This is a genomic window from Pantoea sp. 18069 (genome assembly GCF_902706035.1).
Classification (GTDB): domain Bacteria; phylum Pseudomonadota; class Gammaproteobacteria; order Burkholderiales; family Burkholderiaceae_C; genus Comamonas.
Map to the genome: position 1 here is coordinate 224,453 of NZ_CACSJA010000001.1, position 111,954 is coordinate 336,406.

111 protein-coding genes and 1 pseudogene (2 of these 112 only partly in view) are annotated in these 111,954 nt (G+C 65.2%); 44 read left to right on the plus strand and 68 right to left on the minus strand.

From position 1 onward, the window contains the following. Window positions 1–99 carry the end of a large conductance mechanosensitive channel protein MscL gene (mscL, locus tag GVL12_RS01075; protein ID WP_159910783.1) on the plus strand. It extends 339 nt beyond the left edge of the window, so 99 of the gene's 438 nt are visible here — the last part of the coding sequence; its start codon lies off the left edge, out of view; its stop codon occupies window positions 97–99. A 172-nt stretch (window positions 100–271) separates the two neighbouring features. Here the strand turns inward: mscL and pdxA are convergent, their stop codons facing one another. The 3 genes from pdxA to GVL12_RS01090 are packed head-to-tail and all read right to left on the minus strand — an operon-like array spanning window position 272 to window position 3,506. After that, window positions 272–1,339 (minus strand): 4-hydroxythreonine-4-phosphate dehydrogenase PdxA, encoded by a 1,068-nt coding sequence (gene pdxA / locus GVL12_RS01080; RefSeq protein ID WP_235033781.1) that lies wholly within the window; start codon window positions 1,337–1,339, stop codon window positions 272–274. A gap of 32 nt (window positions 1,340–1,371) precedes the next feature. Continuing rightward, window positions 1,372–2,127 (minus strand): Nif3-like dinuclear metal center hexameric protein, encoded by a 756-nt coding sequence (locus GVL12_RS01085; protein ID WP_159910784.1) that lies wholly within the window; start codon window positions 2,125–2,127, stop codon window positions 1,372–1,374. A 44-nt stretch (window positions 2,128–2,171) separates the two neighbouring features. After that, window positions 2,172–3,506, minus strand: coding sequence for an MFS transporter (locus tag GVL12_RS01090; protein WP_159910785.1), 1,335 nt, complete (start codon window positions 3,504–3,506; stop codon window positions 2,172–2,174). A 285-nt stretch (window positions 3,507–3,791) separates the two neighbouring features. Between GVL12_RS01090 and GVL12_RS01095 the strand changes: the two genes are divergently transcribed. After that, window positions 3,792–4,946 carry a Do family serine endopeptidase gene (locus GVL12_RS01095; RefSeq protein ID WP_159910786.1) on the plus strand — a complete coding sequence of 385 codons (1,155 nt, stop codon included), beginning with the start codon at window positions 3,792–3,794 and terminating at the stop codon, window positions 4,944–4,946. 95 nt (window positions 4,947–5,041) lie between these two features. Here the strand turns inward: GVL12_RS01095 and tatC are convergent, their stop codons facing one another. The 31 genes and pseudogenes from tatC to GVL12_RS01250 all read right to left on the minus strand — a co-directional run bounded on the left by tatC (window position 5,042) and on the right by GVL12_RS01250 (window position 27,381). Further along, on the minus strand, window positions 5,042–5,845 hold the full coding sequence (tatC, locus tag GVL12_RS01100; RefSeq protein WP_159910787.1) for a twin-arginine translocase subunit TatC: 804 nt from the start codon (window positions 5,843–5,845) through the stop codon (window positions 5,042–5,044). Between the two features lie 114 nt (window positions 5,846–5,959). Beyond that, window positions 5,960–6,448 (minus strand): Sec-independent protein translocase protein TatB, encoded by a 489-nt coding sequence (gene tatB, locus GVL12_RS01105; protein ID WP_159910788.1) that lies wholly within the window; start codon window positions 6,446–6,448, stop codon window positions 5,960–5,962. Between the two features lie 20 nt (window positions 6,449–6,468). Continuing rightward, window positions 6,469–6,717, minus strand: a complete 249-nt coding sequence (tatA, locus tag GVL12_RS01110) for a Sec-independent protein translocase subunit TatA (protein WP_159910789.1) — start codon at window positions 6,715–6,717, stop codon at window positions 6,469–6,471. Between the two features lie 221 nt (window positions 6,718–6,938). Further along, window positions 6,939–7,295, minus strand: a complete 357-nt coding sequence (locus GVL12_RS01115; RefSeq protein WP_159910790.1) for a histidine triad nucleotide-binding protein — start codon at window positions 7,293–7,295, stop codon at window positions 6,939–6,941. Between the two features lie 57 nt (window positions 7,296–7,352). After that, the gene (locus GVL12_RS01120; RefSeq protein ID WP_159910791.1) at window positions 7,353–7,745 is read right to left on the minus strand and encodes a hypothetical protein; all 393 of its coding nucleotides are present in this window, start codon (window positions 7,743–7,745) and stop codon (window positions 7,353–7,355) included. A 32-nt stretch (window positions 7,746–7,777) separates the two neighbouring features. Further along, window positions 7,778–8,143 (minus strand): annotated as a pseudogene (locus tag GVL12_RS01125) (phosphoribosyl-ATP diphosphatase); the annotation flags it as partial. Between the two features lie 6 nt (window positions 8,144–8,149). Continuing rightward, the gene (gene hisI / locus GVL12_RS01130) at window positions 8,150–8,539 is read right to left on the minus strand and encodes a phosphoribosyl-AMP cyclohydrolase (protein ID WP_159910793.1); all 390 of its coding nucleotides are present in this window, start codon (window positions 8,537–8,539) and stop codon (window positions 8,150–8,152) included. A 25-nt stretch (window positions 8,540–8,564) separates the two neighbouring features. Further along, window positions 8,565–9,365, minus strand: coding sequence for an imidazole glycerol phosphate synthase subunit HisF (gene hisF / locus GVL12_RS01135; RefSeq protein ID WP_159910794.1), 801 nt, complete (start codon window positions 9,363–9,365; stop codon window positions 8,565–8,567). 31 nt (window positions 9,366–9,396) lie between these two features. Continuing rightward, window positions 9,397–10,413, minus strand: a complete 1,017-nt coding sequence (gene galE / locus GVL12_RS01140; protein ID WP_159910795.1) for a UDP-glucose 4-epimerase GalE — start codon at window positions 10,411–10,413, stop codon at window positions 9,397–9,399. Between the two features lie 17 nt (window positions 10,414–10,430). Then, a complete protein-coding gene (locus GVL12_RS01145; protein ID WP_200843404.1) occupies window positions 10,431–11,306 on the minus strand; it encodes a D-hexose-6-phosphate mutarotase in 876 nt (291 codons plus the stop codon). A gap of 131 nt (window positions 11,307–11,437) precedes the next feature. Next, a complete protein-coding gene (gene hisA / locus GVL12_RS01150; protein WP_159910797.1) occupies window positions 11,438–12,175 on the minus strand; it encodes a 1-(5-phosphoribosyl)-5-[(5-phosphoribosylamino)methylideneamino]imidazole-4-carboxamide isomerase in 738 nt (245 codons plus the stop codon). A gap of 48 nt (window positions 12,176–12,223) precedes the next feature. Then, complete coding sequence (hisH, locus tag GVL12_RS01155) at window positions 12,224–12,886, minus strand: imidazole glycerol phosphate synthase subunit HisH (RefSeq protein WP_200843432.1); 663 nt, start codon at window positions 12,884–12,886, stop codon at window positions 12,224–12,226. Window positions 12,887–12,940: 54 nt separating this feature from the next. After that, window positions 12,941–13,567 (minus strand): imidazoleglycerol-phosphate dehydratase HisB, encoded by a 627-nt coding sequence (gene hisB, locus GVL12_RS01160; RefSeq protein ID WP_159910799.1) that lies wholly within the window; start codon window positions 13,565–13,567, stop codon window positions 12,941–12,943. Next, the gene (locus GVL12_RS01165; RefSeq protein ID WP_159910800.1) at window positions 13,564–14,676 is read right to left on the minus strand and encodes a histidinol-phosphate transaminase; all 1,113 of its coding nucleotides are present in this window, start codon (window positions 14,674–14,676) and stop codon (window positions 13,564–13,566) included. The genes hisB and GVL12_RS01165 overlap by 4 nt, the downstream gene beginning before the upstream one ends. Before the next feature lie 4 nt (window positions 14,677–14,680). After that, a complete protein-coding gene (locus GVL12_RS01170) occupies window positions 14,681–15,154 on the minus strand; it encodes a PIN domain-containing protein (RefSeq protein ID WP_159910801.1) in 474 nt (157 codons plus the stop codon). Beyond that, window positions 15,151–15,393, minus strand: a complete 243-nt coding sequence (locus tag GVL12_RS01175; protein WP_159910802.1) for a DUF6364 family protein — start codon at window positions 15,391–15,393, stop codon at window positions 15,151–15,153. The genes GVL12_RS01170 and GVL12_RS01175 overlap by 4 nt, the downstream gene beginning before the upstream one ends. A 137-nt stretch (window positions 15,394–15,530) precedes the next feature. Continuing rightward, window positions 15,531–16,844: a histidinol dehydrogenase gene (hisD, locus tag GVL12_RS01180; RefSeq protein WP_159910803.1), complete on the minus strand. Its 1,314-nt coding sequence runs from the start codon at window positions 16,842–16,844 to the stop codon at window positions 15,531–15,533. 28 nt (window positions 16,845–16,872) lie between these two features. After that, window positions 16,873–17,517, minus strand: a complete 645-nt coding sequence (hisG, locus tag GVL12_RS01185; RefSeq protein ID WP_159910804.1) for an ATP phosphoribosyltransferase — start codon at window positions 17,515–17,517, stop codon at window positions 16,873–16,875. Continuing rightward, a complete protein-coding gene (gene murA / locus GVL12_RS01190) occupies window positions 17,517–18,779 on the minus strand; it encodes a UDP-N-acetylglucosamine 1-carboxyvinyltransferase (protein WP_159910805.1) in 1,263 nt (420 codons plus the stop codon). Before murA ends, hisG begins: the two co-directional genes overlap by 1 nt. A gap of 67 nt (window positions 18,780–18,846) precedes the next feature. Next, the gene (locus GVL12_RS01195; RefSeq protein ID WP_159910806.1) at window positions 18,847–19,086 is read right to left on the minus strand and encodes a BolA family protein; all 240 of its coding nucleotides are present in this window, start codon (window positions 19,084–19,086) and stop codon (window positions 18,847–18,849) included. A gap of 96 nt (window positions 19,087–19,182) precedes the next feature. Next, the gene (locus tag GVL12_RS01200; protein WP_159910807.1) at window positions 19,183–19,938 is read right to left on the minus strand and encodes an ABC transporter permease; all 756 of its coding nucleotides are present in this window, start codon (window positions 19,936–19,938) and stop codon (window positions 19,183–19,185) included. Continuing rightward, a complete protein-coding gene (locus tag GVL12_RS01205) occupies window positions 19,935–20,861 on the minus strand; it encodes an ABC transporter ATP-binding protein (protein WP_159910808.1) in 927 nt (308 codons plus the stop codon). The genes GVL12_RS01200 and GVL12_RS01205 overlap by 4 nt, the downstream gene beginning before the upstream one ends. Window positions 20,862–20,945: 84 nt before the next feature. Next, window positions 20,946–21,245 carry an STAS domain-containing protein gene (locus GVL12_RS01210; RefSeq protein ID WP_159910809.1) on the minus strand — a complete coding sequence of 100 codons (300 nt, stop codon included), beginning with the start codon at window positions 21,243–21,245 and terminating at the stop codon, window positions 20,946–20,948. An 11-nt stretch (window positions 21,246–21,256) separates the two neighbouring features. Then, complete coding sequence (locus GVL12_RS01215; RefSeq protein WP_159910810.1) at window positions 21,257–21,871, minus strand: phospholipid-binding protein MlaC; 615 nt, start codon at window positions 21,869–21,871, stop codon at window positions 21,257–21,259. Between the two features lie 117 nt (window positions 21,872–21,988). Beyond that, window positions 21,989–22,795, minus strand: coding sequence for a VacJ family lipoprotein (locus GVL12_RS01220; protein WP_159910811.1), 807 nt, complete (start codon window positions 22,793–22,795; stop codon window positions 21,989–21,991). Beyond that, on the minus strand, window positions 22,792–23,280 hold the full coding sequence (gene mlaD / locus GVL12_RS01225; RefSeq protein ID WP_159910812.1) for an outer membrane lipid asymmetry maintenance protein MlaD: 489 nt from the start codon (window positions 23,278–23,280) through the stop codon (window positions 22,792–22,794). Before mlaD ends, GVL12_RS01220 begins: the two co-directional genes overlap by 4 nt. Window positions 23,281–23,311: 31 nt before the next feature. Further along, a complete protein-coding gene (gene mlaE / locus GVL12_RS01230) occupies window positions 23,312–24,094 on the minus strand; it encodes a lipid asymmetry maintenance ABC transporter permease subunit MlaE (RefSeq protein ID WP_159910813.1) in 783 nt (260 codons plus the stop codon). Then, window positions 24,091–24,903 (minus strand): ABC transporter ATP-binding protein, encoded by an 813-nt coding sequence (locus GVL12_RS01235; protein WP_159910814.1) that lies wholly within the window; start codon window positions 24,901–24,903, stop codon window positions 24,091–24,093. The genes mlaE and GVL12_RS01235 overlap by 4 nt, the downstream gene beginning before the upstream one ends. Before the next feature lie 137 nt (window positions 24,904–25,040). Then, window positions 25,041–25,793 carry an amino acid ABC transporter ATP-binding protein gene (locus GVL12_RS01240; protein WP_159910989.1) on the minus strand — a complete coding sequence of 251 codons (753 nt, stop codon included), beginning with the start codon at window positions 25,791–25,793 and terminating at the stop codon, window positions 25,041–25,043. A 52-nt stretch (window positions 25,794–25,845) separates the two neighbouring features. Next, a complete protein-coding gene (locus tag GVL12_RS01245) occupies window positions 25,846–26,499 on the minus strand; it encodes an amino acid ABC transporter permease (protein WP_159910815.1) in 654 nt (217 codons plus the stop codon). An 81-nt stretch (window positions 26,500–26,580) separates the two neighbouring features. Continuing rightward, window positions 26,581–27,381, minus strand: a complete 801-nt coding sequence (locus GVL12_RS01250; RefSeq protein WP_159910816.1) for an amino acid ABC transporter substrate-binding protein — start codon at window positions 27,379–27,381, stop codon at window positions 26,581–26,583. A gap of 157 nt (window positions 27,382–27,538) precedes the next feature. Here GVL12_RS01250 and GVL12_RS01255 point away from each other — a divergent pair, with 157 nt between their 5' ends. Beyond that, window positions 27,539–27,973 carry a DUF3293 domain-containing protein gene (locus GVL12_RS01255; RefSeq protein ID WP_159910817.1) on the plus strand — a complete coding sequence of 145 codons (435 nt, stop codon included), beginning with the start codon at window positions 27,539–27,541 and terminating at the stop codon, window positions 27,971–27,973. A gap of 399 nt (window positions 27,974–28,372) precedes the next feature. Here GVL12_RS01255 and GVL12_RS01260 read toward each other — a convergent pair whose 3' ends face one another. The 14 genes from GVL12_RS01260 to GVL12_RS01325 form a co-directional block, all read right to left on the minus strand. Further along, entirely contained in the window at window positions 28,373–29,848 is a 1,476-nt protein-coding gene (locus tag GVL12_RS01260; protein ID WP_159910818.1) for a glutamate synthase subunit beta, read from the minus strand. Between the two features lie 48 nt (window positions 29,849–29,896). After that, window positions 29,897–34,627 (minus strand): glutamate synthase-related protein, encoded by a 4,731-nt coding sequence (locus GVL12_RS01265; protein WP_159910819.1) that lies wholly within the window; start codon window positions 34,625–34,627, stop codon window positions 29,897–29,899. A 188-nt stretch (window positions 34,628–34,815) separates the two neighbouring features. Beyond that, on the minus strand, window positions 34,816–35,520 hold the full coding sequence (locus GVL12_RS01270; protein WP_159910820.1) for a transposase: 705 nt from the start codon (window positions 35,518–35,520) through the stop codon (window positions 34,816–34,818). A 367-nt stretch (window positions 35,521–35,887) separates the two neighbouring features. Next, window positions 35,888–36,772, minus strand: coding sequence for an SAM-dependent methyltransferase (locus GVL12_RS01275; RefSeq protein WP_159910821.1), 885 nt, complete (start codon window positions 36,770–36,772; stop codon window positions 35,888–35,890). After that, the gene (locus GVL12_RS01280; RefSeq protein WP_159910822.1) at window positions 36,773–37,396 is read right to left on the minus strand and encodes a DUF1415 domain-containing protein; all 624 of its coding nucleotides are present in this window, start codon (window positions 37,394–37,396) and stop codon (window positions 36,773–36,775) included. A 144-nt stretch (window positions 37,397–37,540) separates the two neighbouring features. Next, window positions 37,541–38,737: a deoxyguanosinetriphosphate triphosphohydrolase gene (locus GVL12_RS01285; RefSeq protein WP_159910823.1), complete on the minus strand. Its 1,197-nt coding sequence runs from the start codon at window positions 38,735–38,737 to the stop codon at window positions 37,541–37,543. A 14-nt stretch (window positions 38,738–38,751) separates the two neighbouring features. Beyond that, complete coding sequence (gene aroB / locus GVL12_RS01290) at window positions 38,752–39,870, minus strand: 3-dehydroquinate synthase (RefSeq protein WP_159910824.1); 1,119 nt, start codon at window positions 39,868–39,870, stop codon at window positions 38,752–38,754. Window positions 39,871–39,987: 117 nt separating this feature from the next. Continuing rightward, on the minus strand, window positions 39,988–40,542 hold the full coding sequence (locus GVL12_RS01295; RefSeq protein ID WP_159910825.1) for a shikimate kinase: 555 nt from the start codon (window positions 40,540–40,542) through the stop codon (window positions 39,988–39,990). 107 nt (window positions 40,543–40,649) lie between these two features. After that, complete coding sequence (locus tag GVL12_RS01300; RefSeq protein ID WP_159910826.1) at window positions 40,650–42,290, minus strand: hypothetical protein; 1,641 nt, start codon at window positions 42,288–42,290, stop codon at window positions 40,650–40,652. Between the two features lie 21 nt (window positions 42,291–42,311). Then, on the minus strand, window positions 42,312–44,465 hold the full coding sequence (pilQ, locus tag GVL12_RS01305) for a type IV pilus secretin PilQ (protein ID WP_200843405.1): 2,154 nt from the start codon (window positions 44,463–44,465) through the stop codon (window positions 42,312–42,314). Then, the gene (locus GVL12_RS01310; protein WP_159910827.1) at window positions 44,462–45,007 is read right to left on the minus strand and encodes a pilus assembly protein PilP; all 546 of its coding nucleotides are present in this window, start codon (window positions 45,005–45,007) and stop codon (window positions 44,462–44,464) included. Before GVL12_RS01310 ends, pilQ begins: the two co-directional genes overlap by 4 nt. Further along, a complete protein-coding gene (locus GVL12_RS01315) occupies window positions 45,007–45,684 on the minus strand; it encodes a type 4a pilus biogenesis protein PilO (RefSeq protein WP_159910828.1) in 678 nt (225 codons plus the stop codon). Before GVL12_RS01315 ends, GVL12_RS01310 begins: the two co-directional genes overlap by 1 nt. 3 nt (window positions 45,685–45,687) lie before the next feature. Next, window positions 45,688–46,299, minus strand: a complete 612-nt coding sequence (locus GVL12_RS01320; RefSeq protein ID WP_159910829.1) for a PilN domain-containing protein — start codon at window positions 46,297–46,299, stop codon at window positions 45,688–45,690. Further along, entirely contained in the window at window positions 46,296–47,375 is a 1,080-nt protein-coding gene (locus GVL12_RS01325; protein ID WP_159910830.1) for a pilus assembly protein PilM, read from the minus strand. Before GVL12_RS01325 ends, GVL12_RS01320 begins: the two co-directional genes overlap by 4 nt. A gap of 275 nt (window positions 47,376–47,650) precedes the next feature. Here GVL12_RS01325 and GVL12_RS01330 point away from each other — a divergent pair, with 275 nt between their 5' ends. Further along, the gene (locus GVL12_RS01330; protein ID WP_159910831.1) at window positions 47,651–50,035 is read left to right on the plus strand and encodes a penicillin-binding protein 1A; all 2,385 of its coding nucleotides are present in this window, start codon (window positions 47,651–47,653) and stop codon (window positions 50,033–50,035) included. A gap of 66 nt (window positions 50,036–50,101) precedes the next feature. Here GVL12_RS01330 and cyaY read toward each other — a convergent pair whose 3' ends face one another. Next, window positions 50,102–50,437: an iron donor protein CyaY gene (cyaY, locus tag GVL12_RS01335; protein ID WP_159910832.1), complete on the minus strand. Its 336-nt coding sequence runs from the start codon at window positions 50,435–50,437 to the stop codon at window positions 50,102–50,104. Between the two features lie 12 nt (window positions 50,438–50,449). Between cyaY and GVL12_RS26990 the strand changes: the two genes are divergently transcribed. Beyond that, a complete protein-coding gene (locus tag GVL12_RS26990) occupies window positions 50,450–50,653 on the plus strand; it encodes a lipoprotein (RefSeq protein ID WP_159910833.1) in 204 nt (67 codons plus the stop codon). A gap of 5 nt (window positions 50,654–50,658) precedes the next feature. Here the strand turns inward: GVL12_RS26990 and GVL12_RS01345 are convergent, their stop codons facing one another. The 5 genes from GVL12_RS01345 to GVL12_RS01365 all read right to left on the minus strand — a co-directional run bounded on the left by GVL12_RS01345 (window position 50,659) and on the right by GVL12_RS01365 (window position 56,800). Continuing rightward, complete coding sequence (locus tag GVL12_RS01345) at window positions 50,659–51,255, minus strand: sulfite oxidase heme-binding subunit YedZ (protein WP_200843406.1); 597 nt, start codon at window positions 51,253–51,255, stop codon at window positions 50,659–50,661. A 47-nt stretch (window positions 51,256–51,302) separates the two neighbouring features. Then, on the minus strand, window positions 51,303–52,298 hold the full coding sequence (gene msrP / locus GVL12_RS01350) for a protein-methionine-sulfoxide reductase catalytic subunit MsrP (RefSeq protein WP_159910834.1): 996 nt from the start codon (window positions 52,296–52,298) through the stop codon (window positions 51,303–51,305). A gap of 210 nt (window positions 52,299–52,508) precedes the next feature. Further along, on the minus strand, window positions 52,509–53,855 hold the full coding sequence (gene ccsB / locus GVL12_RS01355) for a c-type cytochrome biogenesis protein CcsB (RefSeq protein ID WP_159910835.1): 1,347 nt from the start codon (window positions 53,853–53,855) through the stop codon (window positions 52,509–52,511). Next, window positions 53,852–56,011 (minus strand): cytochrome c biogenesis protein ResB, encoded by a 2,160-nt coding sequence (locus GVL12_RS01360; protein WP_200843407.1) that lies wholly within the window; start codon window positions 56,009–56,011, stop codon window positions 53,852–53,854. The genes ccsB and GVL12_RS01360 overlap by 4 nt, the downstream gene beginning before the upstream one ends. Window positions 56,012–56,158: 147 nt before the next feature. Continuing rightward, complete coding sequence (locus GVL12_RS01365; RefSeq protein WP_159910836.1) at window positions 56,159–56,800, minus strand: cytochrome c; 642 nt, start codon at window positions 56,798–56,800, stop codon at window positions 56,159–56,161. 72 nt (window positions 56,801–56,872) lie between these two features. Between GVL12_RS01365 and yihA the strand changes: the two genes are divergently transcribed. Both yihA and GVL12_RS01375 read left to right on the plus strand, forming a co-directional pair. Continuing rightward, a complete protein-coding gene (gene yihA / locus GVL12_RS01370; RefSeq protein WP_159910837.1) occupies window positions 56,873–57,631 on the plus strand; it encodes a ribosome biogenesis GTP-binding protein YihA/YsxC in 759 nt (252 codons plus the stop codon). 49 nt (window positions 57,632–57,680) lie between these two features. Further along, window positions 57,681–58,613: an alpha/beta hydrolase gene (locus GVL12_RS01375; protein ID WP_159910838.1), complete on the plus strand. Its 933-nt coding sequence runs from the start codon at window positions 57,681–57,683 to the stop codon at window positions 58,611–58,613. A 69-nt stretch (window positions 58,614–58,682) separates the two neighbouring features. On the opposite strand, the gene GVL12_RS01380 is transcribed toward GVL12_RS01375, so the two are convergent. Together GVL12_RS01380 and GVL12_RS01385 are read right to left on the minus strand one after the other, a co-directional pair. Beyond that, a complete protein-coding gene (locus GVL12_RS01380) occupies window positions 58,683–59,552 on the minus strand; it encodes a lysophospholipid acyltransferase family protein (protein ID WP_159910839.1) in 870 nt (289 codons plus the stop codon). Then, window positions 59,549–60,406, minus strand: a complete 858-nt coding sequence (locus GVL12_RS01385) for a lysophospholipid acyltransferase family protein (RefSeq protein WP_159910840.1) — start codon at window positions 60,404–60,406, stop codon at window positions 59,549–59,551. Before GVL12_RS01385 ends, GVL12_RS01380 begins: the two co-directional genes overlap by 4 nt. A 128-nt stretch (window positions 60,407–60,534) precedes the next feature. On the opposite strand from GVL12_RS01385, the gene metK reads away from it, so the two are divergent. From metK to GVL12_RS01420, 7 genes are all read left to right on the plus strand, one after another. Next, complete coding sequence (gene metK / locus GVL12_RS01390; RefSeq protein WP_159910841.1) at window positions 60,535–61,719, plus strand: methionine adenosyltransferase; 1,185 nt, start codon at window positions 60,535–60,537, stop codon at window positions 61,717–61,719. Between the two features lie 196 nt (window positions 61,720–61,915). After that, on the plus strand, window positions 61,916–62,101 hold the full coding sequence (locus tag GVL12_RS01395) for a DUF1328 domain-containing protein (protein ID WP_159910842.1): 186 nt from the start codon (window positions 61,916–61,918) through the stop codon (window positions 62,099–62,101). Window positions 62,102–62,259: 158 nt separating this feature from the next. After that, window positions 62,260–63,465, plus strand: coding sequence for a nicotinate phosphoribosyltransferase (pncB, locus tag GVL12_RS01400; protein ID WP_159910843.1), 1,206 nt, complete (start codon window positions 62,260–62,262; stop codon window positions 63,463–63,465). Between the two features lie 17 nt (window positions 63,466–63,482). After that, window positions 63,483–65,183, plus strand: a complete 1,701-nt coding sequence (locus GVL12_RS01405; RefSeq protein WP_159910844.1) for an NAD+ synthase — start codon at window positions 63,483–63,485, stop codon at window positions 65,181–65,183. A gap of 141 nt (window positions 65,184–65,324) precedes the next feature. After that, a complete protein-coding gene (locus GVL12_RS01410) occupies window positions 65,325–66,410 on the plus strand; it encodes a bifunctional nicotinamide-nucleotide adenylyltransferase/Nudix hydroxylase (RefSeq protein WP_159910845.1) in 1,086 nt (361 codons plus the stop codon). Window positions 66,411–66,420: 10 nt separating this feature from the next. Next, window positions 66,421–66,909, plus strand: a complete 489-nt coding sequence (locus tag GVL12_RS01415; protein ID WP_159910846.1) for a GNAT family N-acetyltransferase — start codon at window positions 66,421–66,423, stop codon at window positions 66,907–66,909. Window positions 66,910–67,101: 192 nt separating this feature from the next. Further along, on the plus strand, window positions 67,102–67,287 hold the full coding sequence (locus GVL12_RS01420; RefSeq protein ID WP_159910847.1) for a hypothetical protein: 186 nt from the start codon (window positions 67,102–67,104) through the stop codon (window positions 67,285–67,287). Window positions 67,288–67,376: 89 nt separating this feature from the next. Here the strand turns inward: GVL12_RS01420 and GVL12_RS01425 are convergent, their stop codons facing one another. From GVL12_RS01425 to GVL12_RS01435, 3 genes are read right to left on the minus strand one after another with little or no spacing between them, the layout of a single operon-like run. Next, entirely contained in the window at window positions 67,377–68,756 is a 1,380-nt protein-coding gene (locus GVL12_RS01425; protein ID WP_159910848.1) for a VOC family protein, read from the minus strand. Between the two features lie 32 nt (window positions 68,757–68,788). After that, entirely contained in the window at window positions 68,789–70,201 is a 1,413-nt protein-coding gene (locus GVL12_RS01430; RefSeq protein WP_159910849.1) for an FAD-binding oxidoreductase, read from the minus strand. Continuing rightward, window positions 70,198–71,130 (minus strand): tripartite tricarboxylate transporter substrate binding protein, encoded by a 933-nt coding sequence (locus tag GVL12_RS01435; protein ID WP_200843409.1) that lies wholly within the window; start codon window positions 71,128–71,130, stop codon window positions 70,198–70,200. The genes GVL12_RS01430 and GVL12_RS01435 overlap by 4 nt, the downstream gene beginning before the upstream one ends. A 253-nt stretch (window positions 71,131–71,383) precedes the next feature. On the opposite strand from GVL12_RS01435, the gene GVL12_RS01440 reads away from it, so the two are divergent. Continuing rightward, window positions 71,384–72,301, plus strand: coding sequence for a LysR substrate-binding domain-containing protein (locus GVL12_RS01440; RefSeq protein ID WP_200843410.1), 918 nt, complete (start codon window positions 71,384–71,386; stop codon window positions 72,299–72,301). A 33-nt stretch (window positions 72,302–72,334) separates the two neighbouring features. On the opposite strand, the gene GVL12_RS01445 is transcribed toward GVL12_RS01440, so the two are convergent. Both GVL12_RS01445 and GVL12_RS01450 read right to left on the minus strand, forming a co-directional pair. Next, on the minus strand, window positions 72,335–73,708 hold the full coding sequence (locus GVL12_RS01445; protein ID WP_159910851.1) for a PepSY domain-containing protein: 1,374 nt from the start codon (window positions 73,706–73,708) through the stop codon (window positions 72,335–72,337). Between the two features lie 11 nt (window positions 73,709–73,719). Continuing rightward, complete coding sequence (locus GVL12_RS01450; RefSeq protein WP_159910852.1) at window positions 73,720–75,900, minus strand: TonB-dependent siderophore receptor; 2,181 nt, start codon at window positions 75,898–75,900, stop codon at window positions 73,720–73,722. A 604-nt stretch (window positions 75,901–76,504) separates the two neighbouring features. On the opposite strand from GVL12_RS01450, the gene GVL12_RS26835 reads away from it, so the two are divergent. From GVL12_RS26835 to groL, 6 genes are all read left to right on the plus strand, one after another. Continuing rightward, a complete protein-coding gene (locus tag GVL12_RS26835; RefSeq protein ID WP_306770568.1) occupies window positions 76,505–76,639 on the plus strand; it encodes a hypothetical protein in 135 nt (44 codons plus the stop codon). Between the two features lie 51 nt (window positions 76,640–76,690). Further along, window positions 76,691–77,569 (plus strand): type II secretion system protein N, encoded by an 879-nt coding sequence (gene gspN, locus GVL12_RS01460; RefSeq protein ID WP_200843411.1) that lies wholly within the window; start codon window positions 76,691–76,693, stop codon window positions 77,567–77,569. A gap of 3 nt (window positions 77,570–77,572) precedes the next feature. Continuing rightward, window positions 77,573–78,013 carry a YbaN family protein gene (locus tag GVL12_RS01465; protein ID WP_200843412.1) on the plus strand — a complete coding sequence of 147 codons (441 nt, stop codon included), beginning with the start codon at window positions 77,573–77,575 and terminating at the stop codon, window positions 78,011–78,013. Beyond that, window positions 78,010–78,597: a rhombosortase gene (gene rrtA, locus GVL12_RS01470; RefSeq protein WP_159910854.1), complete on the plus strand. Its 588-nt coding sequence runs from the start codon at window positions 78,010–78,012 to the stop codon at window positions 78,595–78,597. Before GVL12_RS01465 ends, rrtA begins: the two co-directional genes overlap by 4 nt. A gap of 202 nt (window positions 78,598–78,799) precedes the next feature. Further along, window positions 78,800–79,090 carry a co-chaperone GroES gene (locus GVL12_RS01475; RefSeq protein ID WP_119558898.1) on the plus strand — a complete coding sequence of 97 codons (291 nt, stop codon included), beginning with the start codon at window positions 78,800–78,802 and terminating at the stop codon, window positions 79,088–79,090. Between the two features lie 46 nt (window positions 79,091–79,136). Beyond that, a complete protein-coding gene (gene groL / locus GVL12_RS01480) occupies window positions 79,137–80,792 on the plus strand; it encodes a chaperonin GroEL (protein WP_159910855.1) in 1,656 nt (551 codons plus the stop codon). A 118-nt stretch (window positions 80,793–80,910) separates the two neighbouring features. On the opposite strand, the gene pgi is transcribed toward groL, so the two are convergent. Both pgi and tal read right to left on the minus strand, forming a co-directional pair. Beyond that, window positions 80,911–82,503, minus strand: coding sequence for a glucose-6-phosphate isomerase (gene pgi, locus GVL12_RS01485; protein WP_159910856.1), 1,593 nt, complete (start codon window positions 82,501–82,503; stop codon window positions 80,911–80,913). Between the two features lies 1 nt (window position 82,504). Next, the gene (gene tal, locus GVL12_RS01490; RefSeq protein WP_159910857.1) at window positions 82,505–83,458 is read right to left on the minus strand and encodes a transaldolase; all 954 of its coding nucleotides are present in this window, start codon (window positions 83,456–83,458) and stop codon (window positions 82,505–82,507) included. Between the two features lie 205 nt (window positions 83,459–83,663). On the opposite strand from tal, the gene GVL12_RS01495 reads away from it, so the two are divergent. Next, window positions 83,664–84,509, plus strand: coding sequence for a MurR/RpiR family transcriptional regulator (locus GVL12_RS01495; protein WP_159910858.1), 846 nt, complete (start codon window positions 83,664–83,666; stop codon window positions 84,507–84,509). A gap of 151 nt (window positions 84,510–84,660) precedes the next feature. On the opposite strand, the gene GVL12_RS01500 is transcribed toward GVL12_RS01495, so the two are convergent. After that, on the minus strand, window positions 84,661–85,812 hold the full coding sequence (locus GVL12_RS01500; RefSeq protein ID WP_200843413.1) for a porin: 1,152 nt from the start codon (window positions 85,810–85,812) through the stop codon (window positions 84,661–84,663). Window positions 85,813–86,076: 264 nt separating this feature from the next. Next, entirely contained in the window at window positions 86,077–87,126 is a 1,050-nt protein-coding gene (locus GVL12_RS01505; protein ID WP_159910859.1) for a porin, read from the minus strand. 311 nt (window positions 87,127–87,437) lie between these two features. Here GVL12_RS01505 and coq7 point away from each other — a divergent pair, with 311 nt between their 5' ends. Beyond that, window positions 87,438–88,055: a 2-polyprenyl-3-methyl-6-methoxy-1,4-benzoquinone monooxygenase gene (gene coq7, locus GVL12_RS01510; protein ID WP_159910860.1), complete on the plus strand. Its 618-nt coding sequence runs from the start codon at window positions 87,438–87,440 to the stop codon at window positions 88,053–88,055. A gap of 30 nt (window positions 88,056–88,085) precedes the next feature. Here coq7 and GVL12_RS01515 read toward each other — a convergent pair whose 3' ends face one another. After that, on the minus strand, window positions 88,086–88,535 hold the full coding sequence (locus tag GVL12_RS01515; protein WP_159910861.1) for an OsmC family protein: 450 nt from the start codon (window positions 88,533–88,535) through the stop codon (window positions 88,086–88,088). Between the two features lie 341 nt (window positions 88,536–88,876). Here GVL12_RS01515 and ilvA point away from each other — a divergent pair, with 341 nt between their 5' ends. Genes ilvA through GVL12_RS01530 form a run of 3 tightly spaced genes read left to right on the plus strand, consistent with a single transcriptional unit; the run spans window position 88,877 to window position 91,811 of the window. Continuing rightward, window positions 88,877–90,430 carry a threonine ammonia-lyase, biosynthetic gene (gene ilvA / locus GVL12_RS01520; protein ID WP_159910862.1) on the plus strand — a complete coding sequence of 518 codons (1,554 nt, stop codon included), beginning with the start codon at window positions 88,877–88,879 and terminating at the stop codon, window positions 90,428–90,430. A 23-nt stretch (window positions 90,431–90,453) separates the two neighbouring features. Next, a complete protein-coding gene (cobS, locus tag GVL12_RS01525; RefSeq protein WP_159910863.1) occupies window positions 90,454–91,266 on the plus strand; it encodes an adenosylcobinamide-GDP ribazoletransferase in 813 nt (270 codons plus the stop codon). Further along, complete coding sequence (locus tag GVL12_RS01530) at window positions 91,263–91,811, plus strand: histidine phosphatase family protein (RefSeq protein ID WP_159910864.1); 549 nt, start codon at window positions 91,263–91,265, stop codon at window positions 91,809–91,811. The genes cobS and GVL12_RS01530 overlap by 4 nt, the downstream gene beginning before the upstream one ends. Here GVL12_RS01530 and GVL12_RS01535 read toward each other — a convergent pair. Then, window positions 91,801–92,244 carry a type II secretion system protein N gene (locus GVL12_RS01535; protein WP_159910865.1) on the minus strand — a complete coding sequence of 148 codons (444 nt, stop codon included), beginning with the start codon at window positions 92,242–92,244 and terminating at the stop codon, window positions 91,801–91,803. The genes GVL12_RS01530 and GVL12_RS01535 overlap by 11 nt on opposite strands. A 45-nt stretch (window positions 92,245–92,289) precedes the next feature. Here GVL12_RS01535 and gspG point away from each other — a divergent pair, with 45 nt between their 5' ends. The 16 genes from gspG to GVL12_RS01615 all read left to right on the plus strand — a co-directional run bounded on the left by gspG (window position 92,290) and on the right by GVL12_RS01615 (window position 108,315). Further along, window positions 92,290–92,742, plus strand: coding sequence for a type II secretion system major pseudopilin GspG (gspG, locus tag GVL12_RS01540; RefSeq protein WP_200843414.1), 453 nt, complete (start codon window positions 92,290–92,292; stop codon window positions 92,740–92,742). Between the two features lie 73 nt (window positions 92,743–92,815). After that, window positions 92,816–93,241, plus strand: a complete 426-nt coding sequence (locus GVL12_RS01545) for a prepilin-type N-terminal cleavage/methylation domain-containing protein (RefSeq protein WP_159910867.1) — start codon at window positions 92,816–92,818, stop codon at window positions 93,239–93,241. Window positions 93,242–93,249: 8 nt separating this feature from the next. After that, window positions 93,250–93,621 carry a type II secretion system minor pseudopilin GspI gene (gene gspI, locus GVL12_RS01550; protein WP_200843415.1) on the plus strand — a complete coding sequence of 124 codons (372 nt, stop codon included), beginning with the start codon at window positions 93,250–93,252 and terminating at the stop codon, window positions 93,619–93,621. Between the two features lie 110 nt (window positions 93,622–93,731). Further along, window positions 93,732–94,547, plus strand: coding sequence for a type II secretion system protein J (locus GVL12_RS01555; RefSeq protein ID WP_159910869.1), 816 nt, complete (start codon window positions 93,732–93,734; stop codon window positions 94,545–94,547). Beyond that, window positions 94,544–95,554: a type II secretion system minor pseudopilin GspK gene (gene gspK, locus GVL12_RS01560; RefSeq protein WP_159910870.1), complete on the plus strand. Its 1,011-nt coding sequence runs from the start codon at window positions 94,544–94,546 to the stop codon at window positions 95,552–95,554. Before GVL12_RS01555 ends, gspK begins: the two co-directional genes overlap by 4 nt. Further along, the gene (gspL, locus tag GVL12_RS01565) at window positions 95,551–96,783 is read left to right on the plus strand and encodes a type II secretion system protein GspL (protein ID WP_159910871.1); all 1,233 of its coding nucleotides are present in this window, start codon (window positions 95,551–95,553) and stop codon (window positions 96,781–96,783) included. Before gspK ends, gspL begins: the two co-directional genes overlap by 4 nt. Then, window positions 96,780–97,346: a type II secretion system protein GspM gene (gene gspM, locus GVL12_RS01570; protein WP_159910872.1), complete on the plus strand. Its 567-nt coding sequence runs from the start codon at window positions 96,780–96,782 to the stop codon at window positions 97,344–97,346. Before gspL ends, gspM begins: the two co-directional genes overlap by 4 nt. Then, window positions 97,343–98,158, plus strand: coding sequence for a type II secretion system protein N (gene gspN, locus GVL12_RS01575; RefSeq protein ID WP_159910873.1), 816 nt, complete (start codon window positions 97,343–97,345; stop codon window positions 98,156–98,158). The genes gspM and gspN (GVL12_RS01575) overlap by 4 nt, the downstream gene beginning before the upstream one ends. A 5-nt stretch (window positions 98,159–98,163) precedes the next feature. Continuing rightward, entirely contained in the window at window positions 98,164–100,440 is a 2,277-nt protein-coding gene (gene gspD, locus GVL12_RS01580; RefSeq protein ID WP_159910874.1) for a type II secretion system secretin GspD, read from the plus strand. Between the two features lie 4 nt (window positions 100,441–100,444). After that, window positions 100,445–101,806, plus strand: a complete 1,362-nt coding sequence (locus tag GVL12_RS01585; RefSeq protein WP_159910875.1) for a GspE/PulE family protein — start codon at window positions 100,445–100,447, stop codon at window positions 101,804–101,806. A gap of 220 nt (window positions 101,807–102,026) precedes the next feature. After that, entirely contained in the window at window positions 102,027–103,409 is a 1,383-nt protein-coding gene (locus GVL12_RS01590; protein ID WP_159910876.1) for a hypothetical protein, read from the plus strand. A 57-nt stretch (window positions 103,410–103,466) separates the two neighbouring features. Further along, window positions 103,467–103,757 (plus strand): hypothetical protein, encoded by a 291-nt coding sequence (locus GVL12_RS01595; protein WP_200843417.1) that lies wholly within the window; start codon window positions 103,467–103,469, stop codon window positions 103,755–103,757. Between the two features lie 171 nt (window positions 103,758–103,928). Then, window positions 103,929–104,930: an LLM class flavin-dependent oxidoreductase gene (locus GVL12_RS01600; protein WP_368855035.1), complete on the plus strand. Its 1,002-nt coding sequence runs from the start codon at window positions 103,929–103,931 to the stop codon at window positions 104,928–104,930. Between the two features lie 107 nt (window positions 104,931–105,037). Then, entirely contained in the window at window positions 105,038–106,264 is a 1,227-nt protein-coding gene (gene gspF / locus GVL12_RS01605; RefSeq protein ID WP_159910879.1) for a type II secretion system inner membrane protein GspF, read from the plus strand. 21 nt (window positions 106,265–106,285) lie between these two features. Further along, window positions 106,286–107,197: a 5'-nucleotidase gene (locus tag GVL12_RS01610; protein ID WP_159910880.1), complete on the plus strand. Its 912-nt coding sequence runs from the start codon at window positions 106,286–106,288 to the stop codon at window positions 107,195–107,197. 536 nt (window positions 107,198–107,733) lie between these two features. Beyond that, window positions 107,734–108,315 carry a malonic semialdehyde reductase gene (locus GVL12_RS01615; protein ID WP_200843434.1) on the plus strand — a complete coding sequence of 194 codons (582 nt, stop codon included), beginning with the start codon at window positions 107,734–107,736 and terminating at the stop codon, window positions 108,313–108,315. Between the two features lie 155 nt (window positions 108,316–108,470). On the opposite strand, the gene GVL12_RS01620 is transcribed toward GVL12_RS01615, so the two are convergent. Next, complete coding sequence (locus GVL12_RS01620) at window positions 108,471–109,511, minus strand: porin (RefSeq protein WP_159910882.1); 1,041 nt, start codon at window positions 109,509–109,511, stop codon at window positions 108,471–108,473. 549 nt (window positions 109,512–110,060) lie between these two features. Between GVL12_RS01620 and GVL12_RS01625 the strand changes: the two genes are divergently transcribed. Beyond that, window positions 110,061–111,017 (plus strand): tripartite tricarboxylate transporter substrate binding protein, encoded by a 957-nt coding sequence (locus tag GVL12_RS01625; protein WP_159910996.1) that lies wholly within the window; start codon window positions 110,061–110,063, stop codon window positions 111,015–111,017. A gap of 191 nt (window positions 111,018–111,208) precedes the next feature. Continuing rightward, window positions 111,209–111,954, plus strand: partial view of a fumarylacetoacetate hydrolase family protein gene (locus GVL12_RS01630; protein ID WP_159910883.1) — the 5' portion only. Its footprint extends 193 nt past the window's final position; 746 of the gene's 939 nt are visible here — the first part of the coding sequence; its start codon is at window positions 111,209–111,211; its stop codon lies beyond the right edge, outside the window.

Below are 111,954 nucleotides of genomic sequence, written 5' to 3' on the forward strand. Positions count from 1 at the left end.
CGCAGCGCCCCGCCCGCACCGGTGGTCGCTCCGGCCACACCCGAGGACATCGTGCTGCTGCGCGAAATTCGCGATAGTTTGACTCGTAACACCCCCTGAGCCGCTGACGCGTCTTCCCCCTCTCAACCTTCGGTGGAGGGGGGCGCCCGGCTAAGGGACGGCAGCCTCGGTGCGGGGCGGCCCTTCCTCGCTGCCCCTTTGCTGGAGCACGCCAGTTTTTCAGGCTGTGCGCGGTACAAGGACTGAAAAGCCCCCTGCAGCGGACCCCGCGTCAGCCCGCAAGTTGACGCGCCATCTGCACCGCGGCAATCAGGCTGGATGCGTCGGCAATGCCCCGGCCGGCGATATCGAACGCCGTGCCATGGTCGGGGCTGGTGCGCACCAGCGGCAGGCCCAGCGTCACGTTGACGCCTTTCTCGACCCCCAGGTACTTGACCGGAATCAGGCCCTGGTCGTGGTACATGGCGAGCACCACGTCGAACTCGCCGGGGTGGCCGGGCGCGTTGCGTGCGCGCATGAACACCGTGTCGGGCGCAAACGGGCCGTGCACGTCCATGCCGAGCGCGCGCGCTGCCTCGATGGCCGGCACGATGGTGTCGATTTCCTCGCGGCCGAAACGCCCGCCCTCGCCCGCATGCGGGTTGAGCCCGGCCACGGCGATGCGCGGCGCACGCCCGAGCGTGCGGCCCAGCGCTGCATGGGTGATGCGCAGCGTCTCGAGGATCTGCGGCCGGGTCACGGCGGCCAGCGCTTCGCGCAGCGACACATGGATGCTCACCAGCACCGTGCGCAGCTCGTCATTGGCCAGCATCATGCGCACCGGCATGTCGGCCAGCGCCACGCCCGCGTGCTGCGCGGCCGCAGCCTGCAGCAGCTCGGTATGGCCGGGAAAGTCCACGCCCGCGAGCGCCAGCGCTTCCTTGTGCAGCGGCGCCGTCACCAGCGCGGCGATCCGGCCTTCCAGCGCCGCCTGGGCCGCCCATTGCACGCAGCGCGCGGCCGCTTCTCCGGCCGCGCGCGAAATTTGCCCCCAGGGGGCCGGTCCGGGCAAGCCGGCCAGCGGCAACACGGGCAGGCAGCGCGGCGGCACGGACCAGGCTTCGTCCGGGTTTTCGATAGCAGCGACAGGCATGGAAGTGTCGCCCGCCAGCAACACAACGTCGGCCGCGCGCCGCAGCGTTGCGATTTCTCCCACGATGAAGCAGCCGCGCAGGACATCGGGCGCATCGCGAAACGCCTTGGCAATGGTTTCGGGGCCTATGCCCGCGCAGTCGCCCTGGGTGATGGCGATGCTGCGACCGGTCGGTGCGGCCGCAATGTGATCAGGCAAGGAAAGCACGAACGACTCCAAAAATACCGCCCCGCGAAAAATCAGGCGGGGTTGTCGATTTCTACGAATACGTGGTCTAGCCCGTGGGCTGCCGCGATATGGGCGGCGACCGCGGGTGCGCCATAGCGCTCGGTCGCATGGTGGCCCGCGGCGATGAAGGCCACGCCGGTTTCGCGCGACAGATGGGCCTGGGGCTCGGAGATCTCGCCCGTGAGGAACAGGTCTGCGCCCGCGGCAATCGCGGACTCGAAAAAGCCCTGCGCGCCACCCGTGCACCAGGCGAGCTGGCGAATCGGCCGGCCGTCGCCCGGCAGGCAGGTCGCCGTGCGGCCCAGCACGTTCTCCACATGGGCAGCGAGATCTTCCGCGCGGGCCTCGGCGTGGGGTGCGCTCCCGAGCCAGCCAAGCTCCTGCTCGCCAAAACGCCCCTGCCCTTCCCAGCCCAGGCGCAGGCCCAGCTGGGCGTTGTTGCCGAGTTCGGGGTGTGCGTCGAGCGGCAGGTGGTAGGCGAGCAGGTTGATGTCGTGGGCCAGCAGCAGGCGCAGACGCTCCTTCATCCAGCCCGTGACCCTTCCGTCGTGTCCGCGCCAGAACAGGCCGTGGTGCACAAAGATGGCGTCGGCGCGCAAGTCGATGGCGGCCTCGATCAGCGCGCGGCTGGCAGTGACGCCACTGACCAGCCGGGAGATGCGGGGCTTGCCTTCAACCTGCAGACCGTTGGGCCCGTAGTCCTTGAAGCGTTGGGGCTGCAGCAGGTCGTCGAGACTGCCCAGCAGGTCTTGTCGCGAGAGGGTCATGGCGCGATTGTCGCATTCACGCCCGCCAACCCGCATGACGGAGTTCAGGATTTTGCGCCGTCGCGGACCTGCCAGCCCTTGGATGCCAGAGGCCAGAACGCGAGTGCCACGCCCAGAATGCCCATCGCGCCCACATAGTGGGCCGGGAACAGGCGGTCATACTGCTGTCCGAGGCTGATCAGCACCGGCGTGAGTCCGCCGAACACCGCATAGGCCATGTTGTAGGAGAACGACAGACCCGAGAAGCGCACGGCGGGCGGGAAAGCCCGCACGCTCACGATGGGCAGCAGCGAGATCGAGCCGACGAAAAAGCCCACCAGCGCATAGGTCACGACGATGGACGTCGGCGAGCCCGGCAGGCCCAGGTAGAACAGGTAGGACGTCAGCGTCATCCCGCCCCAGCCGAAGATCATCACCGCCTTGGTGCCGACGCGGTCCGTGGCCCAGCCTGCAACCAGGCAGCCTATGCTCAGCATCAGCGTCGCGGCAACGTTGGCCTGCAGCGACAGCGCCGCGGGCACATCGAACACCTTCTGCATATAGGCCGGCGTGAACAGGATCACGACCACGATGGCCGTGGACAGCACCCAGGTCATCAGCGCCACCAGCACGATGGCCGGACGGTGCTCGCGCAGGATGGTCTTGAGCGGCAGCTCGCGCGCAACGCTCTTGCGCGCCGCGAGCTCCTTGAAGATCGGCGTTTCCTCGAGAAAGCGCCGCAGGTAGACCGACACCAGGCCGAACACGCCGCCCAGAATGAACGGAATGCGCCAGGCATAGGCATTGATTTCGCTGGTGCTGAACCAGCTGTTGATGCCCACGGCAATCAGCGAGCCCAGCAAGATGCCGCCGGTGATGCCGGCCGTCAACGTGCCCACGGCCAGGCCATAGTGCCTTTGCGGCACATGCTCGGCCACGAACACCCAGGCGCCGGGCATTTCACCGCCGATCGCCGCGCCCTGCAGCACGCGCATCGCCAGCAACAGCAGCGGCGCGGCGATGCCTATAGCCTCATAAGTGGGCAGCAGGCCGATCACCAGCGTAGGCACCGACATCAGGAAGATCGACAGCGTGAACATCTTCTTGCGGCCCAGGATGTCGCCGTAGTGGGCAATGATGATGCCGCCCAGGGGCCGCGCGAGGTAGCCGGCGGCAAAGATGCCCAGCGTCTGCAACTGGCGCAGCCATTCGGGCATTTGCGCGGGAAAGAACAGGTGACCGAGCACATTGGCGAAGAAGATGTACACGACGAAGTCGTAGAACTCGAGCGTGCCACCCAGGGCCGAGAGCCCCAGGGTCCGGTAATCCTTCTTCGTCAGGGGACGGGCCGGCGCATCGGCGGGTATCGCCTTGCCGGTGGAGTAATCAAGCGTGGTCATGGTGTTCGCAGAAAGAAGTCAACAACAAGACAGCGCAGCTGCCGACGCCACCGGATAGGTGGTCGGCAACCGGTTCTTCCAATGCCTGGGTGAGGAAAAGTGTCTAGCAGCCCGTACAGATGGAACGGGGCGGTAGCGAACGCAGCCTGGCGCAGTCGAGGGAATTCTAGGGTTTCCACCTATCCTGTATCGGCAACCCCACTACTGCTGCGCCAACGATGGCACTTGCGCGCGCCAGGCCATGCCGCACAATGGCGTCTTGTTTGACCCTTGTTGATGGATTTCATGAAGCGCTCTTGGCTTTTGTTTTCCCAGGCCGTGACCGTGCTGGTCGCCGCCTACTTCGTCGTCGCCACCCTGCAGCCTGACTGGCTGCGCGGCGGAATGACCCGTTCCAGCGCTGGCGTGGCCTTGCTCGAGGCCCCCGCCACTCCGGCGGGCACGCCCGCACCCGGCAGCTTCAGCGCGGCCGCGCGCAAGGCCGCGCCCGCCGTCGTGAGCATCAACACCAGCAAGGCCGTGCGCCACCCGCGCAGCAACGACCCCTGGTTCCAATTCTTCTTCGGCGACCAGGGCACCCAGGAGCAGACCGGCCTGGGCAGCGGCGTGATCATCAGCCCCGATGGCTACATCCTCACCAACAACCATGTGGTCGAAGGCGCGGACGACATCGAAGTCACGCTGACCGACAGCCGCCAGGCCAAGGCCAGCGTGATCGGCACCGATCCGGAAACCGACCTGGCCATCCTCAAGATCGCGCTCGACAAGCTGCCGGTGATCGTGCTGGGCAACTCCGACCAGCTTGCCGTCGGCGACCAGGTGCTGGCCATCGGCAACCCGTTCGGCGTGGGCCAGACCGTGACCAGCGGCATCGTCAGCGCGCTGGGCCGCAGCCAGCTGGGCATCAACACCTTCGAGAACTTCATCCAGACCGACGCGGCAATCAACCCCGGCAACTCGGGCGGCGCGCTGGTCGATGTCTACGGCAACCTGCTGGGCATCAACACCGCGATCTACTCGCGCTCGGGCGGCAGCATGGGCATAGGCTTTGCGATTCCGGTGTCCACGGCCAAGATGGTGCTCGACAGCATCGTCAAGGACGGGCATGTGACACGCGGCTGGATCGGCGTCGAACCGAATGAACTCTCGCCCGAACTGGCCGAGACTTTCGGCGTCAAGGCCGGCGCGGGCGTGATCGTTACCGGCGTACTGCAGGCGGGCCCCGCGGCCCAGGCCGGCATGCGCCCCGGCGATGTGATCCTGCAGGTCCAGGACAAGCCGGTGCGCACCGTGTCCGAGCTGCTGACCACGGTGGCCGGCCTGACGCCGGGCACCGCCGCCGACTTCCAGCTGCGCCGCGGCGATGGCGAGGTCACGATCAAGGTCACTCCGACCGCGCGCCCCAACCAGGCGCAACGCGACAACCAACAACGCCGATAGCTTGTACAACCGTTCGTGGTGAGCTTGTCGAACCATGACGGCACCAACGAAAAAAGCGGCCAATGGCCGCTTTTTTCATGTCCTCAATCGCCGGATTACTTGTCCGTCGAAGTGGAAGCTTCCTCTTCCTCGCTATCGGGCGAGCGCGAGACGCGGCTGAACCAGCCCGCTCCCAGAATGCCGACCTCGTACAGGATGCACATGGGAATCGCAAGCGCCAGTTGTGAAATCACATCCGGCGGCGTGACAATCGCCGCGATGACGAATGCCACCACCACGAAGTAACCGCGGAAGGCCTTGAGCTTCTCGATCTCGACGAGCTTGAAGCGCACCAGCAGCATCACCACGATGGGCACCTGGAACGCCAGGCCGAAGGCCAGATAAAGCGACAGGATGGCTTCGACGTAGGACGCGATATCCGGGGTCGCGGCAACGCTGTCGGGCGTGAAACCCTGGATGAAGCCGAACATCTTGTCGAGCACGAAGAACTGCACGAAGGCAATGCCGACATAGGCCAGCAGGCTGCCGAACAGGATCAGCGGCAGCGCAAAGCGCTTTTCATGGCTGTACAGACCAGGCGAGACAAAGGCCCACATCTGGTACATGATCCACGGCAGCACGGCGAGCACGCCCACCATGCCGAGCACCTTGATAGGCACGAAAAATGGCGTGAACACGCCGACCGCGATCAGCTTCGCGTCGGGCGGCATATGCGCCCTGATCGGCTGGGCGATGAAATCGATCAGCCCGTTGGGGCCGGGCCACAGCGCCAGCAGCGCCACCGCCAAGGCAATCCCGTAAATGCAATAAAGCAGGCGGTTGCGCAGCTCCAGCAGGTGCTGCACAAATGGCTGCTCGGTGCCGGCCAGCTCGTCGTCTTTGGATGGAATGTCTGACATGGTGGGGATTGCGGGCCGTCAGGCCCTGACACTTTTCGGGAAGACCAGTAAAAAAGCACGCAGCGCGGTGCCTGCGCTGCGCCATCGCCCCAGACCTGCTGCCCGGCAGCGGGCTCAGCGGAATTTCTGCGGACGAAAGCGCGCCACGCGGGCAGCGCCTGATTGTGCCTTGCTGCGCACACCTGCGCGCGCCTTGTACCACTGGGGCACGGCCGTGCGCTTGAGCCGCCAGTTCTTGCGCGGCTGGGCGTAGGCAGGCACGACGCCACGAGCGGAGTCTTCATAGGAAGACGTGTAGCTGCCCGACGCGTTATCGAGCCCGTCGCCGGTGCTGGCGTTCCAGTCCTTCTCGAAGTCGCTGGCACTGGTGTGAATGGTCTGCTCGACATCGCGCGCCGCCCCTTCCACCGTTTCCTTCATCTTCTTGAGCTCGTCGAGCTCCATCGAGCGGTTGACCTCGGCTTTTACATCGGCGACATAGCGCTGGGCCTTGCCCAGCAAGGTCCCCACGGTACGCGCCACGCGCGGCAGCTTTTCCGGCCCGATGACAATCAATGCCACCGCGCCGATCAGCGCCATCTTGGACAGGCCAATATCAATCATGAAAGCAGCGCCTCAGCGCTTCAGCTTTTCTGCTTGGCTTCGACGTCGATCGTGGTCTTGTCAGCCGCGGTCTGGTTGGCAACCTGACCGGGAGTGGGCGCAGCGCCGGGCGCTGCCGCTGCATCCGTGCCGCCGTCCTTGACCCCGTCCTTGAAACCCTTCACGGCGCCACCGAGATCGGAGCCGAGGTTCTTGAGCTTCTTGGTGCCGAACACCATGACGACGATGAGCAGCACGATCAGCCAGTGCCAGATGGAAAAGGAACCCATGAGTATCTCCTAACGAATTCAGAACATTTTAGACGGGCGCGCGTGAAGCGTTGATGAATCGCCCTTTTTGTCACGTGACCGGTACAGTTATCCAGGGCGCTTGCGCGACTCCCGCCCCCCGGAACTGGCATGACCCATGCGTGGGGGCACCAAGCAAGGGCCGCCCCGCAACGAGGGTGCCGTCCCCCTTCAGGGGGAAGCGGCGCGAGCCGCTCAGGGGGTCACCCTTTTAACCATGGGCGGGGGCCGCCCATGATGTGCATGTGAAGGTGGTGGATTTCCTGGCCGCCCTCGGTGCCGGTGTTGACCACCACGCGAAAGCCGCCTTCCGGGTACGGATTGCAGCCCTGCTCCTGCGCCAGGCGCGGCGCGAGCGCGAGCATGTGGCCGAGCAGGCCGGCGTCCTCGGCTTGCACCTGGGCCAGCGACGCGATGTGCTTTTTCGGCAGCATCAGGAAGTGGATGGGCGCGCCCGGATGGATGTCATGAAAGGCAAAGACCTGATCGTCCTCGTACACCTTGCGCGAGGGAATCTGGCCGGCAATGATTTTGCAGAAAAGGCAGTCTGGGTCGTGCATGTCAGTGGGAAACACAGGTGAATGGAGCGCGGCGGCCGCGTGCGGAAATCAGGGTGATCAGGCCTGGATGGCCTGATTCTTGTTCATCGCCACCATGCCGCGCACGATGCGGTACAGGAACCAGATGGAGATGACCACCCAGGCGATCCAGCCGGGAAAGAAGAACAGCAGCCACAGCGGCGCCGTGATCAGGTAAAGGATGCCGGCCCAGATCACGCTGCGGATGCGCCAGGAAAAATGGCTGGCCTGCCAGGTACCGGTGGCATCGCTGCGCTTGACCAGGTCGATGACCAGGGCGATCACCAGCAGCACGATGCTGGGCTGGGCGCTGGGCACGACGGCGGCCACAGCGACGATCAGGTGCAGCACATAGCTGACCCAGCCCCAGGCCTTGAGGCCTTCCATCTGCTGGGGGTCTACGGCACGGACTTCGACGATGTCATCACGCATGCGACTTCTCCTTCTTCCATGGCGCGCTTGTGGGCTTTGCGCAAGGCCTTTTCCTCGATGCCGCTCGTGCCTTCGCGGCGCTCGAGTTCGGCAATGACCTCCGCGGGCTGCAGCCCGTAGTGGGACAGTGCAATCATCGTATGAAACCAGAGATCGGCGACTTCGTACAGCAGTTTGCTCTTGTCGCCGCCATGGTCTGCGTCCTTGGCGGCCATCACCACTTCGGTGGCCTCCTCGCCTATCTTCTTCAGAAAGGCGTCGGGGCCCTTGTGCAGCAGCCGCGCCACATAGCTTTTTTCGGGGTCGCCACCATTGGCCGCCTTGCGGCTTTCAATCACCGCGGCCAGCCGCGCCAGCGCGCCTTCGCTCGAAGCCGAAAAATTCTCAGAAGCAGTCATAAACATTCACCGATAAATGGATTCAGGGTCCTTGAGCACCGGGTCCACAGGGGTCCAGATGCCGTCCTTGAGCACGCTGTAGAAACAGCTGTGGCGGCCCGTATGGCAGGCGATGCCGGGCTCGTGACCCTGCTGGGTGACCTTGAGCAGCACCACGTCGTTGTCGCAGTCCAGGCGCATTTCATGCACCTGCTGCACATGGCCGGATTCCTCGCCCTTGAACCACAGGCGGTTGCGCGAGCGGCTGAAATACACCGCGCGGCCCAACTCCGCCGTCTTGGCCAGGGCCTCGCGGTTCATCCAGGCAAACATCAGCACATCGCCCGTGGCGTGCTCCTGCGCAATCACGGGCACCAGGCCCTGCGCATCCCATTTCACTTGATCTAGCCAGTTCATGCTTTGATTGTCGGTTATTTGCGGCTTACAGCCGCACAGGAATCCCGCGTTCGGCCATGCGCTGCTTGGCCTGGCCGACGGTGTATTCGCCATAGTGGAAGATGCTGGCCGCGAGCACCGCGTCGGCGCCGCCCTGCTGCACGCCATCGGCGAGGTGGTCGAGATTGCCCACGCCGCCCGAAGCGATCACGGGCACGCTCACGGCGTCGCTCACGGCGCGCGTGAGCGCGAGGTCAAAGCCCGACTTGGTGCCGTCACGGTCCATGCTGGTCAGAAGGATTTCGCCCGCGCCGCGGCGTGCCATCTCGCTGGCCCATTGCACGGCGTCGAGCCCGGTGTTCTTGCGCCCGCCATGGCTGTAGACATCCCAGCCCGGCCCCACGGGCAGGCCATTGGCACCGACGCGCTGCGCGTCTTCGGGCGTGCGGCGCTTGGCGTCGATCGCGACCACGATGCACTGCGCGCCGTATTTCTGCGAAGCCGCGTTGATGACGTCGGGATTGGCCAGCGCCGCCGAGTTGAAGCTGGTCTTGTCGGCGCCCGCGTTGAGCAGTCGACGCACGTCCTCGACGGTGCGCACGCCCCCGCCCACCGTGAGTGGAATGAACACCTGGCTGGCGACGGCTTCTATGATGGGCAGGATCAGGTCGCGGCCATCGCTGGTCGCGGTGATGTCGAGGAACGTCAGTTCGTCCGCGCCCTGGCCGTTGTAGCGCGCGGCGATTTCCACCGGGTCGCCGGCATCGCGCAGCTCGACGAAATTGACGCCCTTGACGACGCGGCCTCCGGTCACGTCAAGGCAGGGAATGATGCGTTTGGCAAGCATGGCGCTGAGGTCTGTTGAAGAGGAGAAAAAGCTAGACGGCGGCGCGGCGGCGGGCTTCGCCATCCTGCCAGCGCCAGGCATCGGCGCACATGCGGTCGAGGTCCAGTTCGGCGCGCCAGCCCAGCAAGCGCTCGGCCAGCGCCGGATCGGCCCAGCATTCAGCCACATCGCCGGGGCGCCGGTCAACGATCTCGTAAGGAATTTCACGGCCGCTGGCCCGCGCGAAGCTGGCCACCATTTCAAGCACAGAGACAGGGCGGCCCGTGCCCAGGTTCACAGTCAGCAGGCCGGGCTGCTGGCGCAGATAGCGCAACGCAGCGAGGTGGCCTTGGGCGAGGTCGGTGACATGGATATAGTCGCGCACGCCCGTGCCGTCAACCGTGGGGTAATCGTTGCCGAACACGCGCAATTGCGCGCGCTGGCCGGTCGCGACCTGGGCGACGAAGGGCAGCAGGTTGTTGGGAATGTCCTGCGGGTCCTCGCCGATCAGGCCGCTTTCATGCGCGCCGACGGGATTGAAATAGCGCAGTCGCGCCAGACGCCACTTTGCGGGTTCGGCGACATCGAGATCGGCCAGGACCTGCTCGATCATCAGCTTGGTCTGGCCGTAGGGGTTGGTCGCCGACAAAGGGAAATGCTCTTCGATCGGCAGGGCTGCGGGTTCACCGTAGACCGTTGCCGACGACGAGAACACCAGTGTGCGCACATCGGCCTGCTGCATGGCCTGCAGCAGCGTCAGCGTGCCCGCGACGTTGTTGTCGTAATAGGCCAGCGGCTTGGCCACCGACTCGCCCACGGCCTTGGACGCGGCGAAATGGATCACCGCGTCGATAGGATATTTCGCAAACAGCCGGGCCAGCAGCGCGCCATCGCGCACATCGCCTTGCTCGAACAGTGGCGCCTGGCCGGTGATCTGCTCCAGGCGGTCAAGCACACCGCGCTGGCTGTTGCTGAAGTTGTCAAGAATGACAAACGCTTCGCCGGCCGCAGCCAGTTCCACGCAGGTATGTGAGCCGATAAAGCCGGCTCCGCCTGTCACAAGAATCACATTATTTCCTTTGTGGTCTATTCCATACGCGGCAGATGCGCGAGCCGCTGCGCCGCCTGCCAACGGCCCTGCGCTGCCAGCACCACGGGCGCATCGATGGCCGCGGCCTCGACGCACAGCATATGCCGGTAACCGTCGGCCCGCATGTCGGCCAGACGCGCGCACAGCACCGGTCCGGGATTCCAGACCACGGTATCGGCCCAGGCCGGGTCCTGCAGTATGCGCAATCGTGGCTGGCCCCCTGCATGCAGCTCCATGGCCTGCGCGGGCCGGGGGTAGACGCGGTCGAGCTCGCCACCAAAGGCCAGCGCACCCTGCTGGCGCGGATGGGTATCGGCCACCGCATCCCAGTACACCAGGCCTTCGAGTCCGGACAGCGTGGTCTCGGTCACCTCGTCGACGCGCAGATAGGTATGTAACGCGGCCGTGAAGGCCAGCGGCGCATCGCCCGTATTGTGAACTGTCAGCGCCACGGTCAGCGCCGCGGGCTGCAGCCATACGCCGAGCTCGGCTGCGAACGCATGCGGCCAGACCGCGCGCGTCGCCGCATTGTCCTGCAGGCGCAGCGTGAGCCGCAGGCCGTCGCCGTCGACGCAGGCCTCGTCGGCGCTGGCCTGCCAGGCCAGCGTGCGCGCGAAGCCATGCTTGACCAGCGGGCCGCGCTGATTGAACTGCGGAAAGCACACGGGGATGCCGCCACGGATAGGCGTGTGGCCATCATGCGCCGCGTGCGGGCTCAGGAACAGCTGTTCCTGCCCGCCCTTGACCCAGGATAGCACCTGCGCGCCCTGGAGCGCGACCAGCGCGCTGTCACCGCCGGGCAGCATCAGGCGAATGGCCGCAAGGCCCCGCCAGTCAGCGGCAACGGCAGTAGGACTTGAATCAGCACTCACCGCGCCCCCTAAATCGGGCATGCGTCAACCCAGGGGCACCGAGGAAGGGCCGCCCCGCACCGAGGGTGCCGTCCCCCTCCACCGAAGGTTGAGAGGGGGAAGACGCGAAGCGGCTCAGGGGGTGCTTCATTTCAAGCCAACTCATCGGCGCGCGCCTGCGCGGCCGCGAAATCGAGGTTGCCTGAGTAGATTGCGCGGCCGCAGATCACGCCCTGCACGCCTTCTTTTTCCACGGCGCACAGCTGCTCGATATCGCTCATGCCGGCCAGGCCGCCTGAAGCGATCACCGGAATCGTCAGCGATTGCGCGAGCTTGACCGTGGCGTCGATGTTGATGCCCGACAGCATGCCGTCACGGCCGATGTCGGTATAGATGATGGACTCTACGCCCCAGTCCTCGAAACGCTTGCCTACGCTCATCACGTCCTGGCCCGTGAGCTTGCTCCAGCCGTCGATGGCCACCTTGCCGTCCTTGGCGTCCAGGCCCACGATGATGTGGCCGGCGAACGCCGTGCAGGCATCCTGCAGGAAGCCGGGGTTCTTCACCGCGGCCGTGCCGATGATCACGTAGCGCATGCCGGCGTCGATATAGCGCTCGATGGTGTCGAGGTCGCGTATGCCGCCGCCCAGTTGCACCGGGATCTCGCTGCCGACTTCCGCCAGAATGGACTTGATCGCCGCATTGTTCTTGGGCACACCCGCGAACGCGCCATTGAGATCGACCAGATGCAGGCGGCGCGCGCCCGCGTCGACCCACTTGCGGGCCATGGCCCCGGGGTCTTCACCGAAAGTGGTGGATTGGTCCATGTCGCCCTGCTTGAGGCGAACGCAGTGGCCGTCCTTGAGGTCAATGGCGGGAATGAGCAGCATGATGATTGGAGAGGAAAGATTGCCGGCGGGGCCGGCGGGGAACGGGAATCAGGGTTTCCAGTGCAGGAAATTGCGAAACAGGGCCAGGCCCTGGTCGGCGCTTTTCTCGGGATGGAACTGGGTGGCGAAAATATTATCGCGGGCGATGGCCGCGGCAAAGCGCCCGCCGTAGTCGGCCTCGCCCGCGCAATGCGCGGCCGCAAGCGGCTGAGCATAGAAGCTGTGGACGAAATAGAAAAAGCTGTCGTCGGGCACGCCTTGCCAGATGGGATGCGGCTGGCCGCCCTGGACACATTGATGGACCCGGTTCCAGCCCATCTGCGGCACCTTGAAGCGGCTGCCGTCGGGCTGGGTACGGCCTTCGAGCTGGAATTTGCGCACCACGCCAGGAATCAGACCCAGGCCGGGCGTATCGCCCTCCTCGCTGTGGTCCAGCAGCATCTGCATGCCGACGCACACGCCGAACAGCGGCTTGCTGCGCGCGGCTTCGAGCACCGGCTCGCGCAGGCCCGAATCTGCGAGCTCGCGCATGCAGTCGGGCATCGCACCCTGGCCGGGCAGCACCACGCGGTCCGCGGTGCGCACCATGTCGGGGTCAGCGGTCACCACGACCTGCCAAGCCGTGCCCTTCGCAGCCTCCTTGACGGCCTGCGAGACCGAGCGCAGATTGCCCATGCCATAGTCGACCACGGCGACGGTATTTGCTTGCATATTCATAGCTGGAACAGGACTCGTGCGCGTATCAGTGCGCATTTGCCCCCATTTTCACAGAGAACCCTTGGTCGAGGGAATGGTGGTGGCCGCACGCGGGTCAATTTCAAGCGCTGCGCGCAGCGCGCGCGCAAACGCCTTGAACACCGACTCGCACTGGTGGTGGGCGTTGAACCCCTTGAGATTGTCGATGTGCACCGTGACACCGGCGTGGTTCACGAAGCCCTGGAAGAACTCGTAGACCAGCTGCGTGTCGAGCTGACCGATGCGCCCGGCCGTGAACTTGACGTCCATGTGCAGGCCCGGACGGCCCGAAAAGTCGATCACCACGCGCGACAGCGCTTCGTCGAGCGGCACGTAGGCGTGGCCGTAGCGGCGCAGGCCCTTCTTGTCGCCGACCGCGCGCGCAAAGGCCTGGCCCAGCGTGATGCCGATGTCCTCGACCGTGTGGTGGCCGTCGATGTGCAGGTCGCCTTCGCACTGCACGTCCATGTCGATCAGGCCATGGCGCGCGATCTGCTCGAGCATGTGGTCGAGAAAGCCGATGCCGCTATTGAGCTGGTTCTGGCCCGTGCCATCGAGGTTGATGCGCACGCTGATGCGGGTCTCGGCCGTGTTGCGGCTGACTTCGGCGATGCGCGGCGCGGCGGAGGTGGAGGGAATGAGGGCGGAGGAGGTCATATCGAAGCTTCCAGTGCGGCAAGCATAAGGGCATTGTCGGCCGTGCTGCCCACGGTCAGACGCAAACATTGGTCAAGCAAGGGGTGCATGGCCGAAACATTCTTCACCAGCACGCCGCGCGCCTTCATGCGCGCATGGGCCGCTGGGGCATCGGTCACACGGATCAGCACCATATTGGCTTCGCTGTCCCAGACCTTGTGCACGCCGGGCAGGCGGCGCAGCGCGGCCAGCAGTTCGCCGCGCGCCGCGCACAGCTCGGCGGCCTGGGCCGCGAACACCTCGGTGTGCTCGAGCGCAAACAGCGCGGCTTCGGCATTGAGCACGCTCACGTTGTAGGGCGGGCGCACCTTGTCGATCTCGCCTACCAGGGCCGCGGGGCCGATCAGATAGCCCAGGCGCACACCGGCCAGGCCGAACTTGCTGAGCGTGCGCATCAGCAGCACATGCGCATTGCGCTCGGGCTCGGCGTGCATGCGCGTGATCCAGCTGCGGCTGGCGAACGGCTGGTAGGCTTCGTCCATGACCACCAGGCCGCCGTGCTCGCCAGCAGCGTCGATCACGCGCTGCACCACGGCTTCGTCCCAGAGCGTGGCCGTGGGGTTGTTGGGATAGGCGAGATAGGTAATGGCCGGGCGGTGCGCGGCGATCGCCGCAATCATCGCCGCTTCATCGAGCTCGAAATCGGCGTCGAGCGAAACGTTGACGAAGTCCAGCCCCTGCAACTGCGCGCTCATCGGGTACATCACGAAGCCCGGCATGGGCGCGAGCAGCTTGGCGCGCTGGCCCGCCTGGGCGCAGGCCAGGGCCAGCAGCGAAATGATTTCATCGGAGCCGTTGCCCAGCAGGATGCTGGAGCCCGCGGGCGCGCCCGCGTAGTCCATCAGCGCCTGCTTGAGGTCCTCGAGCCGCTCGCCGGGATAACGGTTCAGCGGCAAGGCGCCCAGGCGCGCGCCGAGCGCGGCCTGCAGCGCGGGCGGCAGGCCGAACGGGTTTTCCATCGCGTCCATCTTGAGCATGCCGGTCGCGGGCTGCACCACATAGGCGTGCATGGCACGCACATCAGCGCGGATGCGCTCCAGGGCGCGCGAGAGATTCTGGGGTTCTGTCATGACTTCAGTCCTGTGCCCCGGCGCCAGCCAAGGCCACGACGGGCTGCTGGACGGGATGAATGATCTGCACACCGCCAAACTGCGCGCCGTGCGGCAGCTGCAGCGACAAAAGGGTCTCGCAACCACTGTGCTGGGCAGCGGCCAGCGCCAGGCAATCGCCCCAGGCCAACTGGTGGCGGGCCTCGACGGCCCAGGCGGTCTCGAACGTGGCGGCATCGATCTGCCACGGCGTCCAGGTGTGATAGCGGCGGATGGCCGCGCGCGCATCACCCTGGGGCATGGGCCGCTGGCGCGCGCCGGTCACGGTCTCGTAGAACTCGGCGAGCACCTGCGAACTCACGCGGCCCAGGCGCTCGCGCCATAGAAGATCGAGCCAGGAAAGCACGGCGGCGTGCGCGGGATCGGAGGTGTTCTCGGCGCTCACGAGTACCGAGGTGTCGACGAACACCGGCTGGCGCAGCGGGCTGGCCCGGCTCATGCGGCGTCTCCCGTGCGCGCAAAGCACACGCTGCGCGCTGCAGCGCTGGTGTCACGCGCGTCCCAGGTGCGCTCGTCGGTGCGCCAGGCGAGGTAGGCGCGCTCGTAGGCGTCTTCGCGGCGCTGCATTTCGGCCAAGAAGTCGCCGACCATGCGGGACACACTGGTGCCGCGCCGCGCGGCTTCGACCCGGGCCCATTCGAGCACGTTGTCGTCCACGGTGATGGTCACGTTCTTCATGGATGGAAGTTTACACGAAATTCGTGTGACACGAACTTCGTGCTTCACGGTTTTCGTGCTTTGTTGACAGCAAATAAAAAAGCCACGGTTTACTGAAAGACCGTGGCTTGGCTGCGTTCTGGCTGGCGCCAGAAAAATCAGTCCTTCAAGCGCATTTCGGCTGCACGCGCATGGCCTTGCAGCCCTTCCCCATGCGCCAGCACGGAGGCAATGCGTCCCAGCGTCTGCGCGCCGGCTTCGCTGACTTCGATCAGGCTCGAGCGCTTCTGGAAGTCGTAGACGCCCAGCGGCGAGGAAAAGCGCGCCGTGCCGCTGGTCGGCAGCACATGGTTGGGGCCAGCGCAGTAGTCGCCCAGCGATTCGCTGGTATAGGCACCGAGGAAGATCGCGCCCGCGTGGCGCAGCAGCGGCTCCCAGCGGTGCGGATCCTGGCTCGAGACTTCCAGATGCTCGGGCGCGATGCGGTTGCTGATCGCGCAGGCTTCGTCCATGTCGCGCGTGAGGATCAGCGCGCCGCGGTCGTTGAGGCTCTTGGCGATGATGGCCGCGCGCGGCATCTCGGGCAGCAGGCGGTCGATCTCGCGCTGCACGGCGTCGATGTAGTCCGCGTCGGGGCTCAGCAGAATGCTTTGCGCGAGTTCGTCATGCTCGGCCTGGCTGAACAGGTCCATCGCCACCCATTCGGCGGGCGTGCTGCCGTCGGCGAGCACCAGGATTTCCGACGGCCCGGCAATCATGTCTATGCCCACGGTGCCGAACACGCGCTTCTTGGCGCTGGCGACATAGGCATTGCCCGGGCCGGTGATCTTGTCGACCTTGGGTATGGTCTGCGTGCCGTAGGCCAGCGCGCCCACGGCCTGGGCGCCGCCGATGGTGAACGCGCGGTGCACGCCGGCCACATGGGCCGCGGCCAGCACCAGCGCGTTCTTCGCACCCTGGGGCGTGGGCACGACCATGATGATTTCGGCGACGCCCGCCACATGGGCCGGAATCGCATTCATCAGCACGCTCGACGGATAGGCGGCCTTGCCGCCGGGCACGTAGATGCCCACGCGGTCCAGCGGCGTGACCTTCTGCCCCAGCAGCGTGCCGTCCTCGTCGCGGTAGCTCCAGCTTTCGCCACAGGCCTTCTTCTGCGCCTCGTGGTAGCGGCGCACGCGCTCGGCGGCCGACTGCAGCGCTGCGCGCTGGACGTCGGGCAGGCCGTCGAACGCAGCCTTGAGTTCGGCGGCTGTGAGTTCGAGCGCCGACATGTCCGCAGCCGCGAGGCCGTCGAAGCGCTGTGTGTACTCGAGCACCGCGGCGTCGCCGCGCTTTTGCACATCGGCCAGGATGTCGGCCACACGCTGCTCTATGGCCGCATCGGTGTCGGCCGACCAGTGCAGGCGGGCCTGGAAGGCGGTTTCAAAATCGGCGCTGTCGGTGCGCAGGCGAAGGGGCGTGGCTTTCATTTTTTCCGGCTCCAATGGGGGCGTGGATTCAGGCCTGGGCCTGCGTGGCGCGCGCGAACACGTCGATCAGACGGCGCATGGGCGCCTGCTTGAGCTTGAGCGCGGCCTGGTTGACGACCAGGTGCGAGCTGATGTCCATGATGCGCTCGACTTCGACCAGATGGTTGGCCTTGAGCGTATTGCCCGTGGACACCAGGTCGACGATGGCGTCGGCCAGGCCCGTGAGCGGCGCGAGTTCCATGCTGCCGTAGAGCTTGATCATGTCGACGTGCACGCCCTTGCTGGCGAAGAAGTCGCGCGCGATCGCCGTGTACTTGGTCGCGACCTTGAGACGCGAGCCCTGTTTCACGGCCAGTGCATAGTCGAAATCGGCGCGCACGGCAACGCTCACGCGGCACTGGGCGATGCACAGGTCGAGCGGCTGATAGAGCCCCTGGGCGCCGTGTTCGATCAGCGTGTCCTTGCCGGTCACGCCCAGGTCGGCGCCGCCGTACTGCACGTAGGTCGGCACGTCGGTGGCGCGCACCAGCACCACGCGCAGGTCGGGCTGGTTGGTTGGCAGGATCAGCTTGCGCGATTTTTCCGGATCCTCGAGCACCTCGATGCCGGCCGCGGCCAGCAAGGGCAGGGTTTCTTCAAAAATACGGCCTTTGGACAGGGCAAGGGTAATCATCAGACTCTTTCAATATCGGCGCCAATCGCGCGCAGCTTGGCTTCCATGCAGTCGTAGCCGCGGTCGAGGTGGTAGATGCGGTCGACCACGGTTTCGCCCGTCGCCACCAGGCCGGCGATCACCAGGCTGGCCGACGCGCGCAGGTCGGTAGCCATCACGGTCGCGCCCGACAGGCGTTCTACGCCTTCGACCAGCGCCACCTTGCCATCGATCTGGATCTTCGCGCCCAGGCGCACCAGCTCGTTGACATGCATGAAGCGGTTCTCGAAGATCGTTTCGGTGACCGACACCGCGCCGTGGGAAATCACATTCAGCGCCATGAACTGGGCCTGCATGTCGGTCGGGAAACCCGGGTATTCGGTGGTGCGAAAGCTCTGGCCCTTGAGGCGGCCATGGGACTGCACGCGCAGGCCATCGGCGACTTCCTCGATATGCACGCCCGCGTCGCGCAGCTTGTCGAGCACGGCGCCGAGGTGGTCGGCACGCGCATGGCGCAGCAGCACATCGCCGCCCGTGGCCGCGACGGCGCACAGGAAGGTTCCGCTCTCGATGCGGTCGGCAACCACCTGATGATCGCAGCCATGCAGGCGCTCGACGCCCTGGATGGTGATGCGGCTCGTGCCATGGCCCTGGATGCGCGCACCCATCTTGATCAGCATTTCGGCCAGATCGACGATCTCGGGCTCCATGGCCGCGTTCTCGAGCACGGTCTCGCCTTCGGCCAGCGCGGCCGCCATCAGGAAATTCTCGGTGCCGGTCACGGTGACCATGTCGGTCGTGATGCGCGTGCCCTGCAGGCGCGTGCGGCCCGCGGGCAGCTTGGCGATCATGTAGCCGTGCTCGACCACGATCTGCGCGCCCATGGCCTGCAGGCCCTTGATGTGCTGCTCGACCGGGCGTGAGCCGATCGCGCAACCACCGGGCAGCGACACCGTGGCTTCGCCAAAGCGCGCCAGCAGCGGGCCCAGCGCCAGCACCGACGCGCGCATGGTCTTGACCAGCTCGTACGGGGCTTCGGGCGTGGACAGGCGGCTGGCGTCTATGCGCACCGAACCGTCGGATGCATGCTCGACTTCGACGCCCATGTTGCGGATCAGCTTGAGCATGGTCGCCACGTCCTGCAGACGCGGCACATTGCGCAGCACCACAGGCTCGTCCGTGAGCAGCGCTGCGCACAGATCGGGCAGGGCGGCGTTCTTGGCGCCGGAAATCGAGACCTCGCCGTGCAGCGGATGACCGCCGCGAATCAAGAGTTTGTCCATGGCTGGTAGGCCTAAATAAAAGTTAAAACGGCCTTGAACGCAGGCGCGAAGGCGTTGCTCGCAGCTTTCAGGCCTTGTCGGCCCACTCGGCGGGGCTGAAAGTCTTCATCGACAGCGCGTGGACTTCATTGGTCTGGATGCGGTTGCCCAGCGTGGCGTAGACCAGGCGCTGGCGCTGCAGCGGGCGCTGGCCTTCGAACGCGGTGCTGACGATGGTCGCGTACCAGTGACTTCCGTCACCTTCGACTTCCAGGAGTTCGCAGGCCAGGCCTGCGCTGATGATGGCTTTGAGTTGGTCGGCAGTCATGTCAGATCTCGCGCAGCGCCGCTGTCGCGGCCTGCGAAGCCTCGGCCACGCGGGCCGGGGAAGGGGGGCAAACAAAAAGAGTCATCGCGAAGCGACTCAATGGCGAATCTTGTAGCCGGTGCGCAGCAGGTGCACCGCCAGCGCGCTGACCGCGAGCCAGGCGCCGCCGACGATGGCCAGGCTGATCCAGGGCGAGACATCGCTTTGGCCGAAGAAGCCGTAGCGAAAGCCGTCGATCATGTAGAAGAACGGGTTCAGATGGCTCACGGTCTGCCAGAACGGCGGCAGCGACTGTATCGAATAGAACACGCCCGACAGGAACGTCATGGGCATGATCAGGAAATTCTGGAACGCGGCCATCTGGTCGAACTTGTCGGCCCACAGCCCGGCGATCACGCCCAGCGTGCCCAGCAGCGCGGCGCCCAGCACCATGAACACCAGGATCCACAGCGGCGCGGCGAACTCGGGCACGGCAAAGAACAGCGTGACGACGAACACGCCCAGGCCCACGAGCAGCCCGCGCAGCACCGACGAGCCCACATAGGCCGTGAACCAGGCCCAGTGCGACAGCGGCGTGAGCAGGATGAACACCATCGAGCCCATGATCTTGCTCTGCACGATGCTCGACGAGCTGTTGGCGAACGCGTTCTGCAGCACGCTCATCATCACCAGGCCGGGGATCAGGAAGGCGGTATAGCTGATGCGGTCATAGACCAGCACCCGGCCTTCGAGCACATGGCCGAACACCAGCAGGTACAGCACGGCCGTGAGCACGGGCGCGGCCACGGTCTGGAAACTGACTTTCCAAAAGCGCAGCACTTCCTTGTAGAACAGGGTCTGCCAGCCTCTCATGCGACGCTCCCGGCTTGTGCACGGGCTTCGCCCATGACGTTCAGGAACACATCCTCGAGATCGGCGCGGCGGATTTCCATGTCCTCGATCACCACGCCGGCTTCACGCAGCGCGGACAGGTAGCGCTCGATGTCGCCCGCGTCGTGCGCGGGCATCTGCACGATGCGCCCCGTGACACGCGCCGCCGTGCGCAGGTGCTCGGGCAAGGGACTGTTGGTCTTGAACTGCAGCACATTCGCCGACGCCGACTTGAGCAGGTCGGACATGCTCGACAGCTTGACGACTTCGCCCTGCTTGAGCATGGCCACGCGGCTGCACAGTGCTTCGGCCTCTTCGAGGTAATGGGTGGTGAGCAGCACGGTATGGCCCTGCTTGTTGAGCTTGGCGATGAAGTGCCACAGCGTCTGGCGCAGCTCCACATCCACGCCGGCAGTGGGCTCGTCGAGCACGATGATGGGCGGCTTGTGCACCAGCGCCTGCGCGACCAGCACGCGACGCTTCATGCCGCCCGAGAGCTGGCGCATGTTGGCGTCGGCCTTGTCGGTCAGGCCCAGGCTGTGCAGCAGCTCGTCGATCCAGGCGTCGTTGTCGCGCACCCCGAAGTAGCCCGACTGGAAGCGCAAGGCCTCGCGCACATTGAAGAACGGGTCGAACACCAGTTCCTGGGGCACGATGCCCAGCTTGCGCCGCGCCTGGGCGTAATCGGTCTGGACATCGCTGCCCTGCACCAGCACGCGGCCGCTGTCGGCACGCGCGAGCCCGGCCAGGATGCTGATCATCGTGGTCTTGCCCGCCCCGTTCGGCCCGAGCAGGCCGAAGAACTCGCCCTCCTCGATGTCCAGGCTGACGTCATTGAGGGCCCGGAACACGCCCTTGGGCGTGCGGTAGGTCTTGGAGATGGATTGGAATGAAACAGCGGGCATGGGAACTTGGCATTTTAAGCCCGGCCCTGCATTGTTCGCTGCCGGTCCACCGAAAGCCGCGCGCGCAGGCGGCCCGCTGCGGCCTCAGCTCGGCGGTGCGGCGCTTTCGGGCGCCAGCAGCGCCTGCACGCCGTAGAGCCTGGCCATGGCCTGCAGCCCGGCGGGAAGGCCCGCGACCGCGAGCGACTTGCCGGCGGCCAGCGCCGCGCGCCGGCAGTCCAGCAGCACGGCCAGCGCCGACGAATCAAATATCACGAGCGCCGAGGCATCGACGTCCACCCGGGTCTGGGTGGCGGCGGCTATCTGCGCCGACAGCGCCTGCGCGCAGGCACGCGCCTGCGCATGCGTCAGCTCGGCGGGCAATTGCAGGCTTGCGGCCTCCATTGCGCTGCGCCTCAGACCTTGTTGCGCGAGGCCAGCGCCTGGATCAGGCCATCGATGCCGCGCGCATTGATTTCCTGGGCAAACTGGCTGCGGTAGGTCTCGACCAGCCACACGCCCAGCACATTCAGGTTGTAGATCCGCCACACGCCTTCGGCGTTCTGCTCCAGACGGTAGTCGAGCTGGATGGGATCGCCCCTGCCGCGCACTTCGGTGCGCACCAGAACGTCCTTGTCGCCGGCAGCGGCACGCATGGGCCTCACGACCACGGTCTGGTCATTGACCTGGGCCAGCGCGCCCGCATAGGTGCGGATCAGCAAGGCCTTGAATTCGGCCTGCAGAAGCTGCTTTTGCTCGGGCGTGGCTTCACGCCACTTGGGGCCGACGGCCGCGGACGTCATGCGCTGGAAGTTCACATGCGGCATCACCATCTTGTCGACCAGCGCGCCGATGCGCGCCACGTCGCCGGACTTCAGCGACTTGTCGTTGCGGATGGTGTCGAGCACGTCGGCAGAAACGCGCTTGACCAGTGCATCGGGAGTTTCTTCGGCGGCCATTGCCGCCATGGGCAGCGCCGACAGAGCCAACCAGGCGGCAGCGGTAGTGGCCCAGATACGTCGATTGATCATCGTATTTTCCTTTTTGAAGCGAAGGCCTTGCAGACCTCTTCGCTTTCGATTGTGCTTGAGCGCGTCAGGAGGTGGATGACGCGTGTGTCAAGTGTTGCAAGCAGATGCAAGCAGTCTTCACTCTTCGGGGGGGAGCATGCCGGCGTCGTCATCGTCGCCGAAATCATCGGCGTCGAAGCCGTCGCCCTGCGCGCGCTGGCTGCGCAGCTGCAGGAAGACGTCGCGCGTCAGGCTGTATTTGTCGAGCGCCACCGCATCGAGCATGTCGCCCGCCTGCAGCAGGCGCGCGCGCCTGTCGACCAGGTTCAGCACCGCCAGGCTGTTGCGCACACCGACGTCATGGCTGTAACCCAGCAGATTGCCCTTGATGTCCAGCGGCAGCGCCGCGGTATCGCGCACGGTCGAAGGCCCCAGCAGCGGCAGCACCAGATAGGGGCCGGAGGGCACGCCCCAGCGTCCCAGCGTCAGGCCGAAATCCTGGGGACTGCGCTGCAGTCCCATTTCACTCGCCACATCGAACAGCCCGCCGATGCCGAACACCGTGTTGACGCTGAAGCGCACGATGCTGTAGTAGGCGCCTTCGCCCTTGGCCTGGGCCAGGTTGTTGACGAACGACCAGGCGTCGCCGAGGTTAGAGAAGAAATTGCCGACACCGTCACGCGCCAGTCGGGGCGTGACATCGCGGTACAGCGTGGCCACGGGCTTGAGCACCGCGTCGTCGAGCGCGGTGTTGAAGCTGTACATGCTGCGGTTGTACGACTCGAAAGGGTCGGCGGGGTTGACGGCCCTGGGCGTGGTGGGCGTCGCGGTTTCGCCCGCGGCCTGCGGATCCGCCGTGGTCGCACAGCCGGCGAGCGCCAGCGTCAGCACCAGCGCGGCAAAAAGTGGTCTGCGGGGCGCGCCCGCCAGGTTGGTTGTGGTCATTGTTTTTCCGGAGCAGGAGCACTGGAGCCACCCTCTTCCGCCCTGTTGTAAAGGAACTGTCCAATGAGGTTTTCCAGCACCACGGCCGATTGGGTGGCGATGATGCGGTCGCCCGGAGCCAGCACGGCTTCCTCCGCGCCGGCCTCGATGCCTATGTATTGGTCGCCCAGCAGCCCGCTGGTCAGGATCTTGAGGGAGCTGTCCTTGGGAAAGCGGTACTGCTTTTCCAGGGCGAGGTTGACGCTGGCCTGGAACGTCTGGTCGTCGAACGTGATCGACTGCACCCGCCCCACGACCACGCCGGCGCTGCGCACCGCGGCCTTGGGCTTGAGCCCGCCGATATTGTCAAAACGCGCGGTCACGGCATAGGTCTGCTGAAAGCTCAGGCTCAGCAGATTGGCCGACTGCAAGGCCAGAAACACCAGGGCCGCTGCGCCGAGCAGAACAAACAGGCCCACCCACATGTCACTTTTCGATTGCTGCATGAATCTTCCTCTCACTCACCTGGTGGGAGCATCAAATACTGAACATCGTGGCGGTGAGCAGGAAGTCCAGCCCCAAAATGGCCAGCGAGGCCATCACCACGGTGCGCGTTGTCGCGCGGGAAACGCCTTCGGGCGTCGGCTTGGCCAGATAGCCCTGCAGCAGCGCCACGAAGGTCACCGCCACGCCGAACACCAGGCTCTTGATCACACCATTGCCCAGATCGGCCCACCAGTCGACGCCCTGCTGCATCTGGCCCCAGAAAGCGCCGCCGTCCACGCCTATCATCAGCACGCCGACGATCCAGCCGCCGATCACGCCGACGGCGCTGAACACCGCGGCCAGCAAAGGCAGCACGATCACGCCGGCCCAGAACCGCGGCGCGAGGATCCGGCGCACCGGGTCCACGGCCATCATTTCCATCGCGCTGAGCTGCTCGCCGGCCTTCATCAGGCCGATTTCGGCCGTCAGCGCCGTGCCCGCGCGCCCGGCGAACAGCAGCGCCGTGACCACGGGCCCGAGCTCTCGCACCAGCGACAGCGCGACCAGCAGGCCCAGCGCTTCGGCAGAACCATAGCGCTGCAGCGTGTAATAGCCTTGCAGCCCGAGCACGAAGCCGACGAACAGGCCCGACACGCCGATGATGGCCAGCGAATAGTTGCCGAGAAAATGGATCTGGTCGCCCATGAGGCGCGGGCGGCGCAGCGTCGCGCCGAGCAGGCCCACGAGTCGCAGCAGCAGGCGCGTGGCCTGGCCGATCGCAGTGCAGTGTTCGCGTGCGGCGCGGCCTATGCGCGCAGGGTGAAGGCGGTTCATGCGCGGCCTCCCGGGCCAAAGTCCTGGGCCGCATCGGGCCCCGGATAGTGGAACGGCACCGGCCCCGTGGCGCGCGCATGCACGAACTGGTCGACCAGCGGGTCGGTGCTGGCCATGACTTCGGCCGGCGTGCCCTGGGCCGCGACGCAGGCCGGGCCGAGAATGATCACATGGTCGGCGACCTGGAAAGTCTCGACGATATCGTGCGACACCAGCACCGTGGTCAGGCCCATCGCGTCATTGAGTTCGCGTATCAGGTGGGCGGCCGTGCCCAGCGCAATCGGGTCCAGGCCGGCGAACGGTTCGTCGTACATGATCAGCTCGGGGTCGAGCGCGATCGCGCGCGCCAGCGCCACGCGCCGCGCCATGCCGCCCGAAATCTCGCTGGGCATGAGCGCGCGCGCGCCGCGCAGGCCCACGGCATGCAGCTTCATCAGCACGATGTCGCGCACCAGCGCTTCGGGCAGATCGGTGTGCTCGCGCAGCGCGAACGCCACGTTGTCGAACACGCTCATGTCGGTGAACAACGCGCCGAACTGGAACAGCATGCCCATGCGCCGGCGCGCGGCATACAGCTGCGCCGGGTTCATGCGGCCAATGTCCTGGCCGTCGAACAGCACCTGCCCTTGCTGGGCGCGCTGCTGTCCGCCGATCAGCCGCAGCACTGTGGTCTTGCCGCCGCCCGACGCTCCCATCAGCGCCGTGACCTTGCCGCGCGGTATCTGCAAGCTGAGGTCGCGCAGGATCACCCGCTCGCCATAACCAAAAGTTACGTTGCGCAGCTCGACCAGGGGCGCGGGTGCTGTCATGGACCTACGGCTCCTACAGGAGAAAACAAAAATACGTCATGGATGCGATGTTAAACGATTACATACATTCATGAATGTTTGCTTCACACAAACCCTGCAAACACCCCGCGTCGCAGACGCTGCGCCAGCGACGCTGGTCACAGCATATTGTGCAGAAATGCCTTTGTGCGTGCGTGCTTGGGATGTGCAAAAAATTCCGCCGCCGGGCCCGACTCGATCAGCTCCCCACGGTCCATGAAGGCCACACGGTGTGCAACTTCGCGCGCAAAGCCCATTTCATGGGTGACCACGAGCATGGTCATGTTCTCCTGGGCAAGCTCGCGCATGGTGCGCAGCACCTCGCCCGTGAGTTCGGGGTCGAGCGCCGATGTGGGTTCGTCGAACAGCAGGATGTCCGGCTCCATGGCCAGTGCGCGCGCGATCGCCACGCGCTGCTTTTGCCCGCCCGACAGGCGCGCCGGGTAGCTGTCGCGCTTTTCCAACAGGCCGACCTTCTTGAGCAGCGCTTCGGCCCGGGGCACGATCTGCGCGCGCGCCAGGCCTTTGACGACCATTGGCGCCTCGATCACGTTCTCGAGCACCGTGAGGTGGGGAAACAGATTGAACGACTGGAACACCATGCCCATCTTGCGGCCGATGCGGCGGATCTGCGCGTCGGGCACATAGCTGCACACGCCTGCGGCGTCGGTCTCGGCCAGCAGCTCGCCTTCGATGTGGATATGGCCGCTGTCTATGGTTTCGAGGTGGTTCAGGCAGCGCAAAAACGTGCTCTTGCCCGAGCCCGAAGGCCCGATCACGGCGACCACTTCGCCGCGCAGCAGGTCGAGCGAGACATTGCGCAGCACCGGCAGGCCGTTGAAGCCCTTGCAGATATCGCGCGCGCCTATCATCACCTCGCTGCCTGGCGCCGACGGGGCCGGCGCTGCGCGTGCAGCCGTCGTCTCAGGCGTCGTATTTGGCATAGCGTTTCTCCAGGTACTGGAAGCCCCAGGTCAGCACCAGGGTCATGACAAGATAAAAGCAGGCCGCCACGATGAACGGCGTGGTGGTGAAGTCACGCTGCACGATGCCGCGCGCCGCGCGCAACAGGTCGTTGAGTGCGAGCACGTAGATCAGCGATGTGTCCTTGACCAGCGTGATGGTCTCGTTGCTCATCGGCGGCAGGATGCGCGGCCAGATCTGCGGCAGCACGATGCGCCGCATGGTCTGGCCATAGCTCAGGCCCAGCACCTTCGCGCCTTCGTACTGGCCGCGGTCTATCGACTGTATGCCCGCACGGAAGATTTCGGCGAAGTAGGCAGCGTAGTTGAGCGAGAAGGCGACAACGGCAGCGGGAAAGTCGTCAAAGCGAACACCGATCACCGGCACGAACGGCAGCGCGAAGTAGATGAACAACATCTGCAGCATCAGCGGCGTGCCGCGCATCAGCCAGATATAGCCATTGACCAGCCGGGCCAGCCAGCGAAAACGCGACACCCGCACCAGCGCCAGCGCCAGCCCCAGCGGCACCGCCAGGACCAGCGTGACCACGAACAGCTTCAGAGTGACCAGCGCCCCCTGGGACAGGGGCCCCAGGAGGGAGAGAACGTATTCCATGCAATTGCCTTGTGGTCCAGAAACGCAAAACACCGGCAGGCCTATGAGGGCGCAGCCGGTGCCTGAGGCTGGACAGTCCGCTTACTTGATGATGTCCTTGCCAAACCACTTGGTGGCAATTTCCGCGGCCTTGCCGTCCTTCTTCATGTCGGCCATGGACGCTTCGAGCCGGGCCAGCAGTTCCGTGTCTTCCTTGCGCAGGCCCACGCCGTATTCCTCGACGCCGAAGTTTTCCTCGAGCACGCGGTACTCTTCGGCCTTCTTCGCGACGTGGAAGCGGCCCACGACCTCATCGACCACGACGGCATCGAGACGGCCGGCGGACAGGTCCATCAGCGCGGTGATGTTGTCGCCGAAAGTCTTCAATTGCTTGAAGCTGCCGGCCACGGCTTCTTCCTTCTTGATCGCGTCCACGGCCGAACTGCCGTCCTGCGCGCCCACGACCTTGCCCGACAGGTCGGCCTTGGTCTTGATGCCGCCGTTGGCCAGCACCACGATGATCTGGTGATTTTCCATGTAGGGCGCGGAGAACGCGATCTTTTCCTTGCGCTGCTCGGTGATGGTCAGGCCGTTCCACAGCATGTCCACGCGCTTGCCCGCAAGCTCGGCTTCCTTGGCGCTCCAGTCGATGGGCTTGAACTGCATGTCCAGGCCCATGCGCTTGCCGGCTTCGCGCGCCAGGTCGATGTCGAAACCGACCAGTTCGTTCTTCTCGTCACGGAAACCCATGGGCGGGAAGTTGTCGTCCAGGCCGACCACCACTTGGGTCACGGCAGGAGCCGCGGCAGGCGCCGCATCGGTGGCGGGCTGGGGCTCATTCTTGCCACAGGCAGCCAAAATGGCGCTCAGGGCCAGCATCGCGACGAGATTACGTTTTTTCATGGCGGTAAAAAGGAGGAAGCACGGCAAAAGCATCGGGCGAAAGACGCGCAATGCGCCTGCCGACCCGCAAGTGAGGCGGCTATTGTCGCCCAGACCCGCTCAAAACGCATAAAGGCGGGTCAAACCGCCCCTGGTTTACCTTGTCTTTTCAACCGCCATGGCACCATCTGACCGCTTCTTCACCGATCCCGCATTGATCCAGGCCTATCGCGAGACCGACTACATCGTTCACGCCGCGCCGGACTTCGTGCTGCACATCGACCAACCCTGCCCCGCGCTCGCCGCGTACTATGCGCGCCGGCGCATTGCCGCGGGCTGCGTGATCACGGCCTGGAATCCGCACAGCCAGCCTTTGTCCCATGCCGAGAACCAGACGCGCCAAGCCAGGCTGGAGCAGGAACTGCAGCAGGCCGGCTGGCATTGGATACGTGCCGTGGGCGCGCACCCGCGCAACGGCTGGCCGCCTGAAGCGGGCTGCTTTGTCGAAGACATGGGAACCGAGGCCGCGATTGAATGGGGGCGCAGGCATGGGCAGAATGCGGTGGTCTGGTGCGGCGCAGATGCAATTCCCCGCCTGCGACTCATACGCTAGGAAATGGCCCTGGGAGCTAACGCTCCAAAGAAGCTATCCTGGCCCCGCTCCTCGCCCTTCTGGCTGCGCCTGGCGCGCGCAGGGCCCGGGCTGGCAGGTGTGCCGAAGGACACACCTGCTTCGTAAACTGACGCGCCGCAGTTGTTCGAGCGTAGCGGCGAAGCCGCGCAGCGAGTTCTGCGACGCAGCCCGGGACCGAGCACGGCAGGTTGCCCTACGCTGCGCGCAGGGTCGCAGACAGCAGGGCTCGCCTTTCTTTTGGGTACTTTTCTTTGGCGAAGCAAAGAAAAGTACCTCGGCTGCCGGGCCGAGACCCGGCTCCTGCCCGCAGAAAAGGCATGCTGTGAAAACGAAAAAGGCGCCCCGACAAAAACGCCTTTCTCCCGAACCAGAGAACGCTCAACGCGGCAGCGTGCTCTTGCCCATAAGGAAGGCATCCACAGCGCGCGCGGCCTGGCGCCCTTCGCGGATGGCCCAGACCACCAGCGACTGGCCGCGGCGCATGTCGCCGGCGGCGAACAGCTTGGGAACGCTGGTCGCGTAGCCTACGGCGGCATCGGTCGTGGCCTTGGCGTTGCCGCGCTGGTCCTTCTCGACACCAAACGACTCGAGGATCGAGGCCACCGGGCTCACGAAGCCCATGGCCAGGAACACCAGGTCGGCCTTGAGCACCTGTTCGGAGCCCGGCACTTCGGCCATCTTGCCGTCCTTCCATTCCAGGCGCACGGTCTTGACGCCTGTGAGCTGGCCCTTCTCGCCGATGAACTCCTTGGTGGCTATCGCGAACTCGCGCTCGCAGCCTTCGTCATGGCTGGACGAGGTACGCAGCTTGTAGGGCCAGTAAGGCCAGACCAGCGGCTTGTTTTCCTGCTCGGGCGGCATGGGCATCAGCTCGAACTGGGTGACGCTCACGGCGCCATGACGGTTCGAGGTGCCCACGCAGTCGCTGCCGGTATCGCCACCACCGATGACAATCACGGTCTTGCCATCGGCACGGATCTGGCCCTTGAGCTTGTCGCCGGCGTTGACCTTGTTCTGCTGGGGCAGGAACTCCATCGCGAAATGCACGCCATTGAGTTCACGGCCGGGCACGGGCAGGTCACGCGACTGCTCGGCACCGCCCGACAGCAGCACGGCGTCGAATTCGGCCATCAGCTGCTCGGGGGAGACGGTTTCCTTGGCCCAGTTGGTGACCTTGGAATCCTTGCCCAGACCTTCGGCGCCCGCGACCAGCACGCCAGTGCGGATGACCACGCCTTCGGCTTCGAGCTGCTTGGCGCGCAGGTCGATGTGCGACTTTTCCATCTTGAAGTCAGGAATGCCGTAGCGCAGCAGGCCGCCGATGCGGTCGTTCTTCTCGAACAGCGTCACGGCGTGGCCGGCACGCGCGAGCTGCTGGGCCGCGGCCATGCCGGCCGGGCCCGCGCCGATGATGGCCACCGTCTTGCCGGTCTTGACGGCCGCGGGCATGGGCTTGACCCAGCCTTCGGCCCAGGCACGGTCGATGATCGCGTGCTCGATGCTCTTGATGCCGATGGGCGCGGCATTGATGTTCACCACGCAGGCGGCTTCGCAGGGCGCGGGGCAGATGCGGCCGGTGAACTCGGGGAAGTTGTTGGTGCTGTGCAGCACCTTGATCGCGTTCTCCCAGTCGCCGCGGTAGACCAGATCGTTGAAGTCCGGAATGATGTTGTTGACCGGGCAGCCGTTGTTGCAGAACGGCGTGCCGCAGTCCATGCAGCGCGCGCCCTGCACTTTCGCCTGCTCGGGCGTGAGCGCGATGACGAACTCCTTGTAGTTCTTGAGGCGCTCGGCGACGGGCTTGTAGCCCTCTTCGATGCGGTCGTATTCCAGAAATCCTGTGCTTTTTCCCATGATGAAACAGTCCTTGAATTGATAAGCGAGTCGTGAGTCAGTGCGGTCTTACTTGGCCGGCACTGCTTCGGTTTCAGTAGCTAGTTCTGCTTTCGCAGCAATGGCTTCCTTCGCTTTTCGTTCATGGATTTCAGACAGGGCGCGTTGGTATTCCGACGGGAAGACCTTGACGAACTTGGCTCGGGCCGCGGCCCAGTTGTCGAGCAGCTCGCGCGCACGCTTGGAGCCGGTCCAGCGGCTGTGGGCTTCGACCAGCGCGCGCAGCTGCTGTTCGTCGCTCTCGCCGCGGTGCCAGATGCCTGGGCTCACCGTGGTCGCGAACTCGTTGTGCGGCAGCACTTTTTCCAGCGTCACCGAGGCCGTGTTGCAGCGCTTGGCGAACAGGCCGTCTTCGTCATAGACGTAAGCCACGCCGCCGCTCATGCCGGCCGCGAAGTTGCGGCCGGTCTTGCCCAGCACCACCACGGTGCCGCCGGTCATGTATTCGCAGCCGTGATCTCCCGTGCCTTCGACGACGGCCGTCGCACCCGACAGGCGCACCGCGAAACGTTCACCGGCCACGCCGCTGAAGAAGGCTTCGCCGCTGGTCGCACCGAACATCACGGTGTTGCCGACGATGGTGTTGGACACCGACGCGCCGCGGAAGGCATGGCTGGGGCGCACGATGATGCGCCCGCCCGACAGGCCCTTGCCGGTGTAGTCGTTGGCGTCGCCGGTGACGTTCAGCGTGATGCCCTTGCACAGGAATGCGCCGAACGACTGGCCGCCCGTGCCTTCGAAGTGGATGCGGATGGTGTCATCCGGCAGGCCTTCGGCATGCGCGCGGGTCACGGCGCCCGACAGCATCGCGCCAACCGAGCGGTTCACGTTGCGCGCCACTTCCATGATGCGCACGGACTCGCCGTTTTCGATCGCCGGCTTGCAGCGCTCGATCAGCTTGACGTCCAGCGCCTTGTCCAGCAGGTGGTCCTGGGTGTCGACGTGGAAGCGCGGCACATCTGCGGGCACGATGGGCTGGGCAAACAGGCGACTGAAGTCCAGGCCCTGGGCCTTCCAGTGCGCGAGGCCCTTGCGGGTGTCGAGCAGGTCGGAGCGGCCGATCAGGTCGTTGAACTTGCGTATGCCCAGCTGGGCCATGATCTGGCGCACTTCCTCGGCAACGAAGAAGAAGTAGTTCACGACATGCTCGGGCTTGCCGCTGAACTGCTTGCGCAGCACCGGGTCCTGCGTGGCCACGCCCACGGGGCAGGTGTTCAGATGGCACTTGCGCATCATGATGCAGCCTTCGACCACCAGCGGCGCGGTGGCGAAGCCGAACTCGTCGGCGCCCAGCAGCGCACCGATGACCACGTCGCGGCCGGTCTTCATCTGGCCGTCGGCCTGGACACGCACGCGTCCGCGCAGGCGGTTGAGCACCAGGGTCTGCTGGGTTTCGGCCAGGCCGATTTCCCAGGGACCGCCCGCGTGCTTGATCGACGACAGCGGCGAAGCGCCGGTGCCGCCGTCATGGCCGGCGATCACGATGTGGTCGCTCTTGCACTTGGTGACGCCCGCGGCAATCGTGCCGACGCCGATTTCGGACACCAGCTTGACCGAGATGTCGGCATGCGGGGCGACGTTCTTCAGATCGTGGATCAGCTGTGCCAGATCCTCGATCGAATAGATGTCGTGGTGCGGTGGGGGCGAGATCAGGCCCACGCCCGGCACCGAGTGGCGCATGCGGCCGATGTATTCGGTGACCTTGCCGCCAGGCAGCTGGCCGCCTTCACCGGGCTTGGCGCCCTGGGCCATCTTGATCTGGATCTGGTCGGACGACGACAGGTACTCGGCGGTGACACCGAAGCGGCCCGACGCGACCTGCTTGATCCTGGAGCGCAGCGAATCGCCGTCGCGCAGCGGAATGTCGACTTCGACCTGGTCGGCGCCGATCACCGAGCCCAGGGTCTCGCCCTGCTTGATCGGGATGCCCTTGAGTTCGTTGCGATAGCGCTTGGGATCCTCGCCGCCTTCGCCGGTGTTGCTCTTGCCGCCGATGCGGTTCATGGCCACGGCCAGCGTGGCATGGGCTTCGGTCGAGATCGAGCCCAGCGACATTGCGCCGGTCGCGAAACGCTTGACGATTTCAGCGGCCGACTCGACTTCGTCGAGCGCGATCGCCTGGGCCGGATCACCCTTGAACTCGAACAGGCCGCGCAGCGTCATGTGGCGCTGGCTCTGGTCGTTGACCAGTTGGGCGTATTCCTTGAAGGTGCTGAAGTTGTTGGAGCGCGTGGCGTGCTGCAGCTTGGCGATCACGTCGGGCGTCCACATGTGCTCTTCACCGCGCGCACGCCAGGCGTACTCGCCGCCGGCTTCGAGCATGGTCTCTAGCACCGGGTCGTCGCTGAATGCCGCGAGGTGGTTGCGAATGGTTTCCTCGGCGATCTCGAAAACGCCTATGCCTTCGATGCGGCTGGCCGTGCCGGTGAAATACTTGTCAACGGTGTCGGTGCTCAGGCCTATGGCCTCGAACAGCTGCGCGCCGCAGTAGCTCATGTAGGTGCTCACGCCCATCTTGGACATGATCTTCGACAGGCCCTTGCCGATCGCCTTGACGTAGTTGTAGACGGCCTTCTCGCCCGACAGGTCGGCAGGCAGGTCCTTGCCCATTTCCAGCAGGGTTTCCATCGCCAGGTAGGGATGGACGGCTTCGGCGCCGTAGCCCGCGAGCACGGCGAAATGGTGGATTTCACGCGCCGTGCCGGTTTCGACCACGAGGCCGGCCGTGGTGCGCAGGCCTTCACGCACCAGGTGCTGGTGGATGGCCGACAGCGCCAGCAGCGCAGGGATCGCGACCTGGGTCGCCGACAGCGCACGGTCGCTGATGATCAGGATGTTCGCGCCGCCACGGATCGCGTCGACGGCCTGGGCGCACAGCGAAGCGAGCTTGGCTTCGACGCCCTGCTTGCCCCACGACAGCGGGTAGGTGATGTCGATGGTCTCGCTCTTGAACTTGCCCTGGGTGTGCTGCGCGATGTTGCGCAGCTTGTCCATGGCTTCGAAGTCCAGCACCGGCTGGTGCACTTCGAGGCGCATCGGCGGGTTGACCTGGTTGATGTCCAGCAGATTCGGCTTGGGGCCGATGAACGACACCAGCGACATCACGATCGCTTCGCGGATCGGGTCGATGGGCGGGTTCGTCACCTGGGCGAACATCTGGCGGAAATAGTTGTACAGCGGCTTGTTGCGGTCCGACAGCACGGCCAGCGGGCTGTCGTTGCCCATCGAGCCCACGCCTTCCTCGCCCTTGGCGGCCATGGGCGCAAGCAGGAACTTGATGTCTTCCTGGGTGAAGCCGAAGGCCTGCTGGCGCTCGAGCAGCGGCAGCGTGGCGACAGGCGGCTGGACCGGGCCCTTGCTGCCGACGTCGTCAAGCTTGATGCGCAGGTTCTCGATCCACTGCTTGTAGGGCTTGGTGTTGACGATGTTGGCCTTGAGCTCTTCGTCCTCGATCAGACGGCCTTGCTCCAGGTCGATCAGCAGCATCTTGCCGGGCTGCAGACGCCACTTGCGGATGATCTTGCTGTCGGGCACGGGCAGCACGCCCACTTCCGAGCCCAGGATGACGAGGTCGTCATCGGTGATCACGTAGCGCGAGGGACGCAGGCCGTTGCGGTCCAGCGTGGCACCGATCTGGCGGCCGTCGGTGAAGACGATGGATGCCGGGCCGTCCCAGGGTTCCATCATCGCCGCGTGGTATTCATAGAACGCGCGGCGGCGCTCATCCATGGACTCGTGCTGTTCCCAGGGCTCGGGAATCATCATCATCACGGCCTGGCTGATGGGGTAGCCGGCCATGGTCAGCAGCTCGAGGCAGTTGTCGAACGTCGCGGTATCGGACTGGTCGGCAAAGCTGATGGGGTAGAGCTTCTTGAGGTCTTCGGCCAGCACGGGCGAAGCCATCACGCCTTCGCGCGCGCGCATCCAGTTGTAGTTGCCCTTGACGGTGTTGATTTCACCGTTGTGCGCAACATAGCGGTAGGGGTGGGCCAGCGGCCATTCGGGGAAGGTGTTGGTCGAGAAGCGCTGGTGCACCAGGCCGATGGCCGAGACGCAGCGCTCGTCTTCGAGGTCCTTGAAGTACACGCCCACCTGGTCGGCCAGCAGCAGGCCCTTGTAGACCACGGTGCGGCTGCTCATGCTGGGAACGTAGTATTCCTTGCTGTGCTTGAGCTTGAGGCCCTGGATGGCGGCGCTGGCGGTCTTGCGGATCACGTACAGCTTGCGCTCGAGCGCGTCCTGCACGATCACGTCGTTGCCGCGACCGATGAACACCTGGCGCAGCACGGGCTCCTTGGCGCGCACCGTGGGCGACATGGGCATGTCGAGGTTCACGGGCACATCGCGCCAGCCGAGCAGCACCTGGCCTTCGGCCTTGATCGCGCGCTCCATCTCCTGCTCGCAGGCCAGGCGCGAAGCGTGTTCCTTGGGCAGGAAGATCATGCCCACGCCGTACTCACCCGCGGGCGGCAGCACCACGCCCTGCAGCGCCATTTCTTCGCGGTACAGCTGGTCGGGCAGCTGGATCAGGATGCCCGCGCCGTCGCCCATGAGCTTGTCGGCACCGACCGCGCCACGGTGGTCGATGTTCTCGAGGATCTTGAGCGCACCCGTCACGATGTCGTGGCGCTTCTCACCTTTGATGTGGGCGACAAATCCCAAGCCGCACGCGTCGTGCTCATTGCTCTTGGAATACAGACCGTGTTCTTGGAGATGGGTGATCTCGGCAGCCGTAGTCATGGCGGAATCCTCAGTTATTTTCGCAGGGAGCCAGAGATTACGACAAGGCATCAACCTATGCAAGAAAATATAATTAGGGTCAGATTCAATTATTACCCGATGATTTTGTTCGGATAATAAATTAGGGACATATCAAATTCAGGAGCAACAAACCATTACCTGTTGCAGCTGAAACGCCCTCAGCAGCCTCAGGTCGACGATTCGGAAGGGTTTTTCGGCGGACGGCCCGCGCGCTGGCGCACCACGCGGCGCTGGGTGCGGTTCTGCAAATCGGCGACGAACTGCGGCGAACCCAGGGCCCAGCCGCGCAGCGCGGCCTGCTCTATGGTTTCGAGCTGCTCGGCCGAAATCCCTTCCTTGACCGCGGCCTGGTAACCGGCTTCGCGCGCAAACGGCGTATTGCCCAGCGCCCAGAACGAGGGATGCGGGTGAACCAGCGTGGTGTAGCGCAGGCCGGCGTTGTGGGCATAGCTCGACCAGACGTAGTCGGCGGGCTCGCGCGCCAGCCCGGCGCGCACCGGGCTCCAGTCGAGCGCGACCATGCTGGCAAGCAGGTACTGGGCCGGATCGACCACATTGGCGCGGTAGCGCCCGTTCCACAGCGTGCCGCTGCGGCCATGGCGGTTGTTGAAGTAGCGCACATAGCTGCGCCCCACCGATTGCATGAACTGCGGCAGACCGGTGTCGGTCTCGGGCGTCACCAGCAGCTGGAACTGGTCGGGCAGCAGCACATAGGCATGGATGTCGACCGCGAAACGCCTGGCCATCTCGCGCAGCAGGTCCAGCATCTGGTTGCAGTCGGCGGCGTCGACAAAGATCTCCGCGCCGTTGTTGCCACGCTGGATGATGTGGTGCGGTAATGATGCGAGGGTCAGGCGGGGGAGACGGGCCATGGCTAGAACTCTCTGGCGGAAGGAAACACATGCGCTGGCCTGGAGGCCGGGCCGTTCATCCTTCGACGCGGCCGGCTAGGCAGGCTCAGGACGAACGGTTGTTCCCGTTCGCCCTGAGCGAGGTAAGCGAGACGAGTCTCGCCAGGCGTTATCAAGAAACAGCGTGGCATGAGGACAGGCCGTTCATGGTTCGACAGGCTCACCACGAACGGGTTTTCCCCGTTCGCCCTGAGCTTGTCGAAGGGTCGGTCTTTTGAGCGTAAGCCACTCATCGCCGCTGTTTGCCCAAATTGGAGACTTTCTAAGTCATTGATTTAGTTGACGAAAAAAGCTGTTTCTTGAGAGCTTGTCGAAGGGCCGGCAACCATTATCCCGGCAAGGCCGGCAACCGAAACCGCGTCTCGCCCAGACTGTCGAGTCCGAATTCCTTGAGCAGCTGCTGCAGCCGCTCGGCCGCGCTGCGCTTGCGGTTGCCCGTGAAGCGCGCGACGATCAGCTCATTCTTCATGCTGTGCTCCCAGCCCACGAGCTCGGTCACCGTGACCTGGTAGCCCGAGGCTTCGAGGAACAGGCAGCGCAGCACATTGGTGATCTGGCTGCCCATCTCGCGCGTATGGATGGGATGGCGCCAGAGTTCGGCCAGCGGCGTGCGCGTGAGGCTCAGCGCCTTGGTCTCGCGCAGGCAGGCCGCGACTTCGGCCTGGCAGCAGGGCACGATCACCATCGCGCGCGCCTTCTTCTCGAGGCCGAACGCAATGGCATCGTCGGTCGCGGTGTCGCAGGCATGCAGCGCGGTGACGACGTCGAAGCGCTCGGGCATGGATTCGACGCGCGTCGATTCGGCCACCGACATGTTGAGAAACACCATGCGGTCGAAAGCCAGTTGCGCGGCCAGCGCCTGCGAGGCCTCGACCAGCGGCGCGCGGGTTTCGATGCCGTAGATCTGCCCGCGGCCCAGGGCCTTGAAGAACAGGTCGTACAGGATGAAGCCCAGGTAGGACTTGCCCGCACCGTGGTCGGCCAGCGTCACCGCATGGCCATCGGCCGATAGCTCCTTGAGCAGCGGCTCGATGAACTGATAGAGGTGATAGACCTGCTTGAGCTTGCGGCGCGAGTCCTGGTTGATCTTGCCCTCGCGCGTGAGGATGTGCAGCGCCTTGAGCAGCGCTATCGACTGGCCCGGGCGCAGCTCCAGCTGCTGGGCCGGGTCCTGCGGCGGCTTCTTCGCGTTCTGTTTGTCGGGTCGTGCCATTTAAACGGCGTCCTTGACCGCTGCGGCCTGGCCGGTCACGGGGCAGGTCGCGCCCACGCCCAGGTCCAGCCAGCCTTCGATGCCCAGCTTCTCCAGCGTCTGCATGTTGTTCTCGTAGATCGCTTCGGCTTCGGGAAACGCTTCCACGGCCTTGTCTATGCTGTCTTCGCGCAGCAGGTGCAAGATGGCGTAGGGCGCGCGGTTGGTGCAGTTGGTCACGTCGTCGACTTCCGTGCCTTCGAACTGGAACTGCGGGTGGAACGACGCGACCTGCAGGATGCCGCCCAGGTCCATGGCCTCGACCAGCTCGTCGGCCAGTTCGAGGAAGTCATTGAAATCGAGGAAATCCTGCAGCGCATGCGGCACGATCAGCAAGGTGGTGTCGCGTTTTTCGGGCGAGATCTCGGCCAGCGCCTCGAGCTCGAGCTGCAGTTGCTCGGCCACGCCGCGCGCATCCGTGGCTTCGCTGACCACGTAATGCACCTGGTTCTTCACATGCACGGCCTTGGCGAACGGGCACAGGTTCAGTCCTATGACCGCCTTTTCAAGCCAGCGCCGGGTGTCTTCGATGACCAGGTCAGCGGGATAGGCCTGCAGATCGGGCGCAGAGGAAAATTCGGTCATGGGAAAGCCTTGTCGTGCACGCGTGCGCCTGGGCTGCACGCATTGTGGGCAGCGCGGCCATGCGCAAGCGTTGGTGGGGGTGCGAAATTGTAGCGATACCGGCCCGCCGGCGCTGGGCAACGGGCAATCGCTCCGCGCCCGGCTTCAGGCCAGCAGTTGCCGGCCGGTGAGCCTGGCATGCTCGCGCGCCGCGTAGCGGTCGGTCATGCCGGCAATGAAGTCGCAGACCACGCGCGCCAGCGCCACGGCATCGGCCGCCGTCTGCGCGCGCTCGGCGAAACGCGGCTTCATCTCCTGCGGGCGCACGAGGTAGATGGCGAACAGCTCGCGCACCACGGTCTGGGCCAGCTCGGTCATCTGCAGCACCTGCGGGTGGCGGTAGAGGTTCTGGAACAGGAAGCGCTTGAGCTGCGTCGATTCCGCGCGCATGGCGGCGCTGAACGCCACGAGCGGCGGCGCCAGGCGCACCGCATTCGCATCTGCGTGGTCGGCTTGCGCCAGCCGCGCTTCGGTCTCGGCAACCACATCGTAGACCTGGTCGCTGAGCATGCGGCGTATGGTTTCGTAGAGCAGCCGGCGCCGGCCATGGGGCTGCGCCTCTATCGCCGGGTACTGCGCCAGCGTCAGCGCGTGGTAGCGCGCGAACAGCGGCAAGGCCAGCAGCTGCTCCATGCCGATCAGGCCCGAGCGCACGCCGTCGTCGACATCATGGGCGTTGTAGGCGATTTCATCGGCGAGGTTGCACAGCTGGGCTTCGAGCGAAGGCTGCTCGCCGCGCAGAAAGCGCTGGGCGATGCCCCCGGGCTCGCGCTGCTCGATGTGCTGGGCATTGGTGCGCGAGCAATGCTTGAGGATGCCTTCGCGGGTTTCGAACGTCAGGTTCAGCCCGTCGAATCCGGGGTAACGCTCTTCGAGCCGGTCGACCACGCGCAGGCTTTGCAGGTTGTGCTCGAAACCGCCCCACTCGCGCATGCATTCATTGAGCGCATCCTGGCCCGCATGGCCGAACGGCGTATGGCCCAGGTCGTGCGCCAGGCAGATGGCCTCGACCAGGTCTTCGTTCAGGCGCAGCGAGCGCGCGATGGAGCGGCCCAGCTGCGCCACTTCCAGCGAATGCGTGAGCCGCGTGCGAAACAGGTCGCCTTCGTGGTTCAGAAACACCTGGGTCTTGTAGACCAGCCGGCGAAACGCCGACGAGTGCACGATGCGGTCGCGGTCGCGCTGGTGGTCGGAGCGCGTGGGTGCGGGGGCCTCGGCATGCAGCCGCCCTCGTGTCTGCCCGGGCTGGCACGCCCAACGGGCCAGGCCCGCCGCGCCCTGCCCTGCTGGATACGTCTCCATGGCCGGGGCGTCGATCAGTGGCAGCAAGCGTCAATGACCTCGCGCACCAAGGTATCGGGCGCCGAGCGCACCAGCGCCTTGCCCGGCTCGGCGATCAGCACGAAGCGGATTTCGCCGCCTTCGGCCTTCTTGTCGACGCGCATATGCTGCAGGTAGTGGCCCGCGTTGTCGCGGCTGGCGATGATCGCGCCACGCGTGGGCAGGCCCGCGCGCGCGATCAGCCGCACCAGGCGCTGCACGAACTCCTCGTCGACCAGCCCGAGGCGGCGCGACAGGCGCGCGGCCATGACCATGCCCGCGGCCACGCCTTCGCCGTGCAGCCAGACGCCGTAGCCCATGCCGGCTTCCATTGCATGGCCGAACGTGTGACCGAAGTTGAGCACCGCACGCAGCCCGCCTTCACGCTCGTCCTGGCTCACGACCCAGGCCTTGATCTCTACGCTGCGCTTGACCGCATGGGCCAGCGCCGCCTTGTCGCCGGCGAGCAGCGCGTCGAGGTTGTCCTCGAGCCAGGCCATGAATTCCATGTCGGCGATCGGGCCGTACTTGATGACTTCGGCCAGGCCCGCGGCAAGTTCGCGCGCGGGCAAGGTCGCCAGCGTGTCGAGGTCGCAGACCACGAGCTGCGGCTGGTAGAACGCGCCTATCATGTTCTTGCCCAGCGGGTGGTTGATCGCCGTCTTGCCGCCGACCGACGAGTCGACCTGCGACAGCAGCGTGGTCGGCACCTGCACGAAAGGCACGCCGCGCATGTAGCAGGCGGCCGCAAAACCCGTCATGTCGCCGACCACACCGCCGCCGAGCGCGAACAGCACCGTCTTGCGGTCGCAGCCCTGGCCCAGCAAGGTGTCGAAAATCTGGTTCAGCGTCTGCCAGTTCTTGTGCTCTTCGCCGTCGGGCAGGGTCACGATGTGCACCTGCGGGTAGTGTGGCGCCAGCGCGGCCTGGAGCTGGACCGCGTACAGCGGCGCGACCGTGGCATTGGTCACGATCAGCGCGGCGCGCGCGCGCGGCAAGGCGGCGTAGACCGAGGGATCGGACAGCAGGCCGCTGCCAATCACGATCGGGTAGGAACGCTCGCCCAAATCAATATTCACCTGGTGCTGGCAACCTGCCACTGCGCTCAGTTCCATTGTGTTCCGTCCATTCTCAAAAAGCACCGCGGGTGCGCGTGCGGTGGTCAAAGCCGGCGGCTCGTCGCCCCAAGCGTTCTATCGTAGCCGCAAGCGGCAGGCAGCGGCGCAGAACATCTATCGCGGCGTGGCCATCGCGCCGCCGTGCGGGGCGGGAAAATCGTATTCGCCGAGCTCGGCCTGCATGGCCAGCTTGCGCACGACCTGGGTCACGGACAGCCGCGACGTCTTGATCGTGTAATGCGCCGTGGCCAGATAGAGCGCATGGCGCTGGTGCATCAGCTCGCGCAGGCGCACGCTCGGGTCCTGGCCCTTGAGCAGCGGCCGGGTCGTGTCGTTGCGCAGGCGCCGCGCGATGTCATCGGGTGCGGCCTGCAGATAGAACACCGTCGAGCGCGAACGCAGATGGATGCGGTTGGCCTCGCGCAGCACCACGCCGCCGCCCGTGGACAGCAGCATGGACTGGGGCACGGCCGTGATTTCATCGATGACCTGCTGCTCCACATCGCGAAATGCCGCCTCGCCATGCGCGCTGAAGTAGGCCGCGATGGTGCAGCCCAGACGCTGCTCTATCACCTGGTCGCTGTCGACAAAGCCCATGCCCCAGAGCTGCGCGAGCTGCTTGCCGATGGTGGTTTTTCCGCTGCCCGGAAGGCCTATCAATGTATACATGGGATGGAAAAAATCCGCCCTAAGGCGGATTTGTCTGAAAGTCCGTGGAAGTCGCCGCCGCCGAGCTTAGCGCAAGTGGCGGCGACCTGGAACCAAGCGTCTGTGCTTCAGGGGGCGGGCGGCGTGCAGGCGGGGTAGGAAAGCACTGCCGCAAAATCCTGGGGAAGGCTGCCAGGAGGTGCTACCGTGAACAACAGGTTCGCCTCTCCATCTGACGCGGCATCGGTCAAAGTAAACTTCAAGGCGACGGATGTGCGGCGGATAGGGGTATTGCTCACGGGGGAACCCGAAGTCACTTCCGCGGCCAATTGACGTGCATATGATGCCACGGAAAAAACACTATTCGCTGGCGCAGCAAGGCCAGCAGGCGACCCCAGAAAACCGCTCCAGACACCGGTGCATGTCGCCGCATCCCAGACGACATTCGTTGTGACAAAGTCATTGCCACGAATTTCAGGATTTCCATTCAGGTCATACAAATTAACAGTGCGCGCACTCAATCCGTAGAAATGAATTGTGTCCGAAATGGTCACATGCTCGCCCTTGCTTGCCGAGTATGCTTGGCCGGTCACGACGACTGGAATGAGCACTCCATCCGCCGGTCGCGGATTTTGCACCCGGTATTGGATCGTGCATTCACCATTGGCCGTCAAACAACCGGCCCGATCAGAAGTGCCTACCACGCCGTATATCGTGGTCGCCACTACGGCAAAACCATCGGCCACTGGATGTCCATTGGCATCACCTACACGCACCGTAATATCGCTTGAATCACCCGAGAGTCCAAGGTCGAGCGCGTATTTGGTAGCCGATAGATCGAAGGCGCCAGGTACCGCAGTGTCCGTGGTCACGGTCAGCAATCCCGATTGCGAAATCACCGATGTATCGATCACCGTGGCCTTGACCACGACTGTCGTCGGCGACGCCTTGGACGAAACGGAAGCTGAAACAATGCCGCTCGCATCAGTGACCCCAATAGCGTTGTTGAGCGACACTTGGTCAGGCCGATCGGCCTCAAAGGCCACGCGTGCCCCGGCAACTGCCGTGCCCATGCCATCCACGACCTTGAAGCGCAGCAGCGCGGTTTCGGACCGACCTGCACCACCCGAGCCAGCAATCACGATGGAACGGTCGGCCGGTATCGCTTCAACGAAAGTCATGCTTTTTGCCAGCGTCTGCGGATCGACGCCTTCGATCAATGCGCCCGTGACCGCCAAGTTGCGTGCCGCCGCATAGGCCGTGTCGCCGATGCTGGCTGTGGCACTCACCGTCGTCGCACCCAGGGACTCCAGGGTATTGGCCGTGGCCTCGATCACCGCCTGGCCACTTGCATTGGTCAGCGCCGTGGCCGAGGTGGGCGTGAACTGCAACAGTCCGCTGCCGGTTTCGGCAAAAGTGACGACTTCATTGGCGGCCGGCGCACCGGCCGCGGTCTTGAGCGTGGCCAACAGCTTCACCGTATCCGAGGCCGCAAAGGAATTGCTGGCGATATCGGCACCCGCGCTGGTCTGCAACTGCAACTGCATCACATAGGTCACCGGCACGACGGTCTCGCCGCCCGTGCCTGCTCCACCGCCCGTGCCGGTATCGGTACCGCCGCCCGTGCCTGCTCCACCGCCCGTGCCGGTATCGGTACCGCCACCCGTGCCGCCGCCAAACGACGGCGTGCCCGCGCTCCCCCCTCCCCCGCCGCAAGCCGCGAGGGCCGCGGTCATCGCGACCGCCACTAAACAGTTATGGATTTTCATGCTTGTCTCTCGATGGAAAAATCAGCGCGCGCTCTTGTTCTGCATCAGCATCTTGGGCGTGATGAAGACCAGCATTTCGCGCTTGGACGTCTCGCGCGTGCGGCTCTTGAACAGGTGGCCCAGCACCGGCACATCGCCGAGCAGCGGCACCTTGGTCTCGTTGTTGGTCTCTTCCATTTCGAAGATGCCGCCGATCACCACCGTGCCGCCGTTCTCGACCAGCACCTGGGTCTGGATATGCTTGGTGTCGATCGCCACGCCCTGGCTCGTGGTCTCGCCGCGGCTGTCCTTGTTGACGTCGAGGTCCAGGATGATGTTGCCTTCGGGCGTGATCTGCGGCGTGACTTCAAGCTTGAGCACGGCCTTCTTGAAGGCAATCGTGGTTGCGCCGTTGGGCGCCGTGACCGAGTACGGGTACTCCGTGCCCTGTTCGATCAAGGCCTTGGTCTGGTCGGCGGTGATCAGCCGCGGGCTGGACACCACCTTGCCGTTGCCATCGGCTTCCATCGCCGACAGCTCCAGCGTCAGGAAGCGGTTGGCGGCCGAATTGAAGATCGACAGCGCGAACGTGCCCGCGGACTCGACCGAGGACAGCGAGGCCGGCAGGTTCACAAAGGTGCCTGACGTGTCGACGGTGCCACCCGCGCCGCCCGTCGCAGTGGCATTGCCGTAGTTGGTGCCGAAGCCGACACGGTTGCCACCGCCGATCGAGTACCCGCCATTGCCGCCGTTTTGCGCGCGCAGGTCCCCGCCACCGAGCTTCACGCCCAGCGAGCGGCCAAAGGTGTCGCGGGCTTCGACGATGCGCGCTTCGATCAGCACCTGGCGCACCGGAATGTCCAGTGTCGCGAGCAGGGTCTTGACCTCTTCGAGCTTGGCCGGGGTGTCGGTGACGAACAGCTGGTTGGTGCGCGGTTCGGCAATCGCCGAGCCGCGTTCCGACAGGAAGCGCGTGGTCGAACCGGAGCCGCCGCCGGAATTGCTCGCGATCTGCGTGATCATGTCCGTGGCCTTGGCGTAATTGAGCTGGAAGCCCTGGGTGCGCAGCGGCTCGAGCTTTTGGATCGCCAGCGCCGCCTCATAGTCCTTCTTGGTGCGCGCGTCGATCTCGTCCTTGGGCGCAATCCACAGCACCGAGCCCGACTTGCGCATGCCCAGGCCCTTGGCGTCCATGATGATCTGCAGCGCCTGGTCCCAGGGCACGTCCTTGAGGCGCAGCGTCAGCGAACCCGTGACCGTGTCGGAGGTCACGATGTTGAAATTGGTGAAATCCGCGATGACCTGCAGCAGCGAACGCACTTCGATGCTCTGGAAGTTCAGCGACAGCTTTTCACCGGTATAGCCCTCGCCCTGGCTCAGCTTGGTCGGGTCGACCTTCTTCTGGCGCACTTCGATCACGAACTGGTTGTCGCTCTGGTAGGCGCTGTGCTCCCACTCCCCCGTGGGCTCGATGCGCATGCGCACGCGGCCGCCGGCTTCGGTGGTGGTGATCGTCTGCACCGGCGTGCCGAAGTCGGTCACGTCGAGCTTGCGGCGCAGGCCTTCGGGCAGCGAGGAGCGCAGGAAGTCGGCGACCAGCGCCTTGCCTTCCTGGCGCAGATCGACGGCCACCTGGTTGTCGACCAGTCCGACCACGATGCGCCCGGAGTTGTCGGCGCCGCGGCGAAAATCCACATCCCGTATCGGCTGCACATCGCTGCTTGCCGACCGGCTGGCAAACACACGCGGCTCGGCCACGGCCTGCGCGGCGGCCGCCGAGGGCACGGGCGCCAGAATGACGAACAGGCTGTTGCCCTGGATGTCGGTCTTGTAGGAGGTCGCGGTCTTGAGGTTGAGCACCACGCGCGAGCGCCCGCCGGCCTCGACCACATTGACCGACTTGAGATTGCCCTGGTTGAGCTCGACCTGCGTCTGGCCGGTCGCGTTCTGCGTGCCGGGGAAGTCAAGCGCAATGCGCGCCGGAGACTGGATGGCAAAGCCGGTTGGCGGTTTGGCCAGCGGCTGCGACAACTCGATGCGCAGCACTTCGCTGCCGTCCTGCAGTGAACCGGCGACCGACTGGATCGCGCCCTGGGCAAACGCCGAGGAGGAGAGCAGCAGCCCCGCCGAGACCACGGCGTGTCGGCACTGCGCCAGGAAGCCCTGCGCCGGAATTCCCTGATTGTTTTTCATCATTTCTGTGTCTCCTGCAACACCAGTTCGGTATTGCGCTCAATCCACTCCCCCGTGACGTCCTGGATGATTTCACGCAGCTGGATGGAGTTTTCCGTGATCCGGATGATTTTTCCGTAGTTCTGGCCAAGGTAGTTGCCGACCCGCACCTGGTAGAGCAGACGGTCCACCTTGACCAGGGCTGTCGGCTGGCCCTGCTTTTGCAGGCTGCCGACCATGGCCATGGCATCGAGCGGCAGGGCTTCGAGCGGCTCCTTGCGGCGATTGAGCTCCGACTGCATCAGGCCGGCGCGCCCGCCCTGCTGCGCGGCGTCGCGTCGCAGGGCCTGCGTGAGCTTGCCCGGATCGAAAGGGTCGACACCTCCGTCCACCGTATAGGTCTGCGGCTGGAATTGCTTGGGCTCGGCGATCGGCGTGACCCGGGGCCGCGCCTGGGCGCGCTGCTGCGCCATCCACTGCTGCAGCTCTTCCTGCTCGGTGTCGGCACAGGCGCCGAGCAGGACCACGGACAGTCCCAGCGCCAGGATCAGCGGTCGTTGATGCATTATTTCTTCTTCCCCGCAGCCGCCTGCTTCTGCGTTGCGATCTCGTCCGCATCGAGGTAGCGGAAAGTGCGCGCAGTCGCATCCATCGCCAGCGTGCCGCTGCCATCCTTGGCGACCGGCGCGATGGCAATGTTGTTGAGCGTCACGATGCGCGACAAGTGGGCGATATCGGAAGCGAAGGCGCCGATGTCGTGGTAGCTGCCCGTCACTTTCAGCGCAATCGGCAGTTCGGCGTAGTAATCCTTGACCACCATCTGGCCTGGACGGAACAGCTCGAACTGCAGGCTGCGGCCCAGGCCCGCCTGGTTGATGTCGGACAGCAGCGCCGCCATTTCGGCCTTGCTGGGCAGTTGCTTCTCGAGCTGGATCACGTACTGCTGGACCTGCTCGCGCTGCTGCTTGAGGGCGTCGAGGCTCACGGCCTTGGTGAGCTTGCTCTGGTAGTCCTGGCGCAGCGTCACCTCCCGGTCCTGCTCCATCTGCAGTTCATCGCGGTAGTCGCTGAGCAGCACAAACCACAGCAGGGCCGCCACACCCACGGCGATCGCAATGCACAGCAGAGTGCGCGGCACGATAGGCCATTGCGAAGGGTCGTTGGGGTGCAGGTTGCTGAACTGCTTTTGCAGCTCGGCTTGAAGCCGGGCGAAATCCGGACCGGTGCGCTTTTTCTTGACCATCGCCTATCTCCCGTCCGCGGCTGGCGCGACGGTGTCCATCGCCTTTTGCGCTTCGCTGGTGCGCATCAGTTGAAAACGCATATTGAACGAGGCCACGCGCCGCTGGTCCTTGGGGGTCAGCGACAGATTGGTCGCGACGATTTCGGTGAGCTCCGGCTTGGAAAACCAGGGCGTGTTCTCGGCCAGGTTGCGCAGCATCTCCGAGACCCGCTCGTTGGACTGGGCCATGCCCTGCATGCTGATCACCTGGTCTTCCTGCTTGAGGCTGGTGACATAGACCCCGTCGGGCAGCTGGGCCACAAGTTCATGCAGCAGATGCACCGGCAGGTTGCGGTCCGACTGCAGATCCTCCACCGCCTTCTGGCGTGCGCGCAGCGCGGTGATTTCGTTTTCGAGGCCGGCGATCTCCACGATCTGCTTTTCCAGCAGCGTGATTTCCGACTGCAGCAGGCTGTTCTTTGTCTGCTGCTCGGCGATCATGCCCTGCAGCAGCGAGTAGATCAGGCCCGCGATCAGCAGCCCGGCGACGAACGACAGCAGCATCGTGGTCTGGAACACCTGCTTGCGGCGTTTGCGCGCCGCTTCGCGGTGCGGAAGTAGGTTGATCAGTATCACTGGAGAAACCTTCTCAGGGCCAGTCCGCAGGCGGTCAGATACGACGGCGCCTCGCGCGCCATCTTCTTGAGCCGCACATTGCTGCCGATCTGCATGCCGTCGAAAGGATTGACCAGACCACAGGCGAAGCCCGTGTGCTCGGTGATGGCCTCGACCAACCCGGGCAATGGCGCCGAGCCGCCGGCCAGCAGGATGTGGTCGACACGGTTGTAGGGCGTGCTGGTGAAGAAGAACTGCAGCGCGCGCGCGACCTCCTGCGTCATGCTTTCGACGAAGGGCTTGAGCACGACCTGCGGATAGTCCTCGGGCAATTCGGCATTGCGCTTCTTGGCCTCGGCCTCTTCGAGCGAGAAGCCGTACTGGCGCGCGATCAGCTGCGTCAGCTGGGCGCCGCCAAACGCCTGGTCGCGCTCGTACAGCACTTCCTCATTGCGCAGGACCTGCATGCTGGTCGTCAAGGCGCCGACTTCGAACAAGGCGACGATCGCGTCCTGGCCCTGGTGCGCCAGGTTCTCGATCAGCCGGCGCGCGGCCAGGCGTGCGCAATGGGATTCGATATCGACGATCACCGGCGTCAGACCGGCCGCTTCGGCCAGGCCCTGGCGATCCTGGACCTTCTCGCGGCGCGAGGCCGCGATCAGCACATCGACGTCGCCGGGCGAGTTCGCCGTCGGGCCGATCACGCAGAAGTCCAGGCTCACTTCATCGAGCGAAAAGGGAATGTACTGATTGGCTTCGGACTCGACCTGGACTTCGAGTTCCTGTTCACTCATTTCACCGGGCAGGGAAATCCGCTTGGTGATCACGGCCGAAGGCGGCAACGCCATGGCCACGTTCTTGCTGCGCGTGCCGCTCTTCTTCACCAGACGGCGCAGCGCTTCGGCGACTTCGTCGAATTTCTCGATATTGCCATCGGCAATCCAGCCCCGCTCCAGTGGCTCGATGCAGCACCGCTCCAGCACCAGCGCCCCCGAGGCATCACGGCCCAGTTCAACCAGCTTGATGCTCGAGGAACTGATGTCAATACCCAGCAACGATGCAGGCTGGCGACTGAACAGGGAACCTATTGTGATCAACGTGCCCTCCCGAGCCTGTAAGAAATGCAACAAAGTCTCACATCTCGCATTGATGCTATCAGCAAGAGCTTGGTGCAACCAAGATGGTTGTATCAACTGTATCCGCATTGCGTGGCCTAAATAAGACGTTTGCATGCGAAGGAAACCGCACTTCGTCGACACTTGGCGCACGCCAGTTCCGGCTGGGGCGTTTCTCCCCCCTGGCATTCTCTCCCTGTGAAGCACCCGAATCGCGGTGATTTTTATAATGCCAGTTCTTCTCCTTATGCTGCGCCATGCCGACTTCTGAAAAAAACGACAAGTCCTCGCCGTCCCGCGCGTCTTCTTCCCGCCCCTCCCACCACTGGTTGACCAAGGCCCTGTTCGGGCTGCTCGGGCTGGCGGTGGCCGTCGCCGCGGGCGTGCTGCTGACGGTGGCCGTGGCGCTGGCGATGGCCTACCCCAACCTGCCGGACGTCTCCGAACTCGCGGACTACCGCCCCAAGCTGCCGCTGCGCGTCTATTCGGCCGAAGGCGCGCTGCTCGGCGAATTCGGCGAGGAGCGCCGCACGCTGACACCCATCCAGGAAATCCCCAAGGTCATGACCGATGCGGTGCTTGCAATCGAAGACACGCGCTTCTTCGAGCACGGCGGCGTGGACTACAAGGGCATGGCGCGCGCCGTGCTCGCCAACCTGGGCGCGGGTGGCAAGAGCCAGGGCGCTTCCACCATCACCATGCAGGTCGCACGCAACGTCTATCTTTCCTCGGAAAAGACGTTCACGCGCAAGATCTATGAAGTGCTGCTGACCTTCAAGCTCGAGCACCTGCTGAGCAAGAACCAGATCCTCGAGATCTACATGAACCAGATCTACCTGGGCAACCGCGCCTATGGCTTCGCGGCCGCGTCCGAAGCCTATTTCGGCAAGCCGCTCAAGGCGATCTCGATCGCCGAAGCCGCGATGCTCGCCGGTCTGCCCAAGGCGCCCTCGGCCTACAACCCGATCAGCAACCCCAAGCGCGCGCGCAGCCGCCAGCTCTACATCATCGAGCGCATGGAGGAAAACGGCTTCATCACGGCCGCCGAAGCCGTGCAGGCCAAGCAGGAAGAGCTCAAGATCAGCTCGGGCAGCAACAACACCCGCGTGCATGCGGAATACGTGGCCGAAATGGCGCGCCAGCTGATCTACGCCCAGTACGGTGCAGAGGCCTACACGCGCGGCATCAATGTCTACACCACGCTCAACGCGGGTGAACAGGACGCCGCCTATACCGCCTTGCGCAAGGGCATCATGGATTACGAGCGCCGCCAGCACTACCGCGGCCCGGAACGCTTCATCGCCCTGCCCCAGGACCCCGAGGAGCAGGAAAACGCGATCGACGACGTGCTCGCCAACCATCCCGACAACGGCAACGTGCTGTCCGCCGTGGTGCTCGAGGCTTCGCCGCGCAAGATCGTCGCGACCCGCGCCGACGGCGAGAAATTCGAGATCACCGGCGAGGGTCTCAGGCCCGCCCAGTCCGGCCTGAGCGACAAGGCGCCGCCCAACACCAAGCTGCGCGCCGGCGCCGTGATCCGCGTGGTGAAGACGCCCAAGAACACCTGGGAAATCACCCAGTTGCCCGAAGTCGAAGGCGCGTTCGTCGCGCTCGACCCGAAAACCGGCGCCATCCGCGCGCTGGTCGGCGGTTTCGACTTCGGCAAGAACAAGTTCAACCACGTGACCCAGGCCTGGCGCCAGCCTGGCTCGAGCTTCAAGCCGTTCATCTATTCGGCCGCGCTGGAAAAAGGCTTCTCGCCGGCGACGATGATCAACGACGCACCGATCTTCTTCAGCGCCGGCACGACCGGTGGCCAGCCGTGGGAGCCCAAGAACTACGACAGCCGCTACGACGGCCCGATGAGCATGCGCACCGGCCTGAACAAGTCCAAGAACATGATCTCGATCCGCCTGCTGCAGGCGATAGGCCCCAAGTACGGCCAGGAATGGGTCACGCATTTCGGCTTTGATGCCGACAAGCACCCCGCCTACCTGACCATGGCCCTGGGCGCGGGCTCGGTCACGCCCATGCAGATGGCCGCGGGCTATGCGGTGTTCGCCAATGGCGGGCGCCGCGTCAACCCCTGGCTGATCACGCGCATCACCGACCACAAGGGCCGCGTGCTGTCCGAGTACCAGCCCCAGGCGCTCGAGCAGCTGCCCGAAGCGATTCCGCCACGCAATGCGTTCATCATGAACAGCCTGCTGCAGGACGTCGCCCGCGTCGGCACCGCGGCACGCGCCCAGGCCACGCTCAAGCGCCCCGACCTCTACGGCAAGACCGGCACCACCAACGACTCGGTCGATGCCTGGTTCGGCGGCTTCCAGCCCACGCTGGCCGCCGTGACCTGGATAGGCTACGACACACCACGCAACCTGGGCTCGCGCGAGACCGGTGGCGGCCTGAGCCTGCCGATCTGGATAGACTTCATGCAGCACGCGCTCAAGGGGGTTCCCGTGGCCGAGCTGCCCGTGCCGCCCGGCGTCGTCAACGTCGGCGGCGAATGGTTCTATGAGGAGTTCGCGCGCAATGCGGGCGTGAGCAGCCTGGGCGTGCCCGAAGGCGCATCCGAAGGCAGCGCTTCGCCACCGCCAGCCAGCGAGGAGCGCAATCGCATCCTGGACCTTTTCAGGAACTAGGCCCCATCGAAAAAGCCCCTGACGGCAACGACCGCAGGGGCTTTTTCGTGTCTGGCGCCGGGCCTATCAGGCCTTGAACGTCAGTTCGAGCCCGGATTGCTCGGACGCATAACGGCTCAGGCAGGCAAAGAACTCGCCCGCGCCCTTGGTGTCCAGCCAGCAGGCCTGGTCGGCGTCGTGGCGGAAATGGAAGCCGCCGGCCCTGGCCGCCAGCCACACTTCGTGCAGAGGTCTTTGCAGGTTGATCACAATCTGGCTGCGGTTGGGAAAGGACAGCGTGACCATGCCTCCCGCACGCTGGGCATCGATATCGGCGTCGGATTCGTCATTGATGCGGTCGCATCCCTGCTCCACCGCGAGCAGCAGCTTTTCAGCACAATCGAGAAATTCAAGGTCGTTCATTACAATCCGCACATGTTGAGAGCTTCCCAAATTCTAGTCAGGACTTTTGCCCTTGCGCTCAGTGCGGCGTCACTGGGCGCTTGCGGCCAGCGCGGGCCCCTGTATCTTCCCACGGCACCCGAGGCGGCGCAACGTGCGACGCTGCCCGAAACGCTGCGCCCGCAGCGGGGCGACGCAACGCCGGCCCCGGTAGCGCCGCCGCCCGCCGCGCGCTGAACATCCTAGGCCAGGCGGCGCTTAGAGCGCAGCCAACGCTGAAGACGCCAGCCCAGCAGCAGCGCCACGATGGCGGCGTAGACCGCGACTTCGGCAAAATCGTTCTTGCCCGCGCGCATCCAGAAGAAATGCAGCAGCGCGAGCCCGGCCACCGCATAGACGCTGCGGTGCAGCCACTGCCAGCGGCGCGCACCCATCCACCGGATCACGCGGTGCGGCGAAGTCGCGGCCAGCGCCGTGAGCAGGCTGAAAGCCAGCATGCCGACCAGGATGAACGGCCGCTCGAGGATGTCGCGCCAGATCTCGCCCGGATCGAGCCCCTGGTCGAAGACCGCGTAGCACAGCAGGTGCGCCGTCGCATAGAAATACACGAACAGGCCCAGCATGCGCCGAAAGCGCGCGAGCGCGGGTACGCCCAGCGCAATGCGCGCCGGCGTGACCGCGAGCACCACGCACAGAAAGCGCAGCGTCCAGTCGCCCGTGGCGCGCAGCAAGGCCTCGGCCGGGTTCGCGCCCAGCGTGTCGAGCACCGCGCCGACGAACAACTGCGCGAACGGCAGCAGGCACAGCACGAACAGCAGCGGCTTGGCTGCCGGATGCATGAAGGCCGTTTTCCAGCGCGGGGCCGGGGCACGCATCTGCGGGGCGCTCAAAACTGCTGCTTGAGGTCCATGCCCGCATAGAGCTGACCGACCTGCTCGCCGTAACCGTTGAACATCAGCGTCTTGCGCTTCTTCGCGAACAGGCCGCCCTCGCCAATGCGCCGCTCGCTGGACTGGCTCCAGCGCGGGTGCGGCACGTCAGGATTGACATTGGAATAAAAGCCGTACTCGTTGCGCGCCGCCTTGTTCCAGGCCGTTGCCGGCTGCTTGTCGGTGAGGCGGATGGCGACAATGCTCTTGGCGCTCTTGAAGCCGTACTTCCACGGAACGACCAGGCGCACCGGCGCGCCGTTTTGCGCTGGCAGCACTTCGCCATACATGCCGAACGCCAGCAGCGTCAGCGGGTGCATGGCCTCGTCGAGGCGCAGCCCTTCGGTGTAGGGCCAGTCGAGCACCCTGCTGCGCAGGCCCGGCATCATCTTCGGATCGGCCAGCGTCACGAACTCCACGTATTTGGCACTGCCCAGCGGCTGCACGCGGCGCAGCAACTGCGCCAGCGAGTAGCCGACCCAGGGAATGACCATGGACCAGCCTTCGACGCAGCGCAGCCGGTAGATCCGCTCTTCCTGCGCGCTCAGCTGCAGCAGTTCCTGCAGATCGAACGTCGCGGGCTTGGCGACCAGGCCTTCGACCTTGATGCTCCAGGGCGTGGTCTTGAGCGTGTGCGCATTGCGCGCGGGATCGGCCTTGTCGAGGCCGAACTCGTAGTAGTTGTTGTACTGCGAGGCATCGGCATAGGCCGTGGGCGTTTCCATGGTGTTGGCGCCCGCGACCTGGCTGGGCTGGCCCGCGAGCGCAGCGAGCTTGCCCGGGCGCTGCACCGCAGCCAGCGCATCGCGCCCGGCCCAGGCGGCAAGCGTGCCCCCGGCTGCGCCCGCAGCCACGGTACGCAGCCACTGGCGCCGTTCCTCGTAGACCGGCTGGGGCGTGATCTCGCTGCTGCGGGCATGGGAAAAGCCGTCGCGATCGGTTCGTATCAGCATGGCAGCTCCTTGGACAGACAGCCTTGTCTGATGCATTGTGACTGTGGATGGTTCACTGCGCACGGCAACAAAAAAAGGCCCCCACGCTTGCCTCACTGCGTGTGGCTGCCTGGGGGGCAAAGCCCCCCATTCTTTTTGTCTTGGGGCGGCCCGGCGACAAAAAAAGAGCGCCCATCGCTGAACGCTCTTTTTCGCGGAACCCGGCGTGACTTACAGCTCGCCGTAGCTGTGCAGGCCGCTGAGGAACATGTTCACGCCCAGAAAGGCGAACGTCGTCACGCCCAGGCCGGTTAAGGCCCACCAGGCGGACACGGTGCCGCGCAAGCCCTTGACGAGGCGCATGTGCAGCCAGGCCGCGTAGTTGAGCCAGACGATCAGCGCCCAGGTTTCCTTCGGGTCCCAGCTCCAGTAGCCGCCCCAGGCCTCGGCCGCCCAGAGCGCGCCCAGCACGGTGGCGATGGTGAAGAACGCAAAGCCCACGGCAATCGACTTGTACATCACGTCATCGAGGATCTCGAACGACGGCAGGCGTGCGGCGATATGCTTGCGCGCCAGCAGGATGCCGGCCACGATCAGCGCCGAAATGCCGAAGTACACGGTCCAGTAGCTGCCGCCGCTCTCGGTCGCGCCCTGGCGGAACACGATGGGCTCGAAGCACAGCACGATGCCCAGCAGCCACAGCGGTGCGAGCTTGTACCAGCGGGTTTCGCCTGCCTGCTGCTTGATCAGGTAGGCGAATGCGACCATGGCCGCGAGCGCGAACGTGCCGTAGCCGATGAAGTTGGCGGGCACATGCAGTTTCATCCACCAGCTCTTGAGCGCCGGCACCAGCGGCTGGATCTCGTGCGCTTCGCGCACCAGCGTGTACCAGAGCAAAAAGCCCACGGCCGCGCTCACCACCAGCATCACAAAGGCGCCGAGCGCGCGGGTGTCGTAGTTTTCCTCGTAGTAGAGGTAGAAGGTCGCGGTCATCCAGCAGAACATCACGAACACTTCGTAGAGGTTGCTGACCGGAATATGGCCGATGTCGGCGCCCAGCAGATAGCTTTCGTACCAGCGCACCATGGAGCCGATCAGCGCCATCGCAATCGCCACCCAGGCGATGCGCGAGCCCAGCAGCGACATGGTCCGGCCCTCGTTGCGCGAGAACATGCCTATCCAGTAGAAGATGGTGCTCATGAAGAACAGCATGCTCATCCAGAGGATGGCCGACTGGCTCGAGAGGAAATATTTGAGACCGAACACGGTTTCTGCCCGGGCCAGGTCGCCTGCGCCATCGACCTGGTACAGGCCCAGCGCGAGCAGCGAAAACCCCGCCACGGCCAGCGTCAGCACGCGCAGCGGACGCCAGAACCAGCACAACCAGATGAGGGTGGGAATGGTGCCCAGCAGGATGGCCTTTTCATAGCCATCCATGTAGTCCGCATAGCGCTGCAGCGCGAACAGCCCGCCCGCCGTGACGATCACGGCAAACAGCCAGTCGAACCAGTTGCGGCGCGAAAAATACCCCGAATGCAGGGTGATGGTCTCGGAAGAGTCGGTCGTTGCGGTCGTCATTCAGAAGCTCCCGGGCTGCGCGCAGTCGGCTTGGCGCCAATGAGTTTTTCGGTCAGCATGGCAAAGTCCTTGTCACCTTCCATGGTCTGGCGGTTGGTGGAAAGGGCCACGGTGGCGTAGCTGCTGCCTTCGCCGGCGGGGGCCAGCCAGATCCACAGGCGTCGATCACGCACGTAGAGCATGGCAAAGATCCCCAGAATCAGGAACAGGCAACCCAGATAGACTACGTTCTTGCCGGGCCCACGTGTGACCTGGAAAACGCTGGCTTGCACATGCGTGAAATCGTCGAGCATGAATGCCATCGGCGCGGGATAGAACTGGGCGTCGCTCAGCGAGAACACCGCCTGCGTCATGAACGCCAGCGTCTGCTCGTTGTTTTCCATCGCCGGCAGGCCCGACTGCTGGCGCAGCGACTGCGCCATCTCGAACAGCACGCCATTCAAGATGCGCACCAGCACTTCGCTGGCGCGCGTGCGCTCGGCCTCGGGCACGTTCTGCTCCATGAAGCGCGCGATCGCCTGCAGACCGCCGACCTTCACGCCCGCATCGTCCGTCGTGCCCGCATACATTTCCAGCGCGCGCAGCGCCGACTGCATCAGCGGCTCGCGCAGATCGGGGCGGGCCGCGTCGACCGCCTGCGCCACATAGCTGCGCGCCGCCTGCGCGCGCAGCGCGGGCTCGGCCAGCGCCACGCGCAGGCGCAGGAACGTGTCCATCGAGCCTTCGACGTCGGCCGGCACGCGCAGGAAGCGGAATGCATCGACCGGGTTGTCGCGCACGCCCAGCAGGAACACCGGGTTGCCGTCACCCGTGTCCACGGGCAGCATGTAGTTCTGGTACTCGCGCGCCTGGCCCGAAGCGTCGCGCAGCTTGTAGCCAATGCTGGGACCGATGTTGCGCAGCTCTTTTTCGGTCGTGGTCTTGTGGCCTGCACCCAGGCGCGCGTCGATCGCTGATTTGAGGTCGACCTTGCGCACATCGGTGCCCGAAGCCATCGCGCCCTTGGCCGCGCCGAAGTTTTCCACGTTGATGGTGCGCAGCGCCGTGTATTCAAGCGTCAGCGTGTCTTCGCCATTGCCCCGGCCTTCGCCCGAGCGCGTGAATTCGCTGGTGCCGCCGATGATGCCCTCGACCGTGAACGGCTTGCCCGTGCCGTCCAGGGGCACGGCGCGCATCTTGACCGACGAACCGCCGTCGTCAAAGCTCGACTGGTAGATTTCCACGCCCTTGTAATGCGCGGGATGGTTGACTTCGATGCGCCGGGCCGTCTGCTCGCCGGTGTGCTTGTCGTGAATGATCACTTCACTGGCGAACAGCTTGGGCATGCCCGTCGAGTAGTACTCGACGATGAACTTCTTGAGTTCCACCGCGAATGGCAGCTCCTGCAGCAACACCCCGTCCGACTGGCTCAGGATGGCGGTGCTCGACTGCGTGCCTTCGGCGACCATCAGATTGCCGCGGAACGTAGGGTTGCGCTCGGACAGACGGTGCTCGGGCGCGACGTCCGACACCCGGCCGCCGCCGGTATAGGGCGTCTTGTCGCCAAACAGCATCTGCGCGCGCACGATCAGGTCGCCGTCGAACAGCCCGCCCAGACAGATCAGCACGATGGAGCTGTGCGCGGCGATGTAGCCCAGCTTGTGCGCTGCACCGGCCTTGGCGGCCACCATCCAGCCCGTGCCGCGCGGCTGCAGCTTGACTTTCCAGCCCCCGGTGACCAGCAGCTTGCCCAGGCGCTGCGCCGCGTCCTGCGGGCTGCCGCGCACTTCGGCCTGGGCGCGGTGGCGAAAGGCTTCCAGGCTCTTCTCGCGGATGTTTTCCTTGTAGGTGCGCAGGTCAGCCAGGTACTTGGGCGCATTGCGCGCCACGCACAGGCTGGTGCTGGCCACGAGAAACGCCAGGATCAGCAGGAACCACCAGGCGCTGTAGACCGCGTTGAGCTTGAGCGCCAGGAACAGCTGCGACCAGAACGGGCCGAACTGGTTCACATAATTGACCGCGGGCTCATGCTGCTTGAGCACCGTGCCGATCACCGACGCGATGCAGATCACCGAGAGCAAGGCAATCGCAAAGCGCATCGAGGACAGCAACTCGACGGTCGCGCGCCAAGCCTGAGAGCCAAAGGAGGAAGTCGCGCGCGAAGAGGTGTCTGGCATGGAGGAAGTAACGCAAAGCCCGAAAGCAAAAAGGCGGGGCCACCTCAGCAAAGGATGGACCCGCCCATTGGGGTTGAGTGATTGGCGTTTGGTTCCCTGCGCTGGTGCGAAACCATTCAACGCCGGGCAACAAACGCTAAAAACGCTTCAGCGCAGGCCGGCGATATAGTCCGACACGGCCTTGATTTCCCGGTCGTTGAGCTTGGCCGCCACCTGGGTCATGGGCAGGCTGTTGCCCCGCTTGCCATCCCGAAACTCTATCAGCTGTTTAATAGTGTAGTCCGCATGCTGGCCGGCCAGGCGCGGGTACTGCACGGGCAGGCCGGCACCATTGGGGCTGTGGCAGCCGGCGCAGGCCGCGATGTTGCGGTCCTGGATGCCGCCGCGGAAGATGCGCTCGCCCAGGGCGACCAGATCCTTGTCCTTGGCAAAGCCGCCCTTGGACTTCTGCGCCGCGAGCCAGCCGGAAATGTTCTTCATTTCCTCGTCCGACAGCATGGCCGCGAAGCCCTGCATCACCGGATCCTTGCGCACGCCGCTCTTGAAATCCTGCAACTGTTTGGTCAGGTATTCAGGGTGCTGCTGGGCCAGTGCGGGATTAGCCACAATGGTCGAGTTGCCATCCGCTCCGTGGCATGCTGCGCACACTGCGGCATAGCCTGCCGCGCCTTTTGTCAAGTCAAGCTTGGCATTCGTCTGCGGTGCAGCGGGCGTTTCACCCGCCGAGAAGGCCGGGAAAGCGGGTGCTGCCAGAACGGCAGCCATCAGCATAGAGGCGAGCAACTTCATATCGAGGGTCTGTTGTTAGGTGCACTGAACCGCACAATTCTACAATGAGGCTCCCAAGCATAGATACCCCCCATGACGAACTCCTCCCCCGCACCGGTTGCGGGCAAGCCTTCTCCCAGCATTGATGGCAAGCTCGCCATGGGCTGGATGCATACCGCGCGCTTCCTCACCACTGCCGCGCAGCTGCACCATCTGCCCACCATTGAAGTGCCGGAGATCGCTTTTGTCGGCCGTTCCAACGCCGGCAAATCCACCTGCATCAACACGTTGACGCAGCAAAAGCAACTGGCCTTCGCCTCGAAGAAGCCCGGTCGCACACAGCACATCAACCTGTTCTCGCTGGGCCGCCAAGGCCTCACCGATGCGGTGCTTGCCGATTTGCCGGGCTACGGCTATGCCGCAGTATCGCGCTCGGACAAGATCCGCTGGCAGCAGGTGATGGTCAACTACCTGATCACGCGCAGCAGCCTCACGGGCATCGTGCTGCTGTGCGATCCGCGCCTGGGCCTGACCGAACTCGACGAAGCGCTGCTCGAAGCCGTGCGCCCGCGCGTCGAAGACGGCCTGAAGTTCCTGATCCTGCTGACCAAGGCCGACAAGCTCACGCGCGCCGAGCAGACCAAGGCGCTGTCCATTGCGCGACTGCAAGCCGGCGGCGGCGAGGCAATGTTGTTCTCCGCGCTCAAGAAACAGGGTGTGGACGACGTGGCTCAGCTACTATGGCGTTGGTCGCATCCGGCAGAACCTGCAGCCGCAGGGGCACCGGACGCAGCCACGCCCGCAGTGCCGTCCACCACGTCGGACAGCGCTGACGAACCCCAGGCCAACTAGCTTCCAGCAGGTTCCGCCAAGCGCTGGAGGCTACCGAGAGAGTAGCTCCATGATCCAGACTTGCGACCATGTCCTGCCCCACGGCATCACGCTGCGCTGCCGCACCGCGGGCACGCCGGGCCAGCCGGTGCTGCTGTTTCTCCATGGCTTTCCCGAAGGCGCGTTCATCTGGGACGCGCTGCTGACGCATTTCGCGGCACCCGAAAACGGCGGCTTTCGCTGCGTGGCGCCCGACCTGCGCGGCTTTGGCGACTCGAGCAGTCCGCCCGAAGTCACGGCCTACCATGCGCGCCACCTGGTGCAGGACATTCGCGCGCTGATCGCCATCGAGAGCCCGCAGGCGCCGCTGGCCTGCCTGGTCGCGCACGACTGGGGCGGTGCGCTGGCCTGGAGCGTGGCCAGCCAGCACGCCGACAGCATGGACCGACTGATGGTGCTCAACGCCCCCCACGCGGGGGCGTTCTTGCGTGAACTGCGCGAACATGTTGAACAGCGCCAAGCCAGCGACTACATGCGTTTCCTGCGCCGCGCCGATGCACCCGCGCTGCTCGCCGAGCAGGATTACCGGCGCGCCTTGGGCTTTTTCGCCCAGCCCGACGGCCGCTTGCCCGCCTGGCTCACGCCCGCGCTGCAGGCGCAATACCGCCAGCACTGGTCACACGGAATGCAGGGCGCCTGCCATTACTACGGTGCGAGCCCGTTGTTTCCGCCGGCACCGGGCGCGCCCGACCACCTTGCGGCCTTGCAGCTGCCCGAGGCCGCGCTGCACGTCGATGTGCCGACGCTGGTGCTCTGGGGCATGAGCGACCCGGCGCTGCGCCCGGGGCTGCTCGATGGACTCGAAGACTGGGTGCCGCGGCTGCAGATCCAGCACCTGCGCAACACCTCGCACTGGGTGGTGCACGAACGCCCGGCGCGCGTGATCGACGAGCTCGAGCATTTTGTGCAGCAGCAGTTCAGCGGCGAACGTCTCGCGGCTTGATTGTCGGCGCCACGGCCCTTCGACGAGCTTAGGGCGAACGGGGGGAGAAAGTCAGGAAATCATTTCCGCTCAGCCATAGAGTGATGGCTCGCCCTCGGGCCGGGTCTTGAAGCGCTTGTGCACCCAGTAGTACTGCTCGGGCATGGTGTCTATCCAGTGCTCTAGTTCACGGTTCATGCGTGCCGTGTCGGCGACCGCGTCCGCGGTCGGAAAGTCTTCCCAGGCCGGGGTGATCAGCGCGACATAGCCTTGGGGCGTGAGCCGGGTGTACATGCCTATGACCTTGGCCCGGCCCAGCCGTGCAAAGCGCGACAGCGAGGGAATGGTCGCTGCCGTGACGCCGTAGAACGGCACGAACACCGAATCGTTGCGGCCGAAATCCATGTCGGGCAACAGGTACAGCAGCCCGCCCTGGCGCAGGCTGGAGATGATGGGCTTGACGCCGTCGGCGCGGTTGAGCATGCGCACATCGCCAAAGCGCTGGCGCCCGCCCATGAACCAGTCGTCTATCGTCGGGTTGGGGTGGGTCGAGAAGATCGAGGTGAACGCGCGCGTGGTGTTGAGCGGCAGCGTCAGCCCGCCCGCGTCCATGCTGTAGAAATGCGGCGCGAAGACGATGGTCGGCGTGTCGCCCTCGAGTTCATGCAACGCGCCTTCGAGCCGCACGCGCTGGCGCACCACGGACTCGGGCGCCGACCACAGCCAGCCGCGGTCCAGCCAGGTCTGGCAGAACACCACGAAGTTCTGTCGGGCCAGGGCCTTGCGCCGGGCCAGGGGCATCTCTGGAAAGCACAGCTCGAGATTGCGCAGCGCAATCCTGCGCCGCGGCACGGCAACCACGAACAGCACGCGCCCGAGCAGCCAGCCGAGCGCGCGCAGCCATTTCAGCGGCAGGCGCCCGAGCATGCCCATCAGCCAGACACCGAAGCGCGCGCTCATGGCGCCACCTGCGCGCCAGCGGGCTGCTCGGCCCGGGGTTGCTTGTAGCGCGCATAGCCCCAGAGGTACTGCGACGGGCATTGGCGAATGGTCTGCTCCATGGCCTGGTTGAGCTGCAGCACAGCGGTTTCCAACGAATCTGACAAAGGCATGGGCAACTCCTCAAAATACAGCGCGTAGCCTCGCCCCCAGGGCTTGCGCTCGCAACGGGCAACGATCACGCTCGCACCGGTCTGCTGCACCAGCCGCGCCGCCAGGGTCATGGTGTAGGCGTCACGGCCAAAAAACGGCGACCACAGGCCCTGCCCCTCGGGCGGTACCTGGTCGGGCAGCAGGCCCACGGCTTCGCCGCGGCGCAGCGCCTTGATCATCTGGCGCACGCCCGACAGCGCGGTCGGCACGGCCTGCACGCCGGGCCGGTTGCGCGCGGTTTCCATCACCTGGGCCAGCCAGGCCTGGCGCGCGGGCCGGTACAGGATGGTGATGGGGCCGCGCTCGGCGCTCCAGCGGCGCGCCGCGGCCTGCACCGACAGCTCGAAGCAGCCCAGATGGGGCGTGAGGAAAACAATGCCGCGGCCCTTGGCCCAGACCTGCTCGACGCGCTCGGGCTCGATCATCTCGCAGCGCACGGGCCTGGTCTGCAGCCACATGCGCGGCAGCTCGGCGACCATGCGGCCGGCATGGCCCACGGCCGCGCGCACCTCGCAAAAGCGGTAGCCCGCCTGGCGGACGTTCTGCAGGAAGCGCCGGCGGTAGGTGCCCGAGACGAAGAACACCAGCCAGCCCAGGGCAGCGCCCAGACCATGCAAAAGCCATAAAGGCAGCAACGAGAACAAGTGGAACAGGCTTGGCATTAAAATAGAAAGGTCGCTGAGTTAAATGAGCAACTTGCAGGGCGACGTAAAAAAATTCTGCTAAAGCGTTCGCCGGGCTCCGTCAGCTTGGGCAACGCCTCAAAAGCTGGAACACAGGAGTTTATTCAATGGCGAACGATTTTCTTTTCACTTCGGAATCTGTCTCTGAAGGGCACCCCGACAAGGTGGCCGACCAGATCTCCGATGCGATCCTGGATGCCATTTTCACCCAAGACCCCCACTCGCGTGTGGCAGCCGAGACGCTGACCAACACCGGCCTGGTGGTTCTGGCGGGCGAAATCACCACCGGCGCGAATGTCGACTACATCCAGGTCGCGCGCGACACCATCAAGCGCATCGGCTACGACAACACCGAATACGGCATCGACTACAAGGGCTGCGCGGTGCTCGTGGCCTATGACAAGCAGAGCCAGGACATCGCCCAGGGCGTGGACCAGGCCAGCGACGACGAACTCAACACCGGCGCTGGCGACCAGGGCCTGATGTTCGGCTACGCCTGCGATGAGACGCCCGAGCTGATGCCCGCGCCGATCTACTATGCGCACCGCCTGGTCGAGCGCCAGGCGCAGCTGCGCAAGGACGGCCGCCTGCCGTTCCTGCGCCCCGACGCCAAGAGCCAGGTGACGATGCGCTATGTCGACGGCAAGCCGCACAGCATCGACACCGTGGTGCTGTCGACCCAGCACAGCCCCGACCAGTCGGAGACGGCCACCAAGATGAAGCCCAGCTTCATCGAAGCCATCATCGAGGAAATCATCAAGCCGGTGCTGCCCAACGAATGGCTGCAGGACACCAAGTACCTGATCAACCCCACGGGCCGCTTCGTGGTCGGTGGCCCGCAAGGCGATTGCGGCCTGACCGGCCGCAAGATCATTGTCGACACCTACGGCGGTGCCTGCCCCCATGGCGGTGGCGCGTTCTCGGGCAAGGACCCGACCAAGGTCGACCGCTCGGCCGCCTATGCCGCGCGCTACGTGGCCAAGAACATCGTCGCCGCAGGCCTGGCGCGCCAGTGCCAGATCCAGGTCGCCTACGCGATCGGCGTCGCGCGCCCGATGAACATCACGGTCTACACCGAAGGCACGGGCGTGATTCCCGACGACCAGATCGCCAGGCTCGTGGCCGAACATTTCGACCTGCGCCCCAAGGGCATCATCCAGATGCTCGACCTGCTGCGCCCTATCTACAGCAAGACCGCGGCCTACGGCCACTTCGGCCGCGAAGAGCCCGAATTCACCTGGGAAAAGACCGACAAGGCGGCGCTGCTGCGCGCCTCGGCCGGACTGCGCTAAGCCGTACGACGGGCCCGGCCCGTTCAACGCCCCCAAGGCCTGCCTGCGTGCAGGCCTTTTTTCTTGCGCAAGAACGCAGGTCTATTCCTACGCGCGCAGCGCTGTCCGGCCCACAGCCAACCTCTGCGGCCAACGCTAACGTAGCAACTGATCGTCGGCACATTGACCGACGCCAGCAGCTTCCAAGGAAACCACCATGCTCAAATACGCGATCATCTTCGCCGTCATCTCCCTGCTGGCCGGCGCGCTGGGCTTCACCGGCGTGGCCGCGGGTGCCGCCGGCATCGCCAAGCTGCTGTTCATCGTGTTCCTGGTGCTGGCCGTGATCTTCGTGGTGCTGGCCGTGCTCGGCGTGGGCGCCGCGCGCAAGGCCCTCAAGTAGGCCCGGGCCATACCGGCGCCGTGCATGTTCACGGCGCCCGGCGACGGGTGGGCGTCTACACTGGCCACTTGCTGATTTCGTTGACGGATCGCGCGCTGCTCCGCCCGGGCGTGCATCGCCCCCAGCGACAGCTTCACGCCTGAACGCTCTACCCGCCCATGCCGCCCATCATCTCCAGCCTGCTCGACACCGACCTGTACAAGTTCACCATGTGGCAGGCGATGCTGCATCGCCATCCCCAGACCCAGGCGCGCTACGAATTCGTCTGCCGCAGCACGCCCGAGTACCCGCTGGCCGAGCTGCTGCCCGAAGTCGAGCGCGAACTCGATGCGCTGTGCGAGCTGTCGTTCGCCAGCGACGCGCTGGACTACCTTGGATCGCTGCGCTTCATCAAGAGCGACTTCATCGACTTCCTGCGCATCTTCCGCTTCCAGCGCGCGTTCATCGAGGCGCGCGCCGAAGGACAGACGCTGCAGATCGTGGCGCACGGCCCGCAGGTGCATGTGATGGGTTTCGAGATCTATGTGCTGGCCATCGTCAACGAGCTGTACTTCCGCCGTTTCGACGCCGCGGCTGCACTGCAGGAAGGGCGCGTGCGCCTGGCGCAAAAAGTCGCCCAGCTGCAGGCGCTGGCTGGCGCCGCCCAGCGCCGCCATCCGTTCGAGATGTTCGACTTCGGTGTGCGCCGGCGCTTTTCGGGCGCCTGGCAGCGCGAAGTCGTGCAGCGCTTCGCCACCGAAACCTCGCAATGGTTCAAGGGCACGTCCAACGTGCTGCTGGCGCGCGACCTGCAGATCGTGCCCATAGGCACCATGGCCCACGAATACATGCAAAGCTACCAGGCGCTGGGCGTGCGCCTGCGCGACTTCCAGAACGCCGCGCTCGAGGACTGGGTGCAGGAATACCGCGGCGACCTGGGCATCGCGCTGACCGACACGGTGGGCATGAACGCTTTCCTGCACGACTTCGACCTGTATTTCGCCAAGCTGTTCGACGGCCTGCGCCACGACTCGGGCGACCCGTTTGCCTGGGGCGAGAAGGCGCTGGCCCACTACCAGCGCCTGCGCATCGACACGCACAGCAAGCGCCTGGTGTTCTCCGACGGGCTGAACCTCGACAGCGCGCTGGAGCTCTACCACCGCTTTGCCGACCGCATCCAGCTGGGCTTTGGCATAGGCACGCGCCTGACCAACGACATGGGCCTGACGCCGCTGAACATCGTGATGAAGCTGACCCATGCCAACGGCCAGCCGGTCGCCAAGATTTCGGACAGCCCGGGCAAGACGCTGTGCACCGACGAAACCTACCTCGCCTATCTGCGCCAGGTGTTCGACATTCCCGACCCGCAACCCCTGCGCCCCTGACGCCCAAGGAGACTTCCATGCTGCGCATCACGCTGGCCCAACTCAACTACACCGTGGGCGATATCGACGGCAATGTCCAGCGCATGTGCGCGGCCGCGCACCAGGCCCGGCAGGAGCAGGCCGACATGGTGGTCTTCAGCGAGCTCTCCCTGTGCGGCTACTACCCCAGCGACCTGCTTGACGAGCCTGCGTTCATGCAGCGCGTGCAGGACGGCCTGGAAGCATTGCGCCGCGCCTCGGCCGACTATCCCGAGCTGCACTGGGTCGTGGGCGCGCCCACGCGCGCCGAAGGGCCGGGCAAACCGCTGCACAACAGCCTGCTGGTGCTGCACGGCGGCACGCTGCGCCTGCAGTACGACAAGCAGTTGCTGCCGACCTACAACATCTTCGACGAACGCCGGCATTTCGAGCCCGGCCCCGATGTGGCCAAGGTGCTGCGCATAGGCCAGATGCAGGTCGGTTTCCTGATCTGCGAAGACGGCTGGAACGACAGCGGCGCCGACTACGCAACCAACCCCTTCAGGCGCATAGCCGATGCCGCGCCCGACCTGGTGGTCAGCATCAACGCCAGTCCCAGCCACCTGGGCAAGCGCGAGCAGCGCCACCAGGTCTTCAGCGCCGCGGCCAGCCGCCACGCGCTGGCGCTGCTGTACGTCAACCAGGTCGGCGGCCAGGACCAGATCGTGTTCGACGGCGCCTCGTTCGCCGTCGAGCCCGAGCACGGCGTGGTGCTCGAGGCGCCGCGCTTCCAGGAATCCGTGACCACGCTGGCCTTCGACATGGGGCGCTTCAGCAGCGTGTCAGGCCGCGCGCTGCCGGCCGTGCCCGCGCAGGGCCTGGCCACCATGGAGTTCTACCGCCAGCAGATCGTGCTGGGCCTGCGCGACTATGCACGCCGCTGCGGCTTCACCCGGGCCGTGGTCGGCAGTTCGGGCGGCATCGACAGCGCGCTGACGCTGGCGCTCGCGGCCCAGGCCCTGGGTGCGGACAACGTGGTCGGCGTGACCATGCCTTCGGGCTTTTCTTCGGCCGGCTCGGTCGATGATTCGGTGGCGCTGTGCGAGAACCTGGGCATCCGGCTGCACCAGCACCCGATAGGCGAGCTCGTGGACGGCTATGCCGAGGGCTTCGCGCGCAGCTTCGGCCAGCCGCTCGAGGGCCTGCCGCTCGAGAACCTGCAGGCCCGCATCCGCGGCACGATATTGATGGAGTATTCGAACGCCTTCGGCCACCTGCTGCTGACCACGGGCAACAAGTCCGAAGTCTCGGTCGGCTACTGCACGCTCTACGGCGACACCAACGGCGGCCTGGGGCTGCTCGGCGACCTCTACAAGACCGAAGTCTTTGCTCTTTCGCGCCACATCAACGCCACGGCCGGCCGCGAACTGATTCCGCAGGCCATCATCGCCAAGCCGCCTTCGGCCGAACTCGCGCCCGACCAGAAGGACGAGGACAGCCTGCCGCCCTACGCCGTGCTCGACGAAATCCTCAAGCTGCTGATCGAGGGCACGCATCTGTCCGGCCTCGAATACGCGAGCGCGCGCCAGTTCGTCGACACGCTGGTGCAGCAGCCCGACGGTCCGGCGCTGGTCGACAAGGTGCAGCGCATGATCCACCGCAGCGAATACAAGCGCCGCCAGGCACCGCCCATACTGCGCGTGCGCCCGCGCGCATTCGGCACCGGGCGCCAGATGCCGATTGCGGCGTATTATCCTTGACACCCCCTGAGCCGCTCACGCCGGATGGCCGGCCCCGGCTTCCCTCTCCCATCCTTCGGTGGAGGGGGACGGCACCCTCGCTGCGGGGCGGCCCTTGCTCGGTGCCCCCTGAGCTGGGACATGCTCGTTCTCGAAAAAAACATGGCCTTTTCTCCTGACACCTCCCCGTCCTCGCCGCCGCACACCGCCGTGCTGATCGGGCGCTTCCAGCCCTGGCACAACGGCCATATGGCGCTGCTGCAGGCGGCCTTGCAGCAGGCGCAGCAGGTCGTGGTGGTGCTCGGCAGTGCCCACCAGGCGCGCAGCCCGAAGAACCCGTTCACCTGGCAGGAGCGCGCGGCCATGGTGCAGGCAGCGCTGTCGCCCGCCGAGCGCGCGCGCGTGCATTGCATTCCCGTGCGCGACCATTACAACGAGGCACGCTGGGTCGAGGCCGTGCGCGCCGGCGTGCAGGCGCTGGTGCCGCCGGGCGCGGCCATTGCGCTGGTCGGCCACTTCAAGGACAGCAGCAGCAGCTATCTGCAAAGCTTTCCCGGCTGGCAGCTGCTGAGCCTGCCGCGGCTGGGCGCGTTCGATGCCACGCCCTTGCGCGAAATCTACTGGAACGCGAGCGCCGCTGCGCGCAGCGAAGTGCTGGCCGCGCTCGCGCCGCAGGTGCCCGCGCCGGTGCTCGACTTCCTGCAGGCCTGGATGGACACGCCCGACTACGGCGCGATGCAGCACGAAGCCGCGATGCTGCGCAGCTACCACGCAGCCTGGGCCTGCGCGCCCTACCCGCCGGTGTTCGTCACGGTCGATGCGCTGCTGCTGTGCAACGGCCATCTGCTGCTGATCGAGCGCGGCCATGCGCCGGGCAAGGGCCTGTGGGCACTGCCCGGCGGCTTTATCGAGCCGCGCGACAGCCTCTGGCAGTCATGCCTGCGCGAGCTGCAGGAGGAAACCGGCTGCGCCGTCGATGCGCAGGCACTCGAAGCCGCGCTGCAGGGCGTGCAGGTGTTCGATCACCCCGATCGCAGCCTGCGCGGGCGCACCATCACCCATGTGCATGTGTTCGATCTGGGCGAGCGCGCGCAGCTGCCGGCCGTGCAGGGCGGCGACGACGCGGCGCTTGCGCGCTGGGTGCCGCTGGCGCAGCTGCCCGCGCTCGAGACCCGGTTTTTCGAAGACCATTTCCATGTGATCCAGCGCTGCCTGGAAAACATCTGCACCACCCCTTTGTCCCACTGATTCCGTCGACATGTCCGATTTGCATATCCGCCCCGCCACCATCGCCGATACCGAACAGATCCTGCGCTTCATCCGCGACCTGGCGATCTATGAGAAAGCCGAGCACGAAGTGCTGGCCACACCCGCGCATCTGCACCGCACGCTGTTTTGCGACCAGCCCGCCGTCCACGGCCTGATGTGCATGAACGGTGATGGGCCGCTGGGCTTCGCAGTGTATTTCTTCAATTATTCGACCTGGTTGGGCCAGCATGGCCTGTACCTCGAAGACCTCTATGTCTCTCCCGACAGCCGCGGCCAGGGCGCGGGCAAGGCCTTGCTGGCCCACCTCGCGCGCATCGCCGTTCAGCATGACTGTGGACGCTTCGAATGGAGCGTGCTCGACTGGAATGCGCCGTCCATCGCCTTCTACGAAAGCCTGGGCGCCGAGCCGCAGAACGAGTGGATACGCTACCGGCTCACGGGCGAAGCGCTGCGGAAACTTGCGTTGCAGGCGCAATGAACCGCACGCAACGGAAACCGAACGCTCGCGGTTTGCGCGCTTGATCAAACCCGCGGAAACACGGGTTTCAATCTCTAACGAAAAACTGCAGCTGGTCGGCGGAGTCCTACATTCAAGGGTTTTCCAGGGGTTCAGCATGGAGTCGCGCTGATTGATTCCCAATCAGCGTTTCACTTTTTTGGAGATATGACTATGGTTCAGCAACACAACCAAGACAGCAGCCAAAAGAATCAAAACCAGGCCAATCCTGCGGACAAGATGCAAAAGCAGCAGGAGCAGCAAAGCGGCCAAAACCAGCAGCCGGGCAGCAAGACCTCCTCCACGGGGCAACAGCAGCAATCCAACCCTTCTTCCAACAAACAGCAGCAGCAACGCTGATCTCTGATCGGAGATGACCCGGGGCTGGTGCAGCTCTGCCAACAAAGGGCCTTGCGAGGCCCTTTGTTGCGCACGACAACCCTTGCCGTTTAACGCATAAGCGCCAGATAGGCGCGCTTGAGCGCATCGACCGAGGCCTGCTGGCTTTGCGCGTACAGCGCGATCTCGTCGGCTACGCGCTCCTGCAGGGCTGCCTCGAAGAGTTCCTTGGCTGCATTGGCGGCATAGCTCTTTTGCTCGCTGCCGCCCAGGTTGGACTGGAAGATTCCGGCCGCGCTCACGGGCAGAAAGTCTTCGTAGATGATGGGACGCGCTTCGACAATGCCTTGGGCGTGCAGCGCCGCCAGGTCAAAGTCGGCGTCGCTCGCGGCTGCCTGGGCGAAAGCGGCCTGGTCCTGGACCGCGTAGCGAAAGAACGCCAGTTGCTGCGCGTGCATGGCGTCGAGATCATCAGGAAACTCCGCAAAGACCGCGGCCAGCCGGGCTTCGTAGTCATCGGTCGTGCTGCCCGCATTGCCCATGGAGCGCACCTGGCCCAGCAGGCGATCATAGAGCGCACGGCCCGCGCCGGTCAGCGCCGCGCCGCGCTGCTCGATTTCGCCGAAGCGCGCCGTGTGCGCACCTGCGGCGCCATCGCCCGTAAACACAATGGCTTCTTCCAGCGCCTTGAAGCTGGTCTGGCGCAGCAAGATGGGGTGGCGCCGGCGCGGCGGGCCTTCGACCACATCCTTGGCGGCCACGCCGCGGCGCGGCATCTCGGCCTGGGCCGCGTCGATGTCCAGCGTGCGCGGCGTCAGATGGTTGATGTGCGGGCCCTTGAACGAGACCACATCGGCCACCAGCCGGTGCGCCGCCAGCAACTGCCGGTGGGTGTCGTGGCTCACCGTGGCTTCACCATGCCAGCGGAAGGTCTGCGTGGCTTCGCGCACGAACTCGGCCGCCTGCCGGGCGTCGAGCCCGCCCGCGGTCTCGCACTGCAGCGTCAGCTCCAGCGCGCGCGGCGTGAAGATGCGGCGTTGCGCCAGGATCTCCCGGGCCTGGGCGCGCAGCGCGGGGTCGGCGATCAGTTCCAGGCGCAGCAGCGAGGTGAACACGCGAAACGGGTTGATGCGCAGCGCCTCATCGCTGACGGGGCGAAACGCCGTCGCATGCACGGGCACGCCGGCCACCGACAGATCGTAGTAGCCGACGGGGTGCATTCCCATGACGCGAAACACGCGCCGCATGGTGGCCAGCTCCTCGGCGGTGCCCAGCCGGATCGCGCCATGGCGCTCGACGTCGATACGGTTCAGCTCGCCCGCGTCCTGCAGCTGCTGGCGCAGTTCGGGGTTCTGTTCGAGCGTGGCGCGGTTGACGTCCGCGACCAGCTCGAGCAGCGTGCCGTATTGCGGCACTTCCTGGCGGTACATCGCCGACATGGATTGGGAAAACAGATCGCGTATCTGGTCGGAGTTCACGAATGGGGACATGGTGGTCAGGGAATTCAAGAGCAGCGGACAGGTCAGGCTTGCAGCACCCGGCCCGGGTTCAGGGTATTGAGGGGATCGAGCGCGGTCTTGATGGAGCGCATCAGCGCCAGCGCCGTGGCCGACTTGTGCAGCGGCAGCTTGTGCAGCTTGAGTTCACCAATGCCATGCTCGGCCGAAATCGAGCCGCGGTACTTGCTCACCGTGTCATAGACGATGGCGCTGACCTGCTCCTCGTGCTGCGCGACAAACGCCCTGGCATCGACGCCGGCCGGCGCCTGGATGTTGTAGTGCAGGTTGCCGTCGCCCAGGTGGCCGAAGTTCACGAAACGTATGCCGTCGAAGGCCGCGGCCAGCGCGGCGTCGGCATCGCGCACGAACGCCGGGATCAGCGAGACGGCAATCGAGATGTCGTGCTTGACATTGAAGCCCTCCTCGACCTGGGCCAGGGTGATGCTCTCGCGGATATGCCAGAGGTCATGCGCCTGGCGGATGTTCTCGGCGATGATGGCGTCGGCAATCAGCGCCTGCTCCAGAGCGGCTTCGAGCATGCGCTCGAACAGGCCGCGCGCGTGCGCCTCGGACTCCGCATCCGAGACTTCGATCAGCACGCACCAGGGCGTCTGCTGCCACATCGGCACGCGCAGATGGGGATAGTGCTTGTCCACCAGGCCCAGCGAAAACTGGTTCATCACCTCGAAGCCCGTGAGGCTCGCGGCCAGATGCTGGTGCGCCATGCCCAGCAGCTGGCATGCATGCGCGAGCGATGGCACGGCCACCCAGGCCGTCAACTGCGCCGCGGGCTTGGGAAACAGCTTGAGCGTGGCAGCGGTAATCACGCCCAGCGTGCCTTCGCTGCCCACGAACAGGTCGCGCAGGTCGTAGCCGGTGTTGTCCTTGCGCAGGCCCGACAGGCCGTCCCAGACTTCGCCCTGGGCCGTCACCACTTCGAGGCCCAGGCACAGTTCGCGCGCGTTGCCGTAGCGCACCACCTGGGTGCCGCCCGCATTGGTCGCGAGGTTGCCGCCTATGGTGCAGCTGCCTTCTGCGCCCAGGCTCAGCGGGAACAGAAAGCCGGCGTCATCGGCGGCTTGCTGCAAGGACTGCAAAATGAAACCCGCCTCGACGGTGATCGTCATGTTCTGCGGGTCGATGGCGCGCAGCGCGGCCATGCGGCGCAGGCTCAGCACCACCTGGGCACCGGACGCGTCGGGCACCGAGCCCGCGACCAGGCCCGTGTTGCCGCCCTGGGGCACGATGGACACGCGGGCTGCGGCGCAGGCCTGGACCACGCGCGCCACTTCCTGCGTCGTTCCCGGGCGCACCACGCACAGCGCCTTGCCCTTGGCACGGCCGCGCCAGTCCTGCTCGTAGCTCGCCAGGTCGTCGCCGGCCAGCACATGGCTGGCGCCGACGATGGCGGCCAGCGTGGTGATCAGTTCGCTCATTGCTTCTCCAGCTTCGCAGACTGGATGATGCCTCCCCAGTGCTTGAACTCGGTGCGGGCAAACTCGCGAAACGCCGTGGAGCCGAGCTGGCGGGGCTCACCGCCCAGGGCCGCGACGCGTGCCTTGAAGTCGGCGCTGGCCGCGACCTTGAGCAAGGCCGCTTCCATCTTCTGCACCACGCTGCGCGGCGTTCCCTTGGGTGCGAGCACGCCGTTCCAGGTGGCGGTGACGAACGCGGGAAAGCCGCTTTCCTTCATCGTGGGCACGTTGGGCAGCAGCGGCAGGCGTTCGGCCGACGTCACGGCCAGCGCCTTGAGGCGTGCGCCCTGGATGAAAGGCAGCGCGGGCGTGATGTTTTCAAAGATCAGGTCGATCTGGCCGCCGATCAGATCGGTCAGCGCCGGCGCGCTGCCCTTGTAGGGCACATGCACCAGATCCAGTTTCGACGCGCTCTTGAACAGCTCGCCCGACAGATGCACCGTCGAGCCCGTGCCCGGCGAGCCATAGCTCATGCCGATGCGGTGCTCGCGCGCATGGGCCACCAGTTCGGCCACCGACTTGACCGGCGTCTTGGTCTCGTTGACCACCAGCACGTTGGGGATGGAAGTGACCAGGGCGATGTATTCGAAATCGTCGAGCGTCTTCTCGCTCTGGTTCTTGTAGAGGCTGGGGTTGATGGCCTGCGTGCCCGCGGTGCCGAACAGCAGCGTATAGCCGTCATTGGTGGACGTCGCCACACGGCTCGCGCCGATAGAGCCGTTCGCGCCCGCGATGTTTTCCACAATGACCGGCTGCCCCAGCGACTCCGACAGCCCCTGCGCGATCAGGCGCGCGACCACGTCGGTATTGCCGCCCGGCGCGAACGGCACCACGAGCTTGATCGCGCGGCTGGGGAAGCTGTCGGCCAGCGCCACAGCGGGCATCGCCATGGCAGCGCCAAGCAGTGCAGCCGAACGGAGGAAGTGTTTGCGCGAAATGGTCTGGGGCACGGTATGTCTCTCTCGTTTTGATGAAGCTGCGCGCATCATCGGCAGCGGTTTTCTTGACGTCAATCAATGGTTTGGAACCCAGGCATTCGCAATTGGAATGCCTGATGGCAATTGCAACAGGCCTATACGTGGTATTGCTTATAGAATCGACCGACTAAAATGCATATACAAGAAAAGTGCATTCCCAAATATCATGAATTCACGCAAGTATTTACCGCCCATGGGCTTGCTCGTGGCCTTCGAGGCCTGCGCGCGCCTGCGCAAGTTCACGACGGCGGCCCATGAGTTGAGCCTGACCCAGAGTGCCGTCAGCCGGCAGATCCGCGCGCTCGAGGACATCGTCGGCGTGGAGCTGTTCGTGCGCGAGCGCCAGGCCGTGCGGCTGACGCCCGCGGGTGAGATCTATGCCGAGGAAATTCGCCATTCGCTGCGCGACATCGCCAACTCGACGCTGCGCATCAAGGCCAGCCCCGGCACGGGCATATTGACGCTGGCCATCCTGCCGACCATGGGCACGCGCTGGCTCGCGCCCCTGCTGCCAAGCTTCGTGCAGCGCAACCCCGGCGTGACGCTCAATCTCGTGACGCGGCTCGAGCCGTTCAACATGGATGCCGACGATGTGCATGCGGCATTCCACTACGGCGCGCCCGAATGGCCGCGCGCGGAACTCGATTTCCTGTTCGAGGAAACGATCTTCCCCGCCTGCTCCAGGCAGCTGAAGGCGCATCACGGTTTTGAAAGCGCGCAGGATCTGCTCAAGGCGCCGCTGCTGCACCTGGCCTCACGCTCTCAAGCCTGGGCCCAGTGGTTCGAGTCGCAAGGCATTCAGGGCGCAAACGTGGGCGGAATCAGCATCGACCAGTTCGCCACGGCCACCCAGGCAGCCTGCGCCGGCCTGGGCGTCGCCCTGCTGCCAGAATTCCTGTTCCGGGCCGAACTCGAGCGCGGCGAGCTGGTGTCGGCGCTCGACGTGCGCAGCCGCAGCCAGGGCAGCTACTACCTCGCATGCGCCGCGTCCAAGACCTGGTACCCGCCGCTCAAGGCTTTTCGCCAGTGGATCCAGGAACAGACGGCGGCGAGCACTGCCATCCTTTCCCCCACCTCTGAATAGCCCCCATGAAGAAACCGCCCGAAGGCGGCTGTTTCATGCCGCGCTGACGGCCAGCGCGCGCGCCGTGGCCTTGCGCGCGCGGCGCTTGCGCTCCCAGATCACGATGCCCGTGATCGACAGCATCACCACGAACACGCCCATGATGGACATCATGATGCGCCCGGTCATGCCCAGGATGCGGCCCGAATGCAGCGGCAGCTGCAGCTGCACGAACACATCGGCCGCCGAGCCATGCCAGGGCCGGTACATGCCCAGCACTTCGCCGTTGTCGGCGCTCACGTAGATGTTCGACATGCCCATGCCCCCGGTTCCCATCTCGTCCGTGGGATCGAAGAACGAGATGTTGTAGAACGGGAAGTCGCCGCCGTACCAGATGCCGCCCGGCGCAAACTCGAAGCCCTGGCGCTGGCCTTCGGCGCGCGCGATATCGATGGCCGCGGCAAACGATATCTTGGGTTCGATGAAGCTGCCGAATGGCGCGGGCGTGATGGTCTCGTAAGGACCGGGCGTGGTCTTGGAAATCTGGCTCATCACCGGATAGAACACTTCGCGGTACAGGTTCAGCGAGAACGAGGTGAACGACACGACGATGATGATCGCCCAGACCCAGAGCCCGCCCGCGCGGTGCAGATCGAAGTTGAGCTTGTAGCCGCCCGCGCGCCAGCGCACCACCCACGAGGGCTGCCAGCGCTTCCACCAAGACTTTCCACCCCCTGAGCCGCTTACGCGGCTTCCCCCTCTCAACCTTCGGTGGAGGGGGACGGCACCCTCGGTGCGGGGCGGCCCTTCCTCGGTGCCACTGCGCTGGGACACCACAGTTGTAGGGGCTGTTGACGGCATTGACATGCGGCGCGCGGCCAGGCGTCGCGGCAGCGTGAGGTACAACGCAACGAAACTGTCGATCAGCCACATCAGCGCGATGCCGCCCATCAGCCAGAAGCCCCAGCGGTCGCTGCCCCAGAAAGCCGGCATGTGCAGGCTTTCATGCAGATGGCGCAGCCAGGGCATCAGGTTGCGCTTGCTCAGCGCGATGCTCTTGGAATTGCGGTGCCCGGTGACCTGCGCGGTCACGGGGTCGACAAACACGTTGTTGTAGTCAAGCACATGGAACCGGCCCGTGGCCGGGTCCTTTTTCGGCCGGACCAGGAAGGAGGCCGCATGCCCCTCTTCCAGCGCCAGCGTCATGTACGACACCTCGGCGCGCGGATCGCTGGCCTCCACGGCGGCGGCCAGCACCAGCGGGCTTTGCAGCGCGCCGCGCCCCGGCGTGTGCATGATGTCGGCGTTGAGCCATTCGTCGATTTCGTGGTCCCACGAAATCACCGCGCCGGTCGCGCCGGCAACGATCAGGAACAACGCCGCGGTCAGGCCCAGCCAGCGGTGGACCACGGTCCAGAACTCACGCATGCAGTGCTACCTCAGAAGTCGACGCTGGCGCTGACGGCAAAGGTGCGCGGGATCGACTGCACCAGGTAGTTCGAACCCGGATAGCCGCCGACCGAAGCCCAGTATTGCTTGTCGAACACATTGTCGACACGCGCACGCAGCGTCAGCAGGCGGTCGTTGCCTATGTCCATCATGTAGCGCACGCCCAGGTCGGTGCGGGTCCAGCCCTTGACGGTCAGCGTGTTGGCTGCGTTCGCATACTGGCTCGAGGTGTGGATCAGACGCGCATTCAGCGCCAGGCCTTGCACGCCGGGCACGTCCCAGTCGCCGCCCAGCGTGAGCTGGCGGCGCGGCACGCCAATCGCGTTGTTGCCTTCGTACACGCCACCTTGCGTGGTCTTGAGCTTGGCGTCCATGAAGGTCACCCCGCCCAGGACGCGCAGTCCCTTGACGGGCTCGCCAAACACATTCAGTTCGAGGCCGCGGTAGCGCTGCGTGCCGAACGCGCCAAAGACCTGGTTTTGCACATAGCTGACCGGCTTGTCCATGGTGTAGAGCGCGGCGCTCGCGCCCAGGCCACCCTGCTGCCACTTCACGCCCACTTCCTTTTGCTTGGCGCGATAGGGCGAGAACACCTGGCCGGCGTTGAGCACGGGCTGGCTGCCGGCCGTGGTCGGTGCCACCTCCCCCTTGATCAGGCCTTCGACATAGTTGCCATACAGCGACAGTTGCGGCGTGGCCTTGAAGACCAGGCCGGCGACCGGCGTGGTGGCCGACTTCTTGTAGCTGCCGGTCTGCAGATCGGTGGCATTGCTGAAGCTTTTCTGTTCAATGGTCTGGTGGCGCAGGCCCAGCGTCAGCAGCACGCGATCGTCATGGAACGACAGGGTGTCGGCCAGTGCATAGCTTTGCAGGTTATCCACCGCCGAGCGCAGCGGGTCGGACAGATTGCCGGAGATCGTGGTGCCGCCCAGACGGGGCGATCCCACGGGGTTGTAGATATTGATGGGGACGGGGGTGAAGTTGTACTCCCAGGCGTTGCGTTCCTCATGGCGGAACCAGGATGCGGAGGCCACCACCTGGTGCTTGACATCCCCGGTGACAAAACGCCCGCGCAGACCGATTTCGCCGGTCACCACATCGTCTTCGCGCTTGGTGTCGAAACGCGTGGTGTTTGCAGCGCCAGAGCTGTTGACCATCGAAGGAGTGGTCAGCGAGTTGTCCTCCTTGCCGCGCTTGAGCCCGCCCGCGGCCCAGGCCGTGACCTGGTCGTTCAAGTCCCACTCGGCGCGCGCGGTCGCAAACACATCCTCGGCATTGGAGTAGGTCCAGGGCTGGGCGTAGTTGGTCTTGTTGTCCGGCACATCGGGAATGAAAGTCGCGCCGGGCGTCACGCTGGGACGCGCGGCCTTGAGCTTATCCTTCTGGTAGCCTACATCGGCCGACACGCGTACATCACGGCTGCGCCAGTCCAGGCCCAGGCCTACGGCCGTCATGCCCCGGCTTTCACCGTCAATGGCCGTATCGCCGTCGCGGCGCACCGCATTGAGACGCACGCCCGTGCTGTTGTCGGGGCCGAAACGGCGCGACAGATCCACCGCCGCCGACAACTGGCCGCCCGATTGCACGCCCAGGTCCACGCGGTTCAGCGCTTCATTGCTCGCGCGCTTGGGCACCAGGTTGATCGCCCCGCCCAGATTGCTGCCGCCCGGGGCCGCACCGTTGAGGAAAGCGCTCGCACCGTGCAGCACTTCGACGCGCTCGAAGAATTCCGATGCCACATATTGGCGCGGCAGCAGGCCGTACAGGCCGTTGTAGGCCAGATCGTCCGAATACATAGGCTGGCCGCGCAGCACGTACAGCTCCTGGAAATTGCCGAAGCCGCGCGCGCCGCGCACCGCCGGGTCGTTGAGCAAGACCTCGCCCACGCTTTTCGCCTGCTGGTCGCGGATCAGCGTGCTGGTGTAGCTGGTCAACTGAAAGGGCGAGTCCATGATGTCCTGCTGGCCCAGGAGACCCACGCGGCCACCACGCGCCACCTGCCCGCCCGCGAACGGCTTGGCCAGGCCTTCGGCCGACGCATCGGCGCTGGCCTCGACGGTCACCATTTCAAGGGCAGGCGCAGGCGCCTGCTGCGCACCCACGGTACAGGCGGTCGCCCACAAAGCGATGGCGCCGACGGTCGGGCGCAGGACAAACGATGGTGTTTTCATGAGAATGAAATTGGAAATGATTCGCGTTAATTTTAATGATTCATGTTTTTACATACCTGACAATCAACCTTGCTGACCAAGGTGTCTGGTGCCTTTTTTTCGAACTGCGAAGCGCAGCGAGGCGATGGCACAGAGAGCAGCAGCGCAGATGCGCGCCGCGGATGACGTGCGGATCGAATCCGTGTACGTTGCAAAAGCACAACACAGCACGCAATGCCTGCAAAGGCCCGGTCGCCCTGCTTTTCCATGGATGGCGCAGGGATTTACACGGCCAATGTATCAATTGCAATTTTTAAATACAATTGAGAACTATTCTCAGTGATTTTACTGAAAGCTCTACGAAAACCACCGGCAATGGCGGGCGCGCAAACTACTTTCTCCTCGCTTCTACACACGCTTTACAGCGACCACCATGGCCGACTGGTGCATTGGCTGCGCCAGTGTGTGCATTGCGCGCAGGACACCTTTGTGCGCCTTCTCAGGCAGTGCCCGGCCGAGCGGGCCCAGCGCGATGGCCTGACCTACAAGGAAGTCGCCGAGCGCCTGGGCATTCCGCAATCTCGCGGCCGCCCCCCAGGGCCGGGCCCCGGCCTGGCGCGCGTTCGTGGCGTCTCTGGATGCACCGGCACTGGCCGATCCCGCCTTGCAGGACCAGGTCATCGCCGGCGCCGACGCCGCCTATGACCGCTTCGGCAGCCTGCTCGAGCAGTACTCTTCCCTCGACGCCGCGACAGGCTGATGGAATGGGGTTCCCGGCCCCCACCCCGTACAACCCTTTGATCACATGCGCGTGAACACCGCGAAAACGTCCAGCCCCAAGGCGCCCGGCGTGCCTTGGGGCTGGGCCGCTGCGGGCGCAATCATCGGCGGCCTGCTGTGCCTGTTGGCGGTCCTGCCGGCGCGCTGGGCCGGTGCGCTTGCCACGCGCGCGAGCGGCGAGCGCGTGCTGCTGCAGGACGTGCGCGGTTCGGTCTGGAATGGCTCCGCGCAGCTGGTGCTCGCGGGCGGCGCCGGCAGCCGCGATGCGAAGGCACTGCCGGGCCGGCTCAGCTGGCAGCTGCGCCCGCGCTGGAACGCGGCGCTGCCCGCACCCGATACGAATGTCCCGCAAGGCAGCGGCACGAACCTCCGGGCTGCGGGCATGAACGCCAGCCTGCAGCACAGCTCCTGTGAACAGAGCAACGTGCAGCTGTCCTGGCTGCCCTTCAACAGCGTCTTCCAACTGTCCGGGCTCGACTGCCAGCTGCCCGCCCAGATGCTCGCGGGGCTGGGAACGCCGTGGAATACGCTGGGGTTCGACGGCAGCGTGAAGTTGTCCTCTTCTTTTCTGCAATGGCCGCTACATGCCGATGCCGGATCCTTGCGCGGCGCGCTGGAGCTGCAGGCGCTGTCGCTGTCCTCGCGCCTGTCGACCTTGCGCCCGCTGGGCAGCTACCGCGTGCGCCTGAGCGGCCAGGACGCAGCCCCGGGCCTGCAACTGGAGCTGGCCACGACCGAGGGCGCGCTGCGGCTGGTCGGCCAGGGCCAGCAGCTCGCGGGGCGCTGGCGTTTCCAGGGGCAGGCACAGGCCGAACCTGGCCAGTACCCCGTATTGGCGAATATATTGAACCTGATAGGCAATCGTGGCGGCGATATCGCCTGGCATGTCCTGCGTCCCCCTGCACCCTGATCCATGACCGATCCCACCCCTGCATCCGAGCCGACTTCCGACAACGCGATCCCCGGCCGCCGCGCCCTTTCCCTGCCCGTGCGCTGGCTGCTGATGGCCTTTGCCGCACTGTGCGTGCTGCTGGGCATGATAGGCGCGGTGGTGCCGGGCATGCCGACCACGGTGTTCATCCTGATGGCGGCCTGGGCGGCCATGCGCAGCTCGCCCCGGTTCCATGCCTGGCTCCATGCCCACCCGATGTTCGGCCCCATGCTGCGCAGCTGGGACGATGGCGGGCGCGTGAGCCGCCGCGTCAAGTGGATGGCGACGCTGAGCATGTCGGCCAGCAGTGCCGTGATCGTCTACTTCACCAGCACCCCGTGGCTGGCCGGACTGGCGCTGGTCAGCATGGCCTGTGTACTCCTTTGGCTGTGGCTGCGGCCCGAGCCGGCGCCACCCGCATGAGCCAGGAACGGGTGTCGCGCGCCAGGTGGCGGGGGCTGCTGGCGCTGCTGCTGGCCATCGCTGCATTGCAGGCCTTGCCGGCTTGCGTGCGCACGCTGCTGCGCCATGAGCCCCAGGCGCTCGCGGCCGGGCAATGGTGGCGCCTGCTGAGCGCGCACTGGATCCATCTGAGCGGTGCGCATGCGGCACTCAACGCCTGCGGCCTGGTGCTGTGCTGCGCCTTGGCCGATGCCACCTGGTCCACGGGCCGGCTGCTCGCGCGCATGGCCATGCTCGGCATGGGCATCTCGCTGCTGCTCTGGGCCTTGTCACCGCAGACCACGGACTATGTGGGCATGTCCGGCGTGCTGTATGGGCTGATGGTCTGGATGCTGCTGCCAGCGTTACGTGCCCGCCGCGATGGCATGGCCGCCCTCATGCTGCTGCTGGTGCTGGCCTGGCTGGGCTGGCAGTCGTGGGCCGGCCCCGACCCGCGCGAGGAAATGCTGATTGGCGGATACATCGTGACCCAGGCGCACTGGTTTGGCGCACTGGGCGGTCTGGTCGGAGCTTTGGCCAGTGGACGCACACGGCCCCTGGCCTGAGAACGCGTGCACGATCTGACTTCCGGCCGCAATCCACACCCGGCAACAGGCCTCTTGCAGCAAAACACTTGAAACTGCGCAAAATCACCGTATGATTAGCACTCATTGGGGTCGAGTGCTAACAGCACCCAACCCCAGGCTCTTTCGAATGCCGCGCTCCGCGAGGCTGTTGTTCCAACCTGTTGATGTATTTGGAGATGTTATGCAACTTCGTCCCCTGCACGATCGTGTGATCGTCAAGCGCCTTGAAAACGAAACCAAGACTGCTTCGGGCATCTTTATCCCCGACAACGCCGCCGAAAAGCCTGATCAGGGCGAAATCCTGGCCGTCGGCCCGGGCAAGAAGAACGACAAGGGCGAACTGATCGCCCTGAACGTCAAGGTCGGCGACCGCGTTCTGTTCGGCAAGTACAGCGGCCAGACCGTCAAGGTCGATGGCGACGAACTGCTGGTGATGAAGGAAGACGACCTGTTCGCAGTCGTCGAGAAGTAAATCTTCTCCTTCCCAGCATTCCAGTAACTGAATTCGGAGAATCAAAATGGCAGCTAAAGACGTAGTTTTCGGTGGCGAAGCACGCGCCCGCATGGTTGAAGGCGTGAACATCCTGGCCAACGCGGTCAAGGTGACCCTGGGCCCCAAGGGCCGCAATGTGGTGCTCGAGCGCTCGTTCGGCGCCCCCACCGTGACCAAGGACGGTGTGTCCGTGGCCAAGGAAATCGAACTCAAGGACAAGCTGCAGAACATGGGCGCCCAGCTCGTGAAGGAAGTGGCTTCCAAGACCAACGACATCGCCGGTGACGGCACGACGACCGCTACCGTGCTGGCCCAGGCCATCGTGCGCGAAGGCTCGAAGTATGTCGCCGCTGGTCTGAACCCCATGGACCTCAAGCGCGGTATCGACAAGGCTGTGACCGTGCTGGTCGAGCAGCTCAAGGCCCAATCCAAGGCCACGACGACTTCCAAGGAAATCGCCCAGGTCGGTTCGATCTCCGCGAACTCGGACGAGTCCGTGGGCCAGATCATTGCCAACGCAATGGACAAGGTCGGCAAGGAAGGCGTGATCACGGTTGAAGAAGGCAAGAGCCTGGACAACGAACTCGAAGTCGTTGAAGGCATGCAATTCGACCGCGGCTACCTGTCGCCCTACTTCATCAACAACCAGGAAAAGCAATCGGCCATCCTGGAAAACCCCTTCGTGCTGCTGTTCGACAAGAAGATCAGCAACATCCGTGACCTGCTGCCCACGCTGGAGCAAGTCGCCAAGGCCGGTCGTCCCCTGCTGATCGTTGCCGAAGACGTCGAAGGCGAAGCCCTGGCGACGCTGGTTGTGAACACCATCCGCGGCATCCTGAAGGTTGTGGCTGTGAAGGCTCCTGGCTTCGGCGACCGCCGCAAGGCCATGCTGGAAGACATTGCCATCCTGACGGGCGGCAAGGTCATCGCTGAAGAAGTCGGCCTGACGCTGGACAAGGTCACGCTGGAAGACCTGGGCCAGGCCCAGCGCGTCGAAATCGGCAAGGAAAACACCATCATCATCGACGGTGCTGGCCAGGCTGCTGAAATCGAAGCCCGCGTGAAGCAAATCCGCATCCAGATCGAAGAAGCCACGTCCGACTACGACCGTGAAAAGCTGCAAGAGCGCGTGGCCAAGCTGGCCGGCGGTGTTGCCGTGATCAAGGTCGGCGCTGCCACCGAAGTCGAAATGAAGGAAAAGAAGGCCCGCGTTGAAGACGCACTGCACGCTACCCGTGCAGCTGTGGAAGAAGGCATCGTGGCCGGCGGCGGCGTGGCACTGCTGCGCGCCAAGCAAGCCGTGGGCGAGCTCAAGGGCGACAACGCCGACCAGGACGCCGGCATCAAGCTGATCCTGAAGGCCATCGAAGCGCCTCTGCGCGAAATCGTGGCCAACGCCGGTGGCGAACCGTCGGTCGTGGTCGATGCCGTGCTCAAGGGCGAAGGCAACTTCGGCTTCAACGCTGCCAACGACACCTACGGCGACATGATCGAAATGGGTATCCTGGACCCCACCAAGGTGACGCGCACGGCCCTGCAAAACGCAGCCTCCGTCGCAGCGCTGCTGCTGACCACCGAGTGCATGATTGCCGACGCCCCCAAGGCTGACGCAGGTGCCGACATGGGTGGCATGGGCGGCGGCATGGGTGGTATGGGCGGCATGGGTGGCATGGGCATGTAATTTCCCTTACGGGAAATTGCGGTCCGGCAGGTCGCAAGACCTGCCAGCTCCAGCAACCTCAAAAAAACCCGCAGTTCGAAAGAACTGCGGGTTTTTTGCTTTCGTCGTGGGCCGGGCGTCAGGGAAGATCGGCAGCGATCAAACGCCGCATCAACCCCGCGGTCGAGGCATCGACATCCTGCCAGTCACCGCGTTCCTGGCGCTCGGTCAGATCGCGCGCCAGGTGCTTGCCCAGTTCCACCCCCCACTGGTCAAAGCTGTTGATGCCCCAGATCGCGCCGGTGACGAACACTCGGTGTTCATACAGCGCGATCAGCGCGCCCAGCGAAGCCGGGTCGAGTTGCTGCAGCAGCAAAAAGCTGCTCGGGCGGTTGCCAGGGCAGTACTTTTCGCTGGTCTCCTGCCGGCGGCCGACCATCAGCGCCTGGGCCTGCGCCACGGCGTTGATCAGCAGGCTGTGCTGGTGCGCGCCCAGGTATTTGCCGCCACCGCGCATGGCGATGAACTCGACGGGAATCACATCCGGGCCCTGGTGCAGCATCTGGAAGAACGCATGCTGGCCGTTGGTGCCGGGCTCGCCCCAGACCACGGCCGACGTCGCCACCGCCACGGGGCGCCCCTGGGCATCGACGCGCTTGCCGTTGCTTTCCATTTCAAGCTGCTGCAGATAGGCCGTGAGCCGGCGCAGGCCATGGCTGTAAGGCGCGATGCAGCGGCTGCCAAAGCCATGGAAATTGCGATACCAGATATCGAGCAGTCCCAGGCGCACGGGCAGATTGCGCGCCAGCGGGGCCGTGACGAAGTGCGCATCCATCGCATGCGCGCCGGCCAGCAGCGCACGAAAATGCGCGGCGCCGACAGCGATCGCGATCGGCAGGCCTATGGCCGACCACAGCGAATAACGCCCGCCGACCCAGTCCCAGAAGCCCAGCGTGCGGCGGATGCCGAACTGCGCGGCCGCGGCCACGTTGCTCGTCAAGGCGATGAAATGCTCGGAAATCGCACAGCCGCCATCTTCCGAGCCACCGTTGGCCAGGAACCAGCTGCGTGCCGAATGGGCATTGAGCATGGTCTCGGCCGTCGTGAACGACTTCGAGGCCACGAGGAACAGCGTGCTCTCGGGGCGCACGCGCGACAGCACATGGCCCAGCTCATGGCCGTCGACATTCGAGACGAAATGAAAGCGCTTGTCGGGGCCGCACCAGTCCTCGAGCGCGTTGACCACGACTTCCGGCCCCAGATGCGAGCCGCCTATGCCGATGTTGACGATGTCGGTGATGTCGGGTCGGGCCCGGACCTGCTCGGCCAGCGCGAGCATCGCGTCCAGCGTGTCGTGCACGGCCGCCAGGGCCTGGCGCACCGCTGGCTCCATGGCCCGCTCGCGCAGCAGGCCGCCGTCGCGCGGCATGCGCAGCAGCCAGTGCATCGCGGCACGCTCTTCGGAGGTGTTGATGGGCGCGCCGGCAAACATCTGGTCGCGCCGCGCGGCCAGGCCGCATTCCTGCGCGAGGCCGGTCAGCAACTGCTCGGTCCTGGGCGTGATGCGGTTCTTGGACAGGTCGGCGAACACATGCGGTGCCTGCTGGCTCAACGCCGCGAGGCGCCCGGGGTCGTCGGCAAAGCCGCAGGCGATATCGAACTCCGCCATTTCCTCCTGGTAATGGCGCGCCAGCGCCCGCCAGGCCGCGGTCTCATGGCACGGCACCGCCATCCTAGGCAGCCGCCTGTTGCATCAAGGTCTCGAGCTTGAGCGTATCGGCGACGAACGCACGGATGCCTTCGGCCAGTTTCTCGGTCGCCATCGCATCGGCGTTGAGCGCGAAACGAAAGCCCGCTTCGTCGTAGTGCAGCACGGGCAGATCAAGCGCCTGCGCCGCCTCGGGCACGAGCGCACGCTCCAGTGGCGCATCGCTGGCCGACAGCTGGGCGAGCAGTTCGGGCGCGATCGTCAGCAGGTCGCAGCCCGCCAGGGCCGTGATCTGCCCCAGGTTGCGAAAGCTCGCGCCCATGACTTCGGTCGCGATGCCGAACTTCTTGTAATGCGCATAGATCGCGCGCACCGAGCGCACGCCCGGGTCGTTGGCACCGGCCATTGCGGCCTCGTCCCAGGAGGCGCCGGCCTGCTTCTTGTACCAGTCGTAGATACGGCCCACAAATGGTGACACCAGCTGTACCTTGGCCTGGCCGCAGACCACGGCCTGGCACAACGAGAACAGCAGGGTCAGGTTGGTGTGGATGCCGCGCTGCTCGAGGCGGCGCGCGGCCTCGATGCCTTCCCAGGTCGATGCGATCTTGATCAGCACGCGGTCGATATGCACGCCTTCGGCCTGGTACAGCTCGACAATGCGCTGCGCCCGGGCCACGGTGGCTTCGGTATCGAAGGACAGGCGCGCATCGACTTCGGTCGAGACCCGGCCCGGCACCAGCGCGAGGATCTCGCAGCCAAAGCGCACCAGCAGGCGGTCCATGACTTCGTCCAGCGGCCGGCCGCGGCGCTGGACCACGGTGGCCTTGAGCAGCGGCGCATACTCGGGCATCTGCACCGCCTTGAGGATCAGCGACGGATTGGTCGTCGCATCCTGTGGCAGATATTGTGCAATCTGGCGAAAATCGCCGGTGTCCGCCACCACGGTGGTGAACTGTCGAAGTGCGTCGAGCTGACTCATGACCCATCCCATTCTTGAAAAGTACCCCTCTTGGCGGAGCGCTGGAGCTTTCTTATCTTACAAGCAGCAGCCACCATGCTGTCGCTGCCACCGGCCTGCATATACAGCGCGATACAAATGCGCAGTGTAGGCGCACAGCGGCCGGCCGATGCCGGCAACTCCGGTTACATTGGCGCACGCAGCGCTTACTGCCCAGGACTTCCCCATGTTAGATCGCATCACCGCATCCCTGCCTTCGCTGGCCCCGGCCGAACAGCGCGTGGCGCGTCTCGTGCTGGCCGACCCGCAGACCTTTGCCCAGCTTCCGGTGCGGCTGCTCGCCGAGCGCGCCCATGTCAGCAAGCCCACCGTGGTGCGCTTTTGCCGCAGCATGGGCTATGACGGTCTGGCCGATTTCAAGATCAAGCTCGCCAACAACGCCAACGAAGGCGTGCCCTTCATCCACCGCAGCGTCGACAGCGATGACAAGACCGGCGATGTGCTGGTCAAGGTCGTCGACAACGCCGTCGCCGCGTTCCTGCAGTACCGCAATGCCGCGCGCGTGCCCGACCTGGAACGCGCTGCGCTGGCCATCGTCAGCAGCTGGCAGCAGGGCCGGCGCATCGAGTTCTATGGCGCCGGCAATTCCGGCATCGTCGCTCAGGATGCCCAGCACAAATTCTTCCGGCTGGGCGTGACCAGCCTCGCGAGCAGCGACGGGCATATCCAGGTGATGAGCGCCACGCTGCTGGGCCCGGGCGACTGCGCGCTGATCATTTCGAACTCCGGCCGCACGCGCGACCTGATGGATGCCGCCGACATCGCGCGCCAGCGCGGCGCAACCACGATTGCGATCACGGCCAGCGGTTCGCCCCTGGCCCATGTCTGCGACATCCTGCTCGCGGCCGACCACCCCGAAGGCTACGACCGCTACAGCCCCATGGTCTCGCGGCTGATGCATTTGCTGATCATCGATGTTCTTGCGACCTGCGTTGCACTGCGCATTGGCGAGCCACTGCAGCCGGTACTGCAGCAAATGAAGGACAGCTTGCGCGCCAAAAGATATACATGATTTCCGTGATCGGCTGCCGCCATGAATAACTGAAACAAGAACAGGGGCGCCCATATTCGATTTTCAATGATCGAATATAGGTGCCCCTGCTTGCATGGGACCTGCCTAGGCAGGGCATGCCTGGTAAATCCCCTTGCGGGGATTTACCAGTTCAGAAACGGTGGCGCAGGCCGGCGGTAATGCCGGTGCGGTCACGCGCACCGTTGGTGCCCAGGGCGAGATTCGCGCCGCCCTTGATCTTGGTGTAATCCACGCCGAAATAGGCATCGGTACGCTTGGAGAAAGCGTAATCGGCCACGGCGACAATGAAGTTGGCCTTGCCGTTGTCCGCGGCCACAGGGCTGCCGGACTGCTTTGCATGGTAATAATGCAGGCCGCCATTGAGCTGAGGCGTGATCTGATAACCAAAGCCGATTTTTGCCATCTGCCGCTTGTCGGCCGCACCGCGCGTGAAACCACCGTTGGTATCGCCGCCCCACATGTTGCCCACGATCGCCGAATCGACCGGGCCCGGCGTGCCCTTGAGCTTGTTCTGGGCATAGCCGATGTTGAAATACAGCGCATTCATGCGGTAGGAGCCGCCCAGGGTCCAGGCGTCGAGCTTGGCGTTCTGCGGCAGCTCATAGTTCTGGTAGCCCAGACCTGCCGAAATGCCGTTGGCCGAGTAGCGCAGGTAGCCGCCGGCGGTCTTTGCGCTCGCACCGCTCACGTCCTTCTCATCGAATGAGTACTGCAGGGCGCCGCGGATGGCGCCGAATTCAGCGGTGTACTTGAGCATGTTGTTGGCGCGCGCGCCCAGCGACATGCCGATTTCCGGCTTGTAGGCTTCCATGTACGGCGAATAGGGGAACGACGAATAGGTCGAAGTCACCAGATCGAACAGCACGTTGTACTGACGGCCCATGGTCAGGCGCCCCATGTTGCCTTGCAGGCCCAGCCAGGATTGCTGGAAATAATTGGTCGATGCCGTCGTGCCCGAATCGGTCAGGAAACGACTTTCCAGATTGGCGATGGCTTTGAGACCACCACCGAGGTCTTCGCTCACATTAATACCCCAGCGGCTTTGCGACATCCCGCCACCAATCATTTTCGTCAGCGATGAATTTCCGCCTGCACCTTCATTATTGGTATGACGCACTGCAGCATCGACAATACCGTATAGCTGAACGCTGCTGGCGCCCTGTTGGGCGAATACTGCGGGAGTAGCAACCACCAGGGCGGCCAATGCGATGGCATTTTTCACAAACGATTTTTGCATGCTGCTGTCTCTCTTTATGAATAAAAATGTGGCTGGGAAACCCATTCTATGCAGCCATATTTATTACGCCTAGATACCAGTGCAGCATCACAACACAGGTTTTCCCTGCAGGATTTTCCCTAGATAGCAGTTTCCCTCAGAGCGAAAACACCAAAAAAGGGCCCCCACGCTTGCCTCACTGCGTGTGCCTGCGCTGCCCCCCGAGGGGGTTGCTTTTTGTCCTGGGGCGGCCCGGCGACAAAAAAAAAAGCCAGTCCGAAGACTGGCTTTTTTGGTTTCTAAGAAAAGCTGAGCAAACTCAGCCTGTCATTAGAAGTTGTGGCGCACGCCGACTTGCACGCCGGTTTGCTTTTCGTTGCCGTTGGCAGCAGTGTTGATACCCTTGGACTGCAGGCCCAGGTTGGAGGCGCCCTTGTTCTTCAGGTAAGCAACGGTGCCGTACACAGCAGTGCGCTTGGACAGGTTGTGCACGTAGCCCAGCGACAGCTGGTCAGCCTTGCCGTCGATGGCCTTTTGGTCGTAGCGTGCGTATTGCAGCTTGACTTCACCAGCGCCGCCGACAGGTGCCGACACGCCCAGGGCGTAGTTGTTGTACTTGCGGTCAGCGCCGACGTTGTACGAGTACTCGTTACGCTGGGCGATACCGATCAGCTTGGCCACGCCGAAGTTGTACGAACCACCCAGGGTCAGGGCGTCACGGTCGCCTTCGATGCCAGCCTTCACGGTGTCCAGACGGTCATACGACACTGCAACGCTGATGGGGCCGTTGTCATAGGACACATTGCCGCCAACATAACGGCCAGCCTTGGTGCCGACAGCTTCGTCGAAACCGTAGCTGATGCCGCCCTTCACGCCGCCGAAGTTGGGGGTGTAGTAGCTGATGATGTTGTTCGAACGAACACCGCTTTCGTCGCCGTTGGTAGCGGTGACGCTGTCCCAGTTACGCCATGCGGAGAACTGGCCGATGCCGGTTTGGCTGAACAGGTCGTACGAGCTGGTCTTGCTGTAGCCAGCAGTCAGTTCGCGACCCAGGCGCACTTCACCGAAGCCGCCTTCCAGGCCCACGGTCGAACGACGCTTGAAGTTCAGGCCGCCGGCATTGCCGTCGTCAGCGAAAACTTCGCCTTCGAGCCAGAAACCAGCCTTCAGGCCGCCGCCCAGGTCTTCCACGCCGCGGAAACCGATGCGGCTGGTCGTGTTGCCGCTGGTGCCGACACCCCACTTGTTGCCGCCAGCGGGCGTAGCGTTGTCAACGTAACCGATACCGGCATCGATGATACCGAACAGGGTCACGGAAGATTGGGCCATTGCGGCGCCGGAAGCAGCCAACACGGCCAGGGCAATCAGGGATTTTTTCATTGCGAATTACTCCAAGGTTTAACAGAGGGCGTCGGTGCGTTGGCAAAAAAGAGCAGGGTCAGACCCTGGGATTCGCCGGTTACCCGCGCCAACCTCCTGGTGGGGAAGCTCTCGCTATTGCAACAGACGACCGCCCGATTCGCAAAGCAATTCACCGATAAGCCGCCTGATTCCCGGAATTCGTTGCAAGGTTGCAACACCGCGTCAAGGCGCGGCACAATCGTGCACAGGGGCCGCGCCCGGCGCTGGCGCCTCGCAGCCCCGCCCCCGGTCAGCCCGCGCTTTTGCGCCTTGCAGCAGCTTTTATCTCTATGGACAAGATCTTGACGGCAGCGGATGCTGCACTTCGCACCCTGTTCGCCCGCCCTGCGGCGTCCCAGCCCTCACCCGCCCAGGGAATTCCGGAAGCGGACCTGAGCGAGTCGCAGCAACGCATGGCTGGCGCACTGATGCGCGTCAACCATGTCGGCGAAGTCTGTGCCCAGGCGCTGTACAACGCCCAGGCCATGGTCACGCGCGATGTGCAGCTGCGCAGCCACCTGATCGAAGCGGCGCGCGAAGAAACCGACCACCTGGCCTGGTCACGCGCGCGCCTCGATGCGCTGGGCCAGCGGCCCAGCCTGCTGAACCCGCTGTGGTTTGCGGGCGCTTTCGCGATCGGACTGGTGGCCGCCAGGATCAGCGACCGTGTGAGCCTGGGCTTCGTGGTGGAAACCGAGAACCAGGTATCGGCCCATCTGGGCAGCCATCTCGAGCGCCTGCCCGACGAAGACCTGGCGTCGCGCGCCGTGGTGCAGCGCATGAAGGAAGACGAGGAACGGCATGCGGCCGAAGCGCTCGCAGCCGGCGCCCTGCCCCTGCCCGCTCCGGTCCAGAATCTGATGCGCGCGGCAGCCAAGGTCATGACCACCACCGCGCATTACGTATAGAAACGCCCACCGCTCGGGGAGCGCTTCTTTTTATGCTTCAACGATGTCGAAACCCGTGGTGATCTCGGCGGTCTTGCCCAGCATGATGCTGGCCGAGCAGTATTTTTCATGGCTCATGGCGATCGCGCGCTCGACGGCGCTCGCGGGCACGCCCTTGCCGGTCACGGTGAACTGCATGTGGATCTTGGTGAAGACCTTGGGTTCGGTCTCGGCGCGTTCCGAGCTGAGCTTGACGCTGCAGCCGCGCACATCGTGGCGGCCGCGCTTGAGGATCAGCACCACGTCATAGGCGGTGCAGCCGCCGGTGCCGGCGAGCAGCGCTTCCATCGGACGCGGCGCGAGGTTGCGCCCGCCATTGTCCGGATTCCGCTCATCGGGCGCGCCGTCCATGGCCAGGATATGACCGCTGCCGGTCTCTGCCACAAAGCCCATTCCCGAACGGGTGCCGCTGGCCCCGGTCCAACTCACTGTGCATTCCATGCCGTTTCCTTTGCTTTAACTGTTGCGAAATGGCATCGCCATTCCGGTAAACCCTGATTTTGCTGCAACGCAGCATCATTTGCGCTACAATTGGCCCAAGCGTTACCTGATGTGATTGTAATTTTCAGGCGGACCGCAGGACATTGTCTCTGCATCGCACCATTTGTCTCCTCCACCTCCTCTAATGGTGGATTCAGCCCTAGGCCTTACCGCCTGGGGCTTTTTTTTGGTCGTTCACTTTTACCGTGCGACGCCCCGAGCCAGCCCGCAACGCACCCGCAAACGATCGAACGCCTATGATGGCGGCCCAGCCTTTCCGCGGGCATGCCTTTTCGCCGACCATGACAAAACACCTCACTCCCGCCGACTACCTCATCCGTATCCTGAACGCGCGCGTCTATGACGTGGCCGTGGAGTCGGACCTGCAGCCCGCCAAGAACCTGAGCCGTCGGCTGCACAACAAGGTGCTGTTCAAGCGCGAGGACCAGCAGCCGGTGTTCAGCTTCAAGCTGCGCGGCGCCTATAACAAGATGGCCCACCTCACGCCCGAGCAGTTGCAGCGCGGCGTGATCTGCGCCTCGGCCGGCAACCATGCCCAGGGCGTGGCCATGAGCGCGCGCAAGCTCGGCTGCCGTGCGGTGATCGTGATGCCCACGACCACGCCCCAGCTCAAGGTCGATGCCGTGCAGGCACTGGGCGGTGAAGTGGTGCTGGCCGGCGAAAGCTATTCCGACGCCTACAAGCATTCGCTGCAGCTGCAGCAGGAGCAGGGCCTGACCTTCGTGCACCCGTTCGATGATCCGGACGTGATCGCCGGCCAGGGCACGATCGCCAGGGAAATGCTGAGCCAGCTGCAAAAGCTCGGCAGCCAGCGGCTCGATGCGGTGTTCGTCGCGATCGGCGGCGGCGGCCTGATTTCGGGCGTGGCCAACTACCTCAAGGCCGTGCGCCCCGACATCAAGGTGATCGGCGTGCAGACCCGCGACTCGGATGCGATGGCGCGCTCGGTGCAGGCCGGCAAGCGCGTCGAGCTCAGCGATGTCGGACTGTTCGCCGACGGCACGGCCGTGAAGCTCGTGGGCGAGGAAACCTTCCGCATCGCGCGCGATCTGGTCGACGAATATGTGGTGGTCGACACCGACGCGGTCTGCGCGGCCATCAAGGATGTGTTCGTCGACACCCGCGCCATCGTCGAGCCTTCGGGCGCGCTGGCCGTGGCCGCGATCAAGCAGTATGTGGCCACGCACAAGACCAGGGGCGAGACCTATGCCGCCATCCTGTGCGGCGCCAACATGAATTTCGACCGGCTGCGCTTCGTCGCCGAGCGCGCCGAAGTCGGCGAGGAGCGCGAAGCGCTGTTCGCGGTCACGATTCCCGAGGAACGCGGCAGCTTCAAGCGCTTTTGCGAAATCGTGGGCAAGCTGCCCGGCGGCCAGCGCAACGTGACCGAATTCAACTACCGCATCAGCCACCAGCAGCGCGCGCATGTTTTTGTCGGCCTGACCACGGCGGCCAGGGGCGAATCGGAAAAGATCGCGAAGAACTTCCAGAAGAACGGCTTCGAGGCGCTGGACCTGACATTCGACGAAATGGCCAAGGAGCATCTGCGCCACATGGTCGGCGGCCACTCGCCGCTGGCGCAGGAAGAACGCCTGCTGCGCTTTGTCTTCCCCGAACGCCCCGGTGCGCTGTTCAAGTTCCTGAGCATGATGGCGCCGACCTGGAACATCTCGCTGTTCCACTACCGCAACCAGGGCGCGGACTATGGCCGCATTCTCGTGGGCATGCAGGTGCCAGCCGAGGACGCGGCCGCGTTCGACGCCTTCCTCGCCTCGGTGGGCTATCCCTGGGTCGAGGAAACCCACAACCCGGCCTACCGTTTGTTCCTGCAGTAATTCCGCGCCGCAGGCACCAGACCATGCAAGCCCTGCGCCACTTCCTGCTGGCCCTGCAGTTCTTCACCCGCATCCCGGTGACCGGGCGACTGGCCGACTGGGTCGGCTTCAGCCCGGCGATGCTGCGCGCCAGTGCCGCCCACTTTCCGGGCATAGGCTGGATTGCGGGCGCGGTCGGCGCCGGGGCGTACGCGGCAGCCCATGCCGCGCTCGCGCCCAGCCCGTTTGCGCCGCTGGCCGCTGCCGTGCTCAGTTGCGTGGCCACGGCCTGGATGACAGGCGGCTTCCATGAGGACGGCCTGGCCGACGTGGCCGACGGCCTGGGCGGCAGTGTCGACCGGGAGCGCGCGCTCGACATCATGAAGGACTCGCGCCTGGGCGCGTATGGCGCACTCGCGCTGGTGCTGGCCCTGCTTGCCAAGATCAGCCTGCTCGCGGTGCTGGGCAGCCACAGCCTGGCCGCCGCTGCCGCGGCCGTGGCCGTCGCGCATGTGGTCTCGCGCTTCTGGCCGCTGTGCCTGGTGCGCACGCTGGCGCATGTGGGCGACACCGCGCGCTCCAAGAGCAAGCCTTTGGCCGACCGGATCAGCCTGCGCGCGCTGGCCGCGGCCAGCCTGTGGTGCGTCGCGCCGCTGGCGCTGTACGCGCTGGTCCAGCCGCCGCTGGCGCTGGGCCTGGGCCTGCTGGGCAGCGCGCTCGCGGCGCTGTGGCTCGCGCGCTGGTTCGCCCAGCGCCTGCAGGGCTTTACCGGCGACTGCCTGGGCGCGACCCAGCAGATCTGCGAAATTGTGTTTTATCTGGGCGCGGCCGTCGCCGTGCTGCGCAGCGCCGGATGAGCGCGCGGCTGTGGCTGGTGCGCCATGCGGCGCCGCTGGTGGCGCCCGGCATCTGCTACGGGCGGCTGGACCTCGCGGCCGATGCGCAGGCCACGCAGCAGGCCGCGCTCGCGCTCGCGCAGGCACTGCCCTCGCATGCGGTGCTGCGCCATTCGCCGCTGCGCCGCTGCGCCCAGCTGGCAGACGCCGTGCGCGCACTGCGGCCCGAGCTGCGCAGCCAGGCGGATGCGCGCCTGCAGGAAATGGATTTCGGCGCCTGGGAAGGCCAACCCTGGGATGCCGTGCCGCGTGCCGAGCTCGACGCCTGGGCCAGCGACCTGCATTCCTATGCACCTGGCGGGGGCGAGCCACTGGCCGCGATGCTGGCGCGCGTGCAAGAGGCGCTCGACGAGCGTGACGGCACGGAGGACGCCGATAGGGTCTGGATCAGCCATGCGGGCGTGGCCCGCTGCGTGCACTGGCTGCGTGCGCATCCGGGGCGCAACGCCACGGCCGCCGAATGGACCCAGGCAGCGCCAGCGACTGGCCAATGGCTTATTTTTTGATGGGCAGCTCGAGCGTCACGGTCGCATCGCCCTGGCGCGAGGGGCCGAGCCACGCCTGCTGGACGCCGACCGACTGCAGCACCAGGCCCTCGTCGACCTGCGCGCCCACGGGAAACGCACGCGCCGGCTGGCCGTTGACGGCGATCACGGCAGCGCCGCGTCCACTGTCGCGTCCCGCCAACAGTCCCTGGAGGGTGTAACGGCTGGGCGCGGCCGGCGTCTGGGCCACGGGTGATGCGGGGCCCGCGCCCAGCACCTGGGCCAGCGCCTGAAGGTCCACTGCGACGGGGCCGGGCGCGGCGACCGCGACCATCGCAGCCTCGACCGGGGAAGCCAGGCGCAGTGCCCAGAACACCAGACAAGCACCTGCCGCAGCCCAGAGAATCAACGTGCCCGCACGCACGCGCCAGATTTGAAGCGAATTTGTCACCATGACGCATTATCATGGACTCATATGACGTTACAGCTACTGAATTCCATGACAGCTCCGCGCGGCGCGCCGGAGCGCCCGCTGCGCCAGGCCGTGCAGCGTGGTTTCACCCTGATCGAACTGATGGTGGTGCTGGTCATCATCGGCGTGCTCGGCGCGCTGATCGTGCCCAACCTGCTCGACCGCGCCGACGATGCGCGTCGCACGGCCGCGCGCACCGACATCACCAACCTCATGCAGGCGCTCAAGCTCTACCGCCTGGACAACCAGCGCTATCCCACGACCGAGCAGGGCCTGCAGGCGCTGGTTGCACGCCCGACCTCCGGCCCCCAGCCGAACAACTGGAAGCCTTACGTCGAGAAGCTGCCAAATGACCCCTGGGGCAACCCCTACCAGTATCTGAACCCCGGCATCAAGGGGGAAGTGGACGTAATGTCCCTGGGCGCCGACGGCCAGCCCGGCGGCGAAGGCAACGACGCCGACATTGGCAGCTGGCAGTAATGCGCCCACTGGGGACAACGCGCCCATTTTCGGGCGTGGCTGTGCCCCACCCCTTGCTTGACCGGATCCTGCGATGACACGCGCACGCGGTTTTTCCCTGTTGGAGTTGCTAGTGGTGATCAGCATCATGGCCATGGCTACGGCCGGCGTGGCCATGGCATTGCGCGACAGCGGCCAGAGCCGGCTCGAGCGCGAAGGCCAGCGGCTCGCGGCCCTGCTCGAAGCCGGTCGGGCCCAGGCGCGTGCGAGCGGCACGCTGGTGCGCTGGCAGGCACAGGGCGCGGGCTTTCGCTTTGAGGGCCTGCCCCCGGGCAGCACCCTGCCCACGCAGTGGCTGGACCCGGGCACGCGCGTCGCCGACGGCGCCGTGCTGATCCTCGGCCCCGAGCCGCTGCTGCCGCCGCAGCGCACGCTGCTGACCCATATAGATACCCCTGAGCTGCGCCTGTCCATCGCCTCAGATGGCCTGCGGCCGTTTGCACCCGAAGGTCAGCCATGAGGGCGGCGTTGCGACGCAGGCACGCTGCACGGGCCCGCGGTTTCACGCTGATCGAAGTGCTGGTGGCGCTGGGCATCGTTGCCATCGCCCTGCTCGCGGGCGCACAGGCCACGTCGGCACTGACCCGCAATGCCCAGCGCCAGACGGACATGCTGCTCGGCCAGCTCTGCGCCGAAAACGAACTGGTGCGCATGCGCCTGTCGCAGCAGATGCCGCCCGTGGGCGATACCAGCGGCACCTGCGAGCAGGCCGGCCAGGTCTTCGGCGTGACCCTGGTCGTGCGCCCCACGCCCAACCCGAGCTTTCGCCGCGCCGACGTCAAGATCAGCGACGGCCAGTTCCCCGTGCTGAGCATCACGTCCATCGTCGGGCGTTTTTAAAAATGGATCACCCCCTGAGCCGCTTCGCGGCATGGGCCGCCCCGGCTTCCCCCTCTCATCCTTCGGTGGAGGGGGGCGCCCGGCTAAGGGACGGCAGCCTCGCTGCCCTCATGCTGGAACATGCCGGTTTTCGAGAGCATGGAACACCGCAGGCCTCTTCAATCACTGAACATCGATCCCGTATTTTTCGCGCCCGCGGTTTCACCCTGGTTGAATTGCTGGTCGCGCTGGTGGCGATGGCGCTGATGGCCTTGATGGGCTGGCGCGGCCTCGACAGCATGCTGCGCTCGCAGCAGTACACCCAGGCCCATACCGATGCGCATGCGGTGCTGCAGACCGCGCTGGCCCAATGGAATGCCGACCTCGATGGGCTGATGACGCTGGAAAACACCCAGGCCATCGCCTGGGACGGCCTGGTGCTGCGCATGACGCGACGCAACACTGCCGCGCCCGAAGCCGGCGCACTGGTCGTCGCCTGGGCCCGGCGCACGAGCCAGGGCCGCGACCAATGGCTGCGCTGGCAGTCGCCACCGGTGCGCACGCGCGCCGAATGGACCGACGCCTGGAACCAGGCCAGCCAATGGGCCCGCAACCCCAGCGACGCGCAGCGCGGACGCGAAACCGCGCTGTTCCCGCTCAACGGCTGGGCGATCTATTACTACCGCGGCGGCGCCTGGAGCAACCCGCAGTCCAGCGATGCCATGGGCGGCACGGCCGCGGCCGCAGCGCCCGCCGCTTCCGGCACGACCGAAACACCCGAAACGCCCGGAACAACAGGAACGGCGGGAACTACTGGCACCACGGCTGCCACTAATGTCATTCCCGATGGCGTGCGGCTGCAGCTCGATCTTCCCGCGGGCGCGGGCATCGCCGGCCGCCTGGTCCGCGACTGGGTCAACCCCCTGCGCCAGAACAGCAGATCATGATTGCCACGCACACTGTCCACCCCACCGCGCGCCGCGCATCGCGTGGCGCCGCGCTGCTGACCGCGATGCTGACCGTGACGCTGGTCGCGACGTTCGCGGCAACGGCCCTGTGGCAGCAATGGCGCTCGGTCGAAGTCGAAACCGCCGAGCGGGCCCGGGCCCAGGCAGCCTGGATCCTGCTGGGCGCGCTCGACTGGTCGCGCGTGGTACTGCGCGAAGACGCGCGTTCGGGTGGCCCCGACCACCTGGCCGAGCCCTGGGCGGTGCCGCTGCAGGAAGCCAAGCTGTCGAGCTTTCTGGCCGCCGAAGCCAATGTGAGCCAGGTCGACGACGCATCGAGCGAAACCGCCAATGCCTTCCTGTCGGGAGAAATCATCGACCTGCAGTCGCGCATGAACCTGCGCAACCTGCTGCAACGCAGTGAAGCCAACGAACTGGCCTTCACGCGCCTGTTCGAGCGCCTGGGCCTGCCCGCATCATCGTTGCAACAGATTGTCGTCGGCCTGCGCATGGCCCAGGCCGCGGGCAGCAACCCCGAAAGCACGGCGCCGCTGATGCCGCGCACGCTGGCCCAGCTCGGCTGGCTTGGTGTCGAGCCCGAAGTCATTGCCCGCCTTGAGCCGCATGTCACACTGCTGCCCACGCCCACGCCGGTCAACCTCAATACCGCGAGCGCCGAAGTGATCTGGGCCTGCATCGAAGACCTGGAGTGGTCGCGGGCCAACCAGTTCATCCAGTCCCGCGAGGCCAGCCCCGTGCGCACCATGCCCGATGCGCTGCGACGACTGGGCATGCCGTCCGACACACCGCAAAGCCTGCTCGCGTTCTCATCGTCATACTTCGAGATCCGCGGCCGCCTGCGACTGGGCGAAACCATGGTCAGCGAGCGTTCGCTGGTGCAGCGCACCGGCATGAATGTCACTACCTTGTGGCGCGAACGCGGCCCCTGGACCTCCCAGAACCTGCCCCTGCCGGAACCGTCACCGGCACGTACCTCCCGTCTATGAGCCTTCTGATACTCCAACTGCCGCTTGCGCCCGCAGGCCCCGAATGGCAATACGCCTATGCGCTGAGCCTGGATGGTCAGACCGTCGCGCGCCATGCGGCGGCCACGGCGACCGAACTGCCCGCGGCGGGTCGCGCGGTCGAAGTCATTGCCGTCGTCCCGCACCAGGCGCTGTCGTGGCACCGCATCACCTTGCCCGCGGGCATTGCCGTGGGCACGCGCAATGCGACCACGCGGCTGCGCGCGGTGATCGAAGGTCTGGTCGAGGAGCGCCTGCTCGATGAACCCGAACTGCTGCACTTCGCGCTGCAGCCGGGCGCGCGCGCGGGCCAGAGCGCCTGGGTCGCGGCCTGCGACCGCGCCTGGCTGCGCTCGCACCTGCAGGCGCTCGAGAGCGCCGAGCGGCGCGTGGACCGCATCGTCGCCCAGTTCACGCCCGCGGACGAAAGCGAGGCCCCCCGCCTCTGGGCCGTGGGCACGCCCGAATCGCCCTGGCTGCTGGCCACGGGCTGCGGCCCGGACCAGGGCGTGGCCAGCGCGCCGCTGAGTACCGAAGGGCTGACGCTGCTCGGCGCCCCCGAAGGCCTGGCCGTGGACGCCACGCCCGCGGTGTCGGCGCTCGCCGAGCAACGCCTGCAGCGTCCGGTGCGCCTGTCGGCCCAGGCCGAGCGCCTGCTCGAAGCCAGCCGCAGCCCCTGGAATCTCGCGCAGTTCGATCTGGCCGTAGGCGGGCGCAGCCATGCGCTGCGGCGCGTGGTCAGCGCCTGCCAGTCGTTCGTGCGTGCGCCCCAGTGGCGCGCTGCGCGCTGGGCGCTGGGCGTGCTGGTCGTCGCGCAGCTGGTCGGGCTCAATGCCTGGGCCTGGAAGGAGCGCCAGGCGCTCGCGGCCAAGCAGTCCGCGGTGCGCGCGAGCCTGTTGCAGGCCTTTCCGAAAATTCCGCTGGTGGTCGATGCACCGCTGCAGATGGAGCGCGAAGTCGCGCAACTGCGCCAGCGCACCGGCAGCCTCTCGGCCCAGGCGCTCGAGCCGCTGCTGTCGGCTGCAGGCCAGGCGCTGCCCAAGGGCATGCGGCCCCATTCCATCGAATACAGCGACCAGGAGCTGCGTCTGCGCGGGCTCACGCTCGACACCACGGCGCAGCAGCAGTTGCAGTCGCAACTGGCCGCGCTGGGCTACGCCGCACGCGTCGACGCGCAAAGCCTGGTGCTGCGCGCAAAGGAACAACCATGAATACCGCCCGTTCTCCCCGCCCGAGCACCTGGCAGACGCGCTGGTCCGCGCTGGCGCCGCGCGAGCGCCAGGCGCTTTCGCTGGCCAGCGGCACCATTGCCCTGGCCCTGGTCTGGTGGGTGCTGCTCGCGCCTGCGCTGCAGACGCTGCGCGCGGCGCCCGCACAGCATGCGGCGCTCGACCTGCAGCTGCAGCGCATGCAGCGCCTCGAAGCCGAAGCCCTGCGCCTGCAGGCCGATCTGCCGCCGCCGATCACCGAGTCCCCGGGCGCGTTGCCCGCCCCCCGGCCCGATATGCAGCGCGCGCTGCAGGAGTCGGTGAGCGGCCAGCTCGGCGCGGGCGCACGGCTGGTGCTGCAGGGCGAACGCGCGCAGCTCACGCTCAAGAATGTGCCCGCGCCGGCGCTGGCCGCGTGGCTGGGCCAGGCGCGCCAGAACCTCAAGGTGAGCACCGTCGAAATGCGGCTCACCGCGACCACGGGCCCGGCCGAGGCCGGCGCCAGCGAGCCGCACTGGGATGGCAGCCTGGTGCTGGCCCTGCCGCCTGCGGAGTCCGCGCCATGAAGAGCCCGCGCCGCCCTCCCCGCAGCCGCCTGGTCACGACCGGCGTGCGCTCGCCGCGCGCCTGGGCCGTCACGGGCGCGCTGCTGGGCTCATTGCTGGCGCTGGTGCTGGCCGCGCCTGCCCACTGGCTGGCCGAGGGCCTGGAGCGCGCGACCGAAGGCCAGCTGCAATTGCGCGAAGCGCGCGGCACGCTCTGGACCGGCTCGGCGCGGCTGGTGCTCAGCGGCGGCGCGGGCAGCCGCGACGCGCTGGCGCTGCCGTCGCGCGTGCAGTGGCAGCTGCGCCCCGACTGGCGCGGCGTACGCATCCGGCTCGCCACCGAATGCTGCACGCCGCAACCACTGCAGGCGCGCATCCTGCTGCACTGGCAAGGCGTCGAAGCGCGGGTGCAGGACCAGCAGAGCCAATGGCCCGCGGCACTGCTCACGGGCCTGGGCACGCCGTGGAACACGGCGCAGATCCAGGGCCAGCTGCTGCTGCGCAGCCAAGGCCTGCGCGTGCAATGGATGGCCGGGCGCTGGCGCAGCGAAGGCCAGCTCCAGCTCGACGCGCTGGGCGTGTCGTCCCGGCTGTCGACGCTGCGCCCCATGGGCAGCTACCGGCTGGTCATCGACGGCGGCGATGCGCCGCAGATGACGCTGAGCACGCTCGAAGGCCACCTGCAGCTCAGCGGCACGGGCCAATGGGTAGGACAACGCCTGCGGTTTCGCGGCGAAGCCAGCGCCACGCCGGAGCGCGAAGCAGCGCTGGCCAACTTTCTCAACATCATCGGGCGGCGCAGCGGCGCGCGCTCCATCATTTCCCTGGGCTAAATTCCATGACGTTCACCCCTGCACGCCGCCTGCGCGTCGCCCTCCACTCCATCGCCGCCGCCGCACTGCTCGCCTGTGCCGGCGTCTACGCACAGACCGGGCCGCGCAGCAATGAGCCGGTGACGCTCAATTTCGCGGGCGCCGAGATCGAGGCCGTGGCCCGCACCATGGCGACCATCACCGGCCGCAACGTGGTGGTCGATCCCCGCGTCAAGGGCACCATGACGCTGGTCAGCGAAAAGCCGCTGGCGCCGGCCCAGGCCTTCCAGCAGTTCCTCGCCGCGCTGCGGCTGCAGGGCTTCACGGTGGTCGAGGCCGCGGGGCTGTACAAGGTCATTCCCGAAGCCGATGCCAAGCTCCAGTCGGGCAACGTGGCCGTATCCCAGGGCGGGCGCGGCGGCGCGCCGGCCGGCGGCCAGATCGTGACCCAGATCTTCAAGCTCAACTTCGAGAGCGCGGCCAATCTGGTGCCGGTGCTGCGGCCGCTGATCAGCCCGAACAACACCATCAACGTGAACCCGGGCAACAACTCGCTGGTCATCACCGATTACGCCGACAACGTGCAGCGCCTGTCGCGCATCGTCGCCGCGATGGACGTGTCGAATGCGACCGACATCGAGGTGATTCCGCTGCAGCACGCCGTCGCCTCCGAAATGGCGGTGCTGGTGGGCCGGCTGATCGAAGGCGGCAGCGCGGGCGCGGTGCCCGGCGCCGTGGCCCAGGGCCAGACCGACACCGCCTACAAGACCACGCTGATGGCCGAGCCGCGCAGCAACGCGCTGGTGGTGCGCGCCGCCAACCCTTCGCGGCTGGCCCAGGTGCGCTCGCTGATCGCGCGCCTCGACCAGCCCGCCTACGCGAGCTCGGAGGCGAGCAGCGGCAACATCCATGTGGTCTATCTGAAGAACGCCGATGCGGTGACGCTGGCCACGACGCTGCGCGCCGCGATGGCCAGCGACGGCGGCGCGGGCAGCACGGGCGCTGCCGGCAATTCGGCAGCCAGCGGCGGCGGCCTGCGCACGACCGGCACCGGCAGCGCCGCCTCCACCCAGACCAGCAGCAGCGGTCTTTCGGGCGGCAGCACCAGCAGCGGCCTGGGCACCGACAGCGGCAGCCTGGGCAGCAGCAATCAGCCGTCGACCGGTGGCCAGATCCAGGCCGATCCGGCGACCAATTCGCTGATCATCAGCGCGCCGCCGCCGGTCTACCGCCAGCTGCGCGCGGTCATCGACCAGCTCGACGGGCGCCGCGCCCAGGTGCTCGTCGAAAGCCTGATCGTCGAAGTCACGGCCAACAAGCTGGCCCAGTTCGGCGTGCAGTGGCAGTCGCTGCTGGGCAACAACGGCAGCACCATGGGCGTGATCGGCACCAACTCGGGCACCAGCGGCGCCAACATCCTGGGAGTGGCCGCCGGCCTCGCCGGGGGCGCGACCGCGGCTGCGAACGCGCTGGGGAATCTCGGCGCCGGCCTGAACTTCGGCATCGCGCCGCGCATCAACGGCAAGTACTACCTCGGCGCACTGGCCAACTTCCTGCAAAACAGCGGCGACGCCAACGTGCTGTCGACTCCCAACCTGATGACGCTGGACAACGAGGAAGCGAAAATCATCATCGGCAACAACGTGCCTTTCGTGACAGGCTCCTACGCGAGCACCACCGGCACTTCGGGCGTAAGCCCGTTCACCACCGTCGAACGCAAGGACGTGGGGCTGATGCTGCGCGTGCGCCCGCAGATCAACGAGAACGGTACCGTGAAGCTGTCGGTCTACCAGGAAGTCTCGAAGATCGACAGCTCCACGCTCAAGGACATCAACGGCCCGACCACGAGCAAGCGCTCTATCGAGTCGAACGTACTGGTCGAGGACGGCAGCATCATCGTGCTCGGCGGACTGCTCCAGGATGACTACTCGCAGGCCGAGGACAAGGTGCCGCTGCTCGGCGACATTCCGGGCCTGGGCAACCTGTTTCGCAGCGAGAACCGCGCGCGCAGGAAGACCAATCTGATGGTCTTCCTGCGCCCTGTCGTGGTGCGCGATGCGGCGGCCGCCGATGCGCTGATGACGGACCGCTACGAAATCATCCGCGCGGCGCAGCAGGGCCTGCAGCCACAGCCGAGCACCATACTCAACAGCGTCACGGGCGCGCCGGTGCTGCCTACGCTGCAGCCTGGCGGCCCGGCCCAGCCGCTGGCCACCGTGCCGTTCGCGCCCGATGCACCGCAGCCGGCGCCCGCGCGCATCGTGCCGATCTCCGTCACCGACGACTCCTACAGCGCGCCCTGAACCCATGCGTTATCCCCTGCCCTACGCCTATGCTCGCAGCGCCCAGCTGCTGCTCGAGGACGACGGCCAGCAGCCGGTGCTCTGGCATGGCCCCACGCCCGACTTCCAGGCGCTGTCCGAAGTGCAGCGCAAGTACGCCGCGGCGCAATGGCAGGCGATCGACGCCGGCCTGCTCGCGCAGCGCATCAGCGCCGCCTATGCCCAGGGAGAGTCGAACGCCGCGCGTGTGGTCAGCGAAGTCGAATCCGACGCCGACCTGTCGCGCATGATGCAGGATCTGCCGGCCGTGGAGGATCTGCTCGAGACCGCCGACGACGCGCCCATCATCCGCATGCTCAACGCGCTGCTGACCCAGGCCGCGCGCGACGGCGCCAGCGACATCCACATCGAGCCCTACGAACGCCATTCGAGCGTGCGCTTTCGCGTCGACGGCGACCTGCGCGAAGTCGTGCAGCCCAACCGCGCGCTGCACGCGGCGCTGATCTCGCGGCTGAAGATCATGGCCGATCTCGACATTTCGGAAAAGCGCCTGCCGCAGGATGGACGCATCAGCCTGCGCCTGGGCACGCGCGCCATCGACGTGCGCGTCTCCACGCTGCCCAGCGCCCATGGCGAGCGCGCCGTGCTGCGTCTGCTCGACAAGAGCGGCTCCAAGCTGACGCTCGAATCCGTCGGCATGCAGGGCGAGACGCTCGAGCGCGTCGAAGCACTGATCCGCCAGCCGCACGGCATCATCCTGGTCACCGGCCCCACGGGCTCGGGCAAGACCACGACGCTGTACGCGGCGCTGCAGCGGCTGGACGCGTCCAGCGGCAACATCATGACCGTTGAAGACCCTATCGAGTACGAGCTCGCGGGCATAGGCCAGACGCAGGTCAATTCCAAGATCGACCTGACGTTCGCCAAGGCGCTGCGCGCCATCCTGCGCCAGGACCCGGACGTGATCATGATCGGCGAAATCCGCGACTTCGAGACCGCACAGATCGCGATCCAGGCCTCGCTGACCGGCCACCTGGTGCTGGCCACGCTGCACACCAACGACGCGCCCAGCGCCGTCACGCGGCTGATCGACATGGGCGTCGAGCCCTTCCTGCTGAGCAGTTCGCTGCTGGGCGTGCTGGCCCAGCGGCTGGTGCGCAAGGTGGACGCGTCCGAGCCCAGCGGCTACAAGGGCCGCACCGGCGTGTTCGAGCTGCTGGTCGTCAACGATGCAATCCGCAGCCAGATCCACGGCCAGGCCAGCGAAGCCGACATCCGCGCCGCGGCGCTGGCCAGCGGCATGACGCTGATGCGCGACGATGGTGAACGGCTGGTGCGCTCGGGCATCACCACGCCCGAGGAAGTGCTGCGCGTGACACGGGACTGAAAGTCCCCTGGGCAGCTTGCGCCGGATGGCCGGGCTCCCGCCGCCCCCCCCCCTCAACCTGCAGGGTTGCGCTGCAGGGCAGCCCCGGGCTTGCTGGGGCACGCCAGTTGCACGCGTGCCTGCCGTCGGAATCCCACCCCTATTCAGACGAGGCGTTTGCCTACAGTGCCGCCTGCATTGTTTGATAGCCAAATACTATTGATGACAATATACTTTAGCTATGAACAATGCAAAACACTTCTTTACCCGCCACTTCGCTTTGACCCTCGTTCTGCCGCTGACGCTTGTGGCCTGCGGGGGCGAAGAGTCATCCACCATCGTTTCGAGCACCGACCCCGCGGTCGCTGCCGCCCTCCAGCAGGCCAACGGCACCAGCGCGCAACTGACGCGCTCGGGCACAGTGGCGCTGCCCGAAGGCGTTGCCAATGCACTGGTTTGCCTGGACCTCAAAGGTACGGGCGTCTGCGATGCCAGCGCAGCGACGGTGACCCGCACCCGTGGCGATGGCAGCTACGCCATCCGCTACCAACCCAAGGACGCGGCGGATGCCGAGGACTTCAAGGCGGCTGCGCTGCTTGCCGAGATCCCCACCGATCAAGGCAATTACACCCTGTCGAGCCCTGGCAGGAAGTCCAACGACATCAATCCCCTGACGACACTGGTCTACCGCCAGATGCTCCAGTCCGCCACGCTGGACGCGGCGGAACAGGAAGTCGCGCGCCAACTCGATATCGACGTCGATGCCATCTACCACCCCAACCGATCCAGTGTCGCAATGGCTGCGGCATCGCTGACGAACTATTCGCTGAAAAATGGCATCGCGACCCTGGTTCGCACCGCCCCTGAAGCGCAGGACAACACGCCGCAGTTGGTGTCTTTCCACTTCAAGGACATCCACAACTATGAATATGACGTCCACACCCCCGAAGGCAGCGCCAACGCTGCGGGCCAGATCCTCTGGAGGCCGGTTTATGGTGGAAAGATCAACGGCAATGACCGAACGCCGGAAAATGCCGCCTACACGGCCACCATCATTGATGGCTTCACGGCCACGGGACGCGAAGAGTATCTGAAGAACGGCGCACTCCAGCTGTTTTCCGCAGACAACCAGTTCACGTCCATCTTGCTGAACCGGCAGGCCACCGCCAAGGCCGCCAAGCTTTCCCGAACCAATTCGGAGGCTGGCTACGCGGTTGAAACGACGGTGCAAAAAATGGATATTTCCGGCCAATCCATGCAGACGTTCTTTGGCGATCCAGCGTCTTACCAGGTCAAGCTGAAGAACATCGTGCACCTCAATGCCTTCAAGGTGGAGGATTCCAGCAGTCTGGCAAATGCCGTCTTCCCCGAAGGATCGGTGCTGCATATCCAGTTGAGCACCCCCATTGGCAACAAGAACAGCATCGAATACGCCAAAACCCAATCCAGCGCCAACGTAGTCAGCGTCAGCCGCAGCACAACCACATATGCATCGACACTTGAGCAAAGGGCAAATGACCTGAACCCGGCGCAGGAGTTGCATGCCACCCGCGCCTTGGTCGTCAAATATGCGCTCAACGACCGCGCATGGACGGCAACGAAGGAAGCCCTGCATCTTCCCTGAAGTGCGCCAGCGCGCCCCAGGCTGCAAGGCCATGCGCCAGCGGCGACAATGTTCGCCATGATGCAAACCCTGAGCACCTGGAGCGCGCCCTACGGCGGCGAGACTTTTTTGCTGTTGGCCCTGCTGGCGATCGCCAGCTACGGGCTGCTTTTGTTTTACAAGCCCCGGCTGTCGGAAAGCCAGTTGCGCCGCTGCATACGGCTGGCCGCGCTGGTCGCGCTGCCGCTGTCCTTCGTGGCCATGGAAATGGGCAGCAACAACTGGGGGATTGCCGTGCTGTCCTTCGTCTGGTGCATCGTCGTCGGTATAACGTGCAAGAACGAAATCACGAAACGGCTCACCCCCTGAGCGACTTCGTCGCTTCCCCCTCTCATCCTTCGGTGGAGGGGGGCGCCCGGCTGAGGGACGGCACCCTCGCTGCGGAGCGGCCCTTGCTCGGCGCCCCCATGCTGGACCGCGCCATATTTAGTGGTAGCTGACGATGAGTGCACTCTGGATAAACGAAAGACCCACTGCATGCTGAAAAATCTCCAAGACATCCGCCTTTCCCTGTTGGATCTGGTTGCCGTGCGCGAAGGAGGCAGCGTGGGCCAGGCCCTGGAGATCGCGCTGCGCACCGCGCAAAAGGCCGAAGAACTGGGCTTTGCGCGCTACTGGCTGGCCGAGCACCACAACATGCCGGGCATCGCGAGTTCGGCAACAGCCGTGCTGATCGGCCATATCGCGGGGGGCACCCAGCGCATTCGCGTGGGCTCGGGCGGCGTGATGCTGCCCAACCATGCGCCGCTGGTCGTCGCCGAGGCGTTCGGCACGCTGGCCGAGCTCTACCCGGGCCGCATCGACCTGGGCCTGGGCCGCGCGCCCGGCACCGACGGCCAGACCATGCGCGCGCTGCGCCGCGACCGTGTCGAAACCGAGCAGGATTTTCCGCGCGACGTCGCCGAGCTCCAGCAACTGCTGGGCCCGGCCACGCCGGGCCAGCGCATCATCGCCATGCCGGGCGCGGGCACCAATGTGCCGATCTGGCTGCTGGGATCGAGCCTGTTCTCGGCCCAGCTCGCGGCCCACATGGGCCTGCCCTACGCGTTTGCCTCGCACTTCGCGCCGCGCATGCTGCACCAGGCGCTGGACATGTACCGCGAGCTGTTCCGGCCTTCGGCAACGCTGGCCAAGCCCTACGCGATCGTCGGCGTGCCCGTGGTCGCCGCGCCCACCGACGAGGAAGCGCAATTCCTCGCGAGCAGCACCTACCAGCGCATCCTGGGCATTCTCACGGGCAACCGCACGCGCCTGCAGCCGCCCGTGGCGAACTACGCGGCCCAGCTTTCGCCTTCGGAGAGCGCGGCCATCCACGACTTTCTGCGTGCCGGCGTGGTCGGCAATCTGGAAACCGTGCGCAACCACTTCCAGTCACTGGCCCAATCCACGCAGGCCGATGAGTTCATGCTGGTCAGCGATGTCTACGAGCCCGCGCTGCGCCTGCGCTCGCTGGAAATCGCGGCCCAGGCCATGGCCGGCTGAAGACCGCATTCGCCGCGCGCCGCAACAAGGGACCGCGGCGCACACACAGCGTCATCGCCAGCGGCTAACATGTGCTGAATTCCTTTCGCACGCCCTGCCTCTTTCCCATGCCTGCTTTTTCCTTCGAAGCCCTCGACGCCCAGGGCGCCTCCCGCAAGGGCACGCTAGAGGCCGATACGCCCAAGTCTGCGCGCAACCTGTTGCGCGCGCAGGCGCTGGTGCCGCTGTCCGTGGTTCCGCTGGGATCGGGCAGCGCGCCCGGCACGGAGCTGACCTGGCAGGAGCGCTGGTTCACCCGGCCGGTGTTCAATGCCAGCGCGCTCGCAGTCTGGACGCGCCAGCTCTCCGGGCTCGTGACTTCGGGCCTGCCGCTCGAGCGCGCGCTCAGCGCGCTCGCCGACGAAGCCGAAGACCAGCGCCAGCACCACCTGCTGGCCACGCTGCGCGCCGAAGTCAATGCGGGCTCGACGTTTTCGCGCGCGCTGCAGCAGCACCCGCGCGAGTTCTCCGAAATCTATTGCGCGGTGATCGGTGCGGGCGAATCGAGCGGCAGCCTGGGCCTGGTGCTCGCCAGCCTGGCCGACGACCTCGAGGCGCGCCAGGCGCTGCAGTCCAAACTGATAGGCGCGGCCCTTTACCCGGCCATCGTCTCGCTGGTGGCAATCGTCATCGTGCTGTTTCTCGTGAGCTATGTCGTGCCCCAGGTGGCCGGCGTGTTCGTCGGCACCAAGCGCCAGCTTCCCATACTGACCGTGGCCTTGCTCGCCATCAGCGATTTCGTGCGCGAATACGGCTGGGTGATGCTGGGCGTGCTGGTGTTCGGCGCGCTGGCCGCGCGCCAGTTGCTGCGCAATCCGGCGACGCGCGAGCGTTTCGACGCCGCCTGGCTGCGCCTGCCGCTGATCGGGCGCCTCGCGCGCAGCTACAACGCCGCGCGCTTTGCGAGCACGCTGGCCATGCTCGCGGGCGCGGGCGTGCCGATTCTCAAGGCCTTGCAGGCTGCGGCCGAAACGCTGGGCAACCGCGCGCTGCGCGCCGACGCGCTCGACGCGCTGGTGCTGGTGCGCGAAGGCGCGCCGCTGGCCTCGGCACTCGCCAAGAAACGTTTCCCGGGCCTGCTGGCAATGTTCGCGCGCCTGGGCGAGCAGACCGGCCAGTTGCCGGTGATGCTGCAGCGCGCGGCCACGCAGCTGTCGACCGAAGTCCAGCGCCGTGCCATGCACATGGCGACCATTCTCGAGCCGCTGCTGATCGTCGTCATGGGCCTGGTGGTGATGCTGATCGTGCTCGCGGTGCTGATGCCCATCATCGAACTCAACCAGTTCGTCAAATGAGCGCCGCCAGCGCCCCCTGCCATGCCCATCACCCTCGCTGACAAGCTGGTCGTCGCGATCTCGTCGCGCGCGCTGTTCGACTTCGAGGAGGAGAACCGCCTGTTCGAGCGCAGCGACGCGGCCACCTATCTGCAGCTGCAGCGCGAGCGGCTCGAAATTCCGGCGCAGCGCGGCATCGCGTTTTCGCTGGTGCAAAAGCTGCTGGCCTTCAATACGCCCGATGCGCAGCGCGTCGAAGTGGTGATCCTCTCGCGCAACGACCCGGTCAGCGGGCTGCGCGCCTTCCATTCGGCGGAATCGGCCGGTATTGCCCTGCAGCGCGGCGTGTTCACCCAGGGACGGCCGCCGTTCGGCTACCTGCGCCCGCTGGGCGCGCACCTGTTCCTCTCGGCCAACGCCGACGACGTGACCGAAGCGCTGCGCCTGGGCTACCCGGCAGCCCATGTATTCACCGAGTCGGTGCAGGCCAGCCGCGCCCACCCGAACGAAGTGCGCATCGCATTCGACGGCGATGCGGTACTGTTTTCCGACGAAGCCGAACGCGTATTCCAGGCCGAAGGCCTCGAAGCCTTCCAGCGCCACGAGACCGACCGGCACGGCCAGCCGCTGCCCGACGGGCCGTTCAAGCCGCTGCTGGCCGCGCTGCACCGGCTGCAGCAGATGGCCGCCGAAGTGTCGGGCGCCGATGCGTCCGGCATGCGCATTCGCACCGCACTGGTCACGGCGCGCAGCGCGCCGGCCCACAAGCGCGCGATCCAGACGCTGATGAGCTGGAACATCGCCGTCGACGAAGCCATGTTCCTCGGCGGGCTCAGCAAGGGCGCGTTCCTGCGCGAGTTCGAGCCCGATTTCTTTTTCGACGACCAGACCGGCCATGTGCGCAATGCGTCCCTGCATGTGCCTTCGGGCCATGTGCGCAGCACGGGACCCTAGAGCGGATTTCTGGATCATGGGAGACCCGACGGTCAGCGACCGTCCATCCTTCTATGGAGCCTACCCAAGCAATCTCTTTGCCGGCGAACGGCCCCTTTAAAGAGTTGAAATCCGCTCCAAGAACGTGTTCAAAGTCTTTTGAGCAAGAGCGCCAGGAATGCCAGATGTATGAACTGCAAGCTGGTGTTCAGATGTCTTTGCCGTCAACCACCGCAGCCCTCCTGTCTTGCAGCTGAGCGGCACAGAGAGTTAACGCCGGGCTTGACATGCTCACGAGCTTAAGCCGGCATGGTCTAGCCGAACACTCCCCTCGTGCACATCCCGCACCGCGCTTGCCCGGGTTAAAGTTCTTTCTATTCACCTCATGGAATACAATACTCACATAAAGTATTCCAATTTCAATGGAAAATTTCAGACCCATTCATGGCTGAAATGCGCAGTGCGAGGCATGAAAAACTGGCACTGCTTCGGTTTGATCCGCTGTGGCACTTGCCACGGCATGTGCCCCATGACGGGCTTAGAGGAGTTGCAGCATGATGGATGAAAAAGCCCTGAACCTACTGTTTCGGGAGGCGCGTTCGCACAATGGTTTTCTGGAAAAACCCGTCGACACCGCGATGCTCATGGCCTTGTATGAGCTGTTGAAGATGGGCCCCACCAGCGCCAACTGCAGCCCCCTGCGCATCATCTTCCTGCGCACGCAGGAAGCCAAGGCGCGGTTGCTGCCGGCGTTAAGCCCAGGCAACGTGGACAAGGCATTGTCAGCGCCGGTCGTTGCCGTACTGGCGCACGACATCCACTTCTACCGCCGGGCAGCACAGTTGTTCCCGCACCGTCCGGAAATGTATGACAGCTTTGCCGCGGATGCCCAGTTGGCCGAAACCACTGCATTTCGCAACGGTACCTTGCAGGGGGCTTATCTGATGATGGCGGCCCGCTCGCTCGGACTCGATTGCGGACCTATGTCCGGCTTTGATGAGGCGATGGTGAATCAGCTGTTTTTCCCGCATGGCGATGTGCGGGTGAACTTCCTGTGCAATCTGGGCTATGGCGATGCCAGCAAGGTGTTTTCACGGCTGCCACGGCTGGCATTTTCGGACGCCTGCTCGATTCAGTGAAGATGATGGGGCCTCCGCGAGAGGTCCTGTGGGGGCGCTTGTGCACCCGTAGGCATGCGCCCATGCTGGGTGCATGCACTGGAAAAAAAGCCGCCAGCCCAAAGGCTGGCGGCGGTGAGCCGCTTCTGATCAGCGTCGGCCCGCGGGCGCGAATATCAGAAAAGGTGGCGAATGCCCAACTCGGTGCCGCTCGTATTGTGACCGGCGGCATTCAGACCGGCAGTGCTCAAGCCTTCGTTGCCCACGACAACGTTGGAAAGGCCCTTGTTGATCACACGTGCGTGCGTGGCGTACAGCTGGGTGCGCTTGGACAGGTTGTAGCCCAGACCGACAGCGAACTTGCGGAAGTCATTGGCGCTGTTCTTGCGGTCGTAGCGGCTGTATGAAGCGCGCAGTTCACCGGCACCGAAGTAAGCGGTGGCGCCGATCAGCCAGGCAGTTTGCTTGATTTCGGGACGGGTGCCCGCCTTGGATGTCTCCTGCGCCCACTGGAACAGGGGCTTGACCATGCCGACGGTGTAAGAAACCCCCAGGTTGTGCGCCGTCACGTCCCCTTGGGCGGGAGCAATACCGGTATCGAGCTTGCCGGAGGCAAAGGCCACGTTGAGCGGGCCGTTGGCGTAGCCAGCGCGGACACCGAAATAGTTGCCGGCCTTGGTGGCCGGGGCGGCGTTGGAAGCATTCTCGCCAAAGGCGTACTGGACCTGGCCATGGAAACCGCCGAGGTTGCGGGGCAGGAAGTAGCCGACCGAGTTGTTGTTACGCCGGGAGGCACCGAGCATGGAGTCCATCTGGGCTGCGCCGATGCCGTCGAACGGATCGAACAAGGCGCTGTTCCAGAACGTGGGAGCGTGGTCACGGCCCAGACGGACTTCACCGAAGGCGCCCGTCAGGCTCACGGTGGAGCGGCGCTGGAAATTCATGCCACCGCCCGGAGCACTGCCCGTGCCGGTGTCGGGGTGCAGTTGCCCCTCCAGATGAAAGCTGGCGGACAAGCCGCCACCCAGGTCTTGCGCGCCACGGATGCCAAAACGGCTCTTGCTCTGGCCGCTGTTGCTCATGCCAATGACGTGGCCCTCAGAGCCGGACAGGCGGGCGATGCCAGCGTCAACGATACCGAACACAGTCACGGAAGATTGAGCCGTTGCTGCGCCGCAAGCAGCCAGCACAGCCAGGGCAATAAGTGAATTCTTCATTTCATGCGTCTCCAAGGCAATTAAATTTTGGTACACAAAGTACACACAAAATATACCAAACAAAACCATTGAATCCAAAACAAGCATCAACGGCATCCCCGGAGTGTTGTGTACACACGAAATACCCGCTTTCATCCGCAAGCCGCGCTGACTCGACGTCAGGGGATGTCACGGAGTCCCGCTTGCCGAACCGGCACGGTCGCGGTACCGGGTTTGCAGGGTGCAGGCCAGGATGGCCGCGGTGTTGAGCCCAGGCTCGAACTGCGCGGCACAGGGCCTCGGAGTCGTGCTGGATGAAGCCTCCGTGGCGGCCGCTGTACAGCTCAGCATCGGTGCCCTCCTCCGGGTAAGGACACGCCTGCATCAGTTCTCCGGCGGCATCGCCAATGCGAATTTTTGGCCTGAGCTGTCCACTCGTCCTGGTAAAAACACCTAGATCACGAAACTTGATTCACAGTTGCAATTTGGTATTTTATTTCATACATTAGGTATACCAATATTTGATGTCAAATATTGGCCAACTACCGTTCAATGCTGAAAGGAACAGAGATGTTTCATCGAGTCGCAGGTCTTGCTTTTGCCATGCTGTCTCTGGGGGCCGCAGCCCAGTCATGGCCTCAACGTCCCGTCACTATCGTGGTGCCGTATGGCGCGGGTGGAAACACGGACCTTATTGCCCGCATGACAGCCGCGCATCTGAGTCAAACCTTGGGCCAGTCCGTGGTGGTGGAAAACCGCGTCGGGGCCGGGGGTCTGGTTGCCGCCAAAGCCGTGCTGGCTGCTCCGGCCGACGGCTACACCCTGTTCATGGGGACGGCATCCCAGCTAGTGACTTCGCCGCACATCAACCCCAACATCACCTATGACGCGCTCAAGGACTTTGAGCCCATCATCAACATGGGGGCCAACGCCTTTGTCATCACGGTCAACTCCCAGTTGCCGGTCAAAACCCTGCCTGAGTTTGTGACCTATGCGAAGCAGCAGACGGGCAAGGTCAACTACGGCAGCGGCGGCATGGGAGGCGTGACCCATTTGGCGTCCCATCTGTTCTCGCGCCGCGCCGATGTAGATATGACCCACATCCCTTACAAGGGTGCCGCGGCAGCCATGGCGGATCTGCTTGGCGGACAAATCGACATGTACTCAGCCAGTCCGTCAGAAATCATTTCTCACATCAACAACGGGAAGATTCGTCCGCTCGCCATCTCCAGCGCCCAACGGCTCAAGGAACTACCCGATGTTCCGACGATTGCGGAAACCTTCCCGGATCATGAAGTCTTGTCCTGGAACGGTCTACTGGCGAAGACTGGAACGCCGCCGGAAATCCTTGACCGTGTCGCCAGCGAAGTTGCCGAGATGCAAAAAGACCCGGCGATTCAGAAGAAACTGGTAGATGCGGGCATTGCGCCGCTTTACATCGCGCGTGCCGCCTTCGGTGCGCAGATTCAGAAGGAATATGCCATGTGGGCTCCGGTGCTCAAGAATTCTGGCATCAGGATGAACTAGCCAGGTGAAGACATAAACACCGGTTGCCGGCGTCCGGGCCTGCTTCCCCTCGGAAGCAGCCTCGTCGGAAAACAGATGTCCAGCCCAACACCTGTTGAATAGAGAACCCAAGGGCAATCAGGCCTGTCGGCGCAGCCTCGCTGCCATCCCACGACAGCCCGCAAATTACGTACTCCAAAGAAGGAAACACAATGAACTGGATTGGTATTGCTGCGTACAAGTCAGCAGACAACACACTGCGCACCGGATTGGTCGTGGACGGCAAGGTCTACGACGCGCAAGAAGCGCTGGAAGCCGCAGGGCAACAGGTGCGGTTGCCACCAAGCGGCCTTGCGGGCCTGCTTGCCGAATGGCAGGAGTCCAGCCCCGAGGTGCTCGCCGCGCTCGAGGCTGCGGCACAAGCCCAACAGGAAGGGCGCATCAAGCTCTCGCCACAGAGTGGTGCGCTGGGGATTCCCTATCACCCCGGCCGGATCTTCGCGACAGCGTCCAACTTCTACGATCACGCCGAGGAAATGGGAACCAAGCTGGCCCCGCGCAGCGAGAGCTCGCCCTATATTTTCATGAAGGCCGACAGCAGCGTCACGCCCACAAAGAGCGCCGTCATCATGCCGCCCGATACCGAACGGCTGGACTGGGAGGTGGAGCTCGCAGTCGTGATCGGCAAGGGGGGTCGCCATATTCCCGTCGAGCGCGCGCACGAACACATCGCCGGCTACACGATCATCAACGACATCAGCGCACGCGACCTGAACCGGCGTACCGACTATCCCTTCTCGCACGACTGGTTTCGCGGCAAGAGCTTCGATACCTTCGCACCGTTGGGGCCATGGTTTGTTCCGCGCGACTGCATTGGCGATCCGCAGAAGCTGCGCATGCGCCTGAGCGTGAATGGCGAGCTGATGCAAGACGCAACGGCCGAGGCCATGATCTTCAA

Excerpts from the sequence above, each read along its gene's own strand:
- GVL12_RS01085 (WP_159910784.1), bottom strand. The coding sequence starts at position 2,127 with ATGACCCTCTCGCGACAAGACCTGCTGGGCAGTCTCGACGACCTGCTG.
- GVL12_RS01090 (WP_159910785.1), bottom strand. The coding sequence starts at position 3,506 with ATGACCACGCTTGATTACTCCACCGGCAAGGCGATACCCGCCGATGCG.
- GVL12_RS01095 (WP_159910786.1), top strand. The coding sequence starts at position 3,792 with ATGAAGCGCTCTTGGCTTTTGTTTTCCCAGGCCGTGACCGTGCTGGTC.
- tatC (WP_159910787.1), bottom strand. The coding sequence starts at position 5,845 with ATGTCAGACATTCCATCCAAAGACGACGAGCTGGCCGGCACCGAGCAG.
- tatB (WP_159910788.1), bottom strand. The coding sequence starts at position 6,448 with ATGATTGATATTGGCCTGTCCAAGATGGCGCTGATCGGCGCGGTGGCA.
- tatA (WP_159910789.1), bottom strand. The coding sequence starts at position 6,717 with ATGGGTTCCTTTTCCATCTGGCACTGGCTGATCGTGCTGCTCATCGTC.
- GVL12_RS01115 (WP_159910790.1), bottom strand. The coding sequence starts at position 7,295 with ATGCACGACCCAGACTGCCTTTTCTGCAAAATCATTGCCGGCCAGATT.
- GVL12_RS01120 (WP_159910791.1), bottom strand. The coding sequence starts at position 7,745 with ATGCGTGATGACATCGTCGAAGTCCGTGCCGTAGACCCCCAGCAGATG.
- hisI (WP_159910793.1), bottom strand. The coding sequence starts at position 8,539 with ATGAACTGGCTAGATCAAGTGAAATGGGATGCGCAGGGCCTGGTGCCC.
- hisF (WP_159910794.1), bottom strand. The coding sequence starts at position 9,365 with ATGCTTGCCAAACGCATCATTCCCTGCCTTGACGTGACCGGAGGCCGC.
- hisA (WP_159910797.1), bottom strand. The coding sequence starts at position 12,175 with ATGCTGCTCATTCCCGCCATTGACCTCAAGGACGGCCACTGCGTTCGC.
- hisH (WP_200843432.1), bottom strand. The coding sequence starts at position 12,886 with ATGCAAGCAAATACCGTCGCCGTGGTCGACTATGGCATGGGCAATCTG.
- hisB (WP_159910799.1), bottom strand. The coding sequence starts at position 13,567 with ATGACCTCCTCCGCCCTCATTCCCTCCACCTCCGCCGCGCCGCGCATC.
- GVL12_RS01165 (WP_159910800.1), bottom strand. The coding sequence starts at position 14,676 with ATGACAGAACCCCAGAATCTCTCGCGCGCCCTGGAGCGCATCCGCGCT.
- GVL12_RS01170 (WP_159910801.1), bottom strand. The coding sequence starts at position 15,154 with ATGAGCCGGGCCAGCCCGCTGCGCCAGCCGGTGTTCGTCGACACCTCG.
- GVL12_RS01175 (WP_159910802.1), bottom strand. The coding sequence starts at position 15,393 with ATGAAGAACGTGACCATCACCGTGGACGACAACGTGCTCGAATGGGCC.
- hisD (WP_159910803.1), bottom strand. The coding sequence starts at position 16,844 with ATGAAAGCCACGCCCCTTCGCCTGCGCACCGACAGCGCCGATTTTGAA.
- hisG (WP_159910804.1), bottom strand. The coding sequence starts at position 17,517 with ATGATTACCCTTGCCCTGTCCAAAGGCCGTATTTTTGAAGAAACCCTG.
- murA (WP_159910805.1), bottom strand. The coding sequence starts at position 18,779 with ATGGACAAACTCTTGATTCGCGGCGGTCATCCGCTGCACGGCGAGGTC.
- GVL12_RS01195 (WP_159910806.1), bottom strand. The coding sequence starts at position 19,086 with ATGACTGCCGACCAACTCAAAGCCATCATCAGCGCAGGCCTGGCCTGC.
- GVL12_RS01200 (WP_159910807.1), bottom strand. The coding sequence starts at position 19,938 with ATGAGAGGCTGGCAGACCCTGTTCTACAAGGAAGTGCTGCGCTTTTGG.
- GVL12_RS01205 (WP_159910808.1), bottom strand. The coding sequence starts at position 20,861 with ATGCCCGCTGTTTCATTCCAATCCATCTCCAAGACCTACCGCACGCCC.
- GVL12_RS01210 (WP_159910809.1), bottom strand. The coding sequence starts at position 21,245 with ATGGAGGCCGCAAGCCTGCAATTGCCCGCCGAGCTGACGCATGCGCAG.
- GVL12_RS01215 (WP_159910810.1), bottom strand. The coding sequence starts at position 21,871 with ATGATCAATCGACGTATCTGGGCCACTACCGCTGCCGCCTGGTTGGCT.
- GVL12_RS01220 (WP_159910811.1), bottom strand. The coding sequence starts at position 22,795 with ATGACCACAACCAACCTGGCGGGCGCGCCCCGCAGACCACTTTTTGCC.
- mlaD (WP_159910812.1), bottom strand. The coding sequence starts at position 23,280 with ATGCAGCAATCGAAAAGTGACATGTGGGTGGGCCTGTTTGTTCTGCTC.
- mlaE (WP_159910813.1), bottom strand. The coding sequence starts at position 24,094 with ATGAACCGCCTTCACCCTGCGCGCATAGGCCGCGCCGCACGCGAACAC.
- GVL12_RS01235 (WP_159910814.1), bottom strand. The coding sequence starts at position 24,903 with ATGACAGCACCCGCGCCCCTGGTCGAGCTGCGCAACGTAACTTTTGGT.
- GVL12_RS01240 (WP_159910989.1), bottom strand. The coding sequence starts at position 25,793 with ATGATAGGCGCGCGCGATATCTGCAAGGGCTTCAACGGCCTGCCGGTG.
- GVL12_RS01245 (WP_159910815.1), bottom strand. The coding sequence starts at position 26,499 with ATGGAATACGTTCTCTCCCTCCTGGGGCCCCTGTCCCAGGGGGCGCTG.
- GVL12_RS01250 (WP_159910816.1), bottom strand. The coding sequence starts at position 27,381 with ATGAAAAAACGTAATCTCGTCGCGATGCTGGCCCTGAGCGCCATTTTG.
- GVL12_RS01255 (WP_159910817.1), top strand. The coding sequence starts at position 27,539 with ATGGCACCATCTGACCGCTTCTTCACCGATCCCGCATTGATCCAGGCC.
- GVL12_RS01260 (WP_159910818.1), bottom strand. The coding sequence starts at position 29,848 with ATGGGAAAAAGCACAGGATTTCTGGAATACGACCGCATCGAAGAGGGC.
- GVL12_RS01265 (WP_159910819.1), bottom strand. The coding sequence starts at position 34,627 with ATGACTACGGCTGCCGAGATCACCCATCTCCAAGAACACGGTCTGTAT.
- GVL12_RS01270 (WP_159910820.1), bottom strand. The coding sequence starts at position 35,520 with ATGGCCCGTCTCCCCCGCCTGACCCTCGCATCATTACCGCACCACATC.
- GVL12_RS01275 (WP_159910821.1), bottom strand. The coding sequence starts at position 36,772 with ATGGCACGACCCGACAAACAGAACGCGAAGAAGCCGCCGCAGGACCCG.
- GVL12_RS01280 (WP_159910822.1), bottom strand. The coding sequence starts at position 37,396 with ATGACCGAATTTTCCTCTGCGCCCGATCTGCAGGCCTATCCCGCTGAC.
- GVL12_RS01285 (WP_159910823.1), bottom strand. The coding sequence starts at position 38,737 with ATGGAGACGTATCCAGCAGGGCAGGGCGCGGCGGGCCTGGCCCGTTGG.
- aroB (WP_159910824.1), bottom strand. The coding sequence starts at position 39,870 with ATGGAACTGAGCGCAGTGGCAGGTTGCCAGCACCAGGTGAATATTGAT.
- GVL12_RS01295 (WP_159910825.1), bottom strand. The coding sequence starts at position 40,542 with ATGTATACATTGATAGGCCTTCCGGGCAGCGGAAAAACCACCATCGGC.
- GVL12_RS01300 (WP_159910826.1), bottom strand. The coding sequence starts at position 42,290 with ATGAAAATCCATAACTGTTTAGTGGCGGTCGCGATGACCGCGGCCCTC.
- pilQ (WP_200843405.1), bottom strand. The coding sequence starts at position 44,465 with ATGATGAAAAACAATCAGGGAATTCCGGCGCAGGGCTTCCTGGCGCAG.
- GVL12_RS01310 (WP_159910827.1), bottom strand. The coding sequence starts at position 45,007 with ATGCATCAACGACCGCTGATCCTGGCGCTGGGACTGTCCGTGGTCCTG.
- GVL12_RS01315 (WP_159910828.1), bottom strand. The coding sequence starts at position 45,684 with ATGGTCAAGAAAAAGCGCACCGGTCCGGATTTCGCCCGGCTTCAAGCC.
- GVL12_RS01330 (WP_159910831.1), top strand. The coding sequence starts at position 47,651 with ATGCCGACTTCTGAAAAAAACGACAAGTCCTCGCCGTCCCGCGCGTCT.
- cyaY (WP_159910832.1), bottom strand. The coding sequence starts at position 50,437 with ATGAACGACCTTGAATTTCTCGATTGTGCTGAAAAGCTGCTGCTCGCG.
- GVL12_RS26990 (WP_159910833.1), top strand. The coding sequence starts at position 50,450 with ATGTTGAGAGCTTCCCAAATTCTAGTCAGGACTTTTGCCCTTGCGCTC.
- GVL12_RS01345 (WP_200843406.1), bottom strand. The coding sequence starts at position 51,255 with ATGCATCCGGCAGCCAAGCCGCTGCTGTTCGTGCTGTGCCTGCTGCCG.
- msrP (WP_159910834.1), bottom strand. The coding sequence starts at position 52,298 with ATGCTGATACGAACCGATCGCGACGGCTTTTCCCATGCCCGCAGCAGC.
- ccsB (WP_159910835.1), bottom strand. The coding sequence starts at position 53,855 with ATGACGACCGCAACGACCGACTCTTCCGAGACCATCACCCTGCATTCG.
- GVL12_RS01360 (WP_200843407.1), bottom strand. The coding sequence starts at position 56,011 with ATGCCAGACACCTCTTCGCGCGCGACTTCCTCCTTTGGCTCTCAGGCT.
- GVL12_RS01365 (WP_159910836.1), bottom strand. The coding sequence starts at position 56,800 with ATGAAGTTGCTCGCCTCTATGCTGATGGCTGCCGTTCTGGCAGCACCC.
- yihA (WP_159910837.1), top strand. The coding sequence starts at position 56,873 with ATGACGAACTCCTCCCCCGCACCGGTTGCGGGCAAGCCTTCTCCCAGC.
- GVL12_RS01375 (WP_159910838.1), top strand. The coding sequence starts at position 57,681 with ATGATCCAGACTTGCGACCATGTCCTGCCCCACGGCATCACGCTGCGC.
- GVL12_RS01380 (WP_159910839.1), bottom strand. The coding sequence starts at position 59,552 with ATGAGCGCGCGCTTCGGTGTCTGGCTGATGGGCATGCTCGGGCGCCTG.
- GVL12_RS01385 (WP_159910840.1), bottom strand. The coding sequence starts at position 60,406 with ATGCCAAGCCTGTTCCACTTGTTCTCGTTGCTGCCTTTATGGCTTTTG.
- metK (WP_159910841.1), top strand. The coding sequence starts at position 60,535 with ATGGCGAACGATTTTCTTTTCACTTCGGAATCTGTCTCTGAAGGGCAC.
- GVL12_RS01395 (WP_159910842.1), top strand. The coding sequence starts at position 61,916 with ATGCTCAAATACGCGATCATCTTCGCCGTCATCTCCCTGCTGGCCGGC.
- pncB (WP_159910843.1), top strand. The coding sequence starts at position 62,260 with ATGCCGCCCATCATCTCCAGCCTGCTCGACACCGACCTGTACAAGTTC.
- GVL12_RS01405 (WP_159910844.1), top strand. The coding sequence starts at position 63,483 with ATGCTGCGCATCACGCTGGCCCAACTCAACTACACCGTGGGCGATATC.
- GVL12_RS01410 (WP_159910845.1), top strand. The coding sequence starts at position 65,325 with ATGGCCTTTTCTCCTGACACCTCCCCGTCCTCGCCGCCGCACACCGCC.
- GVL12_RS01415 (WP_159910846.1), top strand. The coding sequence starts at position 66,421 with ATGTCCGATTTGCATATCCGCCCCGCCACCATCGCCGATACCGAACAG.
- GVL12_RS01420 (WP_159910847.1), top strand. The coding sequence starts at position 67,102 with ATGGTTCAGCAACACAACCAAGACAGCAGCCAAAAGAATCAAAACCAG.
- GVL12_RS01425 (WP_159910848.1), bottom strand. The coding sequence starts at position 68,756 with ATGTCCCCATTCGTGAACTCCGACCAGATACGCGATCTGTTTTCCCAA.
- GVL12_RS01430 (WP_159910849.1), bottom strand. The coding sequence starts at position 70,201 with ATGAGCGAACTGATCACCACGCTGGCCGCCATCGTCGGCGCCAGCCAT.
- GVL12_RS01435 (WP_200843409.1), bottom strand. The coding sequence starts at position 71,130 with ATGGCGATGCCCGCTGTGGCGCTGGCCGACAGCTTCCCCAGCCGCGCG.
- GVL12_RS01440 (WP_200843410.1), top strand. The coding sequence starts at position 71,384 with ATGAATTCACGCAAGTATTTACCGCCCATGGGCTTGCTCGTGGCCTTC.
- GVL12_RS01445 (WP_159910851.1), bottom strand. The coding sequence starts at position 73,708 with ATGCGTGAGTTCTGGACCGTGGTCCACCGCTGGCTGGGCCTGACCGCG.
- GVL12_RS01450 (WP_159910852.1), bottom strand. The coding sequence starts at position 75,900 with ATGAAAACACCATCGTTTGTCCTGCGCCCGACCGTCGGCGCCATCGCT.
- GVL12_RS01465 (WP_200843412.1), top strand. The coding sequence starts at position 77,573 with ATGACCGATCCCACCCCTGCATCCGAGCCGACTTCCGACAACGCGATC.
- rrtA (WP_159910854.1), top strand. The coding sequence starts at position 78,010 with ATGAGCCAGGAACGGGTGTCGCGCGCCAGGTGGCGGGGGCTGCTGGCG.
- GVL12_RS01475 (WP_119558898.1), top strand. The coding sequence starts at position 78,800 with ATGCAACTTCGTCCCCTGCACGATCGTGTGATCGTCAAGCGCCTTGAA.
- groL (WP_159910855.1), top strand. The coding sequence starts at position 79,137 with ATGGCAGCTAAAGACGTAGTTTTCGGTGGCGAAGCACGCGCCCGCATG.
- pgi (WP_159910856.1), bottom strand. The coding sequence starts at position 82,503 with ATGGCGGTGCCGTGCCATGAGACCGCGGCCTGGCGGGCGCTGGCGCGC.
- tal (WP_159910857.1), bottom strand. The coding sequence starts at position 83,458 with ATGAGTCAGCTCGACGCACTTCGACAGTTCACCACCGTGGTGGCGGAC.
- GVL12_RS01495 (WP_159910858.1), top strand. The coding sequence starts at position 83,664 with ATGTTAGATCGCATCACCGCATCCCTGCCTTCGCTGGCCCCGGCCGAA.
- GVL12_RS01500 (WP_200843413.1), bottom strand. The coding sequence starts at position 85,812 with ATGGGTTTCCCAGCCACATTTTTATTCATAAAGAGAGACAGCAGCATG.
- GVL12_RS01505 (WP_159910859.1), bottom strand. The coding sequence starts at position 87,126 with ATGAAAAAATCCCTGATTGCCCTGGCCGTGTTGGCTGCTTCCGGCGCC.
- coq7 (WP_159910860.1), top strand. The coding sequence starts at position 87,438 with ATGGACAAGATCTTGACGGCAGCGGATGCTGCACTTCGCACCCTGTTC.
- GVL12_RS01515 (WP_159910861.1), bottom strand. The coding sequence starts at position 88,535 with ATGGAATGCACAGTGAGTTGGACCGGGGCCAGCGGCACCCGTTCGGGA.
- ilvA (WP_159910862.1), top strand. The coding sequence starts at position 88,877 with ATGACAAAACACCTCACTCCCGCCGACTACCTCATCCGTATCCTGAAC.
- cobS (WP_159910863.1), top strand. The coding sequence starts at position 90,454 with ATGCAAGCCCTGCGCCACTTCCTGCTGGCCCTGCAGTTCTTCACCCGC.
- GVL12_RS01530 (WP_159910864.1), top strand. The coding sequence starts at position 91,263 with ATGAGCGCGCGGCTGTGGCTGGTGCGCCATGCGGCGCCGCTGGTGGCG.
- GVL12_RS01535 (WP_159910865.1), bottom strand. The coding sequence starts at position 92,244 with ATGGTGACAAATTCGCTTCAAATCTGGCGCGTGCGTGCGGGCACGTTG.
- gspG (WP_200843414.1), top strand. The coding sequence starts at position 92,290 with ATGACAGCTCCGCGCGGCGCGCCGGAGCGCCCGCTGCGCCAGGCCGTG.
- GVL12_RS01545 (WP_159910867.1), top strand. The coding sequence starts at position 92,816 with ATGACACGCGCACGCGGTTTTTCCCTGTTGGAGTTGCTAGTGGTGATC.
- GVL12_RS01555 (WP_159910869.1), top strand. The coding sequence starts at position 93,732 with ATGCTGGAACATGCCGGTTTTCGAGAGCATGGAACACCGCAGGCCTCT.
- gspK (WP_159910870.1), top strand. The coding sequence starts at position 94,544 with ATGATTGCCACGCACACTGTCCACCCCACCGCGCGCCGCGCATCGCGT.
- gspL (WP_159910871.1), top strand. The coding sequence starts at position 95,551 with ATGAGCCTTCTGATACTCCAACTGCCGCTTGCGCCCGCAGGCCCCGAA.
- gspM (WP_159910872.1), top strand. The coding sequence starts at position 96,780 with ATGAATACCGCCCGTTCTCCCCGCCCGAGCACCTGGCAGACGCGCTGG.
- gspN (WP_159910873.1), top strand. The coding sequence starts at position 97,343 with ATGAAGAGCCCGCGCCGCCCTCCCCGCAGCCGCCTGGTCACGACCGGC.
- gspD (WP_159910874.1), top strand. The coding sequence starts at position 98,164 with ATGACGTTCACCCCTGCACGCCGCCTGCGCGTCGCCCTCCACTCCATC.
- GVL12_RS01585 (WP_159910875.1), top strand. The coding sequence starts at position 100,445 with ATGCGTTATCCCCTGCCCTACGCCTATGCTCGCAGCGCCCAGCTGCTG.
- GVL12_RS01590 (WP_159910876.1), top strand. The coding sequence starts at position 102,027 with ATGAACAATGCAAAACACTTCTTTACCCGCCACTTCGCTTTGACCCTC.
- GVL12_RS01595 (WP_200843417.1), top strand. The coding sequence starts at position 103,467 with ATGATGCAAACCCTGAGCACCTGGAGCGCGCCCTACGGCGGCGAGACT.
- gspF (WP_159910879.1), top strand. The coding sequence starts at position 105,038 with ATGCCTGCTTTTTCCTTCGAAGCCCTCGACGCCCAGGGCGCCTCCCGC.
- GVL12_RS01610 (WP_159910880.1), top strand. The coding sequence starts at position 106,286 with ATGCCCATCACCCTCGCTGACAAGCTGGTCGTCGCGATCTCGTCGCGC.
- GVL12_RS01615 (WP_200843434.1), top strand. The coding sequence starts at position 107,734 with ATGGATGAAAAAGCCCTGAACCTACTGTTTCGGGAGGCGCGTTCGCAC.
- GVL12_RS01620 (WP_159910882.1), bottom strand. The coding sequence starts at position 109,511 with ATGAAGAATTCACTTATTGCCCTGGCTGTGCTGGCTGCTTGCGGCGCA.
- GVL12_RS01625 (WP_159910996.1), top strand. The coding sequence starts at position 110,061 with ATGTTTCATCGAGTCGCAGGTCTTGCTTTTGCCATGCTGTCTCTGGGG.